Source organism: Brevibacillus ruminantium (genome assembly GCF_023746555.1).
Taxonomy (GTDB): domain Bacteria; phylum Bacillota; class Bacilli; order Brevibacillales; family Brevibacillaceae; genus Brevibacillus; species Brevibacillus ruminantium.
The window spans coordinates 1,165,428-1,278,767 of the sequence record NZ_CP098755.1 but is presented as its reverse complement, the minus strand read 5'-3'; the positions used below and the strand labels follow the sequence as shown (position 1 = coordinate 1,278,767).

The following is a 113,340-nucleotide window of genomic DNA, read 5'->3' as shown; positions in this document are numbered from 1 at the left end:
GTCGAAAAACGTCTACACTCTATGTACAAGCGATTCAAGGTGGAATTTATGATGAAAAACAAACCAAAAGCAAATCAAAAAAGAAGACGCAGGATGGTTCTTCTGCTCATCCCCATCCTGGTCTTGGTATTTGTCTCAACGGGTTATGCCATCGATTTATACCGGAAGGCCGCTATGATGGAAGAAAAAGCACATCAAGCGCTGGAAAGGGGAACGGTCTCGCCGATTCGCGAAGAACCAGCCGATCCTTTGGCAGACAGTTTTTCCGTCCTGCTCATGGGCGTGGATGGGAGTGATGTGCGGGATAGTCAATACGGGGACGCTATTCGGACAGACGCACTGATGCTGGCTACCTTTAACAAAAAAGACAGCTCTGTGAAGCTGCTCAGCATTCCGCGGGACTCTTACGTATATGTCCCGGTCGAAAAGAAAAAAGACAAGATCAACCATGCCCACGCTTTTGGCGGCGTAGACGCCACAGTGGACACGGTGGAACGTCTGCTGAATGTCCCGGTCGATTATTACGTAAAAGTCAACTTTACCGCCTTTATGGAAATCGTTGACGCATTGGGCGGTGTCGAGGTCGATGTCCCGATCTCCTTTACGGAGCAGGACAGCCAAGACCGCCCGCGTGCGATCAAGCTGAAAAAGGGGCTGCAGACCTTGAACGGGGAAGAAGCACTGGCTCTGGTCCGCACACGTAAAATTGACAGCGACCTGGAACGGGGGAAACGCCAACAGCTCGTACTGGAGTCTATTTTCAAAAAGGCGCTCACCATTGGCTCCCTCCCCAAATACGGCGCTCTGCTGGAAGCGCTCGGGGATAATCTAAAAACGAACATGCATTTGCAGGATCTGGAGGCATTCTATCAATTCGCCAAATCCGGCAGTGTGAACATCGACAAGCTCCAGTTCAAGGGAAGCAACATGTATCTCAACCAAATCTATTATTTCAAGCTGGACGAGCAGAACGTGACAGAGATCAGCGAGACCCTTCAAGAACATCTGGGGTTGAAAAAGAGCAGCAGCTCCCGGCCAAATGCTTCCTAGCAAACAAACGAACAGAACTAACTTGCTTACTTAACCACTTATTACTAACAGAAAAGAAGCTTCCCTCTCGATAGAAAAGGAAGCTTCCTGCTGCAAGGCCTTGGACGCTTTTTGACTCCAGGGCTTTTTTCTTTTTCGCTACAGCGTCAGACCGCCGTCTACCAGCACGATCGAACCGGTCATATACGAGGATTCCGAAGAAGCCAGGAATGCGACCACATTGGCGATCTCTTCCGCCTCTGCCATTCGGCCCATGCGCGGGAATACAATCTCGGGCACATTGCCGGTTTCCTCGATGTTTTGCTGAAAGGCGGCGACCAGGTTGGTAGTGACACCACCGGGGCAGACGGCATTGATGCGAATGCCTGTCTTGGCGTATTCCATCGCAGCAGACTTGGTCAGGCTGACGACAGCATGCTTCGACGCAGAGTAGGCGGCTACACTGTGTTCCGGCTTGACACCTGCGGTAGAAGCCGTGTTGATGATCAGGCCCTCCCCTTGTTTCTCCATCACTTTCAGAACGTATTTCAAGCCCAGAAAGACACCCTTGGCATTCACGGAGAAAACGCGGTCAAATTCGTTTTCCGGAATGTCTGCCAGCAGATAAGGCTTTTGGATAATACCGGCGTTGTTGAAAAAGACATCGATCCGTCCGAAGGTCTCCACAGCTTGGTTCACATAGTTTTGCACATCGGCGCTTTCTGCCACATTGGCTTTGACAAAAATCGCTTCTGCACCTTTTTCTTTGACAAGTCCGAGAGTCTCTTCACCTGTTTGTTCGTTGAAATCGACCAGCACCAGCTTCATGCCTTTGTCGGCCAGCTTAAGCGAGGCGGCGCGGCCCATTCCGCTTCCTGCACCTGTAATGACGGCTACCTGTGATTGTGTTGTCATGTTGTATTCACTCCTTGTCAGGTTGGTACGTCTCGAGATTGGCTACCATTTTCTCGTAGTACTGCAAGAGTTGGGCTAGTTCTTCGGAAGAAAAATCGGCCCAGATGGTATCGGTCAGGTGATAATACTTGGACATGATCCTCTCCAATACAGCAGAACCAGCAGGAGTAATGTGCAGATTGGTTACCCGCCGATCCTCTGCCGGGATCGAACGTTCCACATAACCTTTTTTTACCAGCTTATTAGACAGATTGGTTACGGCAGGCAGACTGATCTCCAATTGGGCCGCCAATTCCGTACTTCTCTTCGAGCCTTCGTTCTCCAGGATTTCCAGCATGTACACCTGTGAACCGGAGATATCCGCATCCAGTACCTTGCCATAAGCAAGAACAAACTTGTGCATCATGCTCGAAAACAGGTTGGCGAGTGATTGCTTATGCTCCATGAAAGGATATCATCACCTCCCTTATTTTATTAAAATATTTAATAGTTAATATATTTAACTTATTTCTTCCTCAGTTTAAATCAATTCCGATTGAATGTCAACTTTCGTCCATTTCCCCTGCTCATTTGATCCACTCCCAAACCGTCATTACCAGTCTGATCCAGAAAATTCCTTCCATATCCTACGTTGTCCAGTCTGGCTAAAAAAATTTCGAGAAGCGATCTATCCCTACTTCTTTTGGTCAAACTATGATACGCTTTTGATGAGAGTAAACAACTTAGTTTGTTTCCAAAAAAATCCTGTAGGAGATGGATAGACATGGACGCAGCAGAATCCAAACGAATCGAAAAAGACTTTCTCGGAGAAAAGGAAGTGCCGAAGAATGCCTACTATGGAGTGCAAACACTCCGGGCAGTGGAGAACTTTCCCATTACGGGGTACCGGATTCACGAATCGTTGATCACCGCCATCGCTATGGTCAAAAAGGCCGCTGCCATCGCCAATATGGAGACGGGGCAGTTGAACCGCCGCATCGGTACAGGCATCGTGCAGGCTGCAGAAGAAGTCATCGCGGGCCAGTTGCACGACCAGTTTATCGTCGACCCGATTCAGGGTGGAGCCGGGACCTCGATCAATATGAACGCCAACGAAGTGATTGCCAATCGCGCGCTGGAAATCCTCGGATTTGAAAAAGGGGACTACTTCCAGGTAAGTCCCAATACCCATGTAAATATGTCGCAGTCAACCAATGACGCTTTTCCGACAGCCATTCACATCGCTGTGCTGATGATGCTGGATCAACTGCTCGACACAATGGAGCTGCTTCAGGAAGCCTTCTCGAAAAAAGCCCAGGAATTTGACGGCGTGATCAAAATGGGCCGAACCCATCTGCAAGATGCGGTGCCAATCCGTCTGGGCCAGGAATTCGAAGCGTACCGCAAAGTACTTTCTCGCGATATCTCGCGTATCTCCAGCTCCCGTCAGCATCTGTTTGAAGTAAACATGGGAGCCACGGCGGTAGGTACCGGGCTGAATGCTGATCCTCGTTACATCGAGAGTGTCGTCAAACAATTGGCCGAGATCACCAGCTTCCCGATCAAAGGTGCCTCTGATCTGGTCGACGCTACACAAAATACAGATGCGTATACGGAAGTTTCGGCAGCCCTGAAGGTTTGCATGATCAACATGTCCAAAATCGCCAACGACCTGCGCCTGATGGCTTCCGGTCCGCGTGCCGGTCTCGGGGAAATCGCCCTGCCTGCCCGCCAGCCTGGTTCTTCGATCATGCCGGGGAAAGTAAATCCGGTGATGGCAGAAGTGCTCAACCAAATCGCCTTCCAGGTCATCGGAAACGACCATACGATCTGTCTCGCCTCCGAAGCAGGGCAACTGGAATTGAATGTGATGGAGCCTGTTCTCGTCTTTAACCTGCTGCAGTCCATCAGCATCATGAACAACGGTTTCCGCGTGTTCAAAGAATACTGCCTCGACGGGATCAAAGCGAATGAAGAAGTGATGAAAGCCTACGTGGAAAAAAGCGTCGGAATCATCACCGCCGTCAATCCGCACCTCGGCTATGAAGTGGCTGCGCGCATCGCCCGCGAAGCAATCCTCACGGGCAGATCAGTGCGAGAGCTTTGCCTGGAGCACAACGTACTGACCGAGGAAGAGCTGGATTTGATCCTCGATCCATTTGAAATGACGCATCCGGGTATTGCCGGAGCATCTCTGTTGTTTAAAGAGTAATCAACAAAAAGCAAAGAAGTCGATTCCATCCATGTCGTGGAGGAATCGGCTTCTTTTTCATTCTCGTTGACGGCAGGGCAGTGTCCGTGAATAACATACTTACCAATATGATTCCCGCCTTTTTCCTGAGGCTGGCTATCGTCCGCCATGCCGGGCAGCCTTCATGGGGGATCTGGCCGGGGATTAGCCGCTTTTCACTGGCAGCCAGACGATAAAGCTGGTTCCTTTCCCCTCTTCGCTCTCCACGCGGATTTTGCCGCCGTGCGCGTCGACAATCCATTTGGCGATGGACAATCCCAGCCCGGTGCCCTCCAGCTTTCGGGAGCGCATTTTATCCGCCCGATAAAAGCGGTCGAACACATAGGGAATATCCTCTTGTGAAATCCCGATGCCCGAATCTTTGACGATCAGGGAAATTCCGTGGCCATCGCGTTTGCAGCTAACGGCAATCACTCCCTGTTCGTACGAGTACTTGAGCGCGTTGTCGAGCATGATGACGAGCAGTTGCTGAAGCCTTTCCTGATCCCCGCTCATCTCCAGCGGCTGCTGAATGTCCGTCTCGATCGAGATGCCTCGGACTGTCGCAAGCTGGCGAAAAGTCTGGACGCTTTTCTCCACCAGCTCCCCCATTGGGACGGTTTGTTTTAAAAGCTGCAGTTCATTGGAATCGGTGCGGGCCAGCGTCAGCAGGTCGGACACCAGCTTGTTCAACCGCCTCGTCTCCTGGATGCTGACCAGAATATGCTCGCTCTCCTCTTCAATCGTCCGGCCGGGTGAGCGGAACAGCCTCTCCAGATTGACCAGAATCACAGAGAGCGGCGTCCGCAATTCATGGGAGGCATCCGCGATAAACTGCTGCTGTTTCTCCCACGACTGCTGTATCGGAATCAGCGCCCGCTTGGCTAAAAAGAGCCCTGCAAACAAGGCAATTCCGATGCTGACCAGACCTCCGATCCCGAGCACGTACAGAAGCGTGCCCAGCATGTTCATCTCGGGCTCCAGGTTGTAGATCAACTGGATATAGCTCACCGTTTTGATCTTTCCCTGATCGAGTATCTGTTTATCGACAAACATGGTGTAAACCCTGTAGGTCTGTCCATTTTCGGAGACATTCTCGATCTCTGCTGCCCGACGGTCGGGATGAAACGGCAGCAGTTCCTCCCTTTCCAACGTTTCCCCGTAAAAATTGCCGATCAGCCCGCCCTTGTCATCCCATAGCAAAAAGATAATTCTTCTGTCGACGTCAGGGAATCGTTTGCGATCTGCTTTCAGGAACGGAGGCGGAGCCTGGGCCAGCCTTTTTCCCGCCCTGATCAGTTCCTTGTCCACCTGTGAAATCAAGCGGTACTGCATGGAAAAGTAGAGCGCGCTGCCCAAGCCGTTCAAAAGAATCACAAATACGATCACATTGAGAATCACCAGGCGGATGCGGGTCTTTTTGAACATCCGTCTAGCTCTCCTTTAAGATATACCCGACATTGCGAACCGTACGGATGTAATGGTCACAATCGTAATCGGCCAATTTTTTGCGCAGGTAGTGCACGTACAAATCGACAATGCCGTAGTTGGCTTCCGAATCAATCCCCCAGATTCGGTCAAAGATCTGATCACGCGTCAGGATTTGCTCCCGGTTGTGAAGAAAATATTGCAAAAGGTCATACTCCTTGCTGGTCAGCTTCAACGGGTGCACATCCACGTAAGCGTCATGCTCGTTTGTCCGCAGGGAAATCGGCCCATAGGAGAGTTCACCGTCCGTCGTGTACTTCCCGTTTCTCCGCAAAAGCGCTCTCGTGCGGGCCAGCAGCTCTTCGACAGCAAAAGGCTTGACCAGGTAGTCATCTGCTCCCGCATCCAGCCCCTCTACGCGGGATTCCACACTGTCTTTGGCGGTGAGCAGCAGGACCGGCGTCATCTGTCCCTTTGCCCGCAGTTTTTTGACCAGTGCCACCCCATCCATTCCGGGCATCATGATGTCCAGAACCAGCAGATCGTAAATGCCGCGTTCGGCTAACAGATAGCCTTCATCGCCACGTTCTGCGCGATCTACCTGGTAGCCTTCCTCTTGCAAAACGCCGCAAATGGCCTCTAACAGGGCTCGTTCATCCTCAACTGCGAGAATTCGCATGGCACACCTCTCCTTCCGCAGAGAAAAACGGCATTTCTGTGAATGCCACTTTTCCGTTACTTTCACTTTTTCTATTATACTATGCTATTCTTCCAGACTCGCGGTCTTGATCTTGCGAGAGGGTTGGAAGATGGTGCCGATTTTTCTCAGCCATCTCTGCAAATCGTCCAGAAGTGAATACACCACCGGAATGACGATCAATGTAAGGAGTGTAGAGAAAAGCAAGCCTCCGATCACGACGGTGGCCATCGGGGACTGACTTGCCCCGCCCTCTCCAATCCCTAAAGCGAGCGGGAAGAGGCCCATAACGGTACACAGCGTCGTCATCATAATCGGGCGCAGGCGGATCGGGGAAGCAGTCAATATCGCTTCTGTGCGCCCCATCCCTTGCCTGCGCAGAACATTGATAAAGTCGACCAGTACGATGGCATTGCGCACCACGATTCCCGTCAGGAGGATAATCCCGATAAATGCGGGTATGCTCAGTGTTCGTCCGGTCACCCAGAGACTAAAGCTGGCGCCGAAAAACGAGAGCGGCACCGACAGCATGATCGAAAGCGGGTAAACGAGCGATTCGAATTGCGCTGCCAGAATGATGTAAACCAGCACCACCGCAAGACCGAAGGCCAGAATCATACCTTTGGTGGTTTCATCCAACTGCTGGTTCTGCCCTTGCTTTTCGATGACATAGCCTGGCGGAACGGGAAAATTGGCGATTACGCGATTCAGTTCTTCCGAAACGCTGCCCAAATCACGTCCGGGTGCGAGCATCCCGGTTACATTGACCACGCGGGCTTGATTGTAGCGCTGGATGCTCTGCGGTCCTCCTGCAATGACGACATCCGCAACCTCTTTCACCTGGATGATTTCTCCTCGGGGTGTTGTCATGAGCAGATTTTCAATATCTTGCATACTGGCTGTCCGCTCTTTATCCAGCTTGAGGGTGACATCGATTTCGCTTCCGCCAGTCTCCATGCGTGTCGCTACCTGATCCCGCAAAGCAGTTTGAATCGTACTGGTCAATGCGGATTGGGTGATGCCCAGTCCTGCTGCTTTCATCCGATTCAGCCGAACCTGAATCTCAGGGCGTGACTCCTCCAGCGTATTATCTGCTTCGCGGATGCCGTCAACATCGGCAATGGCATTGGTGAGGCGCTCAGCCAAATCCTTCAGGGTTGCTTCGTCGCTTCCCCGCAAGGCGTAGGAAATCGGAGCGGAGCTGCCGCCAAAGCCCTGCCCTCCAAGACCAGGCAACATCATGCCGCCCGATTCACTTACACGGACACGCGCTCCGGGAAAGCGATTCAGCTTGTTGCGCAGATCATCGACTACTTCCGCTGTTGTGCGCGTTCGCTCCGACGGGTCTGACAGGACGAGCATAAGCGATGCGGCTGAGCTGTTTGCATTTCCGCCGCGCGTAGCGTTGGCGCTGCCGAGGCTGGAGAAGATCGTCTTGGCCTCCGGAACACCGGATGCGATCTCCAGCGCCTTGGTCAGTACCTCTCTCGTCTTCTCCAGCTCGGTTCCATTCGGCAGAGAAAAGGAGATATTGACCTGGCCCTGATCGGAAGCAGGCATGACTTCCATCCCGATAAACGGCACCAATCCGACGCCTCCGATCAAAGAAGAAAGCGCGATGGCGAGCACGCTTTTTCGATGGCCAAGCGACCAGGCTAACAATCGCTTGTAAAGCTGAGACCCACGGTTCCTGGCATCAACCTTTTCCGCCTTTTTCCCCAGCTTTTGGGATGCGGTCCATTTCACTGTCAGCATCGGGGTGACAGTCAGCGATACCACGAGCGATGCCAAGAGGGCGAAGGAAACCGTGACACCCATGTCTTTAAACAACTGGGCCGTCACGCCCTCGACAAACACGATGGGAAAGAAGACGGCAACCGTCGTAAGCGTAGCGGCAATGACCGGCATCGCCACTTCTTTTGTTCCCGCGACCGCCGCCTGTCTGATCGATAGCCCTTTGTGCCGGTGGCGATGGATATTTTCCAGGACGACGATGGCATCGTCCACGATCATCCCGACACCGAGCGTGAGGCCTCCCAGACTCATCGTATTGAGCGACATATTGACAAAGAACATCAGGGCAAACGTGGCGATGATGGAAATGGGAATAGCGGTTCCAATAATCAGTGTGTTGCTGATGCTTTTCAGGAAAAACCAGATGATGAAGATGGCCAGGATGCCCCCGATGAGCGTGTCGTGGACCAGGGTATTAATCGATGCGCGGATAAACGCGGACTGGTCAGAGATACTGAACACATTCATTTCCACCGATAGGGAATTCTTGATCTTCTCCAGTTCTTCGTTGATGCGGTCAACCACAGCGACCGTGTTGGTCCCGGACTGCTTCATGATCGACAGTGTTACAGTGGGCTGCCCGTCCATTTTGCTTTCGATCGATACAGCCTTGTAGCCTTCCGTAACGAGCGCGAGATCCTCCAGGAACACATGACCGTCGCCCCGCAGCGGAATCGCTACCTTTTTGATGTCATCCACAGAGGAGAATTTTCCCATGGCGCGAACCGTATAGGTGGTCCCGCCCTCTGTCACTGTACCGCCTGGGGAGTTCAGATTCTGATTGCGAAGCTGCTGACTGATATCAGCCAGCGTGACACCGTACTGCTCCAGCTTGTCAGTGTCGACACGCACCGTAATCTCTCTTTGCAAACCGCCCGATACCGTGACCGAAGCCACTCCTTCCAAACGTTCGAGATACGGGACGACCTGCTCATCGACAAAGGCGCGGAGCTGGTCCGCGCTCATCTGCGAGGAGACCGCCAGCGTCAAAATCGGGGAGCTGTTCGGGTCAAAACGCATTACCGTTGGCGAATCCGCATCATCAGGCAGCGATCTTCTGACCCGCTCCACCTTTTGCTGAATCTCCGAGACAGATGCGTCAATATCTGTGCCATAGTTAAACTCCACGATCACCTGAGAGGAGCCCTCCCGGGAGGTGGAGGTGACCGATTTGATTCCGGCTACTGTTGCCACAGCCTGCTCAATCGGCTTGGTCACCAGATTTTCTATTTCTTTGGGACCGACTCCGGAATAGCTTGTCGATACAGCCACGGTCGGAATCTCAATTGGTGGATAGAGGTCGATAGGGATTCGCATCAGGGAGAGAATTCCCAAAATAATCACCATCAGGACACCCATCATGACAGTCACGGGCCGACGAATGGAATGATCAGATATATGCATGAAGGTTCACCTATCCTTTTGGCGCGGCTGCGGGTTCCTGATTTTCCGGGCTGGCCGGGCTATTTCCCTGGCCTTGGCCCTGCGGTTGTCCCTGGCCCTGACCTTGCTTCTGCCGCTGACCTTGTCCCTTGCCCTGCCCTTGTCCTTGGCCCTCCCATTGACCTTGTCCCTGGCCTTGGCCTTGACCTCTGCCCGGGTTCCCTTGGTTGCCCGGCCCTCGTTGCCGGTCCTTGTTTTGAATCGAATCAGACGAATTTGGCTGATTCGGGTCGATTACGACCACACCGGAACCGTCTGTCAGCGTGTTTTGTCCTTTGATGACGACGCTTTCGCCGGCCGAAAGCCCTTCCAGGATCTCGACACGTTCGCCATCCGACTCTCCACGTTTTACCGCAACCATTTTTGCCCTGTCGTCCTCGACGATGTACACGTAATCCTGCGCTTCCCGCGAGATGATCGCTTCTCTGGGGATGATCAGGGCATCATGCGGCTTTCCCGTCATTTCGATGGAGGCTATCATGCCGGCCTTCAGCTGCAGATCGGGATTGTCGATTTCGATCTCGATCGGATACGATTTGGATGCATCAGCAAGCGGGCTGACCGAGGAGACGATCCCTTTCGTAACCAACTGAACGGATGGGACTTTGACCTCTACTTCTTGTCCATTGCGAAACAAGCCTACCTGACTTTCCGTAGCCTGTGTCTTTACCTTTATTTTTGTCAGATTGATAATCTGGGCAATCTCAGTATTCGTGCCTACATTGCTCCCGACAGCAGCCTGAAGTGAGCCAATAACGCCATCAATCGGCGCTTTCACGACGAGATTGGATGCGTTGAGCCGAGACAGTGCCAGATCCGCTTCAGCCTGCTTCAGTGTAGCTTGGGCCGTTGCCAACGAGGATTCTGTCGGCCCCTTTTGATCGAGCTTCAGCTTCTCCTTCTGGTTTTCCAGACTGATTGCGGCGCTGTCCAGCGCTGCTTTTGCTTTTTCGTATTCCGCGGCTGATATGGCCCCCTGCTGATACAGAGTCGTCGTCCGCTCCAGCTCTTTCTTTGCTGTGTCGTATTTGTTTTGAAGATCGGTCAGCTGGTTTTTGGTCTGGGCCACCGTCTCCTCCGGCGTTCCTTCTTTGGCTTCCTTGTACCTGGCTTGTGCAGAAAGAAGTGCTGCTTCCGAGCGTTGGAGCTGGATATTGATCTCCTCACCCTCCAGCGTCACGATCGGTTGCCCTGCCTTTACCTGATCCCCGACTTTGGCATGCACCTGCATGATTCGGCCACTTGCTTTGGATGTCAGAGCGACCTGGTTGCTTGCTTCCAATCTACCGCTGAGCGACAGCTTTTGGCCAAATGTTTCCTGACTGACTTGCTTCACTTCTACCGGTATTGCCCGCTGTCCCGCCCCTCCCCGTTGCCCCATGGGGCCTTGCTGGGGAGAACAACCTGCCAGGACACTGAAAATCGTAAGGATGATAACGGTCGTCTTTACGTTGCTGGACCTCAAACTTGCTTCCTCCTTCTACCTCTCCGGTACCTGCCCGCTAGCGCAAAATCATTGTCTCTGTGCTTTAGGAAATAGGCCTGTGGTCCAATTAAATCATGAATTTTTTGGAAGAATATTTGAAAAAGACAGGTGATAAACTCACCTGCCTTGGACATGCTCCTGCTATGGTGCAACGGATCACTTACTCCTCAACGACAACCTTTTTGGCATCGCCGCTCCATTTATGTTCTACCTGCTTTTTCACTGCGCCCTCCAGATCAGCTTTCAGCTTATCGGCTTTCTCCTGCGGGATTTTTCCTGCCTTCACTGCCTCCGCCAGCTGGTCTTCACGCTGTTTGGTCAAGAGCGCGATCACATCCTCAACATCTACGCCCTGTGCCTCGGCGATGTCCGCCAGCGATTTGCCGGCTTTCATTTCGGTTGCCAGCTGCTCCGCATCCAGCTTCAGCAGATCAAGCAGCTCGGTGTTTTTCCCTTGGGAGAATACGAGGCGCGGGCCTTTTTCTCTGCCCTCATGCGTGCTTTCTACCATCTTTTGAACCCGCTCTTTCGCGTTTTCACTCATCTTGTCCGCTTGCTCCTGGGTCAGCTTGCCTGCTTTCACGGCTTCCGCCAGTTGATTCTCCTGCTGCTTCACGATCAGACTGACAACATCCTCTGTGGAAACACCCTGAGCCTTCGCGATGTCTGCCAGCGATTTTCCTTCCTTCAACTGTGCTTGCAGTCCCGCTTCATCCAGCTTCAGCAAGTCCAGCAGCTCAGTTCCTTTGGTGAGGAAGAAACCATGAGCGCCTTTTTCTCTTCCTTCATGCTTGCTTTCCACCATTTTCTGTACGTGCTCAGCAGCATTCTCACTCACTTTGTCAGCCTGCTCCTGCGTCAGTTTGCCAGCCTTCACCGCTTCTGCCAGTTGTTCTTTCTGCTGTTTGACGAGCAGATTGACGACATCTTCGGTAGAGACACCTTGCTCCTTCGCTACCTCAGCGAGGGATTTATCTGCCTTCAGGGCTTCTTTCAGCTCATCCGCGGAGAGGTTCAGCAGCTTCAGCAGTTCTTCGTTGTTACCTGGCCCCTTGCCTTTGAAGAGCACCTTCACTTTTCCTTCGCCAAATTTGCCTTCTGCAAATTTGACATCTGTAAACTTGCCTTCTCCGTCTTTTCCTTCTCCTTTGAAATGGAACCAGCCCAGCTTTACTTTTTGCTTGCCGTCTTGCTTGGCTGCCTGTTCGGTTGATCCCTGATCATTTGTTGCTGCATATACTCCACTTACGGTTCCTACGCTCAGTACGGTTGCCAGTGCTCCCATCATCAATCCCATTTTTGCTTTGCTAAACATGTGCATCCACCTTTCTCACTTGTAACTTGTACCTAGGCACAGCTTTAGTGTAGGCTGAGAATCTTTGATTCGTTTTTGAGAAGTGTGGAAAAGTGAGGGAAAAAATGTGGAGCTTTTCGGAAAAACACGCTTCGCATTTTTGGAAACGTTTGCAAAAAAATAAGGCTCTATCCACCACAGCAACGGTCTCATCCCGTCGGCAATGGATAGAGCCTCCCTTGGTAGGCAAAACGAGCTTGTCCCGTCTCTTCGGAGACCACAAGAATCAAAGCATCACTCCGCTCGCTGAGTCCCAAGGCGGCGCGGTGGCGGGTGCCCAGATTCGCATCGGCCAGCCTGTTCTCGGAGAGCGGCAAAACGTTGCCAGCGGAAACTATCGAATTCGTCTGAATCAAGACAGCACCGTCGTGCAGAGGACTGCCTGGATAAAAAATCGATTCCAGCAAAGTGCTGCTGACAGCAGCATCGATCTGTGTGCCGCGATACACCCATTGATCAAGCGAATCCATCCGCTGAATCACAATCAGGGCGCCATGTCTGCGGTGCGACAGATGGCGAAGCGTCTGGGACAATTCGAGATACATATCTGTGTAGGGAGACAGATAGCAGTAGAGATAAAAAGAAGCCGCCGTCGCCTCGATGCTGGAGAGTCTCTGCTTGATTTGATCCAACTTTCCAAGGACACACTGGTTTTCATTGTTCATCGACAGCAAGCTGTCTTCGATCTCGTGCACCAATTGCTTCAGTTCCTGTTCCACCTGCAATTTCATCGGTGATACGTCACAATCCTGCCATTTCATCTGGCTTGCCCCGGTCCCGTCCATTCATCCGTTTCCTCCTTTCCGTTTCATTTCTATGGCGTGAACGCTCTTTGTCCCATATGTACAGCATTCCTTTTTGCCCCCGGATTATGCGGGTTTTCTGGACCACGAAAAAGCAGACTCCTCTCCAGAAGCCTGCTTCCTCTTTTACCTGCCTGTCATCATTCCTTCTGCTTTGTTGATCAGCGCTTGCAAACAATCCACCAGACGGTCTATTTCTTCCCGCGTATTGTAGAGCGAAATCCCCACGCGAACGAGTCCGCCTGCTTCTTCCAGACCCAGTGATTCCACTACGCGCATGGCGTAAAAATGTCCGCCCCAGACAAATAAACCTTGCTCACCCAGGGCTTTTGCCACCTCATCAGTATGGATGCCTTTTACGGTAAAGGAGACGGTGGGCGCACGCAAACCCACGTCAAACGGCTGCCCATATACGGTTACTTCCGCAATGGCCGAAAGCTTGTCATACAAGTAGCGGGCTACTCCCTCCTCGTAGACGTGAACCTTTTCCATGCCGCTCATGATTTGCTCCCGCAGCGTGCTTCCCTGCCCAAAAGAAGCGATGTAATCGACCGCCGCTCGCACCCCGGCGAGAGCAGCGAAGTTTAACGTGCCTGTTTCGATCCGGAACGGAGCCTCTGCCGACTGCGGTCTGAGCTTGTCCGTAGGGATTTGGTCGAGCAGGCCGGGACGACTGTAGAGAATGCCCACATGCGGCCCGTAAAATTTGTAAGCGGAACAGAGCAGAAAATCAGGATCAAGCGCAGTGACGTCTACCGGAAAATGAGGGGCATAGTGAACGGCGTCCACGATCATCCAAGCCCCCGCCGCCCTGCTCCACTCCCGAATCGCGGCCAAATCGTTTACCGTTCCAAGCGAGTTGGACGAGTAGCCGACTGCTACCAGCTTTGTCTTTGAACTGAGAAGCGACCGCAAATGCTCCAAATCGAGCTGCCCGTCTGCCGTCATCTTGACCGAATGTACGACCGCCCCCCGCTCTGCAAGTGTCAGCCAGGGGCCGCGGTTGGCTTCATGATCCAGATCGGTAATGATGATCTCATCGCCGGGGGCGATCAAGCGGGAAAGGCCACGGCCGAGCGCAAAGGCCAGCGAAGTCATGTTGGCCCCAAAGGAGATGCACGCGGGTGATGCTGCTCCCAGAAATGCGGCCATCCCTGCCCGGGCCTGCTCTACGATGATGTCAGTCTCCTCGCTGGTGACAAACGGGCCATGGGCGTTGGCATTGCTGGTCTCGTAATAGTCAGCGATTGCTTTTATCACAGACCGGGGAACCTGGGTACCTCCAGGGCCATCCAGATAGGCGGCCGGATTGTCACCCACCATCCGCTGCAAAGACGGAAAATCATGACGGAAGTGCTGGACATCAAAACTCATCTTCTTCCTCTCCCCTTTCTATTTAACAGAATATTCTTTGTTTTACATTAATTATACTTCTTCATTTTGATAAAAAAGCCTGCGACAAGTAAAAACATAATTGGTAGTTCCGAAAGTGAAAGTAAATTGCAGGAACAGAATACCTCGGATATATGACAGCTTCTGTCATATAGAAATGGTAAGATTGAAAGAACGTGTAAGAAAGAAACGGGCAGGTATACCTGATTGGTGAAAAGGAGGAGTGCATGATGCGGGCGGATCGCTTGCTTTCTCTGTTATTGCTTCTGCAAAATCACGGGCAAATGACCTCACGCGAGCTGGCTGAGCTGCTTGAGGTTTCCGAAAGAACCATCCATCGCGACATGGAGGCCTTAAGCGCAGCGGGCATCCCTGTATTCGCCGAGCGGGGCTCACACGGCGGCTGGAAGCTGGCCGAAGGGTATCGTACCACGCTGACGGGGCTTTCAACGAAAGAAATTCAATCCTTGCTGCTCATTCGCCCTACGGAACTGCTGCATGATCTGGGGCTGAAAGACCGCTTTGAGGCGGCCTTTCAAAAATTGTTGGCTGCGACTCCCCCAACAGCCCGAGATGATGCCGAGTCTGTCCGTCAGCTTATCCACATTGACGGGGCAGGCTGGCACCAGTCTGACGAAGCTTTTCCCTTTCTCCCTGTCGTCCAGGAGGCCGTGTGGGCCAGACAGAAGCTGCTCATCCGCTATCAGCGGGAGGAGGGCGTGGTGGAACGCATCGTTCAGCCTTTGGGACTGGTTGCCAAACGAAATGTCTGGTACATGGTCGCAGAAGTGAACGGCGAGTACCGCAACTACCGGATTTCCCGCCTGCAGTCAGCACAGCTTCTGGAGGAAAAATTTGAGCGGCCCGAAGCATTTGATCTCGGCCGATACTGGGAGCAATCCACGTCAGCGTTCAAAGCGAGCCTCCCGGTATATCCGGCACGGCTTTTGCTGACTGAAACGGGCCTGTCACGTATTCGCCAGGAGCGTTTTGCCAAAATCATTCAGGCACACCCTGCAGAGAACGACCGATTTGACACCGACGTCCAGTTTCAAATCCTGGACTCTGCCTGCGAAATCGTGCTTGGGCTGGGGGCCCATGTGGAAGTGCTGGAGCCGTTGGAGCTGCGACAAAGGGTGATCGCTGAAGCAATCGCCATTTTCTCTCTTTATGAAAAAAAGTAGCGCCAAGCGCCACTCCCTTACCGATACACACCATGCCGTACGATTTCCATATAGCCAGAGAGCTCTTCCAAGAATGGCTGCAGCGTCTCTAACCCTTTGTCTTCCTTTTCTTCATGGGCCCGAATCTGTTTTTGAAGCAAGGCCTCGACAGCAGCAATCAGGAATTCGGCCGCTTTCACCGGCGTGATCCCCTCCCGAAAAGCAGAGGCATCTATTCCCTTTATTAACAAGGCGAGATAGGTCGCATGAACCTGCTTCTCTCGCTCCCGAATCTCTTCCTTAACCTCGGCGGGGCACTGGATAAAGGTAGTTACCGCCAGCTGATAGATCAATGGCTCTTCGATGAAGAGCTTCATTTTTGCCATGCTGAGATCAACTACTCTTTGCAACAGATCACTGGAATCATCTTGCAATTCATCAGTCAGATAGCGTTGAAAGTAGTCGATACAAGTATCTACGATGTACAAATACAGATTTTTTTTATTGGAAAAGAAGTGAAACAGCATTCCTTTGGATACACCAGCCCTCTGCACAACCTGATTGGTCGAGCCGAGTGCGTATCCCTTTTCGGCAAATTCGGTCAAAGCTGCTTCCAGCAGTTTTTTCTTGATCTCCTCATTCTCAGCGCCCCATAAGATCGCAGCTAGCTGACTGGCCTGGGTCGAGGCATCCAGCTTGGTTTTGGAATCTGACCGGATGTTCTTGCTCAACATTCTGCCCCCTCTATTGCTTGATTCTCTGTTTGCTGCAAAAGGATAGGTGTTCTCCCCATCTCATCCTACACCATATTGACCAGGTGGTCAAAGAGGATTACACTGTTCGTATCGACCACCTGGTCAAAGCTTCCCGATACATTTTCAAACAAGAGAGGATGGTAAGCATGCAACGTACGTTCAGCTTATTGTGCCGAATTTTCATGGGTGTCATCTTTTTGGGCGCTGGTTTTAACGGTTACCTTGTCATTTTCGGATTTTCGCCCATCTTTCCCACTAGCCCGAAAGCGATGGAATTTTTACAAGGCTATCTGCTCATTATGGTAAAAACAATTGAACTCATTTGTGGAATCAGTTTGCTCATCAATGTGTTTGTACCGTTATCACTGGTCATTCTTGCCCCGATTGTGGTCAATATTCTGGCTTTTCACCTGTTTGTCGATCCTGATCTGCTTCCTTTAGGGGCACTCGTCTTCGTCCTGGAAGTTCTTCTGATTTGGATCTATCGCAAGCAATATCTCGGAATACTGAAGGGAAGCTCTCCGTCGCCTCTTCACCCCGATTGATCCGAGCCGCATCGAAAACGGCAGGCAATCTTATCTGATACTTCGGCCACCACCGAAATAAGTCTCGCCTATAATCTATTTGGACATTCGAAGCAAAGGTGGTCGGTTATGAACACGAATCAACGTACGCATCAAAGCATCCACCCCTGGTCACCGCTGATATACAATTTCCGTCATTATTTTGGCTTGGGCGCACAAATGGGAAAATCATATCGCTCGGAGACCTGACACTCCAACTGGAGCTGCCCGCGTTGCTTTGTAAGAAAACGGCGCGGGCAGCCTATCCGCTCTCACCAGTTGTTTCAAGGGAACGGGAAAGTCCATACGCGAGGTTTAGGTATCTGTCCGCACGTCGTCCCAGTCAGCATCCATATACCGAATCAGCCAGTTCAGCGCCCTGTGCCTCTCCAGCACCACCTCGTCATTCAGACCGCCTTCAACCGGCTGGTTGTTGATTCTCGCATTGACGCACGCCCAGTCATACCGGTAAATCAGATCAGCCTGATCGAGAATTTCCGACGTGCTCCGAACAACGGCCTTCTGATAGAAGCCGTCATAATCTCCGGCTTCTTTCAAACAGTCGATCGCCATCTGTACATCACAAATCTGTCCCGGGAAATCAAGCTCCTCCACATAACCAAGTGCCCACAGCAATACCCAGTAGCATTCGTACATCCAGACCAACTGAATCGTCTCTGTCCGATCCGGCTGCTCCTCGCCGAGAAATGCTCTTTCCCTTTCCGTGAAAAATCCGGCAGCCCCGTATTGGCTTATGATGCCCTCTATAAATTCCCGCTCTTCCTGTACCTCTTCGCCCTCCGCAATGCCGCCCGCGTAAACCGCGACCAAACACAAAGCAATCGCCCGCTGCACGATTTCGTCTTTGCTGCGAATCACCGCCTCCTCATCAGCGACGATGACGGGCAGATGCTCGATGACAGGGATTCCCTGCTGACGCAGCCGCTCCATGCTTTGACGCTTTCGTTCTTCGTTCGAGGCTGTCTGTCGTACATGGCCATCGATCAAGTCTGTGCTGACAGTCACCAGAAAATCCTCCAGCTCCGACTCCCCTCCCGGCCCCAGAATCAGCTGTCCCTTTTTATCCAGCATCTCCCCAGACGGGAGAAACACAATGCCGTTCACACTTTCCGCGATCGCTAGGATTCGCTGAAATGTCTCATCATCCATTTCATGGCTCGACACGATCCCTACCGCTATATTGAGAGCCGTGATCTGCATCAGAAGTTTCTCCTTCACCTGCTCATGCACCGTTTCGATTTGCGAGAAAAATCCGTACATCCCGCGTATCATCTGGGTAAAGGCTTCTGTCTCTTTGTCCTCCCGCATGGTGCGCAAGGTGATCGTCCTTTTGCCAAACAATCTTTTCCGGGTAACTGTCACCGTGCATCCATCGGCTGAAGCCTCCACCGTTTGGTCACGGAAGCTCTCCCGGATGGCTTCTGTTACTTTCTCGACATGTTTCATCGACACGTACAGCGTGCATTGCGTCATCAAGATCCCTCGCTTTTTTCTTTTTCTGGCTATTCACAAGTTTGTGTCCCTACACCCATTATGCTATTCTGTTTTCCATATCCATCCTAATATTGGATTACAGCCCATTTCTGTATCGGTTTCAAGAACCCCACTTTTGAGGTGAATGCATGAAAAATATTCTGTTGGAAGAATTTTCGCCCGTTTGTCCGATTCAAGCCATTGTCGAAGAGTACGAAGATTGCGTCTACTTTTACTTATGGGATCACCCCGGAGAAGAGCATGCCAGCATCCGCTCCTGCTGGGTCAGGAACTACGGGATAGCGCCAGAAACCCTCGATCTGGATGCAATGGGAAGCGGTCTTGCACCGATGCTTCCCCGGGAGTTCTGTGCCCACCCGGACGGAGCGGAGAAGCTGGACCCCGAGGAGCTGTCTGTCGTCTGGTTTGAGGAATGTGATGCGGCCGCCCTGCTGTACAAAGGAGAGATCCTCAGCGTTATTCCCGGATGGGCCGGAGCATCGGCAGACGGTCACAGCTACCCCGCCTATGCCAGGGATTGCATAAGCGAATCGAGTCTTTGCTTTCCGCTGGGGACACCGGAGTCAAATGCCCTGTTCCAACGGGTCTGGTCAGCTCAGCGCTTTTGGCAAAGCTGGGAGGACGGCGATGCTTGGACAGCAAGACAGCAGACATCTCTGGACGCAGTTACCAATGCCCTCGGACCGATTCAAAACTACTACGCCATCGACGGCGGGCACTGGCCGCCAAAAGCGCTGGTCAAAATCGAAAAGGGGGATGTGACCTACGTCCTGACGTTGGGCGTCTCCCTGCTGCCCCAGCCCAAAGTCGAGCAATATACCGAAACGCCGGAGCAACTGCGGAGATTTGAACTCGCATTTGCCTGCGAGACGAGCTGGCTTGCCAAAAATGAAAAGCCAATGCTGCAGTACATCAGCAGTCAAACCAGTCTTCCCTGGTCGTATCTAACCTTTTTGGCTCGCGGACATACCATCCCTTGTCAGGAAATCAGCCAGATCTGCGAGCGTTTCACGGCGGTCCTGCTGGCCCAGCCTGTTGAAGCTCCCACTGTTTCCTTTCCAACGACGGATGGCGATCCAATCAATCTGCTGTGGCTCGTCCCCCTTACCGATGCCGAACGAGAGCTGGCGATGGAGCTGGGCTCTGAACAGCTTGTGGAACGAGCTGCCGGCAAAGAAACCTTGATCTTTAACGGCGAACCTAAATTTATCCGCTAAAGCGCACGCCAGCAAAAGAAAAGCCCGCCTCTGCACGATTGCAAGGCGGGCTTTCCCACTCTATTTCATTATTGCTCTTCATTATTCTCTTTGTAACAATCCATGCAAACAGAGTCGTTGTTTTCGATCTCATATTCGGTGAGACGAGCCTTGCACTCCTTGCAAAGCACATCTGTCAGTACCAGATTCAAGACTTCTACCCCTTTCAATGCTTCCTGTAGTTCACTATCAGTGTAACAGATAAATGTAAGCTTTTTTTATGACAAGAGTTAAAATTCTGTGAATTTTATGCGTAAAACTGTAAAAACCACCCGGCTTTATTAGCTTTATCCGCAAGTTCGCTTGTCAGCTCGGGATTCTAACCAGCCCAATCGGCAAAGTTCATTGACATAACGTCGCATTTTTCTGTCTTTGACCACCTCGTTGACGTCCGTTCCACTTACGATCCATTTGTACACCTGCAGATGCTGGGCCGTCAACACCGGTACGCGTCTCATCTTTTTGTCCACAGGCACCACGATCGTTTCAATCATGTAGATCCCTCCGATCCAGAACATTTGTTTGTATTATACCTGATCTGCAGGAGACATGCAAAAAATCCAACGATCATATAAAAACTTATTTTCTTCTGCCGGATACAATCGGTTTCGAAGAACACTATCCTTCCCCCTTTCGTAGGATACAAATAGGCACGTAACATGAAGAAGTGGGAGGAAGAAAGATGTACGGTTATCCGCACCATGGATACAATCCGATAGGGATCTCTGATCATGGGTACAGACAGCCGACGGCAGCAGCGGCATTGATTCAGGGAGGCCCTCTTGCCCCCAACCTGCACGGCTATGTCACGTTTACCGATGTCCCCTATGGCACGGAGGTAACGGTCGAAGTGACGGGACTCCCTCCCTATCAGCCAGCAACCGCCGGCGGGCAGCCGATTGGACCGCACGGCTTCCACATCCATGATGGCGCAAGCTGCGAGGTTGGCAACCCGCAAGACCCCTTCAAACAGGCAGGAGAGCATTGGAACCCGACCCATCAGCCGCACGGCAACCATGCAGGTGACTTTCCGGTTCTCTTTTCAAATGACGGGTACGCCCATATGTCTTTTTTCACCAATCGATTCCGGGCCAGTGACGTGATCGGCAAAACGATCATCATTCATCAAAACCCGGATGACTTTCGTACGCAGCCTGCCGGCAACTCCGGCAAACGTCTGGCCTGCGGTCTGATCCAGCCGAGATAACAGAAAAAAGATGAATAGAAGCACGTCAACCAGTCTAAAACATGAACATGTTCTAGGCTGTTTTTTTACGTGCCGGATGTGATAAGTTGATCTCAAGGCCTGCGGGGTTGACAGCCAAAGCGCAAGGGAACAGGAGTGAACCCGTTAGCGAAGTTAAATTTTCCAAAGGTACAACAAAAACCGCCTGATGCTTGTGTGCTCAGGCGGTTTTTCGCTTTTTTACGCACTCTGCAGCTTCAGCTTTTTTTTCGGCTTTACCCGCATCCCGCACTCGCATAACGTACTATGCTTCAAATAGGTGAGTGCTGTGTGGCAAATCGGGCAGATGCTTTGCGTGCTTTGGGTGCTCTTCGTCATTTTGCCTCACCCGGTACAGGCAAGCCAAGCCCTTCCGCCACGCGCGTTCCGTACTCCGGATCGGCCTTGTAAAAATGTCCAATCTGCCGGAGCTTGATCTCTTCTATTGTTACCGGCTTCATGGAATTAACAATATTTTGAACCAGACGCACCCGCTCGCCCTCACTCATCAGGCGATAGAGATCGCCCGCCTGGGTATAGTGATCATCGCGATCATAGGCGACGCTGTCTGCTTCGCCGGCTACGGGATAGGCCGTCGTCCTGTGCTCCTGCGCTTCGGTCGGACCGCCAAAGCTGTTGGGTTCGTAGTAGACGGAGCCGCCTCCGTTTTGATCAAAGCGCATGTGACCGTCGCGCTGATAGTTTTGCACGTCGTTGCGCGGGCGGTTGATGGGCAGCATCTGATGATTGGTCCCGACGCGATAGCGATGTGCATCATGGTAGGCAAAAAGCCGTCCCTGCAGCATTTTGTCCGGAGAAACTTCAATGCCTGGTACCAGAGTGCCTGGGGAGAACGTCGCCTGCTCCACCTCGGCAAAGTAATTATCCGGGTTTCGATCCAGAACCATTCGGCCGACTTCGATCAGCGGATAATCCTTTTGCGACCATACCTTCGTCACGTCAAATGGATCGAAGCGATACGTATCTGCGTCTTCCAGCGGCATCAGCTGCACGTAGAGTCGCCATGCCGGATAGTCGCCGTTTTTGATCGCATTGAACAAATCTTCTGTATGATAATCCGGGTTTTCGCCGGCAATCTTGGCTGCTGCTTCAGAGGAGAGATTTTTGATACCCTGCTCGGTTTTGAAATGGTATTTGACCCAGATGCCCTCTCCCTTGGCATTGACCCACTTGAAGGTATGACTGCCAAAGCCGTGCATATGACGCAGGGTCGCGGGAATTCCCCGGTCGGACATCAGGATCGTAACCTGATGCAGGGATTCAGGAGACAATGACCAGAAGTCCCAGACCGCTGTCGGATTTTTCAGATGTGTTTGAGGATCTCTTTTTTGTGTATGAATGAAGTCCGGAAACTTGATCGCATCCCGAATAAAGAAAACAGGTGTGTTATTCCCGACCAGATCATAGTTGCCCTCTTCGGTGTAAAACTTCACGGCAAATCCTCGCGGGTCACGGACGGTATCAGCGGAGCCCAACTCGCCGGCCACCGTCGAGAATCGAACAAAAAGCGGAGTGCGTTTGCCGACTTCCGATAAAAAAGCGGCTTTCGTGTGCGCAGTCAAATCATTGGTGACTTCAAAATAACCGTGTGCACCCGCCCCTTTGGCATGCACAACCCGCTCGGGGATTCGTTCCCGGTTGAAATGCGCCAGCTTTTCCAGCAGATGAACATCCTGGATCAAAGTGGGACCGCGCGAACCGGCAGTCATAGAGTGTTGATTATCCCCGACAGGTGCTCCCCAACTGGTGGTAAGATTGTTCTTCCTATTTGCACTCATCGTCAAGTCACCTCGCTAATTTGATCTTACAATCAAATGATAACATTTATCATACTAAAATCAATACTTTTTTATAATAATTTTAATTAGAGAATTTATATCGAAAAAATCGCAAAAAAAATCCTCGCCAAGCAGCGAGGAGATGAAAAAGGTTGTTAACAGCGTATTTTCTATTTTCCCCACACTTTCACCATTCTATTCCTCTCCGTCACTTTTCAAACCAAAAGAAAAAACAGACCTGTGAAAAACAGATCTGCTTGTCTGATCATCTATTGTACGTTCATACTTTGCGTACGTTCGTCGCTTGCGGGCCGCGCTGTCCATTTTCGATGTCAAACGTAACTTCCTGGCCTTCATCCAGGGTTTTATAGCCTTCTTCTTGGATGGCAGAAAAATGTACAAATACATCCTCTCCGCCTTCCCGCTCGATAAACCCGTAGCCTTTTTCACCGTTAAACCATTTTACTTTACCTTGTTCCATCATTTTCCTCCTAGCAATGTAGCACATACATTTTGAAATAGAATCTTGCCTGTTTATGATTGCCAGGAAAAGAAAAAAGTAAACATGGTGATGAGAAATTTTTACGTCCTGGCTGTCTTGAAAGCTGCTCAATGGTTAGCAGCTTAACTGGAGCTTGCGAAGAGACGCCCCACCCCATTGATTTTTTTCAGAATCACCCTTGCAATTCCACATCAAGCTGCTGAACCGCCGTTTCCAACCGCTGTCGAAGTTCCTCAGACAGCTCAAATCCTCCGCCTTCCAGCCGCTCCACCCACTGATCCACCCCGTACACGCCGGATAAAATATGGGTGCCGCCCAGCGCTGCTACCACCGGCTTTAACGCATAGTCAATCGCCAGCAAATGAGCGATCGTCCCGCCGATGAACAGGGGCAGAACCACTTTGCCCTTCAGCCCTTTTTGAGGCAACAAATCCAGGAAGGTTTTGAGAATGCCCGAATAGGCTGCCTTGTAAACAGGGCTGGCGATAATGACCGCATCCGCCTCCGTCACCAGCTCAAGCGGCCTTTGAAGCTGTTCACTGGTGAAATTCGCCCGGATCAAGTCTTCTGCGGGCAAATCGGCAACGGCAATCAGACTAACTTCATGACCAAGCTGTTGCAGCCGATCCTCTGTATGGCCAATCAACCCCAAGAGACGGGACTGATGATTGGGACTTCCCGAAATAATGACAATGCGGGCCATCTTATTTTGCCTCCTCTTGCAAATGTTTGGTTAAGGCTTTTCTCATGCTTGCTTCGCGGTTTATTCGTGAAAGCCGCCCAGCCCGGAAACAGGCTTTCTCCGCGGCAGTCGTCGTCCCCGCTTCAATCATTCTCCGACGCAGTCGTCTCCAGGCCAGCCTCAAGCATTCTCTGTTGCAGTCGTCCGGCCCAGCTTCATGCTTTCTCCGTTGCAGTCACCGCCAGCAGCGATTCCAGACGGCCCAGCTGCAAATCCACCCATGCCACATAGCTGGTCCCGGTGCCCACCTCAACAACCGGAACATGCCGGATGCTGTATTTCGCTTGCAGGACGTCACGAAGCGAATCATTTCCGTCTACGCTGATGTTCTCGTAGGGAATCTGATGTTTTTCCAGATACTCCTTCACCTCGTTGCAAAAGTGACAACCTTGTTTGCTCCAAACAACCACTTTTCTGTCGGCAGCCATGCTCTTTTCCTCCCTATCTGCTAGAAATGTTCTTTGGAAAATGCTCAATGGGAATGCTCTCTGTCTCTGGCGACACACACTTTCACTCCGGAAGAGGTCTCTGCCCCTGTCGGTACCAGGGTTTGATCCGTCAGAGAGAGTCGATAGCTTTTCACCAGATACAAGCCATTGTGAAACTCTTTGTCATACGCCCGTTCAAAGCCAAGCCGCTCATACAGCCTGATTGCCGATGCCATCATGTCGGAGGTATGCAGATAAAGCTGAGTGGCCCCCAGCTCCAGCGACCGCCTGACACTCTCTCCGATCAATGCGGTAGCCACCCCCTTCCCTCTAGCCCGCCGGGAGACAGAGAGGTAGCGGATCACGGGACTGGCAATGCCCAAATCGGTCCGTCCGTATGCGGCTTCAGATGAGGTGTACAGCTGCACACTCCCGACAATGTCTCTATCAATTTCCGCGACAATCCGGGCAATTGGAGCGTTCCCGCTGGCAGACTCGCTAATCGCGCTTCGATATTGCTCCCAAACCGGGGCGGGAAGCACAGCGGCATACTGCTCGTAGGCTTCCAGCATGACGCTTCGGACCGCTTCCTCTTCCGCTTCATTCGCCTCGCGTATGATTACGAATCGTTGTGAATCCCCCATCCTGCTCACCTCTTTTTTGATTGCGCTGCTCCGGCAACGAGCCGAGTGCCAGCCCAGCGAGCGCGGCCAGACAACGCGCCGTGATTGGCAGAGCCCTCTCGTCCAGGTCAAAAGCAGGATGATGCCATTCTCGTAAGCCCGCTGTACCCACGAAGAGAAACAGTCCGGGAACCTCTTTTTGATAGTAGGCAAAATCTTCTCCGGCCGGTGAAGGCGGCGGTTCCACTGTACGTAAACCCAGGTTCTCCGCTGCAGTCCGGGCCAGCTCAGCCAGCCGGCCATCATTGCGGACAGCAGGCGGCCCCTGTATCCAGCGCAGATCTGCCTGTACCCGATAAGCAGCCGCCACCCCCTCCACAATTTGCTGAAACCGTTCACGGGCTGTCGCCCTTACCCCCTCTTCGAAGGTGCGGATCGTCCCGTCGAGGATTGCTTTTTCCGGGATCACGTTCCAGGAGGTTCCGCTGTGAAAACGGGTAACGCTGACCACGGCCTGTTGCTGTGAACCGATATTGCGGCTGACGATCGATTGCAGGGAAGTGACGATTTGCGAAGCGGCTACAATCGGGTCGACTCCGGCTTCCGGCACCGCGGCATGCGTCCCCAGACCTTTCACCTCCAGCAAAAACCCGTCTGCTGCCGCCATCAGCGCTCCTGCCTTGATGCCGATCGTGCCAACCGGCAAATCCGGTTTGTTATGCAGGCCAAAGATCGCACGGACGCCTTCCAGCGCGCCGCTTTCGATCACCTGGAGCGCGCCGAGCGCTTTCTCTTCCGCCGGTTGGAAAATCAGCCGCACCCTCCCCTGCAGCTCACTCTCCCTCTCCTTTAAAAGAAACGCAGCTCCCAGCAAAGCAGCGGTGTGAAAATCATGCCCGCACGCATGCATTTTCCCGGGATAGCGGGAGGCGTAAGAAAGGCCGGTCTCTTCCTGGATGGGCAAGGCGTCAATATCAGCGCGCAGCGCGATAATCGGTCCTTCGCTTTGTCCGCCGATTTCCGCGATCACCCCGGTTTTCAGCCCGTAGTCCGCTGTCTGTATCCCCGCCTCTGCCAGCCATTCCCGTATCCTGGCCGTGGTTTCGAATTCCTCTCCCGACAGCTCGGGATACTCATGCAGATGGCGGCGGATGGCTACCAACCTGTCGTCCAAATCCGTCAATCGCGCTTGTTCATCTGTCGTATGTGTCATCCAGCGCATCCTCCCTTCTTCCCTTCCCGTATCGTGCTACACGGCCGACTGCTCCGCCGGTTCATCCGCTATTGCCGCTTGCAGCAAGGCGAAGGAGTCCAGCCGTTTCTGAAAATCCTTGACCGCTGAGGTTACGATAAATTCGCTCACCCCGAATTTCTTCTCCGCTTCCAGCAGCCAGGCTCGCACGGTTTCCTTCGAACCTTTCACAATCTCTGCCTCGCGAACCTCGACCATGTACGCTTGCTTGGATTGTTTGCCGAATTCCTCTGCCTGTTCCACCGTATTCAGGGTAAAGGTCCTTCCATTTGCCAAATGAACCCTGGCAAGCTGGATGCCCCGGGCCAGCTCCTCAGCCTCTTCATCCGTTTCCGCTGTGATGACGGAGAGTGCCAGGATCGGCTGCGGAACTGTTCCCCGAAACGGACGGAAGCGAGTCCGATACGTATTGATCGCCAGCTCGGCCGTCGCCTCGTCCGTGTTGATAAACAGGGAGAAAACATAGGGTAGCCCCAGCTCAGCGGCGATTTCCGCACTGGCTACACTGGTGCCCAGGATGTAAATGTCGGCTGGACTTGCGGGAATGGGCGTGGCGCGCAGGCCGTACAGCGGATGATCCTCTTCCAGCGAATGAGTGAGGAATTTTTCCAGCTCCCTGATTTTTTCCGTCAGATCAGACGATTCTCCGGCTGCTCCCTGCTGCAGCGCCTGTGTAGAGAGAGGCAGCCCTCCCGGCGCTCGGCCGATCCCCAGATCAATGCGGCCAGGTGCCAAAGAAGCAAGCACATTGAAATTTTCCGCCACTTTATACGGGCTGTAATGCTGCAGCATCACCCCGCCGGAGCCGATGCGGATGCGCTGGGTGTGAGCGAGCAGGTAGGCGATCAGGACCTCCGGCGACGAACCGGCCACCAGATCTGAATCGTGATGCTCCGACACCCAAAAGCGGTGATAGCCGAGTGCTTCCGCTTGCTTGGCGAGCTGTACGGTGCGTTGCAATGCATCGGATGATGTCTCTCCCGGAAAAATCGGACTTTGATCTAACAGGCTCAATTTGATAGCCATCGAAGGTTCCTCCCTTTTTTACCTTGCTTTTTCTTCCGCGTGCATACGCTTCGCAAGCAACGCTGTCGTCAGATCGAGGACGGGAATTAAAAACATATTTTCACATCGAAATAGTTGGGTATAAGAATGCAAGTTCCAAGTTCCCGTGATGTCTTTCGTTGAAGTACAGACGCTCGGTGTCCGGCTCTTCCCTTCTTTAGCGATGAAGCTTTTGTCTGGCGAGGGTATAGCGATTCCGGGGAACAGGCAGCCCAAGATTTCCGCGCAAGGTGTCATGCTCATACTCCCTGCGGAAAATTCCCCGCTCCTGCAAAATCGGGACGACCTGTTCGACGAAGTCATCCAGCCCGCCCGGGACGCTGGCATGGATGATAAAGCCATCCGCGGCTTCTTCTTCAAACCACTGCTGGATCAAATCGGCGACAGTGTCCGGCGTCCCGATAAAATTGTTGCGCGGCGTCGCTGCCAGCAGGGCAACCTGGCGCAGGGTCAGATTTTGTTCTTTTGCCTGCTGCTTGATTTTGTCTGTCGTGCTGCGGAAGCTGTTGCTGCCGACGTCGCCGATATCCGGGAAAGGCTCATCCAGCGGGAATTGAGAAAAATCGAAGTGATCAAAAAACCTGCCCAGAAAGTGAAGCGCATTTTCGATGGTAACCAGCCTCGCCACTTCTTCGTATTTCTGCTCGGCTTCCGCACTCGTCCGACCGACGATCGGGCCAATGCCCGGGAAGATCAGAATCTCTTGGGACGTGCGTCCATACTGGGCCGCTCTGCGCTTTACATCCTGGTAAAATCGCTTGGCGTCCTCCAGATTTTCGTGGTTGGTGAAAACAGCATCTGCCGATTTGGCTGCCAGCGTTTTGCCGCTCTCCGACGATCCCGCCTGAAAAATGACCGGTTGCCCCTGCCGCGAGCGGGCGATATTGAGCGGTCCCTGTACGGAAAAATAGGCGCCCTGGTGATTGAGCCGGTGCAGCTTCTGCGGATCAAAAAAGACGCCCGATTCCTTGTCGCGGATAAAAGCATCGTCCTCCCAGGAATCCCACAAGCCTTTGGCCACTTCCAGAAACTCTTCGGCGATCTGGTAGCGCTTCTGATGGGCCGGATGCGTTTTCCCGTAATTGAGCGCGGAGCCTTCCAAGGGTGAAGTCACGACATTCCAGCCCGCCCTGCCGCCGCTGATGTGGTCGATGGAAGCGAATTGCCTGGCCACGGTAAAGGGCTCGCTGTAGGAGGTGGAGAGGGTTCCGACCAGACCGATGCGGGAGGTAACTGCGCCCAGCGCGGACAAAATCGTGATTGGCTCAAACCGGTTTAAAAAATGCGGGATCGATTTTTCATTGATGTACAGTCCATCTGCAATAAAGACCAGATCAAATTTTCCCGACTCCGCTTTCAGCGCCTGCTGCTTGTAAAAGCCGAGATTCACACTGGCATCGGAAGGGATAGCCGGATGCCGCCATCCGTCCATCGTCCCTCCGACGCCGTGAATCATTGCCCCCAGTTTCAATTGCCTTGTCTGTGTCATGCTGCGCCCTCCCCTTTATCCATATTTCGCGTTAAAAAGCAGGCACGACCGCGACACCGTATTTCTCCTCGATGAATTTTTTCACCTCGGGACTCTGCAACGCCGCGTCCAGCTTTTTGATTTCTTCGCGGTTTTCGTCCCCTTTGCGGACCGTGATCACATTGGCGTAAGGAGAATCCTTGTCTTCCCGAAAGAGGGCCGAGTTGGGGTCAATTTTCGCTTCCAGGACCACGTTGGTGTTGATCACCGCGCCATCCAGATCGGGCAATGCTCGCGGCAGTGTTGCCGCTTCTGCCTCGACAAATTGCAGGTTCTTCGGATTCTCTGCAATATCTTTCGGTGTCGCCTCATAGGTGGTCAGGCCGTCCTTCAGCTTGATCAACCCCTGCTGCTGCAAAAGCACAAGTGCTCTGTACTCGTTGGAGGGGTTATTGGGTATTCCGATTTTGGCTCCGTCCTTGAGCTCGTCTTTGGACTTCAGCTTCTGCGAGTAAAGGCCGATCGGCTCTACATGGACTTTGGTGGTAACGGCGAAATCGAAGCCTTTTTCAGCACGGACGGAGTCCAGGTACGGCACATGCTGGAAGAAGTTGGCGTCAATCTGCCCGTCCTTTAACGCCGGATTGAGCTGCGCCTCGTCATCCAGCACAATCACCTCCAGCTGGACCCCCGCTTCTTTCAGCTTCGGTTTGATAAATTCCAGGATTTCGGCATGCGGGACAGGAGCCGCGCCTACTTTGAGCGTAACCTCTTGCTTGTTCTCGGCTGCTCCTTCAGTGCCGGCGGATGATGTCCCGGAACCGCTGGACTCCGCTTTCGTGCCGGACGTGCTGCCCTGTGCAGGCTGATTTGCACTTCCCGTTGCGCTGCTGCCCGAGCCGCACCCTGCGAGAAGGGAACCGATAATCAATAATGATGGCAGCAAACGAAGCAAACCCCTCTTCTTCATACGAACACTCCCATTTCTGTTTTTATGGCCTCACTCATATTTGTAGCGCTTTTTGTTGATCTGTCCGGCGATGTAGTCACCGGTCCATTGGATCACCTGAACCAGCACGATGATCAGGATGACAGTGGAAAACAGGACATCCTCGCGAAACCGCTGATAGCCAAAGCGGATCGCCAGACTGCCAAGCCCGCCCGCCCCAATCGCTCCGGCAATGGCCGTAAACTCGACGATGCCGATGATCCCGATCGTCATGCCCCGAACCAGCGCCGGCAGTGCCTCTGGAATCAAAACCTGAAAGATAATCGTAAACGGCGGTGCCCCGATTGATTTGGCCGCTTCGATTTTGCCGGGGCTTACCTCTTTCAGCGTGTTCTCAATAATGCGTCCGAGGAACGGAGCGGCCCCGATGGACAGCGAGACGATCGCGGCAGTCGGCCCCAGTGTCGTCCCCACGACCCAGCGGGAGAGCGGCAGTAAAAGGACGATCAGGATGATAAAAGGAAGCGAGCGGACACTGTTGATCACGGTGCTGATCACCTTGTGCAGCCGGGGCGCTTGCAGGAGCCCGCCTTTTTCCGTGACCACCAGCGTCACCCCCAGCGCCAGCCCGAGCAAGAGGGCGAACAGCGAGGACCAGAAAACCATGTACAGCGTTTCCAGAAGTCCCTTCCACAACAGCTCAAGCAAATCGTCTCTCATATCCCCGCCCCCAAACCTTCCATAACCATCCGCTGGTCCCGGTAGTATTCGATGATCTTGACAAAGCGTCTGGCGGTGTCGCTCTCGGGATTGAGAAAGAACTTGTCGACCGGTCCTGTTTCTACGATCCGGCCCCGCTCGATCACCGCCATGTTGCGGCAGATATGCTGCAGCACGTCCAGCTCATGTGTGATCAGAACGATCGTCAGATTCAGTTGTTGATTGATTTCCTTTAAAAGCTCCAGGATCGAGTAGGTCGTTTGCGGATCGAGGGCAGAAGTAGCCTCGTCGCTGAGCAAGACGTCAGGTTCATTGACCAGCGCTCTGGCGATGCCCACTCGCTGCTTTTGCCCGCCGCTGAGTTGAAAGGGATATGCCCGTTCTTTGTCGCTCAGCTGCACCAGCTCGAGAATCTCCCTGACCCGCCGCTGAATATAGTCGCTGGGATGTCCCGCCACCTTCAGCGGAAACGCCACGTTTTGAAAAACGGTTTTCGAATCGAGCAGATTGAATTGCTGAAAAATCATCCCGATTTTTCGCCGCGCCAGCTGCAATTCGCTCTGACTGCACTGCGTGATCAGCCTGCCCTCGATCTCGATGCTGCCGGTATCTGGCTCCTCCAAACGATTGAGGCAACGGATCAGCGTTGACTTTCCCGCCCCGCTAAATCCGATAATTCCGAAAATGTCTCCTTTTTCAATGTCCAGGTTGATATCCTCCAGCGCCGTGACCCTCCCCTTTGGGGTTTGATACGTCTTGCTGAGGTTGCGAATCGCGATCATCTCTTCACCGTCCATTCAGCGGAAGTGCAGGCGGAGTCGCGAAGCGGTTTGCGGGAATGGGCAAGCCAAAATGTCCACGAAGGGTATCACTGTCATACTCCGTGCGGAACAATCCTTTGCGCTGCAGGATGGGGACGACATGCTCGACGAACCGCTCCAGCACATCCGGGAGCAGCGGCGCCATCAGCATAAAGCCGTCAGCGGCACGCTCCGTGAACCACCTCTCCAGGGTGTCAGCAATTTTTTCCGGGGGGCCGACCAGACCGTCATGCGTATGGGAACCGGTTAAGAGAGAGTACAGCTCGCGCAGAGTAGGGTTTTCCCTGGCGATGACCGGCTGATGCTTTCGATAATCGGCTTTGGTTTCCGGCAAGCGGTCCAGTCCCAGCTCCGCCGCTCTCGTCTCCAGCGTTGCCTGGCTAAAATTGATGCCCTTGAAATAGTCGGACAGAAAGCCCAGTCCCGTTTCTTCCGTGATCAGGGAATCAAGCTGCCGCTGGATCTCCCGCGCCTCTTCCTCCGTCTCCCCGATAATCGGCGAAATGCCCTGCAAAATATACAGATCGTCAGGCGAACGGCCCGCTGCGTGCGCTTTGCCTTTGAAGGAACGGTAAAACGCCTGGGCATCCTCGAGCTTGTATTTGATCGAGAAAATCACCTCTGCTGTACTCGCTGCAAAATTCTGGCCCGACTCCGATGAGCCAGCCTGGACCAATACCGGATAGCCCTGCGGCGAGCGGCCGATATTCAGCGGCCCTTTTACCGAGAAAAACGGCCCTTGGTGGTTGATCCGATGCAGCTTGCTGCGGTCAAAAAACTGTCCGCTCGCTTTGTCCCGGATAAAGGCGTCCTCCTCCCACGAGTCCCACAGCCCTTTGATCACTTCCACGAACTCCGCTGCCCGCTGGTAACGGAGCGTATGGTCAAAATGCTCCTCACGTCCGAAATTCTGCGCCGTATTTCCTGACAGATCCCGGGTGGTGACGATGTTCCAGCCTACTCTGCCCTTGCTGATAATGTCCGCAGAGAGCAGCAGCCGCGCGAGGTTGTACGGCTCGATATAGGAGGTAGAGGCTGTCGCCACCACGCCGATTTTTGAGGTGGCACCCGCCAGGGCCGTGATCAGCGTAATTGGTTCAAAGCGGCTGAGGATATTGGGGTGCGACTCTTCATTGATCCCCAAGCTGTCTGCGATAAACACCATGTCGAACTTTCCACGCTCGGAGAGCTGCGCCAGCCTTTTGTAGTAATCAATATCGATGCTGGCATTTGCCTGTGCGGCAGGGTGCCGCCAGGAAGCGACGTGCATTCCTGTCCCTACCAGATAAGCAGCTAATTTGATCTGTCTGCTGCGGGTCATGGAGCATACCTCCTGAAATAAATACTTTTCGCATGCGATTAATCGGTTTTTATGCAGCACGAGTCCGCTTTTTCTTTCTCTGCGGATGCTGCACTTGTTTTACTGCATCACTCTGCTCTCCCTTCTGTCGCCAGTACGTATTTTTATTAATCTTACCTATTTACTCGGATTAATGTTTACAAAACTTTATCACCTTTGCCTTCGACAGTCAATGCGCTGCCCAATCAGTTATTTCGATTGATCGATAGAAGAATTCAATCCAAAATCTGTCGCGAAATCCGCCCATTCAATCACCTCAAGAAATGCTTGCCGGATGCGGGTTCCTTCCCCTTTCAGGGAAATCAGATTCGTCCGCAGAGATAACAGAGCCATAGACGGCAGCTGGATCGGAAACAACAGCCCGTCCTTCACCTCCTGCCGCGCACTGAGGGCAGGCAGAAACCCAATGCCCAAGCCTTTCACGATGCATTTTTTGGCTGTCTCCAGGTTATCGATGTACAAATGAATGTCGGGTGGACGGTTGAGTGTTTCAAAAAGACGATGCACCTTGATCCAGTCGAACGAGCCACATTCAAAGAACACGAGGGATTGCCCGCCCACCTCCTCGGTAGAACGCGGAGGCTGATGAATGAACGGATGCTCCCGGTGCACATAAAGCCGGATCGGATCATCGTAAAACGTGACCGAATCGACCATTGGGTGACCGATATTTCGCACCAGCCCCAGATCGATTTCTTCCTGCAGCACTTTTTCCAGAATCTCTTCGGAGGAGGCCGTGGTCAGCTTGATCAGCATATCGGGATACTTCATCTTCAGCCGGGGCAATATCTCCGGAATCATATAGTGGGCAGCAGAGAGGGTGCAGCCAATCTTGATCTCATGCAGGCTGGCCTGCTTTTTTCGAAGCTGCTGCTTCCCCTTTTTGTACGACTGGAGAATTTGCTGGGCGTACGGGAGAAATTCTTTTCCTTTCTCGGTCAGTGTGAAGTTTCGCCCTTCCCGCAGGAACAGCTTCACATCCAGTTCACGTTCCAGCGACTGGATTCGCGCGGTGATGGAGGGCTGTGACAAAAACAAGGCATCTGCTGCTTTGTTGAAGCTGTTGAAGTGTACCACGTAGACAAAAGCTTCGATGTTCTCAATATTCATCCTACCCACTCCTTTGCAGAGTACGAAAAAAGCATAATCCCTGAGAAAGAGATTATGCCTGTTGTTCTGTTGCCAACCAAATTATTTCCAAAGTTCCTTCTTTTGTCAATACGCGAGCGAGGGAGAGGATTTATGCGAGCGGTGACGAAAACACTTGAGGAAAAAGCTTCTCGAAAAAGGAGTGCTTGCTGATGTCTGGTTTGTTTCAACGCATTGACACTGTGTTTGTCCCTACCCGCAACATCGAGAAAGCCCTGCAATGGTACGTGAACATCCTGGGAGGAAAGGCTGGCTGGAAAAGTGAAAAGGGAGAGTACCAATCCGTAACGTTTAACTTATAGGTCGAGAAGTCTCCCACTTCTAAAACCTTACAGCGTTTGGTTGTAAGTGGGGGATGAATCGACTTTGGACAAGGACAGGCTTTTGCCTGTTCAGTTGTCCGACACTTTGGTAAATTCTACTTATGATGTTCTTTGATAACTGGATATATGGGGTTGCATGGAGAAACAAAATGCGAAAACCAAGCTTATCCTTCCATGCGTAAAATATCCAAGGTAACAAAAGAACTCCGAAACGTCGGACATCTAGGGTAGGGACTACCCGAAGTAACGCTCGAGGAGACGAAAGGTTACTTTCGTCGTGGATTTGAGAAGCTCCCACTTCAAGGCGTTAGCCTAAGTGGAGAGTAGTTCACCGACACATCCATCACCCTTTTTCTTACGGATGAAGAAAAGTATTTTGAAGCCAAGACGTTCCGCTTTCAACTTCTATGTTCCGAGCACAGAGGAAGCATACAACCACCTGCGCTCTCACGGCGTAGAAGTAGAGGAAATCAAGCAGTATGGCGCTAAGTACTTTGCTTTCTACGATCTCGACGGAAATTGTTTGGAAGTGTGCGAGTATTAGTGCCAAACGAACCGCGCTGAATAAATCCTTATGCGGAAAATCGTTTCAGACTGTACCTTGCCTCCAAGCTCCCAATACTCCTCCACGACGACAATATCTGCCCCCGGGATGCTGCCTCATAGGCGGCCGCCAGTCCATTTGCTGTGGCTTACTACGAGCATCTTCGTTCGGGTGAGTAGAATTTATTTGTAGATTCACAGAAACAGGCTGCTATAGGTTGGCAGCCTGTTTCAATGTGCTTAGGTTTCTATTCGAAAAAAGTTTACTGAAGAAAATTCAAAATTTTTCGTATACACGAAATATAACAATATGTTATTATTGCGCTTAAATTACGTCATACAAAAAAACGTCATTACAACCAGAGAGGAGTCGGTACGATCATGAGACTAAAAAAGAAGTGGGGAAAAGCAGTTCTGGCAGGTACGGCTTTGCTTACCGCATTATCCGGTCTATCCTTGTCAGCCTTTGCAGAGGGCGCCAAACGTCATGTTGAGATTCTGAGGGATACTTACGGTGTTCCACACGTATACGCCAATGATCGGTTTGGACTGTATTACGGCTATGGCTTTGCGCTTGGCCAGGACCGCTTGTTTGAGATGGAAATGGCGAAACGCACCTTTTCCGGCAGAGTATCCGAGGTTCTTGGCGATTCTTTTCTCGAACATGACAAAGCTGTTCGCGCCACCTACTGGGAGCCCTCCCTGCAAAAGCAATACGACGCCCTCTCCAAAGAGGACAAAGCCATACTCGACGGGTACGCAGCAGGGATGAATGCCTGGATCGAAAAAGTGAAAGCGCAACCAAACAAGCTGATGCCCAAGCAATTTATCGACTTTGGCTTCGAGCCAGAAGAATGGACCGCCATGGATGTGATCAAGATTTACTACGGCTCGATGGTTGTCCAGTTTAGCGACCGTACGACCGAGATTGAAAATCTGGCCATGCTGCAAGCGCTACAGGCAAAGCACGGCAAAGATAAAGGCATGCAGATCTTCAATCAGTTGAATTTTATCCATGACAGCAAAGCGCCTACAGTGATCTCCGGGGACGAATTCGACTGGAACAAGAAAACGGAGTCACTGAAAGCGGCAGCGCTGCCTTCTCTCGATACACTTAGCGCCACTGCGGCCAGCTTGCAGCAAGCCTCAGTGAATACCAACGAGCTGCTCCCCACCACCGCATTCCGGTCCATGAGCAACATGATGATCGTGGGGAAAAAGAAGGCGGAAAATGCAAACGCTATCATTGTGAACGGGCCGCAATTTGTCCATACCAATCCGAGCTACGTCTACTCGGTTGGCTTGCATGGCGCCGGATTTAATGTGGTGGGAAATGCTCCCATGGCAGCGCCGATCATCCTGTTCGGTCACAATGACAAAATCGGTTGGGGAGCCACCGCTGGATTTGGCGATACGGTCGATACCTTTGAAGAAAAACTGAATCCCGCCAATCCGACCCAGTACGAGTACAACGGCAAGTACGTTCCGATGGAAACGTATACCGAAACCATTGCCGTAAAAGGAAAAGAGCCCGTCAGCATGGAAATGTCCCGCACCGTCCACGGTATCGTGATGCAGACGGACAAGGAGAAAAACATCGCCTACTCCCGCAAACGCTCCTGGGATGGGTACGAGCTTGACTCCCTCTTCGGCTGGATCGGCACGACGCAGGCCAGCAACTATGATGAATGGAGCAAGCAAGCGGAGCGGATGGCCATCTCCATCAGCATGTACTATGGCGATAAAGAGGGGAACATCGCCTACTACTTCGCTGGCAAACAACCGCAACGAAACGAACAGCAGGATGTGCGTCTCCCCACTCCGGGCACCGGCTCCATGGACTGGAAGGGCGTATATCCGGCTAATGCCAACCCGCAGGTACTCAATCCAAAACAAGGCTACATCGTAAACTGGAACAACAGTCCTGCAAAAAACTATCCGAGCCCCGACATGTACTCCTTCTCCTGGGGAGCGGCAGACAGGGTCCATGTGCTTGATTCACTGATCACCGAAAAGCAAAAGCTATCCCCGGATGACATGTGGGATTTGATTCGCAAGTCTTCCTATGTAGATGTAAATGCGAAGTTCTTCCTGCCTTATCTCAAAGAGGCCACCAAAGGCTTGCCAGGGCATGATGAATTGGCAAAAGCGGCCAAGCTGGTGGAAAAATGGAACACGCAGTCCAACGATGCGAACAAAGACAACAAGTATGACAGTCCTGGTTCCCTGATCATGGAAACCTGGCTGACCAATATGATCACGCGCACCCTGGCGGATGATCTGCCAAGCGAGTATTTTGAACTGTTCAAATCGCCTGGCTATCCGAACGCCAAAGCCTACTCCGTGAACAGTACGAACATTCAACAGGGGACAAAAGTGGTATACAACGCCCTCTTGGGAGAGAAAGCGGGTGTGCCTCAAACCTATGATTTCTTTAACGGAAAAGCTGCCAGCCAGGTCGTTCGCGAAGCACTGGAGGATACCGTGAAGCAATTGAAGGAAGCGTATGGCCCCGATATGAATCAATGGCTCAAGCCAGTCGTTCCCATCACCTTCCAGGATAAGAACTACAAAGGCATTCCGCAGGCAAACCCGGACGAAAAAGTGTACAATCATCAGGCGATGAACCGGGGTACGGAAAATAACCTGATCGTCTTTACCAAAACCGGAGAGATTATTGGATATGAAGTCACCGCCCCTGGGCAAAGCGGATTTGTCGCTCCAGACGGCACGAAGAACAAACACTACGATGACCAACTCGGCATGTATGAGGATTTTGGCAAAAAGCGGACATGGCTGACGCGGGAGGAAGTAGAAAAACATCTGGAATCCAAAGAAGTGCTTCAATACTAGGTTTGATTCCATAAGGAGCATGATTTGTTGACTCCAAACGGAGCAAGATTTGCCAAAGCATTTCCAAAACGCTCTTGATCTTATACGAAGCTGAGTGAATACATCCAGGCGAGGGCTGCCCATCACATGGCAGCCCTTTTGCTTGTTCTAACGAAGTCCTGTCAATCTGGAAGGAAAATGGCATCCATCTTCTGAAAAGCGATCTTGGCAGACTCTTCACGGTATTTCTTTGAATAGGGATCGGCAAAGCCATGCTGTCCAGGCAACTGGTAGAGTTCAATCTCTTTTTCCTTTAGCTGGGCTATCAACTCGTCTACTGAAAAAAAAGGTTCCTCTTCGGGGAAGAAAAGCAAGACCGAGCAGCTCGGAGTGATGCCTGCATAGTCCCGAATGCGTGAACCATAAAATCCGACTACTCCTTTTATCCCCTCTTCCCCACTGCACAGCCAGGCGATTGTGGCTCCAACGCTGAAACCGACAAGATAGATGCTGGAATATCGGGCACGCTGCTCCCTGACACAGCTTTTGATGAACTGCGCTGCCTTCTCGAAGCCGACTTCTTCTCTAAAATGACGATAGGCAATTTCCTCTTGCGCGTAATCAAAGGCTGTCTTGTGTTGCAGCAGATTGGGACACATGACATCAAAGCCCCTTCCGGCGAGGGACGTACAGATCATTTTCATCTGCTCATTGATTCCATAGATTTCATGGACGACCAGGATCAAAGTTTTCGCGTTTTGCTCGATGTGTATCACGTTCTGCATCCATCCTCTCTCCTCTCATCATAAATCAATTTGGCTTGTTCTGGGTCGAAGATCATAGGAATTACTGGCTGAATGGTGTGAATCATCCTATAATTTAAATCAGTATGTAAAATGATACGTAGAGTAAAGAGTCCTGGGTATGCTCGTAGGGAGCTGGAGGCGTACAATGACCACGTTACAAAAGATTGGCATGTTCAAACAGTTGTCCAATATGGAATTGGCCAAGCTGCTCGGCAAGCTGGAACAACAGACCGCTGCGATAGGGACCGTGTTGTTCCGCCAGGGCGATCCCGGCGACAAACTTTTTCTGATAAAAAGCGGTAAGCTGGAGCTTTTCGTAGAGGCTCCCGGAGGAGGGAGCGCTCAGTTAATCTCTGTCCTTGGCGAAGGGGATACGCTAGGGGAAATGGCCATGCTCACCCGCGAAGTCCGGTCTGCTACTGCCGTTGCAGCGACGGATGCCGAACTATATATCATCGATCGAGAGACGTTTGAACAGCTTTTAGTTGAACAGCCATCCATCTCCGGGTATTTTATCAGATTGCTGTCCAAACGGCTGACGACAACAAATGAACAGCTTCAGGCAAATAAGGAAGTGAATTTCCAGTCGATGGCAGCAGAGCTAGAGGCATTCCCCCTACCGCTTCGCCAGCTATTGCTGTGGAGTTCTGAATTTCCGCGGATTTCTCTAAGCCTTGCGGAGAGCCGCTTCGGTGTACCGCTTGATCAAATCCTGCAACAGGGGACGCCACTGGGCCGCTATCTGACAAGGCTGGATGACAAACCGGGCTGGTTCACACTTATGCCCGATGCTCGCCGAGTGATTGCTGAAATGGCTACGATGCAATTCGGGCATGAAGAAAAGCGGTGCTGGACTGCTGAGATGCTCGCTTATTATGAAACAACCCATGAGTGGGAAGCAGCTATCGAGCTTTTGGCTCATGGCGAACGTTGGGCTGAGTCGCTCGAGCTGCTCGTGCGCGTGATCCCCACTCTGGATGACGAAGGGAAAAAACAACTCTTTTCGCTTCTCTCCGCCTTTCCACCGGAGCTGGTTGCAGGCGATTTTGAACTGCTCACTGGTTTTTTCGTTTACGGAGGAGCGATGACGCGCCCCGAGCAGGGACTTGTGCTATTGGATCGCGCCTGGAGCGACCATGCAGAGGACTATTCGGACCAACAGTGGATCGCGACTTACAAGTGGGCTGCAGAGCTGTACGCCCAGCTACACAAGCATCAGCAAGCCATGGAGTACTTGACGCTGGCAGAAGCCAAGCAATCGCGCAGCACATTTGCCTGGAACGGTGGAAGCCAGGAGTACGATCTGGCAAAACAACAGCTGGCACTCCGGCAAAGCCGCAGACTGGCAGACAGTGCTGCTGGTCTGTTCCACCGCAGCCGACTTGGCGGCTGGATCGCAGCAATCTTGGTCGTGGTCAGCTTATGGAGCTTTCACGTGATGGAACCCTTCGGAGGTTTGTCCAGAGCCGGCATGGATTTTATCGGGATCGGGATTGCGGCGGTCGTCCTCTGGATTGTCAATATAATCCCCGATTATCTGGTCGGATTAGGCATGGTGATGGCGTGGGTATTAGGGGGGCTGGTGTCGCCTGAAGTAGCGCTCTCCGGATTCGCCTCCACGACCTGGCTGTATATGATTTTTATCATGGCTTTTATCGCCGTGATTACCCGCTCCGGGATCTTGTTTCGGGTGTCACTGAACGCATTGAAACACTTCCCGCGACACTACAAAGGACAGCTCTGGGGGGTAGTCGCCGGTGGATTTCTGCTCAATCCGCTGATTCCCTCCTCTTCTGCCAAGGTTTCACTCGGGGTCCCGCTTGCCCGCACCCTGTCCGAATCAATGGGCTTTGCCAACAATAGCCGCGGCTCGGCGGGCCTAGGGCTGGCAGCGATGATTTTTTACGGTTTCACTGCCCCTTTTGTCTTAACTGGCTCCTATACGAATATGATGGCATACGGACTTGCTTCCCTGGCCGAACCCGTCAATTGGCTGCAATGGTTTGTTTACGCGCTTCCGGCATTCCTCATCTTTGCGGCCGTAATTCTCATTATCCTTCATTTCATGTTTCGGGACGTGCGTCAGGTAAGACCCATCTCCGATGAAGTTTTGGAGGAGCAGCTTCGTCTGCTCGGACCGTGGACGAGAAACGAGCGAATTGCGGTCTCGACGACGCTCAGCAGTATTGGTCTGTTAATCCTCCAGCCCTTGCACGGAATAGACAGCGCATGGGTGATGCTGCTGGGTTTTGTCGTTCTGATCATCAGCGGTGCGCTGGATCGCCAAACGATTTCGACCGGCATTGACTGGACATTCCTGCTTTTCCTGGGTGTCGCCTTCAGCTTCGCGTCGGTAGCAGATGAACTGGGAATCGCGCATGCACTCTCTTCGTTTCTTGGAGCGAAGCTTGCAGGGTTTCTGTCTAGTCCAGCACTGCTGCTGTCGATCGTCATTCTGGTTTCTTTTCTTGTCACATTGGTCATCCGTGACGACCCAGCCGTCATCCTGCTCGTCACAGCGCTGCTTCCACTCGCGAAACAAGCGGGTATCCATCCCTGGATTTTTGTCTTTGTCATCTTGCTGGCGACGGACCCCTTCTTTTTCACCTATCAATCCCCCACCTATCTAACCGCCTATTACAGCTCCGAAGGCAAATCTTTTAGCCATCGGCAAGGCCAACAAATTGCGCTTGCGTATGCAGTTGCGCTGCTGCTGGCGGTTATTGTGAGCGTCCCGTATTGGCAATGGATCGGTTTGATCCAGTAATACCGAATGTACGTGAGCAACAAAAAAGCTGTCTTCCTGGCACTATCGACCAGAGAGACAGCTTTTTCTTTTTCACAAGGGCTCATCGCCTGACGACAGAAATTGTTCGTCAGACATGACGCGAATCCCATTTCTTTTCAGCAAGGCTGCCGTCACCCCGTGCCCGGCTATTTTCTCACCCGAAAATTCTCCGTTATAGATCATGGCACTGCCGCAAGATGGACTGTACTCTTTTAGGATCACCAGACTTGCGTTCAGCTCGCGCGCTTTCTCCAACGTCAACTTTGCCCCTTGCAAGTACAGCTCGGTGACATCTTGCCCTGACTTGTCGATCACTTTTGCTTTACCGTCCAACACATCCTCGCCCGTTCCCCCGCTGATTTCAGCCGGTTCCCGAGGCGTAGAAAAACCGCCGAGCACTTCCGGACATACCGAAACGGCCTTTCCCTCACCGACAAGTTGTTGAATCCTTTGATTCAAGCAGTTATTGCCGTCATACCGTACATCCAAGCCTGCCAAACATGCACTAACTAGTATCACTGATATCCTCCCGTTCTTTCCGCCCATGCTGTTTGTTTTTCATTTTGACTGTTATGATCTCGGTTTGCAATGTAAAAAAAGAAGCGTGATCGTAATAAAGGATGAAACAGAGAGGCGCTTTTCCTCACGTATGGCTCCCCCACCTATGGAAAAAGGAAGCAAGTAAAGTGGTTCAAAGCGGAGTCAACCAAGATTTATAACGCTCGGCAGCAATAAACAGCCGATAATTCCCAAGGAGGATTTGGTTTCCAACGCGGAAATGGTGGATTGAAATCAATCAAAGTTTTTATTTTTGCGCTCAATGTCATTCTCTAAATTCCCTAATTTTTGGGAATTTTATGGTATAATCACTTTATAACACACAACAAGGTATAATTAGAAGGTGGTATTTTGTGAAAAAACGAAAGTTTCTGAAATACACAATAAGCATTGGTATAATCATTTCCGCAGTGTTTGTTTATTTCAATTATTTTGGATGGCACGCCTCAGCAGAAGGAACCCTTGATAAATACTTAGAAATGGTTAAGACAGGACAAGCAGAACAAGCTTATAACTTGATTGATAAAAGCAACCCTGGACAATATCCAGAAAGGGAGAAATTTTTCGATTCAATAAAAAGCGGAGGCCTAATTGACTATAAAATAAAAGAAATTAATTATAAAAATAAGGACCTGGCAGAAATTCAGTTCATGATGAACTATAAGAATGTTGAACAAAAGAAAACCATGAGAGTAAAAAAAATTAATGGTGAATGGAAAGTTCTTATTAGAAAAGTAGTCGAAGAATAAACTGTCTAACGGGGATTAGCCAACGAAATGCGGATTACAACAATTAGAAGATTCAGCAGGATTGAAAGAACTTGCAAGGGCCATAGCTCCCTTTTTCCGCAAGAAAACACTCGTAAGGCCAAACGCACGTTGGGGCTGCCTGGGGGCATTATGTAAATTTTCGGCAGAACTCACAAGCAAATTGTTAAAAACAAAAAGAGACGGTTTCCCGCCTCTTCCCTTGGGGTTAATCCCATGCAAACCTCTGTTCCTTCCAGGGACTCCCGTACATATGATAGCCGTTCTTTTCCCAGAAACCCTGCTTATCTTTCTCCAAAAACTCAATCCCCCGCACCCACTTGGCGCTTTTCCAGAAATAGAGGTGGGGAATGACAAAGCGCAGCGGCCAGCCGTGATCCGGCGTCAGTTCCTCGCCGTTATGTTTGCTCGCGAAAAGATTGCCCGGTGTCAGAAAATCGCTCAGCGGCATATTGGCCGTCCAGCCATGCTCCGCGTGCAGCATGACGTATTTGGCTTCCGGCTTGATTTTCACCAGCTTCACAATCTCTTCCACGGGGATTCCTTCCCAGACGTTATCCAGCTTGCTCCAGCCTGTTACGCAGTGAATGTCATTGGTCGTGTTCCCTTTGGGCAGAGCCATGATCTGCTCATAGGACAACGTCATTTCTTCTTCAACCAGACCAAAAATGCGGAAGCTCCATTGGGTAGCAAGATCGGTGTATGTAGGAACTTCGCCGTAATGCAGGACGGGAAAGCCAGTGGTTACCTTCTGATTCGGAGGAACCCGATCCTTTGTCTGCTCTGTGGATTGCCCAACACTCATGTTCTCCGCTCCTTTATCCATCCATGCCCAGCCGTTGACGGAAGCCTGGATCGCTGTCCTGTCAGTCTTCTTCCCTATTATTCGGCAGGGACCGGTTCATCATACGTTTCAGCTCTATCCTACCATGATCCGGCGAACGGGAAAACCCTCGCCCGCCGCTAGAGTGCACATACAATCCTACCTGCTGACACCGGACGGCTCCCTTTCCTTACACGAAGCGAGAAATTTTGCTCATCACATCCGTAAAGGCGTCGATCGCCTGATCAATATCTGCTTCCTCCATCACCGTGGAAAGATTCCACATCCCGCGCGGAGCTGTGAAAATTCCGCGATTCAAAAGCTCCAGATGCACCACCTTGGACAGTCCTTTATGAGGGCTAATCGTACTGGTGTAATCTGCGGGGGGATGCTCGGTAAAATGCAGATTGAGCATGGAGCCTACCCGAGTCACCGAAGCGGGAAGCGCATACCGCCGAATTGCCGATACCATCCCTGTCTCCAGCCGAAGCCCCAGCTCTTCCAAGCGTGTGATGGCCTGCTCGTTCAGCAGCTCCATGGAGGCGATCCCTGCGACCATCGTTGCCCGATTTCCATTGAACGTACCGCTTTGGGAAAGACAGCCGGATTGACGCGGGTCAAACAACGCCATGACGTCGGAGCGCCCTCCAAAAGCTCCTACCGGAAAACCGCCGCCAATGATCTTGCCAATCGCCGTCAGGTCCGGGGTAACTCCAAATCGGCGCTGCGCCCCTCCCGTATCCAGGCGATAGGTCTGAACTTCATCAAAGATCAGGAGAATACCGTACTGATCGGCAAGCCGCCGCAATTCCTGCAAATAACCGGGCTGCGGAGGAATCACGCCAGCCACACCCATTACCGGCTCTACCAAAATAGCTGCGATCTCCTCCCCTTTTTGCTGTAAAATCTCTTCGACCGCTCCTGCATCGTTAAAGGGAGCGATATAGACATCACGTGCTACACTCTCCGGGACTCCCCGGGTATCGGGAATCGGCGCCCACGCGAGATGATTTTTGTCCCTCGCATTCCCCGGCGCAATCGAGAATTCTACGGCATCATGCGTTCCGTGGTAGCCGCCCTCCATTTTGATGATCGCCGGTCTGCCGGTAAACGCTCTGGCTGCACGCAGGGCAAACATCGTCGCTTCCGTCCCGGAATTGCAAAAACGAACCTGTTCCACACCGGGAATTCGTTTGCAGAGTATCGCTGCCAGCTGGCTTTGTTCCACGATCGCAGCGGCATAGGCAGTTCCTAGGCCAAGCGCGGTTTTTACATGCCGCAAAATATACGGGTGGGCGTGTCCGTGAATCATCGCGGTATAATTATTTAAAAAATCAGAATACTTATTGCCGTCTACATCGTACAATCTCGGCCCGCTTCCTCTGTCCATGGTTAAAGGATAGGGCTTAAAAAACGCAATCGTTCGCGTATCTCCTCCGGGCATCACCCTTTGGGCAACCTCGTACAGCTTGCGTGATTTTTCCGTGCGCTTGCAATACTCCTGCTCTGCTTCCTGAAGAACGGTTTGAAGTACCATCTCAACACTTCCCCCTCGCATTACATGAATGATGAGCCTTCTTCCTATTCGATTCGCCGCCGTGCAGAACTTCCCTTTTTTAACACTGTTATTACCCTTTCGATCCGATAATGAATAGAGAGTAACCAAAAATCCTTAGCACGGGTTCCGGGATGGGTCTGGACCGGATCGGGTCATCGTAATCAGACCATCAGCAGGTAGTCAATGCCTATAAAAAATCCGACGTCCCGCCCAAACAGCGAAAACGTCGGATTTGGTTTATCATATCACGATTTCTTGCCGATTCTCAGCAAAGCATGGTCTACTTTGATGCACAAGTCCATGATGACCTCGATGCCCTGCCGGGATACCTGCTCAGCCGCTTCCTCGTTGGCGATTCCCTGCTGGAGCCAAAAAGCTTTTGGCTTATGCTTCATCTTCAGCGTCTCTTCCGCTACCGGCGGGATGTCCTCGCTGCGGCGGAACACGTTTACGATATCAACCGGCTCTTCGATCTCCGTGAGTGCAGCCACTGCTTTTTCCCCGAGCACCGTTTCTCCGGCGATCACCGGATTGACCGGAATGATCTTGTAGCCCGCGTTTTGCATGGCTGCGGCCACCATGTAGCTGGTGCGGTCCGGCTTGTTGGAAAGACCTACGACAGCGATCGTATTCGCCTCCTGCAGCAATGCACGGCGCTGTTCATCACTTGGATTGTGGAACATGAACGATTACCTCCCTATTTTCTTTCCTTTTATCTAAGGTGTTTACACTTGACTGCGGTTCAAAACAAACTGAGCGATGGTCCGCACCATGACACCCGTCGCGCCTGATGGATGCAAATCACTGACGCTGGCAACATAGGCAGTACCCGCGATATCTAAATGGGCCCACGGGGTTTCCTCCGCAAACTCTTGCAAAAAGACGCCGCCGATAATGCCGTGGCCATAACGGCCGCCTGAGTTTTTCAGATCAGCGAAGCGGCTTTTGTTCAACTCGCGGTATTCCTCAAAAGTGGGCAGTTGCCAGAGTCGCTCGCCCGCCTGGCCGGCAGCACTCAAAAGCTCGCCAACCAAAGCATCGTTATTGGTCATAACACCGGAGCAGAAATTGCCGAGTGCAACGACAATGCCGCCTGTCAAGGTAGCAGCATCGACCAGGCATGAAACGCCTTTTGCCTTCGCATAGGTGATACAGTCGGCCAGCACCAGTCTGCCTTCGGCGTCGGTTGTGATGATCTCAACCGTTTTTCCGCTCATGGTCGTGATCACATCACCGGGCTTGTAGGCAGTGGAAGACGGCATGTTTTCCACACAGCCGATCACGGTCAGCACGTTTGCCTTTGGCTTGAGCTGGCCCAACGCTTCCAAAGCTCCGATCATGGCTGCTGCGCCGCCCATATCCGATTTCATATCCTCCATGCCTGCCACCGGCTTGATCGAGATTCCCCCCGTGTCGAAGGTTACCCCTTTCCCGATCAGCCCGATCACGTCCTCCCAGGTTTCCTTGCCCTGGTACTTCACAGCGACGACGAACGGCTCTTCCGCACTTCCCTTTGCCACGGACAAAACGCCGCCCATGCCCATTTCCACCAGCTTATCTTGTGCCAGCACTTCATACTCCATACCGTAGCGCTTGGCAACTTCCACGATGGCATCCTTCAGGGCAGTCGGTGTCATGTAATTGCCTGGTTCATTAACCAACGTACGGGCCAGATTGGTCCCTTGCACAAGGGCCTCTCCGCGCATCACGCCGATCATCGATGTGGCTGCCGCTTCATCGCTGTCGACCAGAAGCTGAACCGTGCCGAGTGCCGCTGCTTCCCGTTTGGGCTTCAGGCGGTACCCTTCATAGTGATAGGCTGACAAACCAAATGCTTCAGTCACCGCCTGGGAGAAACGGTCCATATCCAAGCTTCCCACCGTACGCAGATCGATGGCAACCGTTTTTTCTTTTCCTTTCGCCCCCGCAGTCTTGGCCGCACGTGCAAAGGAAGCCCGTGCAGAAACAAAATCAAAAGACTCGGGACTGCCCATACCGGCAATCAGCAGTTTTTTTGCCGCCAGCTTTCCCATCGTATGAATGACCGTCACAGCCTTGGCTTCGCCGCTGATTTCTTTTTCCTCTTGCATCGCAGCAAGACTGCCCGCAAAGAATTGATCCAGCTCCGGATAAACCTCGGCGATCGCTTCCCCCTTCCAGAGCGGGATGATCAATTCATCACAGTCAATGTCTTTCCATTCGGTACGTTTTTCTACCGTCACGTTCATATACTCTTCCTTCTTTCTCTGTGATAGGATACAATTATGAGCGGTTTGTTTCCGTTTGTTACGGTTGGTCTACTTTCAGATGCAAGGATGGAAACGGCATCATTTTGGCTTCTGTGTACGGGATGGCATCCTCGAGTGGGAGCGCGTTCAGGCAGTCCTCCAGATAGGAGAGCACTTCATCCACATCCAAATCCCAGTACCTCGGGGAATAGGGAGTGAGGTATTTCCTGCTGTTGGTAAACATCCAGCGCGCGCCTTTGATATTGCCGCCTGAAAAATGGTACAGACCGACCGCCATCTGCAGGAGTCCCTGGAGAAACTTGTTGGATTTGTCCTCCATCCAGATTTCCTCCAGCAGATCGTGACACTCATAGTATTCCTTTTTGTTGAACAGCTCAATAAACTGGTGATACTGTTCGGGGTAACTCATGAACGTTGCCTCCGTTTCAAACCTTCTCTTCATGGTAACACAGATTGGCTTGTCTCGAAATCCCAACGAAAACTTCACGGATGAGGTTAGCCCCGTTCTGTTACAATAATCTCAATACCTGTGCGCAGAAAGGAATGGATTTTTCTATGGCAGCGATATTTGACAACTTTCCCTTATGGGCGGCTTTGATTGCCATAGGAATTGCCCAGTTTGTCAAGATCCCCCTTACTTACTTTGCCACCCGTTCGTGGCAGTGGTCGCTGATGTTCAGCACCGGCGGCATGCCCAGCTCTCACTCCTCTGCGGTAACAGCCCTTTCCACCGCGGTGGGAATACGCGAAGGCTTTACCAGCAGCATGTTTGCCATCTCTGCAATCATTGGAGTCATCGTCATGTTTGATGCTGCGGGCGTTCGCCGTCATGCCGGGATGCAAGCGGTGGTCCTGAACAAACTGGTGGACGAATTCAACCACCTGCTGGAAGGCATGAAGACCTTCAGGGTGCGCCCCAACGAGGCAAAAGCCAAAAAACTGAAAGAACTGCTCGGCCATCAGCCCATCGAGGTATTGATCGGCGGTTGGCTGGGCATCATGATCGCTTTGGCTGTGTACCGACTCTTCTATATATAAGAGAAGAGCAGGCGAATCATTCAAGCAGGATGCAAGCGAAACGGAGGGAAAATGACGATGCGGATTGTGTCCATCTGTCCGAGCAATACAGAAATCCTTTATTATTTGGGGTTGGGTGATTGTGTCGTCGGGCTGGACGATCACTCTGACTGGCCCCCGGAGTGGCAGCATCTGCCCCGAGTAGGCCCGGACCTGACCATTGACATGGAAAAAGTCCAAGCGCTTCAGCCTGACCTGGTGATTGCTTCTCTTAGTGTGCCCGGCATGGAAAAAAACGTGGAGGCCTTGCAGTCTCTTTCTATCCCACATATCGTCCTCGATCCACAGCGTCTCTGCGATATTCCCCGGGATATCCGGCTGGTGGGGGAGGCCACGGACAGAATCGTTCAGGCGGAGCAGCTGGCCAGCGATTTTGTCGAAAAAGCAGAAACCATCAAACAAGTGGCACAATCCTCCGGCTACCGTCCCAAGCTCTACTGGGAATGGTGGCCCAATCCGATCTATACTCCCGGTCGGGAAAACTGGCTGACAGATGTCAGCGAAATGGCCGGAGCTGTCAATGTTTTTTCCAACTATGACGTCCCCAATGTCAAAGCCACCCGTGACATGGTACTGGAGCGGGACCCCGATCATATCTGTGTCGTCTGGTGCGGGATCGAGCTTCGCCGGATCAAACGGGAGATGATCACCGACCGCCCTGAATGGGCCCGGATGACGGCAATCCAGAAAAAGCAGGTGCATCTTCTGGAAGAAGGATTGTACTGCAGGCCCTCTCCCCGGATTCTGGAGGGATTGGAGCAACTGGTAGCCTTGATCCATCCCGAGTTGTCTGTGTAGCGGTTTCGTGTTAGTAACCGGGTGACCGCTCCGATTTGTTCCACTCCTAAAGAAAAAAGGATTTGCCTGGCTATCTTGAGTCAAGCAAATCCTTTTTCGTCTGGTTGATCGACAAACTGCCTGATTGGTTATTGTATCGGGTCAGCCATCGCGGCGATTCCCTTTTCATTGAGCCGCTGCATCATCGTTTCCGTTACTTTTCCTTCTCCGCGACGGACGACGTATACATCCACGGCCTTCTTCCCCCACTGCTTGTAGACATCCTGCTTGGTCTCAAAATAGAGGTCAATTTTATGGCCGCGAATCGCTCCGCCTTTATCCGCCACAACACCGTAGCCGTAGCCGGGGATGTACAAAACCGTTCCCAGCGGAAACACGCGCAGGTCGGCGGCTATCGTTGAATATTCGTCACGACGTACTTTTACGCCGGAATAGGTAATTCCGTAAGAAGGATGGGTCGGATGCTTCCCGGTTGATTCAAATCCGGCGTAATAACCGGTCGCCACTACGCGAACCTTGGGGTATTGCTCCAGCACGGCATCAGCCTTGTCGATCACCTGACTAAATGAACTGGTTGAGACGGCCCGTTTTTTAATAACAAGCTGCCCTTCCCGGGTTTCACGGATTCCATATGTGGTCTGAACAGAGCGATCATTGATGGCAGGATACCCGAGACCATCGCTTGCAAAGCCTGTCAGAACAATGACAAAAAGCAAGATAAAACTAACCAAGCGCTTTCCATTCATTCTGTAAAATACCTCCTCTCGGTACTAATCTTGTCCACGAGAAGAGGAAACTATACACAAATTCAACCAGAAGCTGAAATATTCAGCATAGTCATATGAACGTTTCAATGTAGAACGGTCGAAAGAAAACAGCAAAATATCATATTTTGACGGACTGTGATTCTTCAGAATGTTTCCGTGGTTTCATAACAAAAGCACCCCCGATCAAAAAGGCGCCGCTCACATAAAAGACAGACACGACGCCGATCCAGCCGCCTACCGCTCCGAAAAAGACGGGAGCAATAAGCTGTGAAAGTCGATTCGTCATTAAGCGAATGCCAAGCACTTCCCCTGTTCGTGCTTTTGGCGAGGCATTATACGTCGTCGTCATTGAAATAGGCTGCCCGCATCCCAGCCCTACTCCCATCAAGCAACTAAGAATACAAAAAAGGATAACGTTCGTGGATAGGGCAAATATGAGAAAAGAAGCACCTGCGAGAAAAATCGAAGTAAATAAAAATGCATAATTGTTGGATATCCCCTTATTTTCAGAATATTTATAAGGTCAAAATATAACAGACTGTCCGAGGATTGGCAATAAGGGATTTCGAAAACTATTTCCGCGGATCAAAAAAGCTGCCCCTCAAGTAGTCGTTCTACTCAAAGGGCAGCTTTTACTTTCATTAAAACATCCGATATCCTTTTTTCCGCAGAGTCTGGATCGTCCAGCCGCTGGCAATCGAACCAGCCATCCCGAAGCCGAGAATGATGGAATCCCAGACACCAGGGACGATGCCTTTATAGATCAGGGCACCTACGACGACACCGCACACGAGAATCACGGGCATCCAGGTGGTCCGCAAAATCATATTTATAATAAAGCCGATGCCAAACCCCAAAACAGCAAACAAGACAACAGAAACGACAAATTGCAGCAAGCTCATGAGCTTTTTAGACCTCCTGCTCTATCCCACAGATCGGGTCAGGCCGCAGCCTGCACCTTTTATTCGCTTTTAAGTGTATCGAAATCAGGAGCACAGGTCAATAAAAGAAGCCGATTGTCATCGGCTCGTCAATTCTTTGGTTCGTTCCCTCTTCTCACTCATGCGTTATCGTGTGCCGGCTGCAGCGGACGGCTCCTCCGAGTGGGCACCAGAGCCCTCACATCCTGGGCAGTCTTCCGTCCCTCCCAGCAGCAGTTGAAAATAGCCTTGTCCTTTGCAGTATGGGCATTGCTCCTGCTCTTTTCTCATGATGATCGCTCCTTTCACCAGTTGCCGGGTTTTTGTCAAGCCGACTTCTCGCCATCAAGTTTACTCATTATTCTGATTTTTTTGATGTATCTTACTATAACAGAAAAGGAAACTATCGTTCAAATCGGAAAAAGAGAGAAAATATAGAAAAAAACCGCTATGTAAGCGGCAACAACGCATGTTATCTTCCTCATGCTCATGATTTTGAGAAGATTTTATACTGGGTGTATTGAAAAACGGGATCGATGGGATATTCCTTGCCGCCCATTCCCTGCTCTCTGTCCCGATACTGGGGCAAAACAATTTTCAGATAGGTGGAGGAAAGCGGGTCCTGCAAAAGCTGCTCGATCGGCAGAAAGAGAGCGGTTTCGATCTCCCCTTCCTGCGGACGGGGCTCGCCGCTCACATAATCCATCCAAAAGACAACCATGTTGTCGCTGATCGTATCACGGATCACCCCGGAACGCACAGCCGCCAGCTGGCGGACCACTGCTGTCACACCGGTTTCCTCCAGCACTTCCCGGACAGCCGCATCGTCGACGGTTTCGCCCGGTTCCACGAATCCGGCCGGAAAGGACCATTGCCCTTTGAGACCCCCGTAGGTTTTTTTCACGACTAGGGCTTCTTCCCCGCGGATGACGATTCCACAAGCACCCAGCCATACATCGCTTCGTTTCACGTTGTCCTCCCCTTTCTTTTGCCAGTATAGCTTATTCCTGCGAGCGAAGGGAACTGTGCTTCTCTAGCTCGGCGGCTGCTGCTATCGTCTGTCCGCTGTCCTTGGTCAGGTACGCGGCTGTCGATGAAAAAGCATGTTGTCAGTACGCGGCTGTTGGTGAAGAAGCATGTTGTCAGTACGCGGCTGTTGGTGAAGAAGCATGTTTCCCTGCTCTGCTCCGTTCTCCGCCCCGCTAGGAAGCGTGCAAGGTCCGCTCCTCAGCGGTTGGCGGGGGTTCGCAAAAGCAGCCTACGCTTCGAGGTCATCCCACGTTGCGCCCCTGTTTCCCGCCAACCACTGCTCCGCTCGGCAGAGCTCCGCAAAGTCGCAACGCAGGGAAACATGCTTCTTCTGCGAGCTGTAGGTATGATTTGAATGCGGTTCAAAGATGATTGTAAACTGTTTTTCAAGGCTTCTTGCCCCACGGCATCGTTGATAGGAAATAAGGTTCGGAGAAAGCAAAAATGAATGAAAAAATCCCCTGACTATAAAAGCCGGGGGATTCACTGTCAATCAATCGTCATCCTCATCCAACAGGCCGTGATCAATCATGTAACGCAGGTTTTCCCTGTCCCGTTCGCGGCCTTTTTCCTTCAGCCGATCAATGGCCGGGAGAATGAGAATGTCAACTTCCCGCTGAACATGATGGGCCAGATCGTGGCGTCCCTGGTCTTCCAGATACGCGCCAACGTCCATCAGCGCATTGTAGCGCTCCATCTCTTCGCGTGTCATCAATCCTCTTACCTGAATACTGGCGTGGCGCATAAGGAGCTCCTTTTTACAGGCGCACTTTTTTCAGAGCGAGGCCAGGACCGCCGATTTTGTACAGATAGCGCAGGTCGCTCGCTTTTTTCATCAGTGCTGCTGTGCTTCCGAAGAGTTTTTTGGTGCCGACCATACCGATTCCCTCGCCTTTTCCAAGCGATGCCAGCGAGCCCATGAGAGCCGGCTTGAACGGCATCATAACTTCCCCGCGAATGAGAGCCGCCAGGTTGTCACCCAACGCTTCCCCTTCTTGTACGGCGATTTGGGCAGTCGGCGGGTACGGGCGACCTTCGTCATTGAAGATCAGGGCGCAGTCACCTACGACAAACACGTTGTCGTAACCAGGCGCACGGAGGAATTCATCAACCTTGACGCGGCCGCGCATGACTTCAAAGCCGGATTTTTCCACGATGCTGTTTCCGCGAACACCAGCGGCCCAGACAACCGTCTTTGATTTGATCTCTTCGCCCGTAGCCAGAAGGACGCCATCCGGGGTGCACTGCTTGATTGCTGTGCCGATCATGAACTCAACGCCTTTATTGCTGAGTACATCTACCGCATAAGTCACCAGCTCAGGGTCGAAACCGGGAAGAGCCGTCGGGGCAGCTTCAATATTGTAGATTTTCACCAGACTTGGATCGACGTCGAATTCTTGGCACAGCTCAGGAATACGGTCCGCCAGTTCACCGCTGAACTCGATACCGGTAAAGCCAGCTCCGCCAACGACAAAGGTCAGGTAATCCGTACGATGCGGTTCCATTTTGAACTTCGCAAACATATACTCGATATGCTCGCGGATTTGACGAACGGCGTTGATGCTGCGAATGCTGAAAGCGTATTCTTTCAAGCCTTCAATACCGAATGTCTCCGGCTCGCTGCCAAGGCCGATCACCAGGTAGTCGTAGCTGAGGACGGTTCCGCTGTCCAGCGTAACAGTGCGTTCTTCTGGCTGGATGGACTTCACGGTGTCCTTGACGAAATCGATTTTGTTCATGTCAATGATTTGATCCAGGCTTACGCGGGCGTGGTCAGCAGGTGCTGTTCCCGCAGCCGGTTCATGCAGCCAGGTCGTGATGTAATGGTAGTTGTGTTTGTTGACCAGCGTGATTTCCGCTTCATTATAGTTCAGTTTTTTCTGCAGATGCAGTGTGGTCAACAGCCCACCGTATCCGGCGCCGAGAACGAGGATTTTGGGTGTACTCATGGATATCCCTTCCATTTCATGAATGATAGTCATCCCGGTAAGTTTGTGCGAAATTTCACGTGATTGGATACGCTTAAGATTCCCAAATTGAGCGCGAATAAAATAACGGAATTATTGCCATGTCACATCCTATGCGACAATCTGTGAAAAATGGCACAACCGATGGGATAATAAAATGTGTCAATTTTATAACATTCAAAACCATCTTATTCGGAATCGACAATATTTGCAAGCCATATTTGCCCAAGGAATGTTCTTTTCTTTCGCTTTTTTTCATTTCTAAGTATGGGTATAATAGGAAAGGATGCGTTCAGAATATTTCGGAGGTGCTGAGATTGAATTTTCTGCAAAAGGACGAGCAAGTATACGACATTACGATCATCGGTGGGGGGCCGGCTGGCCTATTTACAGCCTTTTATGGCGGAATGCGTCAGGTAAGTGTAAAAATTATCGAAAGCATGCCCCAGCTCGGCGGCCAGCTTTCTGCCCTATACCCGGAAAAATACATCTATGATGTCGCCGGGTTCCCGAAAGTATTGGCGCAAGACTTGATCAATAATCTCAAAGAACAATTGTCTCGTTTCAATCCGACAGTCTGTCTCGAAGAAAAGGTAGAAAATGTGATAAAACAAGCAGACAACTCATTCGAAATTACCACGGACAAAGGAATCCACTACTCCCGCGCTGTCATCATTACGGCAGGAGTCGGCGCTTTTGAACCGCGGAAATTAGAGCATCCAGACGCCGCGAAATATGAAAAATCCAACCTGCACTACTTCGTCACCGATCTGAACTCCTTTAAGGGACAACGCGTAGCCGTCATCGGCGGCGGTGACTCGGCAGTTGACTGGTCCCTCATGCTGGAGCCGATTGCCAAGGAAGTCACCCTGATTCACCGCCGGGACAAATTCCGCGCCCACGAACACAGTGTCGAGCTGCTCATGTCCTCCAAAGTCAATGTCACGACACCATACGAGATCGAAGCTTTGCATGGCGACGAGAAAATTGAACGCCTGACCCTGGTCAACGCAGTAACAAAAGAAGAAAAAGAATTGGAAGTGGACGCCGTCATCGTCAACTTCGGTTTTATTTCCTCACTGGGCCCGATCAAAAACTGGGGATTGGAGCTGGAGAAAGGCTCGATCGTAGTCAACTCCAAAATGGAGAGCAATATCCCCGGCATCTATGCCGCAGGGGATGTCAGCACATACCCTGGCAAGGTCAAGCTGATTGCCGTCGGTTTTGGCGAAGCCCCCACAGCCGTCAATAATGCGGTGGGCTACATCAATCCAGACGCCAAACTGCAGCCTGGGCACTCCTCCAGCATGGACAACTTTAAATCCTGAACGCAATCGCACATCGACGAATCCGCATCTCGCGTCCTGTCTGCCTGCAAGGCGACAGGGCGTTTTTTGTTTCCCGGACGACTCCCTATTAAAGCTTCCGCCCCATCTTCAGTACTCATGAATAGAGACAGCCCCGCCTGTACAAAGTAGGAAGAGAATGGGACCCCAAAAGGAGTTGTACGCCAGATGGTTCATCTCTGCCCTGTTTGCAACGGATTGATTGCGCTTCATGAGGAGTGTCCCTATTGTGTCGGGCCATTGGACGACAGCGGCCGCCTCTACGACTACTATGAAAAATACAGCCCCTACAGGGAGATTGATGATGCCAAACTGAGCAACGGCGTGTCGGACGCCCTTCACCATCACTGTCTGCATCTCGGCTGGTGTACACAGTGCAATCGGGAGCATGTGCTTGCCGTAGAGGAATGGGATGAGGCTGCCTTGTTTTTTTATGCAGATAAGTAGGGTTTCGGCCTTCCACCCAGACGACAAAAAGGACGAGACTGGTTAGCCGCGTCCTTTTTGTCGTGCAGAAGATTCCCTTTTCTTTTCACCGCTGCGGTCAGCCTTGTCAACGCATCTCGCAGGATTACTACTTCTTCTTTTCCCCCAGTTTTTTGGCCAGATGCGTGTTTACCTCTTTCACCTCAGCCAAAAGCTTGGGCATCACTTCTTTGATCTTGGCAGCATCTCCCGATTCAATTGCAGCGTGAAACTCTTTATGGATTTCCCGATGCTTTTCTTTCAGCGCCCGCCAGGATTCCATTTGCTGTGTTCTCTGTTCCGGTTTTTGTGCCGGGTTTTCTTTCTTGTTTTCCCTTTGAGCCCGGTACGCATCTTTTAGCCGCTTCTGTTCTGCGAGCGCCGCTTTCCACTCATTGACGCTCTCAGGCGTATATTTTTCCGCGAGCAGCGTCATGTACATCTGGCGGTGAACACCTTTGAATGGCAGATGCCCTTTGTATTTGTGAGAGCCTTCATGTCCTTGGTGATGTTCTCCATGCTCGTGATACTGACCCGTCTCTGATACCGGCACCTCCGGCTGTGCTCCTTCTGCCTGCACCCATGTTGGCACGGTCAATCCGACGAGCAATACTGCTGCAAAAAGACTGTTTTTCCAATGCTTCATCAACAAATGCCCTCCTTGTTCTCAGATCTCCATCGTCTCTTCCAAAGGACCCTCCAACGAGTCATTCTCCCTGATTTGGGAAGTGGGCTCCAGCGGACCGCCCGCTCTGCCCTGCTGCGGGTCCGGTTCGCTTCTGTCCAGGCCGAGTAGTTTGACCAGTCCCATCTGCTCTAAGTCCTGCTTCGTTTTCGGCGTCCCATACCGGTAGATCATGCGATAGATTTCCCGCAAATTGTCATCGTACTCGTCATTGTCTTCGTCGGGCAAATCGGTCCACAAAGTGTGTCCATCACGCATCCACATCATGTAATCACCATGTACGCAGTGATTGAACAAATCGCGGATCATGCCCGCCTGCACCGGGGTTGTCTCAATCTCAAAATCGTAACTGGCTTCCCCTTTGACATCCCGAATCTCCGCCACCGTCGTCCCGCTCTGCAAGGTAATATAGTACCGCTGCTTTTCCACGGAGTCACATCCCTCCTTTCTCCAGCTTTCTCCTTCTTACCATGCACTACGAAAAGGAAAAACATGTACATTTACGAGAGATAGTTTTTGAAAACAACGACTGCATTATGCCCGCCAAAGCCAAATGAATTGGAAATTCCCACGGAAAGTGCCGCATGCCGGGCCTGATTGGGTACATAATCAAGATCGCAGGCCGGATCAGGCTGTTCCAAATTGATCGTCGGCGGAATGATACCGTCGTTCAGGCTTTTGACCAAAGCAATCGCCTCTGCGCCTCCTGCCGCTCCCAGCATATGGCCTGTCATCGACTTGTTCGCGGTCACCGGAATGCGGTAGGCAGCCTCGCCGAACAGTTTTTTGATCGCCTCTGTTTCCATGATGTCTCCGATCTCGGTGCTAGTGGCGTGGGCGCTGATCAGATCAACCTCTTCCGGTTGGATTTGCGCTTCGCGAAGAGCGGCTCGCATAGCCTGAAAAGCACCCAGCCCCTCGGGATGCGGCGCGACCATATGGTAGGCATCGGAGCTGGCTCCATAGCCGATCACCTCTGCGTAGATGCGGGCCTCCCTTTTCTGCGCGTGGGCCAGCGACTCCAGAACCAGAATGCCGGCTCCCTCTGCCATGACGAACCCGTCTCGTCCCAAATCAAACGGACGGCTCGCTTTTTCCGGCTCGTCATTTCTGGCAGAAACCGCAGTGGCATTGCTGAAGCTGGCCAGGGCAATATCCGTGACCGCAGCTTCGCTCCCGCCCGCGATCACCACATCCGCTACCCCTGCCCGAATCAAGCGAAAGGCTTCCCCGATCGCCGTATTTCCGATAGAGCAGGCTGTCACCGGTGACAGCATCGGGCCCTGCGCACCAAAACGGATACTGATCATGGCCGCTGCCATATTGGAGATCATCATCGGAACCAGCGTCGGGCTGACGCGTCCAGCCCCCCTCTCGTGCAGCAGCGCATCCTGCTCCAGCAAGGTCTGGATGCCGCCAATCCCTGAGCCGACATAGACACTCAATTTTTCCTTGTCCACTTTTTCCGGATCGAGTGCGGCATCCTCCCACGCCTGCTCGGCAGCTGCCATGGCAAACTGGACAAAACGATCCATCCGCCGTGCCTCCCTGCGGCCAAACCGCGCCTCCGGATCGAAATCACGCACCAGCCCGGCCATTTTTGACTTAAACCCCGAGACATCAAAAGTATCGATCAGGCTGATCCCGGATCTTCCTTTCACCAATTGATTCCAAAACGCAGGGACATCATTTCCCAGCGGAGAGATGATCCCCATTCCCGTAATGACGACTCGTTCCATTTACTCTGCCTCCCTGATACATATTTCTAGGAGTAATCCTGTCACAACACTTATCCTATTACAAGTTGTCAGTTATACTGGTATAAAAAGTACCCGGTTCCTGATCGAAAGGCGGTATGAAGACATGAATAACCAAGCGAGATTGCAAGCCTTATCCGCTTTTTTAAAAACACAACGGGCCAAAATCCAGCCGGAATCAGTCGGTTTTCCTGTCGGGACGCGCAGAAGAACGCCTGGTTTGCGGCGCGAAGAGGTGGCACAGCTTGCCGGTGTCAGCCTGACCTGGTATACCTGGCTGGAACAGGGACGCGACATCCGCGTATCTGCATCGGTACTGGATGCGATCGCCTCTACACTGCAAATGAACGCCGATGAACGAAAGTACCTGTTTGATCTGGCTTATGAGGGAGGCGGCGGTGTCGCGACGTTGCGTGAAGAACAGCCGGAGGTGCCTCCCTCCCTGCAGCGGATCGTACAGGAGCTGCGTTACTGTCCCACGATCATCTCGGATCGCCGCTACCAAATTGTCGGCTGGAACGAAGCGGCTTCCCATGTGTTCCTCGACTTTGACCATATCCCCGCCGAGGAGCGCAATTTGATCCGGCTTCTGTTCACCCGAAAAGAGCTGCAGCGGCTGGCTGTCAACTGGGAGCATTTTGTCAGCGGCTTTTTGGCGATCTTCCGGGCCTATTACGGCCAATACGTGGAGGACGAATGGTATGAGCAATTCCTGGAGGAAATGAAAGCGATTCATCCCGATTTTCATCGCCTGTGGGAACAAAGCCGGGTCAGCTCGGCGCCTGAGGTCTTGATCGAGTTTCGCCATGCCAAGGCCGGGAAAATGCTGTTTCATCTGACCTCTTTGCAGGTGCAGGGCGATACCGATTTGCGCTGCAGCGTCTACACCCCGGCTCCTGATTCCCCCACGGAAGGGAAGCTCAAAAAGCTGATGGAACGATCAGGAAAAATTTTGTAACCTTTTCCGGTTTCATACGAATAACGCATGTGAGCAAGAAGCAGAAAAATTTCTCTGGAGGATGCGAAAAAGGCCCCAGTAGTTCATTTCTTGTATCCGATAGGAAAAAGCAAACCTCCCCCGCTTTATTTGCGGTACAGGAGGTTTGCTTTTGCTTTGTAGAAACCTGTTTTTTGCTTCACCAGTTTGCTCGATTTTGAGCTCTCCCAAAACTGTTCTGTCTTTGCGCTATTTTTTCAGCAGTTGCTCAATCGCAAAGGGAAGCAAATCCGGCATTGTCTCAAACGCGCTTGTCACATCTAGCCTTTCTGTCCATTTATGCGCATCCTTGCCGAATGGGCCCAGATTCATGACCGGCATGTTCAAGGCAACCAATTCGCGGATCGGGAGCGCGTATCCCTTTTCCCAAAGAGGCATGTTCTCTACCAGAGGCTGGATGCTTTGCGCGGCTTCGGGCAGTCCCGTATAGCTCAAATCGGACAATCCCGCGAAGTAATACTGATGCTTTACCTCCAGGTGATGCCTGTCTTCTGCCCGCTTGATCACGTCCTCGACAACCTGCCGAATGCGCTCGTCATGGCGAGAGCTGACCGGCGGATAATACGGAGGTGCGTAAAACAGAACGATCATCGGAGCCAATTCCTTGCACAACAGCCCCAGCTCATCGATCAGACGAATCGTCACTTCACGGTCATCCATGTCGCCCCGGTTGGCCATCACCTCGGCCTGGATGCTCTCCACTTTTTCCCGACCGATCTTGTCGATCAGATAGGCCAGCAGTTCTTCGTATTGCAGCACCTTTACCTTCATCGAAATCGGTTCCGAGCGGTTCATGCTGGCGAAAACCGCCGCACGTGCCGCGTAATCCTGCTCGATTTTTTCTGCTGTCCGCTCGGCAAGCTGGCGAAGCTGACGAGTTACCTCGTCAATCGACTTTTCCATCAGAAACAGATTGAACAGCGCTACCGCACGATCGGGAATCTGTACGGAGTATTCCTTTTTCAAATCCTTCTGCTGCAAGCTGGTCGGCGGCGGCGTCACTTCCTCCTCCACCCTCTCGCAAAAATCGGTATTCAGCTCCAGCTCGACAGCGAGGCGCGAGGCCATCAGGTTTGCGTTCAGGCCGGAAAACGGTTCACCCACATGTGTCTCTTTTCCGTAGCAGTAAAAGCCAGGCAGCACCTTTCCCAGCGAGCCGCTGTAAATGTAGGTATTTTCATCACCGGGATACGCGGAGAAAACCGGCTCGCAGTTCAGGCAGGCATGATAGTCCAGCCCATGGACTTCCGACAGCGCAAGCAATACGGGTACGGCTGCCCGCATCCCGAGCGAGTTGACTTCCTCATCCGGCACGGTGACAAGCAGCAGATTTCCCTCAAATTCTCCTGCACAAGCCCGCTCCAGCATCGACATCTGCAGAGCAAGCCCCGCCTTCATATCCATGGAGCCCCGGCCAAACAGCCACTCCCCTTTGGCCAGATCCTGCTGAACGAGCGGCGGCAGCATCTGTTGATTTTGCAGATAAGCCTCCGTCAAGCCCTTCAAATCAAAGGCCAGCGGTTTCCACTCCCCAAAGTCCTGCACATCTACAACGTCAAAATGACTGACCAGGACAACCGTGGGACGAACCGCTTCCGCTTTTTTGACAAGCGCTGTTACAAAATAACGACCATCGCCTGTCGGATTTAACTGGACATACTCCGGATTTTCCTGAAAGTAGGGCAGTGTTCGAAGCTCGTCGGCAATGACCGCTGCCAGCTCCACCTCTGCCTTTGAACCTGTAACCGAGGGGGAGTGCACCAGCTTTGCCAACAGTTCGATCAGTTGTTCCTTTGTCTGCCATTTCCCTGCATTCACCATCGTCAACCCCTCAACTTTCCGTATTGTGGAATCGTTTTCTATATCATGGATAAAAAATAGGGGCCGCGGGGCCTCTTCCTCTATCAGGTATTCCCGATCAAGACCGAGATTTCCTCCGCCGCCTCCTTTACTTTTTCAATCAGCATGGGCAGCCTCTCCTCGGTTATGCGGAAAGAAACAGCATTGATCGAAATGGCTCCCATCACCTTTTGGTGCCGTCCCAAAATGGCGACACCAATGGCTGTCGTTCCCTCGGTGCGCTCCCCGGAGCTGATCGCATATCCGTTTGTTCGGATGTCGGCGAGCTGTCGGTAAAAGTCGTCTCTCTGTTCTTGCGGCAGAAGCTGCTGGATAGTCCGCTCTAGCTCCACTTTGGGCAAAAAAGCCAGCATTGCCTTGTTCGGCGCTCCTACAGTCAACGGTATCCGGTCGCCCAAATTTTCCGCGACCCGCAGCTTCAACGGGCTTTCCACCTTTTCAATCAGGATGGCATCACGTTCCCCCATAATATTGAGGCAAATGCTTTCCTCCACTTCCCGGGCAAGCCTCTCCATCACAGGTCTGGCGACAAAACGGAAGTCGATCTTGTCGAGCATCCGCATCCCGATGGTGATCCAGGTATAGCCGATGCGATAGTGCTTCGTCACAGGGTCCTGGCTGGTCAACCCATGCGAGATCAGGGAACCCAGGATGCGATGAATCGTGCTGAGGGGAAGGTTGGTCGCCTGTGACAGCTCAGAAATGGACCAGTCTGATTTCGTTTCGTCGGAGACAAGTACCGAAATGATTTCCATTGCTCTGTCGATTGACTGTACCATAGCTAACTCCCCATCCTACACTGATTGTGATACTTCCGCCTGGCCCTGCTTCTTTTTCCGCGTGGACCCGGTATTCAAGCGGTTTTCCAAACGGTTTACCACATACGTGAAGATGAGCACCAACGCGAGATAGTAGATCCCGACGACCATATAGGTTTCCAGCTGGCGGTAGTTGGACGCCGCTTCACTCAAGCCGGTTCCCCACAAATCCTGCATCCCCACGTACGCGACCAGGGACGAGTCCTTCAGCCCGATGATAAACTGGTTGCCCAGCGGCGGAATGGCTCGCTTGAAGGCTTGCGGCAAAATGATTCGACGCATGGCCAGACTCGTATGCATCCCCAGCGACTTTGCCGCCTCCATCTGCCCTCTGTCAATCGACTGGATGGACCCGCGGAAAATCTCGGAAATATACGCCCCGTTATGAACCGCCAAGGCAATCGCCCCTGCCCAAAACGAGGAGAGCGTGATCGCGCCGGAAATTCCGAAGTAGAGAACCGCAATCTGCACGATCAGCGGCGTTCCCCGAATAATCGTGATGTAGACATGAGCAATCGATTGCAGCAGCTTGGAGTTGGAGATGCGGAAAAAGGCGACGAGCAGCCCCACCCCGCACCCGATGATGAGGGAAATCACCGTCAATCGGAGGGTCAGCAGTGTCGCTTCCAAAAACAAGGGATAGCTGGACAGAAGGATGTCAAACATATTGGTTCACCCCGATTTTAAAAAATAGGGGCGTCCGAAATAGACGCCCGGCTGGTCACGGAAAGGGTTATTCACTTCCCAAAATGTTGCGTCCGAACCATTTCTCGCTGATTTTTTCGTAGGTGCCGTCCTTGATGATCTCGTCCAGCGCTTTGTTCACCTTCTCCATCAGTTCCTTGTCATCCTGACGCAGTGCGATGGCCTGATTGTCATGGCTGAGCGGTTCACCGATATCCTTGATCTTGTCCGGCACCTCTTTCATGTAGCGGAAGCCTACCATCTGGTCGGTAATCACCGCATCCAGACGGCCGGTGGAAATATCCATCAGCGCAGTTACGTCGCTGTCATAGGTCGTGATGTTGCTCTTGTCCGTCATCTTCAGCGCTTGCTGCTCGTAGCTGGATGCTTTTTGCACGCCGATCTTCTTGCCTTTCAAATCGTCGGCGGATTTGATCGTGTCATTGCCAGCCGCTACGAAGATTTGCGCCCCGGAGCGGTAGTAGACATTAGAGAACGCCACTGCTTTTTCACGATCGGGCGTAATCGTCAAGCTGCCGATCACAGTATCGTATTTTTTAGCCTGCAGACCCTGGATGATCGTTTCAAACGGGTTGGTGATTGGCACCGGATTCATGCCCATCTTTTCTGCCAATGCTTTCCCGATCTCCACGTCGAAGCCCATCAGCTCTCCGTTTTCTTTAAAGTTAAACGGCTTGTACACGCCGCTCATCGCATAGGTAAAGTCCGGCTTTTTCTCGTCTTTGCCAGCGGAACCCGTCTGAGACGACGAGCCACAGCCTGTCAGCGCGAGTGATCCCGCAAGCACGGTTGTCAGTAAAGCCAGTGTCCATTTCTTTTTTGTCATGGTAGTGCCCCCTTGTCTCTATCTTTATAGAATGCTGTTTAAAAACTGTCTGGTGCGCTCCTGCTGCGGGTTGGAAAAGAAATGAGCAGGCTCTCCCTGTTCGAGAATCTGACCGTTGTCCATGAACACGGCCCGGTCGGCCACTTCTCGGGCAAAGCCCATCTCGTGGGTTACGACAACCATCGTCATGCCCTCTTTGGCCAACTGCTTCATGACCTGCAAAACCTCCCCGACCAGCTCCGGGTCCAGTGCCGATGTCGGTTCGTCAAACAGCATAATTTTGGGCTTCATCGCCAATGCTCTGGCGATCGCCACCCGCTGCTTCTGTCCGCCAGACAGCATGTCCGGGTAGACGTCCGCTTTGTCCTTCATGCCCACTTTTTCCAAAAGGGCGTATCCTTCCTCTTTCGCTTGGCTGGGGAGAATCTTTTTCACGTAGATCGGAGCCTCGATCACATTTTCCAGAGCGGTCTTGTGAGGAAACAGATTAAAGTGCTGAAACACCATCCCTACTTCCGTCCGGAACTTGTTTAAATCTGTTTTTTTCGGGTCGATCAGCTGACCATTGATGCGAACCTCGCCCTTGTCATACATTTCCAGAAAGTTCAGACATCTAAGCAGCGTGCTTTTTCCTGATCCGCTGGCACCGAGCAGTACGACAACTTCTTTCTCGTTTACCGCCATGTCAACACCCTTCAGAACGGTTAACGAACCAAACGACTTGTACAAATTTTTCACTTCAATCACTCTGATGTTTGCCCCCCTTCCAGTCGACGCAATGAGTAACCATGCAGGTAAGTGCATACCATATACTTTTCCGAATTGTGAAAATTGTTTCTGTTTTGATTATATTTATCGGACACCGATCTGTCACGACTTTTTTCACACATTGGTGAATATTTTTTTCGTTAATATTTCTCGTTCCATAAAAAATATGAATACATCAATCGTTTTTTGCAAAATTCTGTCATTTTTTGGAAACAGAAAAGACGGCTCCTGTCTTGTTCAGAAGCCACCTTTCCCCTCCCTGTCTACATGAGGGTATTCATTTGGTTTTAAGACGGAAAAACACCCCAACCGTTAAACGGCTGAGGTGCTTGGCACGAGAATAGGAGATTCTTGCCAGGTAAGATGCAACCTAGTTATGATTCATGTACGGAATCCGTTTATTTTACAACCAGTGTGGCGACCATTTTGTCGTGGTCAGGACCGCACATGATGTTGCAGAAAATCTTGTATTCGCCTGCTTTGTCGATGGTAATGGTTTTGCTGCCTTCGTTTTGAATATCGAAGTCCAGGCCTTCAATACCGATGCCGTGGAAACCCTCTGTAGACTTGAAGTTGATGGTGATCGGTTCGCCCGCTTTCGCTTCGAATGTATCGCTGTTAAATTTCCAGTTGCTCGCTTCGATGCTGATTGTGTTTTCAGCAGATGCTGTCGCAGGAGCCGGTTGATCTCCTCCTGCAGCCGTTTCTTTTTTGTCTCCGCCACAGCCAGCCAGCGCTGCGGATACGACTACCGCCGAAATCAGTAAACCCCACGTTTTTTTCATAAGGAACCCTTCTTTCATGCAAATTCTGCAAGTTCTACAGTTCTATTGTAACGAAAAATGCAGTCCAGAATCTGGGAATCTGTGAACGAACTTTGACGAACCGGCGAACGATTGGTGAACTTTGGAAAGAAAAGGGTTACGACCGAAATACGCCCAAGTACTGGAAGACGCTTTTTCTGTAGCACTCCGGTTGGATGCCTCGTCAAATAAGCGTAAGAAAGAGGAGGTGATTCCCGTAGAACCGCTGGCCAAGAAAAAAGAACAGATCATTCGGGAGTGGGTGTCCCTGTACCACTCCCTGGTGTTTCGGACGATCTATTACTATGTAAAAAATAGAGCAACTGCCGAGGATTTGACCCAGGAGGTATTCGTCAAAGCCTACCAAAAATTTGAATCCTTCCGCGCAGAGGCTCGCCCCGAGACCTGGCTGTACCGGATTGCCATCAATACCGCAAAGGATTACTTAAAATCATGGAATCATCGCAAGACGATCCTTACGTCTACCTTTTTTGAAAATAACGCCTCTGAGTCGATCGAGCACCAGATCATGCAGCAGTTCCAAAACGATGAGCTCGTCCGGACGGTGATGGCGCTCCCGACCAAGTACCGGGAAGTCATCGTGCTCTACTATTTTGAGGAGGTCAAATCGCCGGAAATTGCCGAGCTTCTTGGCGTAAAGGAATCGACCATACGCGTCAGGATATCGCGCGGATTGGAAAAGCTCAGACAATCTTTGAAAGGAGGAGATCATGATTGGATATCCTTGAGCAACAGCTAACCAACCGAAAAGAGCTTGTCCATCAGGCTCTCAGACTCACACCAGAAGAAGCACGCAAGCTCGAGCAGCGCACCATGGCTTCTCTGACAGCATCGCAAACCAAGGGAAAGCGAAGCTTCGCTCGTCAATGGGCGCTGGCCGGCATCGCTGTCGCGGCTGCCCTGTTTCTCTGGATACAGCCTTTTTCTCTGCAGCCCGATACCGATCCCGGGCAGCATTTGACCGCTCCTCCTGAACCCTCTCCTTTTCGCGCGACTTCTCCTGGCCATGAACTGCCAACAGAGCCCAAACCAGCAGCTGTGTCCTGGCAGACAGAAGAAGAACGATTGGAGCTGTATCGGGTATTCGAGCTGGGGATGACCTACGACGAAGCCAAGAGGCTTTTCCCCGAGCTTGGCGAACTGGGGCCTCAAGGAGGTCTGGAAGGACTGGGGGAAGCCGGGTTGCATGAAGCAACCATGCCGGTTGTTTTGGGAAATGAGCAGGCAGTGCTGTCGCTTCATTTTCAGAATGGCTTCCTGTACGCGGCCCGCTATCAGATCGAAAGCAGAGATGAACAGAAAGTCCAACAGTTGAAAAAAAATCTGGAGGCCTTCTATGCCCCCGCTTTTGGCTCGCCAACAGCAGAAAAGATAGAAAGCGGAGACAGCTTGGCATGGGGTCCTTACTTTAATCTTGCTCTGACGAAGAACTACGATGGCCGCTTCTTCCTCGTATGGGGCATGCAAGGAGGCGAGCCTGGTTTGGAGGAGCTGTACCGCGAACGAGAATTTACAGTCCAGGAGGCCGTCGACTTGGCCCTGGCAAATAAACGGGAGTTTCCTTCCAACACAGGTGAAGCAAAAGTGGTCCCTGTCAAAGGCATCCCCGAAACCGTGGCAACCACTACGCTAAGGACAAAAGTAAAGCTTCTGTACCGCGGTGACTACCTCGTCCGTTTTGAACGAATCTGGACCGTCAAGGACAAGAACGGTCAGGATCAACAGCGCTCCAGCGTATGGTCCTATCAGGTGACCGAAGAGGGAGGAGCAAAGCTGGCGGAAAGCCGGGATATCGACCAGTCAATGATGGACTACCTGAACGCTTTCACCTCGCGAAAAGACTGAGCAACGCAAATAGAACGCATGAATGCAGTCGAAAACCTTCGGCACTCCGGTTGGGTGTGGCAAGTTACGTGAAATCGGTTCGATTTGGGGTTTACGGTCCGGCCAATCGCCTGATTGTGGAGTCCCTGCAACTGGCATCGCCTGGCTTTGCCGGGAACTTTGCTACTGGCAATCGGCCCGCTTCGTCTTGACGACGCGTACCAAATCCTCTACCCCAATCCAGTGCGCCTCCCAGTCATTGACCAGCTTGAACTGTTTGGTCAAGGGATCGATTTTACGCACGACCCCCCATGCCGTTTCCACTATGCCCAGTCCGTCTGCCTGCTCACGGAACCAGGAGACCGTAATGGCGTAGTCATATTGCGTCGAATCATAGACGCGGAAGCACATTTCGCCAAAATCGTCCTCGTCCACGACCGGTCGCTGCGCAAGCTGTGGTGCCATGAGCGGGGACGTCACGGTTTCCATGTAACCTGACGTTGCCGACCCTGGATTGTGGCGGTCCCTTTGCAGACAATCTGAAGACGCTTCGAAGTTCTTTTCCATTCCGATACCCTCCAACAAGAACATTTGTTCCTATTTTACTCTCATTTTCGGAATGTGCAAGGACAAAAATAACCAAAAACCTCTCCGGTATCTCGCGCATTTGATCTGACGCAAGTCCGGAGAGGTTTTTTCATTGTTTGACTTTCAAATATAACCGTTTTTGACCGTTTAGTCGTCGCACTTCTCTTCCTTGCCCGCAGCCAGTGCCGTTTTGAACGACGACCCGCAGCCGCAGGAAGCGATCGCGTTCGGGTTATGGATAGAGAAGCCCCCGCCCATCAGCGATTCCTTGAAGTCGATCTCTGTGCCTTTGATATATAGGTAGCTGTCTTTGTCGACAACAATCTTGACTCCATTCTGCTCGAAGGTTTGGTCCCCTTCTTTGATCTCCTGATCCCAGCCCATGCCATAGGTAAAGCCACTGCAACCGCCGGGACGGACTCCTACACGCAGAAACAGGTTCGGATTTTCTTCCGCCGCCAGCATTTCTTTTACCTTCAGGGCGGCTTGCTCGGATATGGTAATCATACATTTCCCTCCTTGTCAGCCGTTTTTACTAGGTTGCGGCGTTCTCCTTTCAGTATACCTAAGAAACAGCCCTGCCCTCAAGACTGCATTACACTTTGCTGGCGCCCGAAAACGGACAGCAAAAAAAGAGGGTCTCCCCTCCTATGCAAAATGAGCCTTTTGATCCAGAAAGTAAAAGCAGTAAGCCGGATTTTTTTTACCTACCTTGGACAGATTATGATCTATTTGGTTCAGTTCGTTGTGCAGTTGATCAATTTGTTTACTATACTCCAAGACTTCTGGATGATCCAACCCAAACTCTAACCCCATACTAACCATACGCTGTCGAAGGAGTTCAATTTTCTCAAGCAAAACTTCCCGCATTGCTGAAGCTCCTCCTAAAATTTTAAGGCTTTCGTACCTTTATTTTACAAGATACAAAGGCATTAGGCAAACAAAATTTCCTTAAATAACCATGAAAGATCTGGAATTTTGCCGACAATTGTAAGATTTTTACAGTTTCTGTTTCTTAGAACTTCTGATATTGTTCGTCTATCGGAAGAGGTTTATAATATAGATGCTTTTGTTCTACTTTCGGAAAGTTTAACTTCGCTAACGCGTTAAATGACGAAAGTACAAGAAAAACTAAGGCTTTCGCTATTGGACTTGGCGATAAGCCAGGTTTTTCCAATCGGAGAAAAACGACAACATCAATGGTATGAGTACTTATTGGAGAAGGGAAGTGTTTGATATGGCACTCGACACCCTTGTGATTCAGGACAAGAACCTGACCGATATTGCGGCCAAAGTCATGAGCGGCGAGCGTCTCACTCTGGAGGACGGGGTCACTCTGTTTAACTCCCATGACCTGCTTACCATCGGCCAACTGGCCAATCTGGTCAATCAGCGGATAAACGGTGACAATGTTTACTTTATTCAAAACATGTACATCAATCCTACCAACGTCTGTGAAGCGCATTGCAAATTCTGCGGATTCCGTCGTGACGAGGGAGAAGATGGCGCTTACACGATGAGCCAAGAAGAGCTCCTTCATTATGTAGAAACCCGCTACCACGAAGGCATTCGCGAGTTTCATATCGTAGGCGGTCACAACCAGCACCAGCCGTTTGATTACTATCTCGACAACATCCGCACGCTGAAAAAGGCCTATCCACACGTGACCATGAAGGCTTACACCGGTGCGGAAATCGAATTCTTTTCACGCATCTCCGGCCTGTCTATTCAGGGCGTGCTGGAAGAGCTGAGAAAAGCAGGCATCGAGAGCTTGACGGGTGGAGGCGCAGAGATCCTGACGGAGCGCTACCGTCTGAAAATGAGCCCGGAAAAAGCGACGACGGACATGTATCTGCAGGTTCATCGCACCGCTCATCAAATGGGAATGAAAACGCACTCTACCATGCTCTACGGCTCCATCGAAACGCTGGAAGAGCGCGTCATCCACATGCTCCGTCTGCGCGAGCTGCAGGATGAAACCAACGGCTTTCTGGTCTTTATCCCGCTGGCCGTCCAACCGATCAAAGCGACTGCCGGTATTAAACGCCGCAACTCCGCTATTGACGATCTCAAAACCATGGCAATCAGCCGCTTGATGATGGATAACTTCCCGCATATCAAGGCGTACTTTATCAACATCGGTACCCAGCTGACCCAGATCTCCCTCACCATGGGGATGTCCGATGTGCACGGAACCCTGATCGAGGAGCGCATCAGCCACTCCGCAGGTGCTCTTACGCAGCAGGCCCTCACCGTAGATGAGCTGGTCTGGCTGATCAAGGGCGCGGGCAAGCGTGCGCTGGAGCGCGACACCTTCTACAACGTAGTGAAGGAATACTAAACCAAAAGGACTGTCCCTTTTGCAGATTTATTTTGCAAATGGATAGGCTCTTCCTTACAGTAGCAGGTTTAATGATTTCACCTGTATACTTAAAGGAGAGCATATCGACCAGGGACAGTCCTTCTTTTTATGTTACTCGTGGAGTTTTATGTTCCTCTTGGCGTTCTTGCTGACTTGCCCAGTGATGCCTGCTTTCCCCTTCATTCTCCGCTTTGCCCCTCTGGTCTTCGTTTCGCCGCTTCTTTCTTTGCTTTGCTCCGCAACGTTCCTTCCGGGTCAAAAGGGAAAGAGATCCTCCGCTTCCTCGTCTTCCTTCAGCTTCACTTTGATCTTGTTCAACAGCTCTTCCGCTGTTTCCGCCTGAATCAGCTCGCCGTTGACCAGTGCAAAGGGCAGCATATAGCACTCGCCGCAATAACCCAGGCAGCCGTATTCCAGCACATCCACATCCAGCTCCGGGTCATTTTCCAGCGCTTCCATAACTGACTTTGTATAGGAAGAAACGTTACTCGCGCAAAATTCTACTAAGGCCTTCATTTCTTATCACCTGCCATACTTGTCGGCTTCACATTTTCGTTCTATATTGTACCGCTTTTTCGGTGATAATTCAGTAACACAACTGCATACCTGATGGGAAAAAGATTCTGCTTGCAATTTGAGCAAAAGAGACTAACAATAGAGTGGGTGCTGTAAAATAACGGACAGAAGAAAGGATAGACCTTCTTATGAAACGACTTGTTATCCTTGGCGGAGGATACGGGGGTCTGCGGATTATTGAGCGCATCCTGTCCCCTGAGTTACCAGATGACGTCTTCGTCACGCTTGTGGACCGGATGCCGTTTCACGGTTTGAAGACGGAGTATTACGCTCTGGCAGCAGGCACGGAGCCGGAAATGGCCGTACGTGTGGCTTTTCCAAGCGATCCCCGGTTGACTATCAAGTACGGAGAAGTATCAAGTGTCGATCTGGATGAGAACATCGTCCATTTCACGGGCGGGGACTCGCTCTCCTACGACTGGCTGGTGCTCGCTCTGGGCTGTGAAGACCGTTATCACGATATTCCCGGAGCCGACGAGTTTACCCATTCCATTCAGTCGATGACCGCTACGCGCAATACTTACGCGGCCATCAATAACCTGAACCCCTACCGGACGGTGACGATTGTTGGCGGAGGGCTCAGCGGGGTGGAACTGGCTTCCGAGCTTCGTGAAAGTCGCCCAGACCTGAACATTCGTATTGTAGACCGCGGTGAAAGCATTCTGAGCCCATTTCCGAAAAAATTGCAGGAATACGCTTCACAATGGTTCATTGAACATGACGTACAGTTGGTTTCCATGGCTAACGTCAAACGTGTCGAGCCCGGTGTGCTCTACAACCATGACGAGCCTGTAGAAAGCGACGTGATCGTCTGGACTGCCGGTATTCAGGCGAACCGGATTGTTCGCGCCCTGCCGATTGAAAAGGATAATATTGGACGAGCCAAACTGAATGCCTACCATCAGATCCCGAACCATCCGAATGTGTATGTAGTCGGTGACTGTGCAAGCACGCCGATTGCCCCTAGCGCACAAACGGCGGAGCTGCAGGGTGAACAGATTGCTGTCATATTAAAAAAAGATTTCAAAGGGGAAGATTACCCCGCTTCCTTGCCCCTCATCAAGCACAAAGGGTTCCTGGGCTCCCTGGGAAAAAAAGAAGGCTTCGGCGTCATGGGAAAAATGTCCCTCGTCGGCCAAATGCCTCGTGTCATGAAGAGCGGCGTTCTTTGGATGTACAAAAAACACCTGGGTTAATCCCGTGCTGTTTTCGGGTGCCTCGGGCAACCATCAACCACACCCTCTTATCCCATAAAGAAAAAAGCCGAATTTTTCCTGTGCTGTGGAAAAATTCGGCTTTTCCATTTTAAAATTCGGAGCGTAGCTTTCGATGTTTCTTACTCTTTCAATTGTTGAGTGATTTTTTTGATTTTATCCTGGTCAGAATCAAGAATGCCATAAAGAACGCCTGGCATGTTGTACAAATACTCCTTGTCATCCATTCTGTATGAAAGAATAGGAGTCATCGTGATGAAATCATGTTCTTTCTTGGTACGGAGAGAATCGATGACGATCTGCTTCACTTCTTCAGGTTTAATCTCGAAAGCGTCTTTGAATTGATAGGAAATCTTATCTGTAAGATCATACACCTGAGAAACAGAGATGCTTTGTTTTCCCGCATTTTTTATGTTAACATCTAAGGCTGGAGTTGGATAACCGACTTTATAATCTCCAAAAGGCACCAAATGTTCATTTTGGAAAGGGACACTGTTTTGCACGGTTATCTCCCCGAATTCGTGGGTTGTTGTTTTTTCATGCTGAAACTGAATGAGCAATTTATCAGCTTTTTCTATATGATCGGTTAAGACTTGTGCGGTTACTATCATATTAACCAACCGAAACCCGTTATCGGAAATACCTGTATCTACCTTGTAATCAATCACTTTGATATTCGAATTATTAAAGGCAAGGGAAGTAACCTGATCTTTTAGAGATGAATCATGTTTTCGAATATCTTGCACCCCAAAGATATTGAAAGACATCCCGTTTTTACCATCGATGACATAACTAATATAATTGTCTCCAAATAGCAGATTCACATCTTCTTTACTTTCCTTCGTTTGTGTCGTGCTTAACATCACAGTTAGTAGCACTGAACTAATCAAAAGAAATAGAATTAACCAATATTTGTTTGTTTTAACCATAGTTATCTATTTTTAACTCCTAACCGACATTAACAACAGTTTTGAACTTTTCATTTTTTCTTCTCCTATATTAAAATAAACTCACAAATAATGGTATTCAACATGTGCATGTAATCATCGAAGCTGACTGATACTACCCGAAACAAAAGCATTCATTCCTCGCTTCTTTTTCGCTATGTTTCTATTTCGTACCTCCACGCTAGAGGTGATTCCGTGAAGAACCTTATTTTTTCCCTGCTATTCTCCGCTATAATCCTTACCTCGTCTGCCATGCTGCCCCTACAGACTGCCGTAGCCGAAACCGAACGGGAGCGGCTGCTTGAGGAAGCACTGATCAATCGCTATCTGGAGACGATCGGCAGCACGCTGCAAAAACCGTTTGGCTGTGAAAAAATTACCCAGATCACGCGGCTTGGCGATCCCCGGGTCTCCTCCTTTGAACTGGTGATCGAGGTTGTCACCTATGGACAGGTATACGGCCAGCCTCCCTATGATCTCGTGTCGCTGACCTTTCGCGATCGCCCCGACCTCACCAGTCTCACCCGGTTCGACAAAAAGAGGAGTCTCTCTGCAGAGGAGTATCGTTCCCGGTGCAGCTGGTTCGTCCGTTGATGTTGCCCTTGCCCGTCAGCTTTTTTGCACTTTAAGCACCGGTACCCGCTTTATCTCGTAGGTCCCCTCCAGGATCCCTTCGTGGATGACGTTGAGCTTCAAAAGACTCGATATTTTCCCTACATCCGCTTTCGACACCAGCCTCCACAGGGAGGTGTCAGGAAGTGCGTTGTACAGCCTGTCATCAAAATACTCGCGCCGCTCCTGAACACCCACGACCAGCTTGTATTCACCCAGACTGACGGAGCCTGGCTCCGTATAGTGGTCGAGAAGCTCCTGCCGGATGGATTGCAGCTCCTCCTCGATTCGTTTCTGCTCCTCCTTTAACTGATAATACCGGGCCGCCATTTCCTCCATGCCCCATCTCCCCTTTCGTCCATATCGGTCGAAGTATATGAGGGAGGTGCTAGGGATAGAACGGGAACGCCTTCGCTCCTACTTTACGTTATCCAGCACGCTTTTGATCACGGCTGCCGAGTCCTGTCGGCGATTCAGGTTGTAGTGCTTGCCTACCGCTTGATACACGGCCTGCAGGTTCTTCGCGCTTTTATTTTTCCGATAGGCCGCTACTTCCTTGGCAAACTTTGGATGATGGATCAAATCACGGCTCCAATCCCAAGCACGAGGTTTCAAAGCATCCTGCCTCGCCAGATCAAGAATTTGCTGAAAGCGTGGAGTTGCATACTGGTTCACTTTCCGTACGAAATTCTTATAGTCAACCGTATCCATTACCGCGTAAACGCGATTTTGTTCAAAAGGCTGCCCATTGATTTCAATCAAATCCGTATACCGTACTGGTACCATACCTGGCTTGAGCGATAGCTGATAGTACTCCCAGCCTGTTGCTGTTTTTCTTCCCGGCAGGATGAGCGTGAGAAAATCAAACAAGCGTTGATACGCATACTCCTCCAACCAATCATCTGGACCCGCCTCCATACGCAGTCGGGTCTGCGGATAGAGAAAGCCTTTGCTGTCTACAGGAAAACCAGGAAGCCCTACTTCTACTGCCCAGCGAACAGCAATATCCTCGGAATCCTTCAGATCGATGCCGCCGTGATAGGGACGGGTTTCCCCCAGGATTCGATACAGGATGGTTGCGACAAATTCCTTGGTGGCCCTCCCATCGTCAATCTCCTCCGGTTTCACATATCCAGCCTCAATGAGTGCCTGCAGCCGTGCCGATAATTTGATCTCTCCAAGCTGCTTGGTCAGTTCTCTTCTCTCTTCTGAATAGATGTCCGCCTTTTCAATTCTCCGCTCCAACTCATGGAGATTCACATCAGGTGGATAGATCGGCCCCAGTGTGCCTATCCAGTTAAAAATATTGAACAGAAAGCCTTTCTTGGAAGTGAGAAACTTCGTATTATCATCGAAACGGGTCTTCGTCGTATAGGAGCCTCCCGTGTCCACGTCAATGAGATAGTCTTCCTGCGAGTACGCTTCACCCTGCGTCACCTGCGGATTCGCAATCGTTACCATATCGGTATTCAAGAACAGGTATTTCTCGAAATGCTCCGGCATCTTATACGTTACCCGATTACTAGTGGCGGACTTTGCCGAAACCGATGTCGGAGTGAAAGTAACACCTAGAATACTTGTCACAATAAAACTGCACGCCGTAAATAGAAGAAGAGATATATTCCTATTCATTCCTAACCACCCTTTTTCTGGTTATGTAGATAATGACGCACAAACCCCTTCTTTGGTTTCATTTTCAAAACTTTATACTTTATTGCGTTTACATGGAAATTTTGTTTCTTTGTCACTTTACCAATAAATGTAAAACAAAGTTGCAGCGCACTCGCTTTTCTGTCGGCTCCAAAAATCTCCAGCCACAAAAAATAAGTGTTAGACTGATCCCGATTCATTAAAACAGCGGCAATCTCAGACATTTAATAAAGTCTCAGATCGCCGCTGTAGTATTAAGTAGTAAGCCAACGAAGCCAAAAGCACTAGATCCAAACATCATTGGGTGCTGTTAAGTTTGACTCAGCCTCGCCAGTGTTTACTACGCCTCTAGGCTCTACGAGCATGATATGGTACTCTTTGTTGGCGAATGGTTGATGTTCAACACCTCTTGGGACAACAAACATCTCGCCCTGGGATATTTTCACCTGACCATCCCGAAAATCAATGAACCTCTCCCCTTCGAGCACGATAAAACGGCCAGACATATTATCTGTCTGACCGTTCACCTGATATTACCTATATATCCTTGCCTTACGATTCCTTTTCTGCAGAGGCAGCCACAGGCTGTACACCCATGCTTTCCAGCTTCTCGTAAATGTCCTTCAGCTTCGGATTTCCTTCACCGACAATTTCCCCGGAAATTACGACAAGCGGATACCACAAATCTTCTTCGAGAATGCGCTGTGCCCAGCTTTTGTCTTCCTCTGTCTCTGGTTGTTGAAAATCGCTATAGATAATGCGGATGCTGTCGTTCCCATATTTGCGGCCGACCGCTGCAAGCAGCCATTCCGCCGTCTCCTTAGCTGACGGTAAATTGACGCAGCTTGCACACAATTGCTCGGTTCCGTATACCTTGATTTCCACACTCACGCTCTCCGCCCCCTGCTTTTTTCTTTCATCTTATCATTTGGAGAGAGCTTGATCCAGATCTTCAATCAAGTCTTCCACATCTTCGATACCAACGGAGATGCGGACCAGACCATCGGTGATCCCCAGTGCAGCACGGCGATCAGCCGGGATGGATGCGTGCGTCATCCGTGCGGGCACACTGATCAGACTTTCCACTGCGCCCAGCGATTCCGCCAGCGTAAAGTATTTCACGCGGGAGAGTACCTCTTCAGCACGCTCGGCACTGCCGACATCAAAGGAGATCATGCCGCCAAAGCCGCGTCCTTGGCGCTTCGCCAGCTCATGCTGCGGATGGCTGGCCAAGCCCGGGTAAATCACGCGTTTGATATCGTCGCGTTTATTCAGCCACTCAGCCAGTGCACGCGCATTTTGCTCATGCTCCTCCATGCGGATGCCAAGTGTTTTCATCCCGCGCAGAAGCAACCAGGAATCCTGCGGTCCGAGAATGCCGCCAATGGCATTTTGCAGGAAATGAAGCTCTTCGCCCAGCTCCGCATCCTTGGTTACGACCAGCCCGGCTACAACGTCGCTGTGACCGCCCAAATATTTTGTCGCACTGTGGTACACCACGTCGGCCCCCAGATCGAGCGGATTTTGCCAGTACGGGGTCATAAAGGTGTTGTCTACGATCAAGAGCAGGTTATGCTGTTTGGCAATCTGGGACACCGCCGCAATATCGCTTACTTTGAGCAGCGGATTGGTCGGCGTCTCCAGGATGATTGCTTTGGTCTCCGGGCGAATCGCAGCTTCTACCGCGCTCATGTCGCCCGTATCCGCATAGGTGGCTTCCAGCCCCAGACGCGAAAACACGCGGGTAATCACACGGTAAGTGCCGCCGTATACGTCATCTCCTACGATGATGTGATCGCCTTTGTTAAACTTCGACAGAATTGTGGAGAGCGCCGCCATGCCGGAACCAAATGCCAGACCGCGCGCACCGCCCTCCAGCTCCGCAATATAGGTTTCCAGCGCATGCCGGGTCGGGTTCCCGGTACGAGAGTATTCAAAGCCTTTGTGCTGGCCGATCGCTTCCTGTTTGTAGGTGCTTACTTGATAAATCGGAACCGATACGGCTCCTGTATGTGGATCGCCTTCGATTCCTCCGTGGATCAGACGCGTTTTGATACGCATGCTTAGATGCCCCCCTGATAGATTTTTTTACTCAAATAGCGTTCACTGCCATCTGCAAACAATGTGACGATATTGGTTCCCGGCTGTGCCACCTCTGCCTCGCGGAGGGCGGCTTCCAGTGCTGCTCCTGCCGAGCTTCCTACGAGAATGCCTTCCTTGGCAGCAAGCTGCTTGACCCGATCAAATGCCTCTGCATCCAGGATGGTATGAATCGCATCAAAATAGTCCGTGTCCATAAACGGCGGTAGAAATTCCATGCCAATGCCTTCTGTCTTATGCGGACCAGACTCTCCCCCGTTCAAAATGGAGCCCTCCGGTTCTACGATTACCGTTTTTACCTGCGGATTTTTTTCCTTCAAATAGCGGGCTGCCCCCATAAAAGTGCCGCCGGAACCAGCTCCTGCCACAAACACATCCACTTTCCCATCCATTTGTTCCCATATTTCTGGACCCGTGGTCTTGTAGTGCGCGTCTGGATTGGCCGGGTTTGCAAACTGCTGCGGGACAAAAGAACCGGGAATGCTGGCTGCCAGCTCTTGTGCCTTGGCGATTGCTCCCTTGATTCCGTTTTCTGTCGGTGTGTTGACCACCTCAGCGCCCAGGGCGCGCATCAGCTCTTGCTTTTCCTCCGAGAACTTTTCCGGAACACAAAAAATCACACGATACCCAGTTCCGACTGCCGCCAGGGCAAGTCCGATTCCCGTGTTTCCTGCGGTCGGTTCAATAATGGTTCCTCCCGGCAAGAGCTGCTCGCTCTCTTCTGCAGCACGGATCAACTCAACGCCCAGTCTGTCCTTCACACTTCCGCCCGGATTAAAATACTCCAGCTTCGCAAACAAGCGAACACCCTCTGGAAGCGGAAATTGAGTCAGCTCCACAATTGGCGTATTTCCGATCAGTTCTTTGATATTTCCATATACGTTCACGGCACCAGACCCCTCGTCGTAATTGATCATTTGCCCTCTTATTATAACATGCAAGCTTGACAAAAAGTCCACGCTTCTGCGATCTTCCGCCCAATTTCTGCAAACTGCACTCCGGGAGATTCGATCATGGATTTATGTTGACACGGGGATTATAATAGAAGAAGGAATGGAAAGGAGTGAGTACCCCATGGATAACATGTTCGATCAAGTGGAAGAAGTTTTGGATAAATTGCGTCCCTATCTGCAGCGCGATGGCGGTGACGTACAGCTCGTTGACGTAGAGGAAGGCATTGTCAAGCTTCGCCTGATGGGCGCTTGCGGCAGCTGCCCTTCTTCGACCATTACCCTCAAAGCAGGGATTGAGCGCGCTCTTCTGGAAGAAATCCCAGGCGTAAAAGAAGTACAGCAAGTATTCTAAAGACGATACAAAAAGCCCCTTTCCGGTCATCTCGCCGGCGAGGGCTTTTTTGCGTAATCGCCATCTTGTGCAGCCTTGCTGGACTCCCCGATTCGCTCAAAAAATGCAGCCATTTTTCGTGCGTACTCTTCCGGAACAAGCGGGTAGCTGCGCACATGTCCAGCGCCAGGAACCAGCCACAGCTCCGACTCCTCATGAGCGGCCAGCTGGTACAGCCACTCACTGTTTGCACTCGGCACGGTCGCATCGCCTGTCCCATGGATAAAAAATATCGGTTTATTGGCTCCCGTGACCGCTTCGTACGGGCGCACATGCCGCGGATTGGCCCCGAGCATCAGCGGACTGAGCGTCAAAATCAACCAGTTGAAAGGAAAGCGGGGAAGGCCTGTCCACTGTGGCAAATTCTCTTCCAGATACTCCTGCAAAGAGTAGAAGGGTGAGTCTGCCGCAATCGCCTCTACCCGCTGATCGCGCCCTCCCACCAAGAGAGAGGTGGCGGCACCCATGGAAAAGCCGATCAACCCGATTCGTTCGCTCGGCCTGTTTTTTTCGACGTAATCAATCGCCCCCAGCAAATCATCCTGTTCCCGCAGACCGATCGTGGTCAAGGCAGGGGATGACTCTCCGCTGTTGCGAAAATCAAACATCAGGATATTGTACCCGCAGGAAACAAGCCTGGCTGCCAGCGAGAGGGCGGGAAGATGCGGCTCCAGACGGTTTTGGCCGTAGCCGTGGGAGAAAATCAGCGTTCGCTTGCGGTCTGGAAAGCCGTTTGCTTTCGCAGAAAGATACCAGCCCCGGATCGTTATCCCGCTTTCCCGACTGGGAAAAGAGATCTTCTCGTAGTGGTGAATGGAAAAATCCTCCGGACGGCTATCAATCTGCTTCTGGCGCGGATGCGTCAGCTTCCACGTCACACGCAGCGCGACAAACGAAGCGGCAGCAAGGAGAATCACAACCATCACGATCAGAATGCTCACTAGCTTCATACCGGCGTAACAAGCCCCTTCCCTTCCAGCGCGGAGCGGATATTGGCTGCCGCCAGTTTGCCCATACCCAGACGGGTTTGCCCAGCCATCAGCACAGGCTTCCATCCCGTCCATCCACCTACCATTACATAGCGGTTCGCTTCAGAAATCCGTCTTGCCGCCGCCAACAAAAGCGCAAAAGCGGGATCGGCCGTGGCCTCCATTTGCACATCTGGAGTATTGGTCACCAGAACACCGCGTTTCCTGGCGGCAGCCGTGTCGATATTCTCGTACCTGGCTGCCATACTGGCCACGACCTTCTGATGGCGTGCACGGCTCGGCAATTCTTCATCCACCCGATCCGCCATCATCATGAGAAGTCCGTCCGCCTGCTCCTCCAACAATACCTCTGGCGGGCAGGCGCAGTCTTCCTCCCACACCTCTACGGTTGCGGTTTCTTTTCGGTATTCAATCAGTTCGCTGGCTAACTGCCTCGTCGCGTACACGAGTGGTTTCGTCGTCATCATCAGACCTCCACAACCAATCAATTTGCGGGATGGGCACACTGTAGCGCCGGTGAATCATCCGCGGATACAACAGCAGGGCCTCTTCCATTTTCATCAGCTCTTCGTCCATTTGCTGTTTCCAGCCGCTGTCGTCTACCTTTTGTTTTTCTTCAAGAGGCAGCTCTCGATAGGCCTCGACCAGCTTCAGAAATCTGCCCGGATACAGCATCAGACCGTAAATGATGGCATATTCGTTTTCCAACAGCGGTGTGACACTGTTGTAGCCGTCCAGAAAGCTGGCTATCTTCTCTTCCTGCCATCCGTGACGCCGTACCTCTGTTTTAATCCACTGCCCGATATCACGCGCACGCATATCCAGTACCCAGTTCCATTCCCCTGTCAGAAAAGGACCTCTTTCCTCATCCCAAACGATATAGTCCTGCTCAAAATTTTGATAGGCGACTTTTCCGCAACCAGCCGTCTCTTTGATGACTCTTTCATAATCGGCATGATACAGGTATTGCACCGCTGTCTCCCCGAGTTGATGGACATAGGTATAGCTGGTCAACAAGTATTCATCAAAGGGGATAATCTCCACATCCCTTTCGTCCAGATCATCCCGATATCCTTCGTATTCCCGCAACTTTTTTCTCCACATGGCCGGCCAACTGCCCAGCGAGCTGTAAGGCAAAAATAATTTATCTCCCTTGAAGCTCCCCGTTCCTTGATGGAAGCGCGCCAACACCTGACCGCAGGCGTAATAGGGATGATCCGGAGTCGCTTCCCTGACGCCCCGGTACAGATACAGAATCTGATCATCGTGAACCGTATGCGGCTGCCCTTTGACCGTCTTCATCACACCGAGCAGCGTCGGTTCCCCCCGCCCGCTCAGTTCTTTTCGCACCCGCTCCACAAATTTGCTTTTGTATTTATAAATCGCGGGTGCCTCGAAGAGATAAAACAATCCCTGGTCCGTCTTCAGTGCCGTCCCCGGCCCTTTTTTGTTTGCATTGATCAGCGAAAAGCCATATTGCTCCTGCAATAATTGCCGATATTCCATCGATACAACCCTCCCAACACACCTTCTCATGAAGCAGGGTATGTCAAAACACCGGGATAGGTGCCTATGTCCTTGCAGATACTACCCTCGATCAGAGAGCGTGCAGAGAAAGGGGTCTATGTGAATGAAAGATTACAGTTCGCTCAACAGCATGACCTGCTACGAAGTCACGCTGGAGCTGCTGCAGCAACGCGGCGTGCAAATCGACGATATTGCAGAAATCGTGCTCTTCCTGCAAAAGGATTACTTTCCCTATCTCACCCTGGACGATTGCCGGGAAAGCGTACAGGCTGTCCTGCGGAAGCGGGAAGTGCAAAACGCGCTGATGACGGGCATTCAATTGGATATGCTGGCGGAAAAAAAGCAGCTGTTCTCCCCGTTGCAGGAGATCATTGAAAAGGATGAGTCTCTGTATGGGATCGATGAGGTGATGGCGCTGGCCATCGTGAATTTATACGGAAGTATCGGCTTTACCAACTACGGGTATGTAGACAAAATCAAACACGGCAAGCTGAAGCAGCTAAACGACAAGCGGTTTGGCGTCCATACCTTTCTCGATGACCTGGCAGGCGCCATAGCCGCTGCCGCTTCCAGCCGGATCGCACACCGCCAGAAACAGGAGGAAGAATCCTGCTGATCTATGCTTCTTTGATGAAGAATTGACGAAGAAGATGCTAGGAAGTGGTCACACGCAGCCACTCCGTCAGATCACGAGCGATGTGCGTCGGCGGCTGGGGATGCACCGCCGCATCCTCTTTGCTGGAAAAACCGGTCAGAACGAGCAGGCTGTCGATGCCGCTCTTTGCACCTGCATCGATGTCGGTGTACAGATTGTCTCCGACGATCAAGGTCTCCGCAACCGCGGTGCCCAATCTGTCCAGGGCGAGGCGCATGATGATTGTTTCCGGTTTTCCGATGACGATCGGCTCCTTGCCTGAAGCAACAGAGACCGCTGCGACCAGCGAACCGTTCCCAGGCGTCAGGCCATGCTCGGATGGCAGGGCTGCATCGCGGTTGGTTGCGATCAAGGTGGCCCCTTCCCGGAGAGCACGCGCAGCGATGGTCAGCTTTTCATAATCGAATGTTCGGTCGATCCCGACGATCACGTAGCGAGCCGCCTTTTCTGTGAGGACGAAGCCCTGTTTGGTAAGCTCAGCTCTCACCCCCTCCTCACCGATGACATAGACAGGCGTACCGGCTGGAGCAACCTGGGCCAGATACTGTGCAGTAGCCATTGCTGAGGTGTACACCTCTTCTGCTTCAGCCGGGATGCCCATTGTTTGCAGGCGGGCTGCCACCTGCTCGGGCGGGGCAGATGAGTTGTTGGTTAAAAACAAATACGGCACGCCTGTTTCGCGCAAATGCGCGAGGAATGCAGCAGCCCCGGGAATCACTTCCCGTCCGCGGTAAATGGTTCCGTCCAAATCAAGCAAATACCCTCGATAGTTCTTCACGTTTTCGTCCTCCATGAAAGAAAATCCACTCGAAACCGAGTGGATGGTTGTCATTTGTCAGGTGAATTACGCCTGGCGCACCTCACGTATATCAAACACGCATTTTTCTCCGCCCTTGGCCATGCATGAGGTCTGTTCCACCTCGGCATTCAGTACGCGACGGAACAGAGAAAGCTCACATGTGCAGGCTTGGTTGAATTCACGGGCCACCTGTGAAATCGGGCAGTTAAACTCCTTGATGCAGTATCGCCCTTCTTCCTCCAGCTTTTCCCATTCTACCATGTAGCCTTTTTCGTTTTGCAGCTCAGCCAGCTTCGCTACCCGTTCTTCCAGGTTGCCTTGAACCTGTGGACGATACGACTGCTCCAGCCGGTTTTCCCTGCGACGAAACAGCATTTCCACTTTTCCATTTCCATCTATATCCTGCAAATCGCGCAAGAAGTCCAACGTAAGATGAGAGTAATTGCGAGGAAACAGTTCATCAGCCTCTTGAGACAGAGAGTACACGTTGGTAGGCCGTCCCATGGCTTGCCGCACGAGTGTCGACTTGATGAGATTGTCGCGCTCCAGGGTATTTAAATGGCGTCGTACCGCCATCTCGGTAATTCCCAAATCAACCGCCATATCACTGACAGAGAGTGATCCCTTAACCTTCAGCATGTTCAGGATCTGGTCGCGGGTAGAAGTGTTTTCATTACTCATTCATATCACCGCCTTTCCTCCATTGTACCGAACCCGGTTCCTTTAGTAAACAAAAGAAATCGTTTTGTATATAAAATCCACAGAAGCCTTTTAAAACAGCTCTTTTTTCAGATACGTCCGAACTGCCGGCTCGAACTGACGCAAGACAGGCAGTCCTTTTCCGGCGAGCTCGATCATCGCTTCACGCGGCACATTTGTGTAGTCATTCACCAAAAATTTGCGGAATTCAACCACGCCTGTCAGCTCTTTCGCCTGTTCATCTGTAATGACCTGTTCATCTCGCAGGATTTCCACGATGTCGGCATAGCTTCCCGGGTCCCGCATGATAAAGCCGTCGATAAGTGCATTGCCGGTATCGATGATGGCTTCAATCGACAGATGAAGAGCCCTCTCCATCGCTGCCAGTGCCACTTCATCTGCCGCCAGATCAGCCGCTTGCCGCGATGTCAGATTCTCCAAGAGAGCAAGCATTCGGGACATCTGTTTCAATACTTCGTCGATGCGCTTTGTATTTACGTCGTACATGGTATCCCCCTCATACATACTGCCTCTCTCCCGACCGCCGGCATTACCGGTATGGGCAAACAGGTTCACGCGCAGGGCAAGAGGCTCATTTCTCAAAGATTACTGCTTCCGTTTTTTTCGTTTTGCGTACCAGATGGTGATCGCAAAAGTGAGAATCAATACAACTAGAACCAATTCCCCTTCCTGTAAATAGGAATTGTTCATGCTACTCACCTCTTTTCATCCATCAGTATACCAAAATTGTACGAGCTGTCACGAATCCTCTTGTCTTTTATGTTACAATGATGGTTGAGTTTTTTCCCTACAAGGAGGAAAACAAGTGGAACGCGAACTGGCACTGGAAGTAGTGCGTGTAACAGAGATAGCCGCATTGGCTTCTTCCCACTGGTTGGGGCGCGGCAAAAAGAATGAGGCGGACGGAGCAGCGACAGGCGCCATGCGCGTTATGTTTGACACCATTAACATCCGTGGGACAGTGGTGATTGGCGAAGGCGAGCTGGACGAGGCCCCGATGTTGTATATTGGCGAAAAACTGGGAAGCACCGGGTCAGATGGACCGGAAGTAGATGTAGCGGTTGATCCGCTGGAAGGAACCACTATCGTTGCCAAGGGTCATAACAACGCCATGTCCGTAGTGGCCATCGGTGATCGGGGAACCCTGCTGCATGCGCCGGACATGTATATGTTGAAAATGGCTGTAGGGAAAAAAGCGGCTGGCAAAATCAAGCTGCACGATCCCGTTGAAAAAATGATCGAAGTTGTCGCGCAGGCCAATAACAAGCGGATACAGGATGTCACGGTAATCATCCAGGAAAGAGAGCGGCATCAGCATATCATCGACGCCGTCAGAGAAAAAGGTGCTCGAGTCAAGCTGTTTGGAGACGGAGATGTCGGTGCAGCCATCGCTGCCTGCATGCCGCAAACCGGAATTGACCTGTTCCTTGGCATCGGCGGGGCGCCAGAAGGTGTTATTAGCGCGGCCGCGATCAAATGCCTGGATGGCGACATGCAAGCTCAGCTGAAACCGCAAAATGATGCCGAACGCCAGCGCTGCATCCGCATGGGGCTGCAAAATCCCGAACAAATCCTCTCCCTGGACGACTTGGTAAAAGGAGACGACGCGATCTTTGCGGCAACCGGCGTGTCAGACGGAGAGCTTCTAAAAGGTGTCCGGTACCTCGGAGACGACATGGTGGAGACCGACTCCATCGTCATGCGGGCCAAGACCAAAACCATCCGTTTTGTGCGTGCCCTGCATAATCTAAGTCAAAAACAGTATCTGATCGGGAAGTGAGGCAGAAACATGTCCAATGATATTTTTTATCTGTATGACGAGACCGAAGAAACGCGCACCCGCTTTGTCAGCTTTATGGCTGAGGCTACCCGCTTCGATTTGGCGATTATTACGACCAATCGTTTCTATGGAAAAAAGCTGGTAGTGAACATCCAGAACGGGCGCTCCGCGATTATTGGTTCTGATGATCTGGAAGAAGAAGGCTATCTCGAATTTGCCTTTAACCTGAATGAGACGGAAGCGGAAGAGCTTCGAACCTTTTTGGAATCACTAATGTAAGGGAACCTGAAACAAAAAAGCCTGCGGTACTACGGAAAAATCAAAGAAACAACACGCAAAGAACATGCTCACGGGCATGTTCTTTTTAATTGTAACAAATATTTTTAATATTACTATTTTTTATGGAAATACTGACTTCATCAAGTTGATGTGTTACCTTGGCATTATCCATTCCTCATAGATACTTGTGCATTCCAAGTGAACATTTTTTTCGGGAGGTTTATCATGAAAAAATTAGGGCTTTTGCCCAAAGTATTGATTGCCATTATACTTGGAATCTTGATTGGTTCCGTCTCACCTGAGCCTGTTATCCAAGCCTTTGCTACCTATAGCGGTCTCTTTGGCAATTTTCTTGGCTTCGCCATCCCGCTGATTATTATTGGTTTTATCGCACCAGGCATCGGCGAGTTGGGCAAAGGGGCAGGGAAGCTGCTCGGCCTGACGACCGCCGTCGCTTACGGTTCGACCATTATCGCAGGAACCATATCGTACATGGTCAGCGCCGGATTGTTTCCCCAGCTGCTTGAAGTGGGAGGCCTAACGAAGTCCTTTGCCAACCCGGAAGATGCTTTGATTCAGCCTTTCTTCACGGTGGACATGCCCCCGGTCATGGGTGTCATGACTGCACTATTGCTCGCTTTTACCCTCGGACTGGGCGCTTCCGTCGTCAAGGGCGATTCTCTCCAGCGAGTCATGGTGGATCTGCGCGAAATCGTCGAAAAAATGATTTCGTCCATCATCATTCCGCTGCTGCCTTTTCATATTTTATCGGTATTTGCCAATCTTACCTTTGGCGGTCAGGTGAAAACGATCCTCGCCGTGTTTGCCAAGGTGTTTGTCATTATTATCGTCATGCATCTTGCCTATCTGGTCATTCAATACCTGGTCGCCGGACAATTGGGACGTAAAAATCCGTTTGTTTTGTTGAAGAATATGCTGCCTGCGTATTTTACTGCCATCGGCACACAATCCTCTGCCGCCACGATTCCTGTGACGTTAAGACAAACCAAGCAGAACAAGGTGACGGATAAAATCGCTGATTTTGTCATCCCGCTTTGTGCCACGATTCATTTATCCGGCAGTACGATTACCTTGGTCGCCTGCTCGATGGCGGTCATGATGCTGAACGGCATGTCTACTTCCTTTGCAACGATGTTTCCCTTTATCCTCATGCTGGGCATCACCATGGTCGCAGCACCAGGCGTTCCCGGCGGAGCAGTGATGGCAGCACTCGGTCTGCTGGAATCCATGCTGGGCTTCAGCACCACACTGACATCCCTGATGATCGCCCTGTACATTGCCCAGGACAGCTTCGGTACCGCCTGCAACGTGACTGGCGATGGAGCCATTGCGGTGATTACAGACAGACTGAGCAAGCCAAGCACTACGTAAACCAAGACGGATAAAAAACGGGATCGGCCACAGTACAATCAGGCGCGATCCCGCTTTTTTGTGAAAAACTGCAATCGTTTGGCTTTACGATCGTTTGGGTTATTGGGGACTTTCATTGTAGGAGACGAATTCCCCTACCGGCTTCCGGTACCCTCTTGGCCTTTGACTGGAAGTATCTTCTTTACCCAGTGTGATCAGCATAACCGGAACATAGCGATCGGGAATGTCGAGAGAGCTTCGGAGCAGCTCCGGGTCAAAACCGATCATCGGACATGTGTCCCACCCTTTTTCTTTGGCAATCAGCATCAACTGCATCGCAGACAGGCTGGCGTTTCGAATCGCTTCTTCCCGTGCAAATTGTTCCCCGCGCGACTGGTAAAACTGGATAGTTCCCTCCACCGTTTGTTGGTACTCCTGCTGGTTGTACACGCCCAAATGAAGCAGTCCTTCATAGATTTTTCCCGCCTGCTCATGCGCGCGGGTATCTCCCAGGACAACTATCGCCGCTGTGGCTGTTTTTACCTTGTATTGGCGGTAAGCTGCTTCGTATACCTGTTCCTTTACATCCTCGTCGGTCACCACGAGATAATGGGCATGCTGCAGATTAAACGCCGACGGCGCGTATTTCGCCAGTGAAAAAATGTCATCCAGTTCTTCCTTTGAAATTTCGATCCCTTGGACAAACTTATTGGCCGAGCGTCTCTCTTTTACGACGGAAACAAAATCCTTCACGAACCCTTCTCCTCCCACGCACTCGCAGACCTCTATGTATGAAGCGCAGACACTTCCTGATTGCCCCGAGTTGCTTATCTTTCAATTTTAAATAACTTAAAGTAAGTATATATACTTTTTATATGAAAGTAAAGCGTTCTTCTTCTCCCCGAGCAGCTTTTTCAATTCCCTGTTCCGGCTAATCTGTACCCAACCCATGATTGCCCTTTTTCACGAATATCTGTATCGCAGCACTTCAGTCCTCCCCGGGAACCAGGGCTATCTGTGCCCATTTCTTTGGGACAACGCTCCGTTCGGGCATTTGCCCCGTATACTGCTACTGGAAAAGAGATAGAAATTCTTGAGAGGAGTGTCAGACGAACGATGCAACCTTACCATCAGCAGTCAAGTGATGCGTCGACAGGATATCCGTCCCACTATCAAAATCATTTTGAGGAACAGGCCTACCCGGTTTTTTGGGGGCACAGAGATTTTGAAGTTGACTTTGTATTTCCGGTTACCTCCCCATTTTATTACGGCTATCAGCAGCCCTATTATCCCGTCTACCTTCCTTACCCGTATTCCTACTACTACCAGCCCTATCCGTATACTTTTTCCTACTACGACAGCTACGCACCGGTTGCAAGTCAAGCAGACGAATCCCACGCAGTGTAAGCACCGTATTTTGCCACTTTTTGTGGAAATGTTGGCTGCACATGCAAATAAAAAAGGCACTTGCCATGAACGCGTGGGTCAATCCCCAGCCAATGGCCGTGCCTTTTCTTTATTGTCTTTTTCTCTGTGAAAAACGCCCACTCATGGCCGTTTTGGTTGTGCTTGACCGCTGGGAGACTTGTCCCTTTCTCGACCAGGCCTTGGTTGATTCTGGCGGCGATCCTTGCCTCCGTCTCGACCGTTTTTGTCTGGTTGATATTTCGGTTTGTCTCCACGCTGTTTGCGTTCCCCTGATGCCTGGTTCCGCTCGTTTCGATCTGCGCGATTTTGTCTCGGGTGAACGCGCTTGCGCTCTTTGCGCTCTACAAATATCTCCTCGCCTATCCCGTCTGCTTCTGCATCCCCGAATCGCTCTTCACCATCAGCCGCATAGGGGTCTTGGTGATACGGGTTTGCTTTTACCTTGCGCAGTACAAAATAAGGACAACCGAAGTTGCAAAACTCATGCAGGTACTCGTCCAATGCGGCGATTCGCTGCTCAAATGGCACTTTTCGATTCGTGCTTTCGTAAAATCCACGTAAGCGGAGCTGGCCGTAACCCCAATCGCCCACAATGTAGTCGTACTTGTCGAGAATGTCGCTGTAGCGTTCTTTAAACGCTTCGGAATTCCAACCGTCGCGGTTGTCTTCCATGACTTCATAAGTGCCTGCTTGGGTGCGAATCAAGGCCGCTTCCTCCTTACTGTTGCATCATACGAACATCTTACCACATTTTTAGCAGAGAGAGATAAAATTCCCACGAAAACGACACGTCCTCCGGGGACACCCTAGCTGTAGGGGGTGGAACCATTGAATAAAAAAACTTGGTTGCTTCAAGCAGTTGCAGGTATTGCTCTGTTGACTTCCGCATGTGGGTACAATGCTGCTCCGGCTCCAGACAACACTGCTCGCACGAAAGGCACCACGGTGAACCAAGCTGCTCCACGCCTTTTCAACCCTGGCAAAGCCAGCATTTACAACAACGCTCCGGGAGCACCTGGCTATACGTCGCGCAACTACCCGTACACCTCTTCCAGCACGGGTAACTACGCGTACACAAACACCGCCGGTACTCAAATCGATGGCATGGGAATCAATGCTGTTCCTTACACTTACGGGGGTAGGGCCAATGGGGTTCCTCGCACATTTGGTACGACAGGTACCTATGGAACCGGTACCTATGGAACTGGCACCTTTGGAACGACAGGAACCTATGGTACTACCGGCACCTACGGAACGACTGGCACCTATGGTACGACTGGCATCTCCGGTACTACTGGCACCTATGGAGCTGGCACCTATGGAACTGCGGGCAATGTAGGGACTCACGGTATCTATGGCACCGGGACAGGGATGACCCACAACTACGGGCTGCGGCATAGCTATAATGCCTTTACCGACGGTGGCACTCGTCCGCTGAACCGCGATGGTTATCACGGAACCTCCATTTATCGCTCCCATACGGGTGCCGGTACAATGGCTACCAGTACCATCCCACATGCTGGATTTGTCCAGGTACACCGCGGCGCGCACACAGCAGCTGCAGGTGGAACTGGCAATCAGGTTTATGTGGACCGTGATGCCCTGGCAAAAGCTGTCGGCAACGTAACCGTCAGTTGCCCTGGCGTCGATCGCTCCACTGTACTGGTAACCGACAAAGAAGTATTTGTCGGTTTGAACACCACTGGTACTGACGCGAATACCGCCAAAAATCAAGCCCGTATGAACGCCACGTCCGTTTGCCCGCGTTATTACAAAGTGTATGTAACAGACAACCCCCAAGACATTGACGAGATCACCCGTGTTGCCAGCCGCACCACGAGCGGTCCAACGGCCCGAGCAGAAGATACTCGTCAGTATGACGCCCTGATCAAACGGATGGGCGGCCTGGTCACTGGTGAAGAGATGAAAACCAAAGGTTCAACCATGACCACTGAAACGAAACGTACCCACAAAGCAAAACAAGGTATGGGAACCTCCTCCCGTTAACACGCTGGAAAACCCCTATGATTCCATAGGGGTTTCCTTTTATCTGATTCGGTATGATTGTGGTTATTGCGCTTGTGCGATGGTTTCCTTGGCGGCGTTTGCCTGTTCGTGTGCGTGGTAAGAGCTGCGTACGAGCGGCCCTGCTTCCACGTGACTGAAACCGCGCTGCATTCCCTCTTCTTTTAGACGGGCAAACTCATCGGGATGATAGTAATTTTCTACAGGGAGATGCTTCTTCGTCGGTTGCAAATATTGACCGATTGTCATGATATTTACATCCACACTGCGCAAATCATCCATTGTCTCGATGACTTCTTCGATGGTTTCGCCTACGCCGATCATCAAGCTGGACTTGGTCGGAACATCAGGCTGGAATTCCTTTGCCTTTTTTAACAATTCCAGTGTACGGTCGTATTTGGCGCGTGCTCTGACACGGTCAGACAAGCGGCGAACTGCCTCAATATTGTGGTTCAATACATCGGGGCGGGCGTCCATGACGACCTTGAGTGCGTCCCAGTTTCCTTGGAAATCAGGGATCAGCACTTCAACCGAAGCAAGCGGCAAGCGGCGGCGAATCGCCCGAATCGTCTCAGCAAAGACTGCGGCTCCTCCGTCTGCCAGATCATCTCGTGCGACAGATGTAACGACGACGTGTTTCAACCCCATCTGTTCGGAGGCTTCTGCTACACGTTCCGGTTCTGCCAAGTCAAGCTCAGTCGGCAGTCCCGTCTTCACTGCACAGAATCGACAAGCCCGTGTACATATATCACCCAAAATCATAAAAGTGGCCGTACGATTAGCCCAGCATTCATGGATATTGGGACATTTTGCTTCTTCGCATACCGTATGCAGCGTTTGACTGCGCATCGTTTGCTTTAATTCTTTGAAGTTGGCCAATTCTTTTCCCGATACAAGGTTGATCTTGAGCCACTCCGGTTTTCGTTGCGACATTAGGGCTCACCCCTTATTGAACTTGGTCAATCCTCTTCATTATAGAGTTAGTCTCTGCCCGGGGCAATACTTGCATAATTATCCGTTTTTCCGCATCCCCTTTTAGCTGATCGAGACAATCGATATACTAGGGGTAACATCGCCGTGACTAAGGGGGAACGATTAAAAATGAAGCGCGTCATTGAAGTGCGCGGTCACATTATCCGCGACAATATTCTCAAACAGATCGATGCTTCCGTCGTGCAGTACAACGGCCACTACCGCGTGCTGGAACTGTCCGTAGGAGATCAAGTGGACGATGAATCGGTTGCCAAAATCGCGCTTGATCTTCCGGAGGACAAGCTCGATCTGATCCTCAACGAACTGATCAACCTGGGCTGTACGATTCCTACAGGGGAAGAGGCCCCGACAATCAAACTGGCCGAGAAGGATAAAGTTGTACCGGACGATTTCTACTCGACGACCAATCACGCCACCGAAGTATATCTTCAGGGCAAATGGGTCCGCGCCAAGTATCAACGGATGGATGCTTGTCTGGTTGTGAAAGGCGAAGAAGTGCACTGCGTCAAGCTGCGGGATATCAAAAAAGACGATCAGGTGATTTGCGGCAGCAACGGCGTTCGCCTCGTTCATCAACAAACGGAGGAGCGCTCCTCTGAGTTTTCCTTTATGAATAATGAAGTCAGTTCAGAGCGACGGGTTGAAGTTATCGTCAAGCAGTTGGCCGAAGAAATGCACAGCATCCGTAAACGAAACGGACGGATAGTATTTGTCGCAGGTCCTGTTGTCATTCATACTGGGGGCCAGGAAGCCTTCCAGAATATGATTCGCAAAGGCTATGTAAACGCCCTGCTCTCCGGCAATGCGCTGGCTGTCCACGATATCGAGCGCGCTCTTTTCGGGACATCCCTGGGCGTAAACTTAGATACCGGGTCAGTAGTTCGCGGGGGTCATAAAAACCATATGCGGGCGATCAATGCCATCAATCGGTCCGGGTCGATTGCGGAGGCTGTCACCGATCATACGCTGCAAAGCGGCATCATGTACGAATGCGTCAAACATCAGGTCCCCTTTGTGCTGGCCGGGTCAATTCGCGATGATGGCCCCCTCCCCGATACCCTGATGGATCTGATCGAAGCACAGGCCCAATACGCAGACCAGGTGGCCGATGCCGAGATGGTCGTGATGCTTTCCACGATGCTTCATGCGATCGGCACCGGAAACATGATGCCGAGCTGGATCAAAACCGTATGTGTAGACATCAATCCCGCTGTCGTGACCAAGCTGATGGACCGCGGTTCAGCACAGACCGTCGGCGTCGTGACGGATGTCGGACTGTTCCTGACCATGCTGAACAAGGAACTGAACTGATTTGATTACACGGAAAAAGCCCGCCTTCGAACAGCCTTCCTGTCCGAAAGCGGGCTTCTTTTTACGGCATACTGCTCCGTTACACCCGTAAAGTATGAAGGCGATGGCGATGAGAGGCTTCCATTAACGGCTGCAAATGTACCTGTTCACGTTCTGTACAGCTAAACAAAAACACCTGATGTTCTTCGGCAAGCTCCAGGAGCGCCTGCAAGGCAGCTTCCAGCCTTTCGGCGTCGTAGTGAACAAAATGGTCATCCAGAAAAATGGGCAACGGCTCGCTTTGTGCACTGACATGCCGGAGCAGTGCCAGCCGCTGGGCAAAGTAAAGCTGATCCTGTGTCCCCTGCGAGCATTGGTCTTGCTCGACAATCCGCTGATGACCCGCCTCCCAAACCTTTACATCAAACTGCGCGTGAGGATCAAGCCGGACATCCTCGTATTTTCCATCCGTGACCGTCGCCATGATCCCGGACGCGATTTGATTCAGTGCCGGTGAGATGTCTCGGTTCCACTCCTTGAGCGTCTGTTGCAGGGTATCGCGGGCAAGTGACAGGGCTTCGCGCTTCATCTGCAGTTGACGCAAAGCTTTCGCCGCTTCTTCATACTCACTGCGCACGCCGGCCAGAGACACCTCATCCTGTCCGCCGATTTCTCCAGAGGCATGGGCGATTTGCTCTCGGAGCGATAGCAGTTCTTCGCTGATGCGCTCCCGTTCTTGCTTTGCAGTATTCCGTTCATGATCTTGGAGCGCTTTTTCCTGTTCCAGCAAGACTCGAAAAGCATCTCCCCACTCTCTGAGCAGTTCTGCTTTTTGTTCCTGCCGCCTCCATTCCTGGGCAGCCAGACTGGCTTTCGCTCCTTCTGCGCTTCGTTTCAACTCTTCGCGCCTGATCAGAAAATCATCCCAATCCGCTGCCTGCCACTCCTGCAAAAGCTGATGCAGCTCTCCTTCACAAAGGGCCGCTTTGTCCTGATATTTTTGCCACTCCTGCTGTGGAACGGTAAGTCCTTTTCCCCTCTGCCTGTTTCGAAGCGCCATGACGCCGCCGAATGCTGCGGCCGCAGCAGCTGCCGAGACGAGACTGCCGGGCAATGCATAGCCTGCTGCAAAGAGTGCTGCCGCTGCAAACAAACCGATCAGACTGCCTGTCCACCAGAAGCGGACTGTACCGCGACGATTTCCCCGTTGTGACCGGGCTGCTGCTCTCCCCGGGGCGCTTGTCTCCCCTGTTTGCCTGGCAGCAGCCCGACTCTGGCCTGCTGGGCTTGTATACAAAGCAGACTGTGCGAGCAAATGGGCCTGCTCCCTGCACGCATTCAGCTCTTTTCGCAGCAAAACCGCCTTCTGATAGGCGTCCTCCATCTTTTCCAGACGGGATCGCTCTTCTGTATCATCCGCTTGGTTCAAGCTTTCTTCCACGCTCGATTCTTCCATCGCGCGCCACCGCTCACCGGCCTGTCGGTGCAGCCTGCGCTCTGCCTCCGTTTGCGCTTCCTGCTCCCATCTGTACCAGTCTTCCGGACTTGCCTCTGAAAAGCTGCGCTGCCATCTGTTTTGCCGATCCTGCTCCTGCCTCTGCATCAAAAGCAGCCTTTGATTAACCCGCTCCAGACTGCGCTCCAGCTCTTGCCGCCTGATTTCCCAAACCGCCAATTGCCGGGTCAGTTTTTGCACACCTCTCCAGCTTTCTTCCGCTTCCGCCAGCTCCCGCTCTTTGCTCGCAACCAAAGCAGTTGCCTTTCCAAGCAACGTGTTTTCAGCCCGCTCCTTTTTTCCGATCAGGGCTAACTCCCGCTCCAGCTCGGCCAGCATTCTGTTCACGGCCGGGTCGGTCTCGCCGCTGCCAAACAATGATGGCAGCAGATACTCTGCCGATTCCAAAGGTTTTCGCCTGATCCAGGTCAAATCGGTAAACAGGCTGCGCGTCAAACCGAGATGCAATTCGAGAAAATTGCGTTCTTTTCTTCGGTCCTCCTGATACAAATACGTCACTTCAGACCAGTCGGGATCGAGGTAAATCTGTGCCTGCTCCCGCTCTTTTTCGAGGCGGCGGTGCAGCCGGTACTGTTTGCCGTCCAGCTCGTACAGCACCACGGTCTCGTAGCTGCTCGCATGCCAAGGCAGGTAGCGCTCGTATTCGGGCAAATATCGCGCAGAGCGGACATAGTCCCGTTTCATGCCGTATAGGGAGGCAAAAATGGCCTGCAGCAGCGTCGTCTTTCCTCGCTCATTGGGAGCAGTGATCAGGTTGAGTCCCGGTGCAAACTGAAAATGGGCATCCTGCCATTTGCCAAAGCCTTTGATCGAAAGCTCGTCGATTCTCACCCGATGACTCCCCCTATCCGATCCAGCGCTTCTTTCACAGCCATACGAGCTACTTCCCGCTGCTGTTCATCCTCTGCTGCCGCCTCTTCCTCCAACAGCTTTTTTACCCAACGTCCCCAGATTCCCCCTTCGGCGATCAGCTTCTCTACATCCAGATCCGGCCTGGTTTTGTCAGCAAACCGAATGGAAAAGAAACGGGTAAAACGCTGCTGCAGCACCTCTATGGCAGGAGAAAAATGAGCGGGACGCTCTCCTGTCAGCGTGACAGCCAAAATCTGCCCATCCTGCACATCGGACAGCGCTTGCTCCACCCGGTCCACAAGCTGCTCCATCGTCTCTGCCCCCTGCACCTCTACCTCCCGTTTGAGAATCATCCGGGTTTGAACCGGAATCTCCTCCAGTTTCAACTGTCCCTCCTCACCAAGCTCGCCATATAGAACATGGCGCGGGCCGTCTTCTTTGACAGACAGCCCTTCCGGCGAGCCAGGATAGGCGGCAAAAACTTTCTTGTGTTGCGGATGCGGAAACAAAGCGGGCTTGTGAATATGGCCCAGCGCGATGTAGTCCATCCCGGTGCGGGCCATCTCGTCCAGCGTGATCGGGGCATAGGGGTGATGCTCCTCTCCCCCGCTGTGGATTACGCTGGCATGAAGCACCATGAGATGGTGCCGGTAGCCGTCCAGTTTTCCGGGGAAATCGAGCAATGGAGATTCGTACACATGCGGCTGCGGAAAGCCCCAGCCGTAGATCACGCAGGATTTTTCCGGGAATTCGTAGACACCCCACTCCGGCGTAAACCAAAATACATTGCCCGGCCACTCCATGGACTGGTAGTAGGAATCCGTTCTCCATGGGTCATGATTGCCCGGCGCAATGCAGACGGGTGTCGGTGCCACACTGGCAAACAGATCGCGCAAAAACACGGCCGTCGCTCTTCTCCCTCCATGCAGTTCCATCAGGTCACCGGCGATCAGCCAGAAATCGGCCTGCTTTTCCCATACCAGATCCCGAATCTTCCGCATCGTCCGACGAAAATCATCCTGCCTTAATTCATAAGAGAGCGACGAAGTATAAACAGGCGCATCCAGATGGATGTCCGCCGTATGGATAAATGACAACATGAAAAATCTCACTCCTCAACATGACAGACTGCTGAAGGAAATGGTACACTTTGGTCAGCAGAAAGCCTGTCTCATACACGAACATATTTTCCCTTTTATGATACAGGAAAAGAGTACCGGATAAAAGGAGCGATTACGTTGCGCATTGCCTATTTGGATTGTTTTTCTGGAATAAGTGGAGATATGCTGCTGGCTGCTCTCGTCGACGCGGGGGCCAGCCGCGAAAATATTGAGCGCGAGCTGCGCAAACTGCCGCTCGGCGATTTCCGCATGGAGTGGAAAAAAGTCGTGAAAAAAGGGGTAAGCGCCTTAAAGCTGGATGTGGTTGACGAAGAGCTGGAAAAGCTCAAATCTTTCAAAACCTTGCCTGTCCTGAGCATCGGGCACAGTCATCATCACGACCATGATCACAGCCACGATCACGGGCATCACCACCACGACCATGATCACAGCCACGATCACGGGTATCACCATCATCACGACCATGATCACAGCCATGATCACAGCCATCACCATCGCCGCTACAGCGAGATCGCTGCGATGATTGACGCGGCCGATTTTTCCCCGCGTGTGACGGCGCGCGCCCAAGCGATTTTTGCGAAAATTGCCGTCGCGGAGGCGAAAATCCACGATGTCCCCGTTGAGACCGTCCATTTTCACGAGGTCGGAGCACTCGATTCGATCGTGGATGTCGTGGGTATCGCCCTGGCTTTGGAAGAGTTGCAAATTGATCAGGTGTACAGCGGTCCCGTCCCGACAGGAAACGGCTATGTCCGCTGTGATCACGGCCTTTACCCGGTGCCTGCCCCTGCTACAATGGAAATGCTCAAAGGCATCCCGCTGCGCAGCACCGAAATTCAAAAAGAGCTGACGACTCCAACTGGAGCCGGTGTTGCAGCCGGCATCGTTCAAGAGTTCGGTCCGCTTCCGGCCATGACCGTGGAAGCGATCGGGTATGGTGCTGGCACCCGGGACTTGCCCGATCAGCCCAATGTCCTTCGCGTGCTCGTTGGGACGCTGTAGTTCCTGCGTGCTTTTAAAAGAAATCGAGAAGGAGGGGGAACCCCCGTCCGGGACTTGACCTATAGCTATCTCCCATGCTGGGCGCACCTAGAAAAAGCCTTGTCTCCTTCCCGGGACAAGGCTTTCTGCTTTAAATTATGAAGAATAAACCAACTTCCGCATATCGCCGATCAACCTTCCCGCAGCAGGCGCAGGAACTCTTTCATAAAGCCGGGCAGGTCCGGCCAAGCATGAGCAGAGACCAGATTGTTGTGAACATGCAAAGGCTCGGTGCGATAAACAGCTCCACACGCTTCCACATCTGGACGGCATGCCTGATAGGCTGTCATTTCGCGATCACGGACATGCTCACTGACCAGCGCCAGCACCTGTGACCCGTGGCAAATGGCGGCGACCGGTTTGTTTGCTTCAAAGAAATGAGCCAGAATCGGCTTGAGATGCTCGTTCAGCCGGATATACTCAGGTGCGCGGCCGCCCGGAATGATCAGACCGTCGTATTCCTCCGCATTCACATCGGCAAAAGCGATGTGGGAAGCGAGCTGATAGGCTGGTTTTTCCGTGTAGGTTTCGCTGTGGGCTTCGAAATCATGGCAAACGGTATGCAGCGTTTTTTTCGTGGGCGATGCAATGACGGTCTCCAATCCTTCCTCCAGACAACGATAATACGGATAAAACACTTCCAGAGCCTCTACCGCATCTCCCGTCACGATCAACACTTTCTTGCTCATTTGTACAGCCTCCCCACAAGAGTTTTCGAGGGTCGTACCCTCACTACCATTTTCTGCAGAACTGCCCCATTCTCCTGCAGCCGCAGGCAGCTACACCTGTTTCATGGCGAGCATGAGCGCTTCTTGATGTACTTCCTTTACCGAGACTCCTGCTTCCTTGGCCAGCCGGGCGCATACGGCATATTCCGGGGAGCATTGCACCCTTTTTCCGCGATGAATGCCTATTTTTACCGGTACTCCCCCCCAGGTTGTTTTTACTGTGAGGAACTGCCTTGCCAGCCGATGGCAAGCTGCGGGAAAATACCGGACGCCAAAAGTGCTGGTCTCTTGAAACAGGATGGTTGTCAGCTCCTCCACTTTGCTTTGGTAGCACAACACTTGCACCAGGATTCCCGGACGACTTTTTTTCATCGTAACCGGGATAAAATGAACGTCATTTGCCCCCGCTTCGAAGAGCCGTTCCATGGCATGAGCCATCCACTCCGGACTGCAATCGTCCACGTTCGCCTGCATAAGCATCATTCCGGTATCGATATGCTCCACATCGTGCTTGCGAAACTCATGAACAATCGGCAGCGAATCTTTTCGCCCCCCGGTTTCTTCCGCCTTCACCGAAAGGACAGCTACGCCATCGCCCATTTCGACGCGGCTGATGTTTCCGTTCAGCGACGTTACCGGCTTTGCTCCGATTTCTTTTAACCATATCATCGCCACAGGTGAAAATTGTGAAGAGGGGTTTTGTATTTCTTCTTTAACTTCCCAGCCCTCCAACAGTGGAAGTAGGGCCAGAGGAAGTCCAGCAGGGATCGTCAAAGGCAGGACATAGAATTCAGCGCTTGGCTGGTCCTTCTCTGGTATCTGAAAGCAGGCGAGCAGCTTTTTCAAGGCGTCGATTTCACGCTGCCACGCTTCCGCTGACAGAAACGGGCGGTACCTCTCGACCGCTTCTGAGACTGTTTCAAATCGCCGCAGAGCCTCTTCCTGGGACAGTTCGCTCTCTTCCTGCGATGGAGCCGGTCGGCCTTCCGCCAGACGAAGCAGCGGTTCGACTGCTGTATGTAAAAAGAACGATTCGTCACTTCGTATGATAATCTTCATGTTTCCCTCCGTTTGGACTCTTCCTTTGATCATACACCAATTCAGTATTCCGGCACATGCCCGCTTCCTTCTGGCTGGCAAAAACTTCTCGGATAATCACCCTGGGCTGACAGAAACTACAAAGAAGAACTGTTCAGGAGGGAATCGGGCATGCGCAATTTCCGCCTATTGCTGCAGATCAGTTTGAGCGTAATTTTAACCTGTTGTTCCTTGCCTCCTGTTTCGCAAGCATCCGGGTCTGTCACGGCCGGCTCTGTCGAAAAGGTCTTTCAGGACCGTCTTGAATTGTTCCAACGTTTAGAGGCACTCTACGGTATCCCTTGGTCTTATCTGGCTGCGGTGGATCAATACGAACGTTCCATCCACAAGCGCAGAAAAAAAGGCAGCGAACAACAAGCACCGGAACGTTTGACCGCGATCATGATTCCTCCTTCTCTATGGTGCGGTGCGTTGAACCCCGATCAACAGGATCACCACGAAACCTCCATTCGCTTTTTTGGCGGCATCGGCATGGATGGAGATGGCGACGGCAAAGCAGAACGGGAGAATGACATGGACGTACTGACAACCCTGATCCACTTTTTTGCACAGTACGGCTTGACCCGCGAGGACTGGCGGATTGGCCTGTGGTCCTACTACAAGCGTGACCGGGCAGTGAAAACCATCGATCAGTTTGCCCGTATCTACGAGCGCTTTCAACGCCTTGACTTAGATGATCATCATTTTCCCATTCCGAAACGCTATTCCTACAGCTACCACAGCACCTGGGGCGCCCCCCGCGGCTGGGGAGGCCACCGGATTCATGAAGGAACCGATATCTTTGCCGGATACGGCACACCTGTCCTCAGCACGGGCTACGGCGTCATCGAGGTCTTGGGCTGGAACCGATACGGCGGATGGCGCATCGGAATGAGAGACATCGGCAATGTCTACCATTACTTTGCTCATTTGGGCTCCTTTAAAAAGGGATTAAAACCGGGTGACATCGTAGAGCCGGGCGAAATCTTGGGCTACGTGGGGAGTTCTGGTTACGGAAGACCTGGCACCGCCGGAAAATTCCCGCCCCATTTGCATTACGGGATGTACAGCGACACCGGAAGCAACGAGTGGGCATTCGATCCTTATCCTTACCTGAGGCGATGGGAGTGGCAAATGTACAACAAAAAGAAGAAACGCTGAAAACTGCTGCACGTTTGCCTGATCCTGCAATCTGGAATCAGGCTTTTTTGCATTGACAGCCAGGATTCCCCCGCTTACAATCAATTTAAAAAATTGGACAAATGTCCAAAAAGCAGGTATGAGACATGAAACAACCATCGAAAGCGGAAAAAGCGGAAGCCAAGCGAGCCTTTTTGGTAGAACAAGCCACCCGTTGTCTGGCCGAGCGGGGGTATGCCTCTGTTTCGCTGCGCGATATTGCTCGGGAGTCGGGCGTCTCGCTGGGCATTTTGCACTACTACTTTGAAAGCAAAGAGGATTTGCTTCTGGCCGTCATCACAGGCTACAAGCATCACTTTTTGGATGAGCTGGAAACAGAGCTTCTTGCCGACCCTCTTGAAGGCTGGCAGACAAGGTTTTCTTCCCTTTTGCGCCAAGCGCTCACCGAGCATCGAAACACTCATCGACTCTGGTATGACCTGCAGGTCCAAGCCATGTACCACCCCGCCTTTCGCAAGCCTGTCCAGGAGATTCGCGAGCGTCTCTACAGCCTGATCAGGCACATGCTGGAAAAGCTGCTAAACCACCATGGCAAGCACGCTGCTTCCTTCTCCCCCGAGACGTGGGTACCGCTCTTTTACTCCGCCCTGGACGGCCTGTTTTTCCAATCCTTGATGGCGGATAAAGAACTGGCTGATCAGCTCGTAGCCCGGCTCGAAGAAGATCTGACCCGCTTGCTTGAAACCTTTTTCATCCATTCCACATTGAATTAAGAGAGGTGAAACAAAATGGGTAGACTCACCATGAGAAATCCAGCGACCGGCGAGATCATTGGTACATTGGACGAAGCTACTCCAGCCGAAGTACAACAAGTCATGGCCCAAGCCCGTGACGCTTCCAGGGAGTGGGGAGAAACCCCTGTCTCCACCCGCATTCACTATCTGCGCAATCTGCGCCATTACTTGGTAGAGAACGGCGAGATGCTGGCCCAGAAAATCAGTGAAGTTACGGGCAAAGTGACGCTGGAGGCGTACATGACGGAAATTTTCATTACTGCGGACACCATCCGCTTTTATGAAAAGCAGGCAGAACGGATGCTGGCTCCCCGAAAAGTGGCGACTACGCTGGTGCTCTTTCCCAAAAGATCATGGATTCACTATCAACCAATGGGAGTCGTCGCAGTTATTTCTCCTTGGAACTATCCGTTTCAACTCTCGGTCGTCCCGGTGCTGTCCGCACTGGCTGCCGGTAATGCCGTCATCTTGAAGCCTTCCGAGGTAACTCCGTCGATCGGGCTTTTGATTGAGGAGCTGTTTCAAGCAGTGCCTGCCCCGAAGCATCTGGTCCAGGTGCTGCACGGCGGCAGAGAAGTGGGCCAGGCACTCGTAGCGGCCAGACCCGATAAGATCTTCTTCACCGGCTCAGTTGCAACCGGCAAAAAAATCATGACGCAAGCCGCCGAGCATCTGATCCCCGTCGAACTGGAGCTGGGAGGCAAAGATCCGATGATCGTTCTGGAGGATGCCCATTTGGAGCGGGCTGCCAACGGAGCCGTTTGGGGAGCCTTTACCAACGCGGGTCAGGTATGCATGTCAGTCGAACGCGTCTACGTACACGAACGCGTTTATCCCCAGTTTCTCCAACTGGTCAAAGAGAAAACAGCCGCCCTTCGCCAGGGCTTTCCCGCTGAGTCCGAGCTCGGCTCCATGACCTCGCCGGAGCAAATCCGGATTGTGCGGGAACATGTTCAAGAAGCTCTGGCCAAAGGTGCCGTTGCCGAGTGGGGCGGTCATTTTCCCGAGAACAGCATGTTTCTGGCTCCCACGATTTTGACTGGTGTCACCCATGACATGAAAATCATGCGGGAAGAGACATTTGGTCCCGTCTTGCCGATCATGCGTGTGGCTTCCGAGGAAGAGGCGATCCGTCTTGCCAACGATACGCCCTACGGCTTGAATGCTTCTGTCTGGTCCATGGACAAAGCAAGAGCGAAACGCGTAGCCCAAAAGCTGCAAAGCGGCAATGTCTGCATCAATGATGTCGTCGTCAGCTATGCCAACCCCCATCTTCCCTTTGGCGGCGTCAAAGAAAGCGGGATCGGCCGCTATCGCGGTCCGGAAGGGCTTCAGTCCTTTACGCATGCGGTATCGATCATCCATGATCCGGGCAAAAGGAAGCGGGAAATCAACTGGTATCCGTACACCGGTGAGCAGCATGCCCTTTTTGTCAGTCTGACCAAGACCCTTTTCGGCAAAAACAAGAAACAGGGAAATCTGTGGAGTCCGCGCAACTGGAAAGGCTTTTGGCGAGAATGGAAGCGCCTTTATTGACGAAACTTGTTCCACTCAAGGTTCCCGAACCCGATGATTTCCAGTGTGGTTTATCCAAATAGCAAAGAGGCGGGTTGCACGCTGGCCCGCCTCTGTTGATTCGTATTTTTACCTGGTGAATTGCCGGCTCAAATTGGCCATCTCGATAGCCGCTGCTGCTGCTTCCCAGCCCTTGTTGCCTGCCTTGGTCCCGGCCCGCTCGATGGCCTGCTCAATGGAATCCGTTGTCAGCACTCCAAAGATAACAGGGATGCCAGTCGCAAGAGACACCGCTGCCACTCCTTTTGCACATTCGCTGCAGACGTAATCGAAATGCGGCGTAGAGCCCCGGATGACCGCCCCCAGCGTCACGATCGCGTCATACTTTCCCGACTCGGCCATTTTCTTGGCAATGAGCGGGATTTCAAAGGCTCCCGGTACCCAGGCTACCTCTACTGCTGCCTCATCAACGCCATGTCTTTTCAACGCATCAAGGGCTCCGCTGACGAGCTTGCCGACGATCAGCTCATTGAACCTCCCAGCCACGATCCCTACACGCAGGCCTGTCCCAATCAGATTTCCTTCCCATTGCTTCATGTTCTCTCACTCCTTCACAAACTGAAGCAGATGCCCCAGTTTGTCCTGTTTGATGTGTAAATAGCGAGTATTCTCAGGGTGTTCCGGCATCTGCAAGGGAACTCGCTCCACCAGTTCCAGTCCATATCCGGAAAGCCCGCGAATTTTCCGCGGATTGTTTGTCATCAGGCGCAGCCTGCTAACACCCAGATCGCGCAAAATCTGGGCACCAATGCCGTAGTCGCGCAAATCAGCCGGAAAGCCCAGCTTTTCATTTGCTTCCACCGTGTCGTAGCCCTGCTCCTGCAATTGATAGGCTTTCAGTTTGTTAATCAGCCCGATCCCTCTGCCTTCCTGGCGCATATAGAGCACGACTCCCTGCCCTTCCGCTTCGATCATGCGCAGTGCTGCATGCAGCTGCGGTCCGCAATCGCAGCGATGGGAACCGAAAATGTCACCCGTCAAACACTCTGAATGGACCCTCACCAGAGTTGGCTTGCTGCTGTCCAGTTCCCCTTTGACGATGGCTACATGTTCTTTGCCATCCCGCTCATTTGTGTAGGCGATAATCCGGAATTCTCCGTATGCAGTGGGCAGCTTCGCTTCGGCTTCGCGCTTTACCAGTCTTTCATGCTTCATCCGGTAATCAATCAAATCGGCGATCGTAATCAGCTTCAAATCAAACCGTTTGGCTACCTCAACTAGCTCAGGAAGACGGGCCATCGATCCGTCTTCATTCATGATTTCACAGATGACACCCACGGGCTTTGCCCCCGACAAGATAGCCAGGTCGACTGCCGCCTCTGTGTGGCCGGCACGCCGCAGGACACCTCCCGGCTTGGCTATCAGCGGAAATATATGCCCCGGACGCCGAAAATCCGTTGCTTGCTTCGCTTCATCCAGCATTGAAAGCACTGTGTGGGAACGCTCCTGGGCTGAAATCCCGGTATGCGTGCCTGCCTCGTCAATTGACACCGTAAAGGCCGTCCCTTGACGATCCGTATTGTTGTCGACCATGGGCGTCAGCTTCAGACGGGCCGCGTGGTCTTCGGTTACAGGCACGCAGATCAGCCCTCGGCCATGCATCGCCATGAAATTGATCATTTCCGGCGTAGCCGCTTCGGCCAGACATATAAAATCCCCTTCGTTTTCCCGATCCTCATCATCGACGACGATCACGGGCCGACCTTTTCGCAAATCGACGAGTGCCTCTTCTATCGCATGAAACATGCTTGCTCCCTCCTTCAAGCAAAACCGTGCTCCTGCAAAAATGCCAGATCCAGACCAGCTGCTTTTCCCGGCTGGCAGTCAGCATTCCCGCCGAGCAATCGTTCTACATATTTTGCAAGCAGATCGGTTTCCAAATTGACTTCATCTCCTGCTTGCTTTCCTTGCAAATTGGTCTGGGCAAGTGTATGAGGAATCACGGAAACAGACAGCCGATCCACACCCGCCTCTACCACCGTCAAACTGATGCCATCCACGGTAATAGAGCCGCGGGGCACGACGTATCGGAGCAAATGCGGCTCCGTCTGGATCACATACCGGACCGCGTTTCCGTCTGCCTTTCGCGAGAGGATCGTTCCTACGCCGTCAACGTGTCCTGACACCAGATGGCCACCGAGACGCTCCCCCAATTTCATCGCCCGTTCCAGATTGACACGGTTCCCCGGCTGCAAAGCAGACAGATTGGTCACCTGCCAGGTCTCCGGCATGACATCCGCTTGAAAACGCGCCCGGGAAAAAGACGTAACGGTCAGACAGACGCCGTTGACCGCGATGCTGTCCCCCAGGCGGACATCCTCCACGACCTTGGAGGCACGAATGATCAGTTTGCAGGATCGATCATTGCTGGAAACCGTTTCGACTACGCCCACTTCTTCAATCAATCCCGTAAACATGTCGCACTCCCCTCTTCTTTCCAAACCGGATAGCCAGCAATGCACAGATCATGACCCCCGAATAGCTCCATCTCTACATCAGCCAGCGAAATCGCATCCTGCATGAACGACTGTCCCAAGCCCCCATAGGAAGCCGGCGCCGCTGCTCCGCCAACCAGCTTGCAGGAGAGGAAATGAACGACCTTTTGAACGGCCCGGGCATCCAGGAAAGAGCCGTTGACGGTTGCTCCCCCCTCGACTAACAGGGAGGAAATACCCCTTTTCCCCAGCTCAGCCAGCACTTGCTCGACGCTGACACGGCCAGCCAATCTAACTACCTCTGCCCCCAGGCTCTCCAGCTGTCTCTGCCGCTCCACAGGTGCTTGATCAGATGCAAAGAGCAAGGTTGGGGCGTGCCCATCCCGGAGAACACAGGCGGTATCCGGAATTCGCAAATGATTGTCCAGGATCACCCGCAGCGGCTGTCTGCCGGTAACCTGTCCCTGCTCGCGCGCCGTCAGTGCCGGATCATCCGCCAGTACCGTTTGCACGCCGACCAGAATAGCATCATGCTCTCTGCGAAGCTGGTGGACACGCTTGCGGGCCTCTTCGCCTGTAATCCAGCGGCTGTCACCTGTGCGGGTCGCGATTTTTCCATCCAGTGTGGAAGCCGTCTTCACTGTGACGAAAGGCGTCTGTTTCTGGATGTAGTGGAAAAACACTTCGTTTAGTTTTTTCGCCTGCACCGCGCCAACCCCCACAACTACGTCGACTCCCGCCTGCCGAAGAAGGCTGATCCCTTTGCCGGCAACGAGTGGATTGGGATCAGCCGCAGCCACGACTACCCGTGCGATCCCTGCCTCGAGCACAGCTTTGGCACAGGGCGGCGTTCTCCCGTAGTGACTGCACGGTTCCAGTGTGACGTATAAAGTAGCTCCTTTTGCAAGCTCACCAGCCATACGCAGGGCATGAACCTCTGCGTGCGGTTCCCCTGCTTTTACATGCGCCCCCATGCCGACAACCATTCCATCACGGACAATCACCGCTCCCACCACTGGATTGGGGCTGGTTTGTCCTTTCGTTGCGCGGGCCAGATCAAGCGCCAGCGACATATAGGACAAATCGCTTTCTGCCATCTCTTCCTCTCCTTTCCCATGAAAAATGCCCGTGAAGCACGCTTCAGGGCATAGGGAAAGAAACCTTTTGCTCTCCATTTTTTCAACAGAGAACACAGGCTGTGCTACCTTCTCCCATCCGGACTCTACCGTCGGCTCTGGACTTGCACCAGATCAGTCGCTTGCAGTGTCTGCTGCATGCGAGTCGCGGGCTCAGGCGCATTTGCGCCAATACCGCCGGTCGGGAATTTCACCCTGCCCTGAAGGTCTTCTATTCAGTTTTTAACAAGAAAAACCCCTGAAACTTACATTCAGGGGGCATAGAAGAAGAAGCCTTTCCACTTCGTTTTTTCAAACAAAGCCAAAGACTTGTTCCACCTTCTCCCATCCGGACTTTACCGTCGGCCTTGGAATTTCACCAAGTCAGTCGCTTGCAAAAAGCAGCTCTGCAAGCGAGTCGCGGGCTCGGACGTGCGTTCGTCATCACCGCCGGTCGGGAATTTCACCCTACCCTGAAGGTTGGCTATTCAGTTTCTTGCATTATACCATGCTTTTTCCGCGGCATTACACTTTTTTCTGGCAAGGGCCCGTTTCAGTGATTTAGCGGTTGGTGACATGGTATGTATTTCTGGAGGGAGAACAGATCGGGTCAGCTGTGGTACATGTGAACTACTCTCCACTTAGGCTAACGCCTAGAAGTGGGAGCTTCTCAAATCCACGACGAAAGTAACCTTTCGTCTCCTCGAGCGTTACTTCGGGTAGTCCCTACCCTAGATGTCCGACGTTTCGGAGTTCTTTTGTTACCTTGGATATTTTACGCATGGAAGGATAAGCTTGGTTTTCGCATTTTGTTTCTCCATGCAACCCCATATATCCAGTTATCAAAGAACATCATAAGTAGATTTTACCAAAGTGTCGGACAACTGAACAGGCAAAAGCCTGTCCTTGTCCAAAGTCGATTCATCCCCCACTTACAACCAAACGCTGTAAGGTTTTAGAAGTGGGAGACTTCTCGACCTATAAGTTAAAAGTAATAACTACACTGGATATTTTGACAACATTTATTTTGCAGGTTTACGAAAGCATCATACTTTACACAAGGCGGTGATAGTGGAAGAGCAGTTTTCTATGGTCATACCTAATGGGAGTGAATAAAGGTCGTGCTAGTGACGGAGATGGTGTTTTCTCGCACATAAACTATGTCGTGAGCAATTTAGATGTTAACCCGATTTTGGGTAATTGATTAACTCTCACAAGGGGTGGTAGAAATAAAAAACAAATACTTTACGTTACTGATCATGATCATCATGTTAAGTTTGGGCAATGGATGCACGACTGAAACCGAAAAGGTGATTTTAGGAATAGAAGGGTACATTACACTAAAAAGTGACGATGTACATACAATCCTTGTTACCAAGGCAGGGACAACTGACGATGCTATGAATGTATCTGTATCCAAAGACACGACAATTCTGAATTCAAACGGTTCAGTAATGAAAATCGAAGATCTAAAAATTGCTCAATGGGTTGAGGTTTGGGTAAATGGTAACATTAATACCAGTTTTCCATCACGAGCATTTGCGAATAAGATTGTGGTTTATGACGATTCACCTGTAGAAGGATCGAACATCACTAAAACACAAGCTGTTGAAAAAGCTTTGAGTTTGACAACGGATATTCCTATCCAATTTGTTTCAGGCATTGAGTTTATGAAATCTGAAGGGCATTGGAAAGTAACGATTCGAAACAACGATGCAAAGATAAAAAAAGAAGTGATAATTAACGGTAGAACAGGTGAGGGAAAACTGATTGACTAACGTGTTAAGACAACAGTCAGAAAAGTGCAGTAAAAGGTTCCATCCCCCTAATTGGGGCATCTTTTTCGGAGCCAATAGAGTTGTAGCTACTGCCCGTGCTGGGCATAAAAAACGAGCACTTACTCGCACGGGACGAGAAAGTGCTCCCGTTTTATGGGCGGGAAAAAGCCGCAGCTTCTGCCGCATTCCTTCTACGGATTGGAAGGCGGCGGTGAGATATCCTCCAGACGCGGCACATCCGGCTTGCCCCAGGGGTTGTTATACAGATATTGCGGTACATCGCCGATAATCAGTGAGTGCGTAATCGGTATTTTCGTCGTAACGGTTTTCTGGTCCGTAGCAAACGGGATGACAATCCGCAAATCAACTTCCACATAAATGTAGACGGTCGCCAGCACCATGTTTATCCCTGCTTCGCTCAGTTCGGTGTCCAGCATCGTTTTCACGGAACCGATCGGCATAAAGGTGATCGGCAGGTTGGGTCCCATCTGCGCGAGAAAGCTGTTGCCCGTCGCCAGCCCTAGTGGGATGGTGCGTTCGACTTTCTCCTCTTCAAATTCCCTCAGCCGGTTCTGTACACGGGAGGTGGTCTCCCCCACAATCCGGGCATACTCCTTAAAGTTGAACTGATATGCCTGAATCCTTCCCTGGTTGTCTTTCTCAATTTTCACGATCTGATTAAAATCCACACCTTGCTGGGCTATCCGCTTGGTGACCGCATCGGTTATCGCCTCTTTGGCCAATTGCTCTGCCTTCTGGCTGGCCAAAATTTTCAGAGTGGGTTCCATTCGCTTTTCAATAAACACCAAAAACTGGATACTCATTGCCAAAAAAATGACCAGCGCAATAAAAAACGCCTTCGTGCGAGAAAGTGGGTTTTTCCATCGTCGACGGGGTCGAAACACGGCCACGCCCGTCACCTCCCAGTTGGTACATCCTATGGCTGGGAGGACCCAAAAATTCGTGACGCTTTTTTTTTGCTCTCTCTACGCTTGGTAAACATCTAATACTGCCTGCAAGACTTCGCCCACGTAAACACGTACGCCCATCCGGAGCAAGACGGCTTCTTAGTCCGGTAAGCACGTGCTGGAAGTTCTTTTTCCGGCAGCGAAAGCCCATGGTCCCGATCCGCCAGATTTTCCACGTACGTGTAAAGTAGCTGAGGTGAGAAGAATCATGTTTCCCTGCTCGGCTCCGTATTCCGCCCTGCAGGGAGGATTCACTGTCCGCTCCTCAGCGGCTGGCGGGGGTCCGCAAAAGCCGTTTCGCTCCGACGTCATCCCAAGGTTGCGGCCCTGTTTCCCGCCATCCGCTGCTCCGCTGAGCTGGGCTACACAGTCGCACGCAGGGAAACATGATTCTTCTCCGAACATCCCGCTCCTTTCCTACTTTTTCAAGAGTGAAAAAAAGGCCCATTAAACTTAAGATTTTCGTATAGGGAAATGTTTAGCCTGATACTTTTCTGTCTTTTGAACACTCTCCTCACTTTCGTCAAACTAGGTAAGACTTAGTAGTGAGAGTCTTCTCGGCTAAATACGATAAACGGTCTGATTTGTATGATTGGCGTACTTGTCTACTTCCAACTTTCATTTCAACTTACAGACAATGACTTCATCCAGTTTTTGATCCTTCTTTCATCATCGCTTCAACCTACAAGCTTTTTAAAAAGCACCGGTATCGTGAAGAAGCATGTTTCCCTGCGGTGCGACTGTGGAGCCCTGCCCCAGCGGAGGGGCGATTCGCGGGAAAAAGGAGCGCAACCTTGGGATGACCCCGAAGCGAGGCGGCTTTTGCGCTCCCCCCGCGAATCGTCCCGGAGCGGACAGTGAACTCTCCCTCGCGGGCGGAATACGGAGCTGAGCAGGGAAACATGCTTCTTCCACCTACGGCCCCGTTCCCAAAAACTTAAATAACAATCTGTCAGGTGAATGAAGGGCTTGTAATCAGCATCCCTAGATCGCCAAGCGCTAATAGAAAAAGCCCCCGTCCCAAAAAACGGAACAGAGGCCCTCTCCAACTATTGGACGTTTTCAATAAACCCAAGCGTCAGCCAAGGGAAAACAGATAGCAATACCATAAACAGAATCATAATCACCGCGTACGGAGCAGCCCCCCGAACGATTGCAGAAATCGGCGACGACGGATCCACGCCCTTCAGAACGAACAGGTTCAGCCCAACCGGCGGCGTGATCAATGCCAGCTCCATGTTGACCACCATGATGATCGCAAACCAGATTGGATCAAAGCCGAGCGCCATGATGATCGGGTACAGGATCGGCAGGGTAATCACCAGGATGGATACGGTCTCCAGGAAGCAGCCCAGAACAAGCAGCAAAATGTTGATCAGAATAAAGACAACCCACTTGGAAACAGGCAAACTGGTCGCCAGCTCCGTCATCGCTTGCGGAATCTGCAGCGAGGTCAGGATAAAGCCAAACAACATCGCCCCCACGATAATGAACAGAATCATGGCATTCGTAGCTACCGTGGAAAGCAGGATGCTCTTGATGTTGGACCAGGACAAACTTTTGTAGACAATCCCGGCCACCAGCGCACTAAACACAACACCCACCGCAGCAGCTTCCGTCGGAGTGAAGAGACCGGAGTAAATACCGCCAATAATCAGCACCGGCATCATCAATCCCCAAATCGCCTTACGCGTTCCTTCCCAGCGCTCCGACCAGGTTGCTGCCGCTTCCTTGATATGTCTCATTTTCCATGAGGCGTATACCATAAAGATGAGCAGCAGCAGGATTCCGGGCAGAACCCCAGCAATAAACAGCTTTCCAACCGATTCACCAGTGACGGACCCGTAAATAATCATCGGGACACTGGGCGGGATCAAAATTCCCAAAGTTCCCCCAGCGGCAAGCAGACCCAAAACCGCTTTTTTCTCGTATCCCCGAGACGTCATCTCCGGGATCGCAACCATCCCGATAGTGACTGCTGTCGCAACACTGGAGCCAGAAATGGCAGCAAAGATGCCGCAGCAAACCAACGTGGCCAAGGCCAGACCGCCGGGCAGATGGCGCAGCCAGCGACTGGCCATTTCATACAGCTCTTTGCCCACACCGCTGAACAAGAGAATCTGACTCATCAAGACGTACATCGGCAAAGCACTCATCGTGAAGTCGTCAAGCGCCTTGTACGCAATAATCGGGATTTGCGAGAGGCCGAGAGCTCCTCCGTTAAACAAGTACAAACCGATTGCGGCCAGCACCGATAGAGCAAATGCCACCGGCACCCCGACCAGCATCAGCGAGGCCATGCCTCCTGCAAAAAACCAGCCCACTACGCCTCGCCTCCTTCCTGTCCGCGGATGTAGTCAATCAGTTGCAATAGGAAGGCCAGACAAAGCAAGATGCCTCCGATTGGCAAAAGCATTTCCGGAATATACATCGGGATTTGCAGCAAGGAGGCTGAGGTAAAGCCCAGCTCCATGGATTGCTTGACATGCTCAAAGCCAAAAAAACTGAAAAACAGGCTGAAAAACAGTCCGATCCCTGCAGATACAATCAGCATCCAGCGTCTTATCGACGCCGATACATTATGCAAAAGCAAATCAACTTTGATATGGGCATCTACGCGAACGGCATAGGCAGCCCCAAAAAAGCAGCTGCCAATGATCGCATAAATCGATAATTCGGTCGCCCAGGTAGTCGGTGCGTTGAAAAGCGAACGGGAGACGATCTCAAAAAAGATCATCCCCGTCGTCAATACAATGAAAGCACCGGCAATCATGCCACCCAAACGAATGAGTCGGTCGCTCCAGTCGTACAGCAACTGAAAAAATTTCATCAAAAAGTCCCCCGTTTACACCTTTCCTCAGGCATTACTTGATGTTTTGCATATCCTCCAGAAGTTCTTTGCCCAGGTCACCGGCAGTTTTTACGTACTCCTCCCAAGCTGGCTTGGCGGCTTCTTTCCATGCAGGGAGGTCAGAGTCCGGCACTATGTAAACATCCATTCCTTTTTGCTTCAATTGTTCAGCCGTTGCCTTGTCTTCCTGTTCAGCCTGGGTGCGAATCCAGTCTTCCGTTTCCTTCGCAGCCGCAGCCACAAGCTCTTGTGTTTTCGGCGGCAGCCCATCCCAGTACTTTTTGTTCACTGCCAGTACGAACTCCAGATACGCGTAGTTACAAATCGTCAGGTATTTGGACACTTCATCATATTTGCGCTGAACCATCGCAGTTGTACCCGAGGTAGCACCGTCGATCGTTTTCCGTTGCAGGGCCATGTACACTTCACCTGCACCCATGAAGACCGGTGCAGCGCCGTACGCTTGGATCATCGCAGACGGGATATGACCGATACTGCGGATTTTCAAGCCTTGAAAATCCTCTGGCTTGGTAAGCTGGCGAGCACTGTTGGCGAATTGTGCATAGCCGTAGTCAGCAAACAACAGAACTTTGGCTCCTTTAGCTTCCATTTCTGCTTTCAGCTTGTCTCCTACCGGTCCATTCAGCGCTTTGCCTGCCAGCTCGTAGGAGGTAGGAATCGCGTAAGGAACGTCAAAAATCCCCATCGCCGGTACGACAGAAGCCCAGAGCGTCGAAGAGTTGACGCCCATCTCCACGCCGCCCGTCAAGATGGCCTGATTCATTTCCTTGTCGCTGAGAAGCTGCCCTGCCGGATATACCTGCACTTTCACGTTTCCACCCGAGCGCTCTGTTACTTTCTTGGCAAATTCCTCAATGCCTTTGGAAATATGGTGGTCTTGCGGCAGGTTATAGGCCAGGCGAATGGTTGCTTTCTCGTATTCGTCTGCGGCAGCCGTGGTGGCTCCACCCTCGTTATTCGTATTGCTCTGCGGAGCGGTTCCGTTTTGAGCCGCAGGAGCACCTCCACAGCCCGCCAGTAAACTTCCCATTAATCCAACTGTCGCAAGTACACTTACCCATTTCTTCTTCACGATTGTTCCCCCCAATTTGTTTAAAACAGAATCGTCGATTGCTCTTTCTTTTCTACGAGACGGATTCGCCCCAGCGGCATTCTCATGGAAAGGCTGACGGCGTACTCCGAAGCGTCCAAAAGTTTAGAAAATTCAATCCCCGTTCGTACCCTCATCCGCTCGAACATGTACACCACATCTTCTGTCGCTACATTGCCAGCCGCTCCGGGAGCAAACGGACAGCCGCCAAGCCCGCCGGCAGCCGTCTCAAACGTCCGTATCCCCGCCGTATAGGCTGCGTACGTATTGGCCAGGGCGAGTCCGCGCGTGTCATGCAAGTGAAGAGACAGCTTGTCCTGCCCCACCTCTTTGACCAGCCGATCGCACAGCGCGTATACTTCATTGGGCACAGCGATGCCGATCGTATCCGCAATCCCAAGCTCCCCGGCCCCAGCTTCCAACGCCTGTTCAGCCAGCCGCACCACTACATCGGGATCGATCCGGCCTGCAAACGGACAGCCGAAGCTGGTAGCGATCGAAAAACGGAGCAGGAGTCCCGCTTCTTTGGCTAGCGGGACCAGTTCGCGGAACGCTTCGAGGTTCTCCTCGATTGTCTGATTGATGTTCTCTTTATTGAATGCGGGACTGGCGGAGGTCACCCAGTTGACTTCCCCGAGTCGAAAGCGCACAGCGCGCTCGAAGCCTTTGCGATTGGGAATCAGCGCACTGAACGAAACATGCGGGACTCCCTCCAGCCCTTCACATATCTCCTCAGCATCAGCCATCTGCGGGACGCGTTTAGGATGGACGAACGATGTCGCTTCTATCCTTTGCAAGCCTGCATCGGCAAGCATGTGGATCAGCTGCTGCTTCTTCTCAGTCGCGATAAAGCCCGCTTCATTTTGCAGCCCGTCACGGGGTCCGACTTCAATGATCGTGACATCCCTGTTCATATCGCTCGCTTCTCCTTCAGAAGAGCCAAAACCGCCGGGTCCAGCTGTAGCAGCTTTTCAAAGATCTCTTCGTTATGCTCTCCCAGCTTCGGTCCTACCCACTCATGGCCGCCCGGTGTTTCCGACAGCTTGGGCACAACTCCTGGAAACTTCACCGACTCCCCATCTGGCAGCTCAATCTCCTCCAGCATGCCTCGTTCCTGATAGTGCTCATCCTCCGCGATATCTTCAATGCTGTAAATCGGCCCTACAGGGACAGCCGCCTCATCCAGTAACCGCTGAGCTTCCTTCAATGGATGCTTCATCGTCCACTCCCCAATCACTTGGTCGATATACGTCACATGATCCGCACGCCCCTGATTGTTTGCAAAACGCGGATCTTCTGCTATGTCACTGCGTCCAATTGCGTGCATCAAGCGCTTGAAAATATTGTCGCCGTTTGCGCCGATGACCAGGTATTTCCCATCTGCACAAAGGTAGGTATTGGAAG

At 51.8% G+C, this 113,340-nt stretch carries 120 protein-coding genes, 3 pseudogenes and 2 riboswitches (1 of these 125 cut by a window edge); of the genes and pseudogenes, 36 read left to right on the top strand and 87 right to left on the bottom strand.

Annotation, left to right across the window (positions count from 1 at the left end; all coding sequences use genetic code 11):
• Window positions 1-51: 51 nt before the first annotated feature.
• Window positions 52-1,050, top strand: a complete 999-nt coding sequence (locus NDK47_RS06260; RefSeq protein ID WP_251874002.1) for an LCP family protein — start codon at window positions 52-54, stop codon at window positions 1,048-1,050.
• Window positions 1,051-1,188: 138 nt separating this feature from the next.
• On the opposite strand, the gene NDK47_RS06255 is transcribed toward NDK47_RS06260, so the two are convergent.
• Window positions 1,189-1,944 carry an SDR family NAD(P)-dependent oxidoreductase gene (locus tag NDK47_RS06255; protein ID WP_251874001.1) on the bottom strand — a complete coding sequence of 252 codons (756 nt, stop codon included), beginning with the start codon at window positions 1,942-1,944 and terminating at the stop codon, window positions 1,189-1,191.
• A gap of 7 nt (window positions 1,945-1,951) precedes the next feature.
• A complete protein-coding gene (locus tag NDK47_RS06250; protein WP_251874000.1) occupies window positions 1,952-2,389 on the bottom strand; it encodes a MarR family winged helix-turn-helix transcriptional regulator in 438 nt (145 codons plus the stop codon).
• Window positions 2,390-2,707: 318 nt separating this feature from the next.
• Here NDK47_RS06250 and aspA point away from each other — a divergent pair, with 318 nt between their 5' ends.
• Window positions 2,708-4,135: an aspartate ammonia-lyase gene (gene aspA, locus NDK47_RS06245; RefSeq protein ID WP_251873999.1), complete on the top strand. Its 1,428-nt coding sequence runs from the start codon at window positions 2,708-2,710 to the stop codon at window positions 4,133-4,135.
• 86 nt (window positions 4,136-4,221) lie between these two features.
• The gene (locus tag NDK47_RS27635) at window positions 4,222-4,350 is read left to right on the top strand and encodes a hypothetical protein (protein ID WP_256481346.1); all 129 of its coding nucleotides are present in this window, start codon (window positions 4,222-4,224) and stop codon (window positions 4,348-4,350) included.
• Here the strand turns inward: NDK47_RS27635 and NDK47_RS06240 are convergent.
• From NDK47_RS06240 to NDK47_RS06210, 7 genes are all read right to left on the bottom strand, one after another.
• Complete coding sequence (locus tag NDK47_RS06240; protein WP_251873998.1) at window positions 4,319-5,581, bottom strand: sensor histidine kinase; 1,263 nt, start codon at window positions 5,579-5,581, stop codon at window positions 4,319-4,321. The genes NDK47_RS27635 and NDK47_RS06240 overlap by 32 nt on opposite strands.
• Window positions 5,582-5,585: 4 nt before the next feature.
• Window positions 5,586-6,260: a response regulator transcription factor gene (locus tag NDK47_RS06235; RefSeq protein WP_251873997.1), complete on the bottom strand. Its 675-nt coding sequence runs from the start codon at window positions 6,258-6,260 to the stop codon at window positions 5,586-5,588.
• Between the two features lie 84 nt (window positions 6,261-6,344).
• Entirely contained in the window at window positions 6,345-9,476 is a 3,132-nt protein-coding gene (locus NDK47_RS06230; protein ID WP_251873996.1) for an efflux RND transporter permease subunit, read from the bottom strand.
• Window positions 9,477-9,486: 10 nt separating this feature from the next.
• The gene (locus NDK47_RS06225; protein ID WP_251873995.1) at window positions 9,487-10,980 is read right to left on the bottom strand and encodes an efflux RND transporter periplasmic adaptor subunit; all 1,494 of its coding nucleotides are present in this window, start codon (window positions 10,978-10,980) and stop codon (window positions 9,487-9,489) included.
• Window positions 10,981-11,161: 181 nt separating this feature from the next.
• Window positions 11,162-12,316 (bottom strand): hypothetical protein, encoded by a 1,155-nt coding sequence (locus tag NDK47_RS06220; protein ID WP_251873994.1) that lies wholly within the window; start codon window positions 12,314-12,316, stop codon window positions 11,162-11,164.
• 188 nt (window positions 12,317-12,504) lie between these two features.
• Complete coding sequence (gene cdaS, locus NDK47_RS06215) at window positions 12,505-13,140, bottom strand: sporulation-specific diadenylate cyclase CdaS (protein ID WP_407653387.1); 636 nt, start codon at window positions 13,138-13,140, stop codon at window positions 12,505-12,507.
• 144 nt (window positions 13,141-13,284) lie between these two features.
• Entirely contained in the window at window positions 13,285-14,532 is a 1,248-nt protein-coding gene (locus NDK47_RS06210) for a cysteine desulfurase-like protein (RefSeq protein ID WP_251873993.1), read from the bottom strand.
• A 248-nt stretch (window positions 14,533-14,780) separates the two neighbouring features.
• Between NDK47_RS06210 and NDK47_RS06205 the strand changes: the two genes are divergently transcribed.
• Complete coding sequence (locus NDK47_RS06205; protein ID WP_251876017.1) at window positions 14,781-15,734, top strand: helix-turn-helix transcriptional regulator; 954 nt, start codon at window positions 14,781-14,783, stop codon at window positions 15,732-15,734.
• A gap of 17 nt (window positions 15,735-15,751) precedes the next feature.
• On the opposite strand, the gene NDK47_RS06200 is transcribed toward NDK47_RS06205, so the two are convergent.
• Entirely contained in the window at window positions 15,752-16,444 is a 693-nt protein-coding gene (locus NDK47_RS06200) for a TetR/AcrR family transcriptional regulator (protein ID WP_251873992.1), read from the bottom strand.
• Between the two features lie 170 nt (window positions 16,445-16,614).
• Between NDK47_RS06200 and NDK47_RS06195 the strand changes: the two genes are divergently transcribed.
• Both NDK47_RS06195 and NDK47_RS06190 read left to right on the top strand, forming a co-directional pair.
• Window positions 16,615-17,013 carry a hypothetical protein gene (locus NDK47_RS06195; RefSeq protein ID WP_251873991.1) on the top strand — a complete coding sequence of 133 codons (399 nt, stop codon included), beginning with the start codon at window positions 16,615-16,617 and terminating at the stop codon, window positions 17,011-17,013.
• A gap of 144 nt (window positions 17,014-17,157) precedes the next feature.
• Window positions 17,158-17,241 (top strand): annotated as a pseudogene (locus NDK47_RS06190) (flavin reductase family protein); the annotation flags it as partial.
• A 105-nt stretch (window positions 17,242-17,346) separates the two neighbouring features.
• Here the strand turns inward: NDK47_RS06190 and NDK47_RS06185 are convergent.
• A complete protein-coding gene (locus NDK47_RS06185) occupies window positions 17,347-18,525 on the bottom strand; it encodes a DUF4272 domain-containing protein (RefSeq protein ID WP_251873990.1) in 1,179 nt (392 codons plus the stop codon).
• 149 nt (window positions 18,526-18,674) lie between these two features.
• On the opposite strand from NDK47_RS06185, the gene NDK47_RS06180 reads away from it, so the two are divergent.
• Window positions 18,675-19,763, top strand: coding sequence for a suppressor of fused domain protein (locus NDK47_RS06180; RefSeq protein ID WP_251873989.1), 1,089 nt, complete (start codon window positions 18,675-18,677; stop codon window positions 19,761-19,763).
• Between the two features lie 68 nt (window positions 19,764-19,831).
• Here NDK47_RS06180 and NDK47_RS27630 read toward each other — a convergent pair whose 3' ends face one another.
• Both NDK47_RS27630 and NDK47_RS06175 read right to left on the bottom strand, forming a co-directional pair.
• Window positions 19,832-19,954, bottom strand: a complete 123-nt coding sequence (locus NDK47_RS27630; protein WP_256481344.1) for a hypothetical protein — start codon at window positions 19,952-19,954, stop codon at window positions 19,832-19,834.
• 135 nt (window positions 19,955-20,089) lie between these two features.
• Window positions 20,090-20,296: a hypothetical protein gene (locus tag NDK47_RS06175; RefSeq protein ID WP_251873988.1), complete on the bottom strand. Its 207-nt coding sequence runs from the start codon at window positions 20,294-20,296 to the stop codon at window positions 20,090-20,092.
• A gap of 188 nt (window positions 20,297-20,484) precedes the next feature.
• Between NDK47_RS06175 and NDK47_RS06170 the strand changes: the two genes are divergently transcribed.
• Window positions 20,485-21,009 (top strand): superoxide dismutase family protein, encoded by a 525-nt coding sequence (locus NDK47_RS06170; RefSeq protein ID WP_251873987.1) that lies wholly within the window; start codon window positions 20,485-20,487, stop codon window positions 21,007-21,009.
• Window positions 21,010-21,228: 219 nt separating this feature from the next.
• Here NDK47_RS06170 and NDK47_RS06165 read toward each other — a convergent pair whose 3' ends face one another.
• The 14 genes from NDK47_RS06165 to NDK47_RS06100 all read right to left on the bottom strand — a co-directional run bounded on the left by NDK47_RS06165 (window position 21,229) and on the right by NDK47_RS06100 (window position 33,866).
• Window positions 21,229-21,366, bottom strand: a complete 138-nt coding sequence (locus NDK47_RS06165; RefSeq protein WP_251873986.1) for a hypothetical protein — start codon at window positions 21,364-21,366, stop codon at window positions 21,229-21,231.
• A complete protein-coding gene (gene katA, locus NDK47_RS06160) occupies window positions 21,363-22,826 on the bottom strand; it encodes a catalase KatA (RefSeq protein ID WP_251873985.1) in 1,464 nt (487 codons plus the stop codon). The genes NDK47_RS06165 and katA overlap by 4 nt, the downstream gene beginning before the upstream one ends.
• Window positions 22,827-23,106: 280 nt before the next feature.
• Window positions 23,107-23,307, bottom strand: coding sequence for a cold-shock protein (locus tag NDK47_RS06155; RefSeq protein ID WP_251873984.1), 201 nt, complete (start codon window positions 23,305-23,307; stop codon window positions 23,107-23,109).
• A 193-nt stretch (window positions 23,308-23,500) separates the two neighbouring features.
• Entirely contained in the window at window positions 23,501-24,031 is a 531-nt protein-coding gene (ssuE, locus tag NDK47_RS06150) for an NADPH-dependent FMN reductase (protein WP_251873983.1), read from the bottom strand.
• A 194-nt stretch (window positions 24,032-24,225) separates the two neighbouring features.
• Window positions 24,226-24,498, bottom strand: a complete 273-nt coding sequence (locus NDK47_RS06145; protein WP_251873982.1) for a glutaredoxin family protein — start codon at window positions 24,496-24,498, stop codon at window positions 24,226-24,228.
• A gap of 44 nt (window positions 24,499-24,542) precedes the next feature.
• Window positions 24,543-25,142 carry a GNAT family N-acetyltransferase gene (locus NDK47_RS06140; protein ID WP_251873981.1) on the bottom strand — a complete coding sequence of 200 codons (600 nt, stop codon included), beginning with the start codon at window positions 25,140-25,142 and terminating at the stop codon, window positions 24,543-24,545.
• Window positions 25,099-26,334 (bottom strand): amidohydrolase, encoded by a 1,236-nt coding sequence (locus tag NDK47_RS06135; RefSeq protein WP_251873980.1) that lies wholly within the window; start codon window positions 26,332-26,334, stop codon window positions 25,099-25,101. Before NDK47_RS06135 ends, NDK47_RS06140 begins: the two co-directional genes overlap by 44 nt.
• Before the next feature lie 36 nt (window positions 26,335-26,370).
• On the bottom strand, window positions 26,371-27,399 hold the full coding sequence (locus NDK47_RS06130; protein WP_251873979.1) for an LLM class flavin-dependent oxidoreductase: 1,029 nt from the start codon (window positions 27,397-27,399) through the stop codon (window positions 26,371-26,373).
• Window positions 27,400-27,595: 196 nt separating this feature from the next.
• Window positions 27,596-28,927, bottom strand: coding sequence for an LLM class flavin-dependent oxidoreductase (locus tag NDK47_RS06125; RefSeq protein ID WP_251873978.1), 1,332 nt, complete (start codon window positions 28,925-28,927; stop codon window positions 27,596-27,598).
• Window positions 28,928-28,958: 31 nt separating this feature from the next.
• Window positions 28,959-29,876, bottom strand: a complete 918-nt coding sequence (locus NDK47_RS06120) for a MetQ/NlpA family ABC transporter substrate-binding protein (RefSeq protein WP_251873977.1) — start codon at window positions 29,874-29,876, stop codon at window positions 28,959-28,961.
• A 30-nt stretch (window positions 29,877-29,906) separates the two neighbouring features.
• A complete protein-coding gene (locus NDK47_RS06115; protein WP_251873976.1) occupies window positions 29,907-30,575 on the bottom strand; it encodes a methionine ABC transporter permease in 669 nt (222 codons plus the stop codon).
• A complete protein-coding gene (locus NDK47_RS06110; RefSeq protein ID WP_251873975.1) occupies window positions 30,572-31,357 on the bottom strand; it encodes a methionine ABC transporter ATP-binding protein in 786 nt (261 codons plus the stop codon). The genes NDK47_RS06115 and NDK47_RS06110 overlap by 4 nt, the downstream gene beginning before the upstream one ends.
• Window positions 31,358-31,361: 4 nt before the next feature.
• Complete coding sequence (locus tag NDK47_RS06105; RefSeq protein WP_251873974.1) at window positions 31,362-32,717, bottom strand: LLM class flavin-dependent oxidoreductase; 1,356 nt, start codon at window positions 32,715-32,717, stop codon at window positions 31,362-31,364.
• Between the two features lie 228 nt (window positions 32,718-32,945).
• The gene (locus tag NDK47_RS06100; RefSeq protein ID WP_251873973.1) at window positions 32,946-33,866 is read right to left on the bottom strand and encodes a LysR family transcriptional regulator; all 921 of its coding nucleotides are present in this window, start codon (window positions 33,864-33,866) and stop codon (window positions 32,946-32,948) included.
• Between the two features lie 191 nt (window positions 33,867-34,057).
• Between NDK47_RS06100 and NDK47_RS06095 the strand changes: the two genes are divergently transcribed.
• The 3 genes from NDK47_RS06095 to NDK47_RS06085 all read left to right on the top strand — a co-directional run bounded on the left by NDK47_RS06095 (window position 34,058) and on the right by NDK47_RS06085 (window position 37,624).
• On the top strand, window positions 34,058-34,207 hold the full coding sequence (locus NDK47_RS06095) for a VOC family protein (protein ID WP_251873972.1): 150 nt from the start codon (window positions 34,058-34,060) through the stop codon (window positions 34,205-34,207).
• Between the two features lie 397 nt (window positions 34,208-34,604).
• A complete protein-coding gene (locus tag NDK47_RS06090; protein ID WP_251873971.1) occupies window positions 34,605-34,772 on the top strand; it encodes a VOC family protein in 168 nt (55 codons plus the stop codon).
• Between the two features lie 380 nt (window positions 34,773-35,152).
• Complete coding sequence (locus NDK47_RS06085) at window positions 35,153-37,624, top strand: penicillin acylase family protein (protein WP_251873970.1); 2,472 nt, start codon at window positions 35,153-35,155, stop codon at window positions 37,622-37,624.
• A gap of 161 nt (window positions 37,625-37,785) precedes the next feature.
• Here the strand turns inward: NDK47_RS06085 and NDK47_RS06080 are convergent, their stop codons facing one another.
• Window positions 37,786-38,388, bottom strand: a complete 603-nt coding sequence (locus tag NDK47_RS06080) for a dienelactone hydrolase family protein (RefSeq protein ID WP_322112083.1) — start codon at window positions 38,386-38,388, stop codon at window positions 37,786-37,788.
• Window positions 38,389-38,554: 166 nt separating this feature from the next.
• Here NDK47_RS06080 and NDK47_RS06075 point away from each other — a divergent pair, with 166 nt between their 5' ends.
• Window positions 38,555-41,176: an SLC13 family permease gene (locus tag NDK47_RS06075; RefSeq protein ID WP_251873969.1), complete on the top strand. Its 2,622-nt coding sequence runs from the start codon at window positions 38,555-38,557 to the stop codon at window positions 41,174-41,176.
• A gap of 72 nt (window positions 41,177-41,248) precedes the next feature.
• Here the strand turns inward: NDK47_RS06075 and NDK47_RS06070 are convergent, their stop codons facing one another.
• A complete protein-coding gene (locus NDK47_RS06070; protein ID WP_251873968.1) occupies window positions 41,249-41,716 on the bottom strand; it encodes a 2-thiouracil desulfurase family protein in 468 nt (155 codons plus the stop codon).
• Window positions 41,717-42,108: 392 nt separating this feature from the next.
• Here NDK47_RS06070 and NDK47_RS06065 point away from each other — a divergent pair, with 392 nt between their 5' ends.
• Window positions 42,109-42,504, top strand: a complete 396-nt coding sequence (locus NDK47_RS06065; RefSeq protein ID WP_251873967.1) for a hypothetical protein — start codon at window positions 42,109-42,111, stop codon at window positions 42,502-42,504.
• A 226-nt stretch (window positions 42,505-42,730) separates the two neighbouring features.
• Here the strand turns inward: NDK47_RS06065 and NDK47_RS06060 are convergent, their stop codons facing one another.
• The 5 genes from NDK47_RS06060 to NDK47_RS06040 form a co-directional block, all read right to left on the bottom strand.
• Entirely contained in the window at window positions 42,731-43,327 is a 597-nt protein-coding gene (locus tag NDK47_RS06060; RefSeq protein ID WP_251873966.1) for a sulfite oxidase-like oxidoreductase, read from the bottom strand.
• Between the two features lie 208 nt (window positions 43,328-43,535).
• On the bottom strand, window positions 43,536-44,882 hold the full coding sequence (locus tag NDK47_RS06055) for an aspartate aminotransferase family protein (protein ID WP_251873965.1): 1,347 nt from the start codon (window positions 44,880-44,882) through the stop codon (window positions 43,536-43,538).
• A gap of 266 nt (window positions 44,883-45,148) precedes the next feature.
• Window positions 45,149-45,586, bottom strand: coding sequence for a CoA-binding protein (locus NDK47_RS06050; RefSeq protein ID WP_251873964.1), 438 nt, complete (start codon window positions 45,584-45,586; stop codon window positions 45,149-45,151).
• A gap of 42 nt (window positions 45,587-45,628) precedes the next feature.
• A complete protein-coding gene (locus NDK47_RS06045) occupies window positions 45,629-47,131 on the bottom strand; it encodes a leucyl aminopeptidase (protein WP_251873963.1) in 1,503 nt (500 codons plus the stop codon).
• 58 nt (window positions 47,132-47,189) lie between these two features.
• Entirely contained in the window at window positions 47,190-47,561 is a 372-nt protein-coding gene (locus NDK47_RS06040) for a DUF309 domain-containing protein (protein WP_251873962.1), read from the bottom strand.
• A gap of 146 nt (window positions 47,562-47,707) precedes the next feature.
• On the opposite strand from NDK47_RS06040, the gene NDK47_RS06035 reads away from it, so the two are divergent.
• Both NDK47_RS06035 and NDK47_RS06030 read left to right on the top strand, forming a co-directional pair.
• Complete coding sequence (locus tag NDK47_RS06035) at window positions 47,708-48,190, top strand: divergent PAP2 family protein (RefSeq protein WP_251873961.1); 483 nt, start codon at window positions 47,708-47,710, stop codon at window positions 48,188-48,190.
• A 57-nt stretch (window positions 48,191-48,247) separates the two neighbouring features.
• Complete coding sequence (locus NDK47_RS06030) at window positions 48,248-49,027, top strand: cobalamin-binding protein (RefSeq protein WP_251873960.1); 780 nt, start codon at window positions 48,248-48,250, stop codon at window positions 49,025-49,027.
• 128 nt (window positions 49,028-49,155) lie between these two features.
• Here the strand turns inward: NDK47_RS06030 and NDK47_RS06025 are convergent, their stop codons facing one another.
• The 7 genes from NDK47_RS06025 to NDK47_RS05995 form a co-directional block, all read right to left on the bottom strand.
• Window positions 49,156-49,773, bottom strand: coding sequence for a 3D domain-containing protein (locus tag NDK47_RS06025; RefSeq protein WP_251873959.1), 618 nt, complete (start codon window positions 49,771-49,773; stop codon window positions 49,156-49,158).
• Window positions 49,774-49,912: 139 nt separating this feature from the next.
• Window positions 49,913-50,230, bottom strand: coding sequence for an MFS transporter (locus NDK47_RS06020; protein WP_251876013.1), 318 nt, complete (start codon window positions 50,228-50,230; stop codon window positions 49,913-49,915).
• Window positions 50,231-50,435: 205 nt separating this feature from the next.
• Window positions 50,436-50,696: a YuiB family protein gene (locus NDK47_RS06015; RefSeq protein ID WP_251873958.1), complete on the bottom strand. Its 261-nt coding sequence runs from the start codon at window positions 50,694-50,696 to the stop codon at window positions 50,436-50,438.
• 165 nt (window positions 50,697-50,861) lie between these two features.
• Complete coding sequence (locus NDK47_RS06010) at window positions 50,862-51,005, bottom strand: YuiA family protein (protein ID WP_251873957.1); 144 nt, start codon at window positions 51,003-51,005, stop codon at window positions 50,862-50,864.
• A gap of 196 nt (window positions 51,006-51,201) precedes the next feature.
• Window positions 51,202-51,684, bottom strand: coding sequence for an NUDIX domain-containing protein (locus NDK47_RS06005; protein ID WP_251873956.1), 483 nt, complete (start codon window positions 51,682-51,684; stop codon window positions 51,202-51,204).
• 552 nt (window positions 51,685-52,236) lie between these two features.
• Window positions 52,237-52,488: a hypothetical protein gene (locus NDK47_RS06000; protein WP_251873955.1), complete on the bottom strand. Its 252-nt coding sequence runs from the start codon at window positions 52,486-52,488 to the stop codon at window positions 52,237-52,239.
• 13 nt (window positions 52,489-52,501) lie between these two features.
• Window positions 52,502-53,692, bottom strand: a complete 1,191-nt coding sequence (locus NDK47_RS05995; protein WP_251873954.1) for an NAD(P)/FAD-dependent oxidoreductase — start codon at window positions 53,690-53,692, stop codon at window positions 52,502-52,504.
• Window positions 53,693-54,027: 335 nt separating this feature from the next.
• Here NDK47_RS05995 and NDK47_RS05990 point away from each other — a divergent pair, with 335 nt between their 5' ends.
• Entirely contained in the window at window positions 54,028-55,038 is a 1,011-nt protein-coding gene (locus tag NDK47_RS05990) for an NAD(P)/FAD-dependent oxidoreductase (protein WP_305883375.1), read from the top strand.
• Window positions 55,039-55,224: 186 nt separating this feature from the next.
• Window positions 55,225-55,503: a hypothetical protein gene (locus NDK47_RS05985; protein WP_251873953.1), complete on the top strand. Its 279-nt coding sequence runs from the start codon at window positions 55,225-55,227 to the stop codon at window positions 55,501-55,503.
• A gap of 127 nt (window positions 55,504-55,630) precedes the next feature.
• On the opposite strand, the gene NDK47_RS05980 is transcribed toward NDK47_RS05985, so the two are convergent.
• The 3 genes from NDK47_RS05980 to fabF all read right to left on the bottom strand — a co-directional run bounded on the left by NDK47_RS05980 (window position 55,631) and on the right by fabF (window position 57,945).
• Window positions 55,631-56,167 (bottom strand): hypothetical protein, encoded by a 537-nt coding sequence (locus NDK47_RS05980; RefSeq protein ID WP_251873952.1) that lies wholly within the window; start codon window positions 56,165-56,167, stop codon window positions 55,631-55,633.
• A gap of 21 nt (window positions 56,168-56,188) precedes the next feature.
• Window positions 56,189-56,635: a hypothetical protein gene (locus tag NDK47_RS05975; protein ID WP_251873951.1), complete on the bottom strand. Its 447-nt coding sequence runs from the start codon at window positions 56,633-56,635 to the stop codon at window positions 56,189-56,191.
• A 71-nt stretch (window positions 56,636-56,706) separates the two neighbouring features.
• The gene (fabF, locus tag NDK47_RS05970) at window positions 56,707-57,945 is read right to left on the bottom strand and encodes a beta-ketoacyl-ACP synthase II (RefSeq protein ID WP_251873950.1); all 1,239 of its coding nucleotides are present in this window, start codon (window positions 57,943-57,945) and stop codon (window positions 56,707-56,709) included.
• 124 nt (window positions 57,946-58,069) lie between these two features.
• Between fabF and NDK47_RS05965 the strand changes: the two genes are divergently transcribed.
• Entirely contained in the window at window positions 58,070-58,921 is an 852-nt protein-coding gene (locus tag NDK47_RS05965) for a helix-turn-helix transcriptional regulator (protein WP_251873949.1), read from the top strand.
• Between the two features lie 228 nt (window positions 58,922-59,149).
• Here the strand turns inward: NDK47_RS05965 and NDK47_RS05960 are convergent, their stop codons facing one another.
• The 6 genes from NDK47_RS05960 to NDK47_RS05935 form a co-directional block, all read right to left on the bottom strand.
• Entirely contained in the window at window positions 59,150-60,781 is a 1,632-nt protein-coding gene (locus tag NDK47_RS05960) for a M20/M25/M40 family metallo-hydrolase (RefSeq protein ID WP_251873948.1), read from the bottom strand.
• Window positions 60,782-60,864: 83 nt separating this feature from the next.
• Window positions 60,865-61,599 (bottom strand): IclR family transcriptional regulator, encoded by a 735-nt coding sequence (locus NDK47_RS05955; protein ID WP_251873947.1) that lies wholly within the window; start codon window positions 61,597-61,599, stop codon window positions 60,865-60,867.
• 15 nt (window positions 61,600-61,614) lie between these two features.
• Window positions 61,615-62,304 carry an amino acid ABC transporter permease gene (locus tag NDK47_RS05950; RefSeq protein ID WP_251873946.1) on the bottom strand — a complete coding sequence of 230 codons (690 nt, stop codon included), beginning with the start codon at window positions 62,302-62,304 and terminating at the stop codon, window positions 61,615-61,617.
• Window positions 62,305-62,371: 67 nt separating this feature from the next.
• Window positions 62,372-63,169: an ABC transporter substrate-binding protein gene (locus NDK47_RS05945; RefSeq protein ID WP_251873945.1), complete on the bottom strand. Its 798-nt coding sequence runs from the start codon at window positions 63,167-63,169 to the stop codon at window positions 62,372-62,374.
• A gap of 24 nt (window positions 63,170-63,193) precedes the next feature.
• Window positions 63,194-63,916, bottom strand: a complete 723-nt coding sequence (locus NDK47_RS05940; protein ID WP_251873944.1) for an amino acid ABC transporter ATP-binding protein — start codon at window positions 63,914-63,916, stop codon at window positions 63,194-63,196.
• 419 nt (window positions 63,917-64,335) lie between these two features.
• Entirely contained in the window at window positions 64,336-64,722 is a 387-nt protein-coding gene (locus NDK47_RS05935) for a cupredoxin domain-containing protein (protein ID WP_251873943.1), read from the bottom strand.
• Window positions 64,723-64,948: 226 nt separating this feature from the next.
• Between NDK47_RS05935 and NDK47_RS05930 the strand changes: the two genes are divergently transcribed.
• Window positions 64,949-65,500, top strand: a complete 552-nt coding sequence (locus NDK47_RS05930; RefSeq protein WP_251873942.1) for a sigma-70 family RNA polymerase sigma factor — start codon at window positions 64,949-64,951, stop codon at window positions 65,498-65,500.
• Window positions 65,476-66,606: a hypothetical protein gene (locus NDK47_RS05925; RefSeq protein WP_251873941.1), complete on the top strand. Its 1,131-nt coding sequence runs from the start codon at window positions 65,476-65,478 to the stop codon at window positions 66,604-66,606. The genes NDK47_RS05930 and NDK47_RS05925 overlap by 25 nt, the downstream gene beginning before the upstream one ends.
• 162 nt (window positions 66,607-66,768) lie before the next feature.
• On the opposite strand, the gene NDK47_RS05920 is transcribed toward NDK47_RS05925, so the two are convergent.
• The 3 genes from NDK47_RS05920 to NDK47_RS05910 form a co-directional block, all read right to left on the bottom strand.
• Window positions 66,769-67,152, bottom strand: a complete 384-nt coding sequence (locus NDK47_RS05920; protein ID WP_251873940.1) for a YolD-like family protein — start codon at window positions 67,150-67,152, stop codon at window positions 66,769-66,771.
• Window positions 67,153-67,320: 168 nt separating this feature from the next.
• Complete coding sequence (gene erpA / locus NDK47_RS05915) at window positions 67,321-67,680, bottom strand: iron-sulfur cluster insertion protein ErpA (protein WP_251873939.1); 360 nt, start codon at window positions 67,678-67,680, stop codon at window positions 67,321-67,323.
• Window positions 67,681-67,821: 141 nt separating this feature from the next.
• Window positions 67,822-68,043 (bottom strand): aspartyl-phosphate phosphatase Spo0E family protein, encoded by a 222-nt coding sequence (locus tag NDK47_RS05910; RefSeq protein ID WP_251873938.1) that lies wholly within the window; start codon window positions 68,041-68,043, stop codon window positions 67,822-67,824.
• Between the two features lie 367 nt (window positions 68,044-68,410).
• Between NDK47_RS05910 and mqnE the strand changes: the two genes are divergently transcribed.
• Window positions 68,411-69,514 (top strand): aminofutalosine synthase MqnE, encoded by a 1,104-nt coding sequence (gene mqnE, locus NDK47_RS05905; protein ID WP_251873937.1) that lies wholly within the window; start codon window positions 68,411-68,413, stop codon window positions 69,512-69,514.
• 276 nt (window positions 69,515-69,790) lie between these two features.
• On the opposite strand, the gene NDK47_RS05900 is transcribed toward mqnE, so the two are convergent.
• The gene (locus NDK47_RS05900; protein ID WP_251873936.1) at window positions 69,791-70,051 is read right to left on the bottom strand and encodes a DUF1450 domain-containing protein; all 261 of its coding nucleotides are present in this window, start codon (window positions 70,049-70,051) and stop codon (window positions 69,791-69,793) included.
• A 188-nt stretch (window positions 70,052-70,239) separates the two neighbouring features.
• On the opposite strand from NDK47_RS05900, the gene NDK47_RS05895 reads away from it, so the two are divergent.
• Entirely contained in the window at window positions 70,240-71,307 is a 1,068-nt protein-coding gene (locus NDK47_RS05895) for an NAD(P)/FAD-dependent oxidoreductase (protein WP_251873935.1), read from the top strand.
• A 140-nt stretch (window positions 71,308-71,447) separates the two neighbouring features.
• Here NDK47_RS05895 and NDK47_RS05890 read toward each other — a convergent pair whose 3' ends face one another.
• Window positions 71,448-72,149, bottom strand: a complete 702-nt coding sequence (locus NDK47_RS05890; protein WP_251873934.1) for a hypothetical protein — start codon at window positions 72,147-72,149, stop codon at window positions 71,448-71,450.
• A 318-nt stretch (window positions 72,150-72,467) separates the two neighbouring features.
• Here NDK47_RS05890 and NDK47_RS05885 point away from each other — a divergent pair, with 318 nt between their 5' ends.
• On the top strand, window positions 72,468-72,866 hold the full coding sequence (locus tag NDK47_RS05885; protein WP_251873933.1) for a hypothetical protein: 399 nt from the start codon (window positions 72,468-72,470) through the stop codon (window positions 72,864-72,866).
• Between the two features lie 15 nt (window positions 72,867-72,881).
• Here NDK47_RS05885 and NDK47_RS05880 read toward each other — a convergent pair whose 3' ends face one another.
• The 7 genes and pseudogenes from NDK47_RS05880 to cysK form a co-directional block, all read right to left on the bottom strand.
• Window positions 72,882-73,223 carry a hypothetical protein gene (locus NDK47_RS05880; RefSeq protein WP_251873932.1) on the bottom strand — a complete coding sequence of 114 codons (342 nt, stop codon included), beginning with the start codon at window positions 73,221-73,223 and terminating at the stop codon, window positions 72,882-72,884.
• Window positions 73,224-73,301: 78 nt separating this feature from the next.
• Window positions 73,302-74,516: a hypothetical protein gene (locus NDK47_RS05875; protein WP_251873931.1), complete on the bottom strand. Its 1,215-nt coding sequence runs from the start codon at window positions 74,514-74,516 to the stop codon at window positions 73,302-73,304.
• Window positions 74,517-74,518: 2 nt separating this feature from the next.
• Entirely contained in the window at window positions 74,519-74,758 is a 240-nt protein-coding gene (locus NDK47_RS05870) for a hypothetical protein (RefSeq protein WP_251873930.1), read from the bottom strand.
• Between the two features lie 60 nt (window positions 74,759-74,818).
• Window positions 74,819-75,028, bottom strand: a pseudogene (locus tag NDK47_RS05865) (cupin domain-containing protein); the annotation flags it as partial.
• A gap of 58 nt (window positions 75,029-75,086) precedes the next feature.
• On the bottom strand, window positions 75,087-75,425 hold the full coding sequence (locus NDK47_RS05860) for a YuzD family protein (protein WP_251873928.1): 339 nt from the start codon (window positions 75,423-75,425) through the stop codon (window positions 75,087-75,089).
• Window positions 75,426-75,458: 33 nt separating this feature from the next.
• The gene (locus NDK47_RS05855; protein WP_251873927.1) at window positions 75,459-76,595 is read right to left on the bottom strand and encodes a bifunctional cystathionine gamma-lyase/homocysteine desulfhydrase; all 1,137 of its coding nucleotides are present in this window, start codon (window positions 76,593-76,595) and stop codon (window positions 75,459-75,461) included.
• A 2-nt stretch (window positions 76,596-76,597) separates the two neighbouring features.
• The gene (gene cysK, locus NDK47_RS05850; RefSeq protein WP_251873926.1) at window positions 76,598-77,521 is read right to left on the bottom strand and encodes a cysteine synthase A; all 924 of its coding nucleotides are present in this window, start codon (window positions 77,519-77,521) and stop codon (window positions 76,598-76,600) included.
• Between the two features lie 196 nt (window positions 77,522-77,717).
• Here cysK and NDK47_RS05845 point away from each other — a divergent pair, with 196 nt between their 5' ends.
• A complete protein-coding gene (locus NDK47_RS05845; RefSeq protein WP_251876009.1) occupies window positions 77,718-77,939 on the top strand; it encodes a NifU family protein in 222 nt (73 codons plus the stop codon).
• Between the two features lie 26 nt (window positions 77,940-77,965).
• Here NDK47_RS05845 and NDK47_RS05840 read toward each other — a convergent pair whose 3' ends face one another.
• Genes NDK47_RS05840 through NDK47_RS05830 form a run of 3 tightly spaced genes read right to left on the bottom strand, consistent with a single transcriptional unit; the run spans window position 77,966 to window position 80,473 of the window.
• Complete coding sequence (locus tag NDK47_RS05840) at window positions 77,966-78,928, bottom strand: alpha/beta hydrolase (protein ID WP_251873925.1); 963 nt, start codon at window positions 78,926-78,928, stop codon at window positions 77,966-77,968.
• Window positions 78,925-79,431 carry a Rossmann-fold NAD(P)-binding domain-containing protein gene (locus tag NDK47_RS05835; RefSeq protein ID WP_251873924.1) on the bottom strand — a complete coding sequence of 169 codons (507 nt, stop codon included), beginning with the start codon at window positions 79,429-79,431 and terminating at the stop codon, window positions 78,925-78,927. The genes NDK47_RS05840 and NDK47_RS05835 overlap by 4 nt, the downstream gene beginning before the upstream one ends.
• Window positions 79,376-80,473, bottom strand: a complete 1,098-nt coding sequence (locus tag NDK47_RS05830) for a hypothetical protein (RefSeq protein ID WP_251873923.1) — start codon at window positions 80,471-80,473, stop codon at window positions 79,376-79,378. Before NDK47_RS05830 ends, NDK47_RS05835 begins: the two co-directional genes overlap by 56 nt.
• 124 nt (window positions 80,474-80,597) lie before the next feature.
• Here NDK47_RS05830 and NDK47_RS05825 point away from each other — a divergent pair, with 124 nt between their 5' ends.
• Window positions 80,598-81,110 carry a phosphatidylglycerophosphatase A family protein gene (locus NDK47_RS05825; protein ID WP_251873922.1) on the top strand — a complete coding sequence of 171 codons (513 nt, stop codon included), beginning with the start codon at window positions 80,598-80,600 and terminating at the stop codon, window positions 81,108-81,110.
• A 37-nt stretch (window positions 81,111-81,147) separates the two neighbouring features.
• Here the strand turns inward: NDK47_RS05825 and NDK47_RS05820 are convergent, their stop codons facing one another.
• The 4 genes from NDK47_RS05820 to NDK47_RS05805 all read right to left on the bottom strand — a co-directional run bounded on the left by NDK47_RS05820 (window position 81,148) and on the right by NDK47_RS05805 (window position 83,358).
• Window positions 81,148-81,927 (bottom strand): TIGR01457 family HAD-type hydrolase, encoded by a 780-nt coding sequence (locus NDK47_RS05820; RefSeq protein ID WP_251873921.1) that lies wholly within the window; start codon window positions 81,925-81,927, stop codon window positions 81,148-81,150.
• 66 nt (window positions 81,928-81,993) lie between these two features.
• Window positions 81,994-82,629, bottom strand: a complete 636-nt coding sequence (locus tag NDK47_RS05815) for a helix-turn-helix transcriptional regulator (RefSeq protein WP_251873920.1) — start codon at window positions 82,627-82,629, stop codon at window positions 81,994-81,996.
• A 90-nt stretch (window positions 82,630-82,719) separates the two neighbouring features.
• Complete coding sequence (gene hepT, locus NDK47_RS05810) at window positions 82,720-83,250, bottom strand: type VII toxin-antitoxin system HepT family RNase toxin (protein ID WP_251873919.1); 531 nt, start codon at window positions 83,248-83,250, stop codon at window positions 82,720-82,722.
• Window positions 83,251-83,253: 3 nt separating this feature from the next.
• Entirely contained in the window at window positions 83,254-83,358 is a 105-nt protein-coding gene (locus tag NDK47_RS05805) for an amino acid ABC transporter permease (protein WP_251873918.1), read from the bottom strand.
• A 115-nt stretch (window positions 83,359-83,473) separates the two neighbouring features.
• Between NDK47_RS05805 and glpX the strand changes: the two genes are divergently transcribed.
• The 3 genes from glpX to NDK47_RS05790 all read left to right on the top strand — a co-directional run bounded on the left by glpX (window position 83,474) and on the right by NDK47_RS05790 (window position 86,119).
• Window positions 83,474-84,448, top strand: coding sequence for a class II fructose-bisphosphatase (gene glpX / locus NDK47_RS05800; protein ID WP_251873917.1), 975 nt, complete (start codon window positions 83,474-83,476; stop codon window positions 84,446-84,448).
• 9 nt (window positions 84,449-84,457) lie between these two features.
• Window positions 84,458-84,727 carry a DUF3055 domain-containing protein gene (locus NDK47_RS05795; RefSeq protein WP_251873916.1) on the top strand — a complete coding sequence of 90 codons (270 nt, stop codon included), beginning with the start codon at window positions 84,458-84,460 and terminating at the stop codon, window positions 84,725-84,727.
• 225 nt (window positions 84,728-84,952) lie between these two features.
• On the top strand, window positions 84,953-86,119 hold the full coding sequence (locus NDK47_RS05790; RefSeq protein ID WP_251873915.1) for a dicarboxylate/amino acid:cation symporter: 1,167 nt from the start codon (window positions 84,953-84,955) through the stop codon (window positions 86,117-86,119).
• Window positions 86,120-86,218: 99 nt separating this feature from the next.
• On the opposite strand, the gene NDK47_RS05785 is transcribed toward NDK47_RS05790, so the two are convergent.
• Window positions 86,219-86,851 carry a nitroreductase family protein gene (locus tag NDK47_RS05785; RefSeq protein WP_251873914.1) on the bottom strand — a complete coding sequence of 211 codons (633 nt, stop codon included), beginning with the start codon at window positions 86,849-86,851 and terminating at the stop codon, window positions 86,219-86,221.
• A gap of 363 nt (window positions 86,852-87,214) precedes the next feature.
• On the opposite strand from NDK47_RS05785, the gene NDK47_RS05780 reads away from it, so the two are divergent.
• On the top strand, window positions 87,215-87,505 hold the full coding sequence (locus NDK47_RS05780) for a hypothetical protein (RefSeq protein WP_251873913.1): 291 nt from the start codon (window positions 87,215-87,217) through the stop codon (window positions 87,503-87,505).
• Between the two features lie 141 nt (window positions 87,506-87,646).
• Here the strand turns inward: NDK47_RS05780 and NDK47_RS05775 are convergent, their stop codons facing one another.
• A complete protein-coding gene (locus NDK47_RS05775; protein WP_251873912.1) occupies window positions 87,647-88,231 on the bottom strand; it encodes a YutD family protein in 585 nt (194 codons plus the stop codon).
• Between the two features lie 123 nt (window positions 88,232-88,354).
• On the opposite strand from NDK47_RS05775, the gene NDK47_RS05770 reads away from it, so the two are divergent.
• Entirely contained in the window at window positions 88,355-89,533 is a 1,179-nt protein-coding gene (locus NDK47_RS05770; RefSeq protein ID WP_407653385.1) for a YhcN/YlaJ family sporulation lipoprotein, read from the top strand.
• 63 nt (window positions 89,534-89,596) lie between these two features.
• On the opposite strand, the gene lipA is transcribed toward NDK47_RS05770, so the two are convergent.
• The gene (lipA, locus tag NDK47_RS05765; protein WP_251873910.1) at window positions 89,597-90,484 is read right to left on the bottom strand and encodes a lipoyl synthase; all 888 of its coding nucleotides are present in this window, start codon (window positions 90,482-90,484) and stop codon (window positions 89,597-89,599) included.
• Window positions 90,485-90,652: 168 nt separating this feature from the next.
• Here lipA and NDK47_RS05760 point away from each other — a divergent pair, with 168 nt between their 5' ends.
• The gene (locus tag NDK47_RS05760; RefSeq protein WP_251873909.1) at window positions 90,653-91,855 is read left to right on the top strand and encodes an ornithine cyclodeaminase, nickel-pincer nucleotide-dependent; all 1,203 of its coding nucleotides are present in this window, start codon (window positions 90,653-90,655) and stop codon (window positions 91,853-91,855) included.
• 79 nt (window positions 91,856-91,934) lie between these two features.
• Here the strand turns inward: NDK47_RS05760 and NDK47_RS05755 are convergent, their stop codons facing one another.
• Window positions 91,935-94,181, bottom strand: a complete 2,247-nt coding sequence (locus tag NDK47_RS05755) for an ATP-binding protein (RefSeq protein WP_251873908.1) — start codon at window positions 94,179-94,181, stop codon at window positions 91,935-91,937.
• Entirely contained in the window at window positions 94,178-95,302 is a 1,125-nt protein-coding gene (locus NDK47_RS05750; RefSeq protein WP_251873907.1) for a metallophosphoesterase family protein, read from the bottom strand. The genes NDK47_RS05755 and NDK47_RS05750 overlap by 4 nt, the downstream gene beginning before the upstream one ends.
• 138 nt (window positions 95,303-95,440) lie before the next feature.
• On the opposite strand from NDK47_RS05750, the gene larC reads away from it, so the two are divergent.
• On the top strand, window positions 95,441-96,325 hold the full coding sequence (gene larC, locus NDK47_RS05745) for a nickel pincer cofactor biosynthesis protein LarC (RefSeq protein ID WP_251873906.1): 885 nt from the start codon (window positions 95,441-95,443) through the stop codon (window positions 96,323-96,325).
• 170 nt (window positions 96,326-96,495) lie between these two features.
• Here the strand turns inward: larC and NDK47_RS05740 are convergent, their stop codons facing one another.
• Together NDK47_RS05740 and larC2 are read right to left on the bottom strand one after the other, a co-directional pair.
• A complete protein-coding gene (locus NDK47_RS05740; RefSeq protein WP_251873905.1) occupies window positions 96,496-97,053 on the bottom strand; it encodes a DJ-1/PfpI family protein in 558 nt (185 codons plus the stop codon).
• Window positions 97,054-97,143: 90 nt separating this feature from the next.
• The gene (gene larC2, locus NDK47_RS05735; RefSeq protein WP_251873904.1) at window positions 97,144-98,151 is read right to left on the bottom strand and encodes a nickel pincer cofactor biosynthesis protein LarC2; all 1,008 of its coding nucleotides are present in this window, start codon (window positions 98,149-98,151) and stop codon (window positions 97,144-97,146) included.
• A gap of 150 nt (window positions 98,152-98,301) precedes the next feature.
• On the opposite strand from larC2, the gene NDK47_RS05730 reads away from it, so the two are divergent.
• The 3 genes from NDK47_RS05730 (at window position 98,302) to NDK47_RS05720 (ending at window position 101,639) form a co-directional block, all read left to right on the top strand.
• Window positions 98,302-99,330: a M23 family metallopeptidase gene (locus NDK47_RS05730; protein ID WP_251873903.1), complete on the top strand. Its 1,029-nt coding sequence runs from the start codon at window positions 98,302-98,304 to the stop codon at window positions 99,328-99,330.
• Window positions 99,331-99,455: 125 nt separating this feature from the next.
• The gene (locus tag NDK47_RS05725) at window positions 99,456-100,082 is read left to right on the top strand and encodes a TetR/AcrR family transcriptional regulator (protein WP_251873902.1); all 627 of its coding nucleotides are present in this window, start codon (window positions 99,456-99,458) and stop codon (window positions 100,080-100,082) included.
• 15 nt (window positions 100,083-100,097) lie between these two features.
• On the top strand, window positions 100,098-101,639 hold the full coding sequence (locus tag NDK47_RS05720; protein WP_322112082.1) for an aldehyde dehydrogenase family protein: 1,542 nt from the start codon (window positions 100,098-100,100) through the stop codon (window positions 101,637-101,639).
• 108 nt (window positions 101,640-101,747) lie between these two features.
• Here the strand turns inward: NDK47_RS05720 and ribH are convergent, their stop codons facing one another.
• The 4 genes from ribH to ribD are packed head-to-tail and all read right to left on the bottom strand — an operon-like array spanning window position 101,748 to window position 105,210.
• Window positions 101,748-102,215, bottom strand: coding sequence for a 6,7-dimethyl-8-ribityllumazine synthase (gene ribH / locus NDK47_RS05715; protein ID WP_251873900.1), 468 nt, complete (start codon window positions 102,213-102,215; stop codon window positions 101,748-101,750).
• Window positions 102,216-102,221: 6 nt separating this feature from the next.
• A complete protein-coding gene (locus NDK47_RS05710) occupies window positions 102,222-103,424 on the bottom strand; it encodes a bifunctional 3,4-dihydroxy-2-butanone-4-phosphate synthase/GTP cyclohydrolase II (RefSeq protein WP_251873899.1) in 1,203 nt (400 codons plus the stop codon).
• A gap of 14 nt (window positions 103,425-103,438) precedes the next feature.
• Entirely contained in the window at window positions 103,439-104,095 is a 657-nt protein-coding gene (locus NDK47_RS05705; protein WP_251873898.1) for a riboflavin synthase, read from the bottom strand.
• Window positions 104,080-105,210: a bifunctional diaminohydroxyphosphoribosylaminopyrimidine deaminase/5-amino-6-(5-phosphoribosylamino)uracil reductase RibD gene (gene ribD, locus NDK47_RS05700; protein ID WP_251873897.1), complete on the bottom strand. Its 1,131-nt coding sequence runs from the start codon at window positions 105,208-105,210 to the stop codon at window positions 104,080-104,082. The genes NDK47_RS05705 and ribD overlap by 16 nt, the downstream gene beginning before the upstream one ends.
• A gap of 102 nt (window positions 105,211-105,312) precedes the next feature.
• Window positions 105,313-105,461: riboswitch (FMN riboswitch) on the bottom strand.
• 100 nt (window positions 105,462-105,561) lie between these two features.
• Window positions 105,562-105,713: riboswitch (FMN riboswitch) on the bottom strand.
• A gap of 774 nt (window positions 105,714-106,487) precedes the next feature.
• Here ribD and NDK47_RS05695 point away from each other — a divergent pair.
• Window positions 106,488-107,006, top strand: a complete 519-nt coding sequence (locus NDK47_RS05695; protein ID WP_251873896.1) for a DUF3221 domain-containing protein — start codon at window positions 106,488-106,490, stop codon at window positions 107,004-107,006.
• Window positions 107,007-107,197: 191 nt separating this feature from the next.
• Here the strand turns inward: NDK47_RS05695 and yunB are convergent, their stop codons facing one another.
• The 7 genes and pseudogenes from yunB to NDK47_RS05660 form a co-directional block, all read right to left on the bottom strand.
• Window positions 107,198-107,917, bottom strand: coding sequence for a sporulation protein YunB (yunB, locus tag NDK47_RS05690; RefSeq protein WP_407653384.1), 720 nt, complete (start codon window positions 107,915-107,917; stop codon window positions 107,198-107,200).
• Window positions 107,918-107,992: 75 nt separating this feature from the next.
• Window positions 107,993-108,146: pseudogene (locus tag NDK47_RS05685) on the bottom strand (alanine--glyoxylate aminotransferase family protein); the annotation flags it as partial.
• Between the two features lie 877 nt (window positions 108,147-109,023).
• Window positions 109,024-110,298, bottom strand: a complete 1,275-nt coding sequence (locus tag NDK47_RS05680; protein WP_251873894.1) for a TRAP transporter large permease — start codon at window positions 110,296-110,298, stop codon at window positions 109,024-109,026.
• A complete protein-coding gene (locus NDK47_RS05675) occupies window positions 110,298-110,804 on the bottom strand; it encodes a TRAP transporter small permease (RefSeq protein WP_251873893.1) in 507 nt (168 codons plus the stop codon). The genes NDK47_RS05680 and NDK47_RS05675 overlap by 1 nt, the downstream gene beginning before the upstream one ends.
• Window positions 110,805-110,838: 34 nt before the next feature.
• Window positions 110,839-111,918, bottom strand: coding sequence for a TRAP transporter substrate-binding protein (locus NDK47_RS05670; protein WP_251873892.1), 1,080 nt, complete (start codon window positions 111,916-111,918; stop codon window positions 110,839-110,841).
• A gap of 20 nt (window positions 111,919-111,938) precedes the next feature.
• Window positions 111,939-112,850 (bottom strand): hydroxymethylglutaryl-CoA lyase, encoded by a 912-nt coding sequence (locus tag NDK47_RS05665; protein WP_251873891.1) that lies wholly within the window; start codon window positions 112,848-112,850, stop codon window positions 111,939-111,941.
• A protein-coding gene (locus NDK47_RS05660; protein ID WP_251873890.1) for a CaiB/BaiF CoA transferase family protein crosses the window boundary here: on the bottom strand, window positions 112,847-113,340 show its 3' portion. It continues 709 nt past the right edge of the window; only the last 494 of its 1,203 coding nucleotides appear in the window; its start codon lies off the right edge, out of view — the gene reads right to left on this strand; it ends in the stop codon at window positions 112,847-112,849. The genes NDK47_RS05665 and NDK47_RS05660 overlap by 4 nt, the downstream gene beginning before the upstream one ends.

Coding starts and splice junctions, on each gene's coding strand:
- NDK47_RS06085 (WP_251873970.1), top strand. CDS start 35,153: ATGAGACTAAAAAAGAAGTGGGGAAAAGCAGTTCTGGCAGGTACGGCT.
- NDK47_RS06170 (WP_251873987.1), top strand. CDS start 20,485: ATGTACGGTTATCCGCACCATGGATACAATCCGATAGGGATCTCTGAT.
- NDK47_RS06120 (WP_251873977.1), bottom strand. CDS start 29,876: ATGAAGAAGAGGGGTTTGCTTCGTTTGCTGCCATCATTATTGATTATC.
- NDK47_RS06185 (WP_251873990.1), bottom strand. CDS start 18,525: ATGACGCAATGCACGCTGTACGTGTCGATGAAACATGTCGAGAAAGTA.
- NDK47_RS05900 (WP_251873936.1), bottom strand. CDS start 70,051: ATGAAGGCCTTAGTAGAATTTTGCGCGAGTAACGTTTCTTCCTATACA.
- NDK47_RS05980 (WP_251873952.1), bottom strand. CDS start 56,167: ATGAAGCATTGGAAAAACAGTCTTTTTGCAGCAGTATTGCTCGTCGGA.
- NDK47_RS06125 (WP_251873978.1), bottom strand. CDS start 28,927: ATGACACAGACAAGGCAATTGAAACTGGGGGCAATGATTCACGGCGTC.
- NDK47_RS06140 (WP_251873981.1), bottom strand. CDS start 25,142: ATGGGGGATTCACAACGATTCGTAATCATACGCGAGGCGAATGAAGCG.
- NDK47_RS06000 (WP_251873955.1), bottom strand. CDS start 52,488: ATGCGCCACGCCAGTATTCAGGTAAGAGGATTGATGACACGCGAAGAG.
- NDK47_RS05725 (WP_251873902.1), top strand. CDS start 99,456: ATGAAACAACCATCGAAAGCGGAAAAAGCGGAAGCCAAGCGAGCCTTT.
- NDK47_RS05830 (WP_251873923.1), bottom strand. CDS start 80,473: ATGGAATATCGGCAATTATTGCAGGAGCAATATGGCTTTTCGCTGATC.
- NDK47_RS06060 (WP_251873966.1), bottom strand. CDS start 43,327: ATGAGTGTTGGGCAATCCACAGAGCAGACAAAGGATCGGGTTCCTCCG.
- NDK47_RS05965 (WP_251873949.1), top strand. CDS start 58,070: ATGAATAACCAAGCGAGATTGCAAGCCTTATCCGCTTTTTTAAAAACA.
- NDK47_RS05985 (WP_251873953.1), top strand. CDS start 55,225: ATGGTTCATCTCTGCCCTGTTTGCAACGGATTGATTGCGCTTCATGAG.
- NDK47_RS06105 (WP_251873974.1), bottom strand. CDS start 32,717: ATGACCCGCAGCAGACAGATCAAATTAGCTGCTTATCTGGTAGGGACA.
- NDK47_RS06030 (WP_251873960.1), top strand. CDS start 48,248: ATGCGGATTGTGTCCATCTGTCCGAGCAATACAGAAATCCTTTATTAT.
- NDK47_RS05815 (WP_251873920.1), bottom strand. CDS start 82,629: ATGAGTAATGAAAACACTTCTACCCGCGACCAGATCCTGAACATGCTG.
- NDK47_RS06165 (WP_251873986.1), bottom strand. CDS start 21,366: ATGACGAAGAGCACCCAAAGCACGCAAAGCATCTGCCCGATTTGCCAC.
- NDK47_RS06055 (WP_251873965.1), bottom strand. CDS start 44,882: ATGGTACTTCAAACCGTTCTTCAGGAAGCAGAGCAGGAGTATTGCAAG.
- NDK47_RS06240 (WP_251873998.1), bottom strand. CDS start 5,581: ATGTTCAAAAAGACCCGCATCCGCCTGGTGATTCTCAATGTGATCGTA.
- ribH (WP_251873900.1), bottom strand. CDS start 102,215: ATGAAGCAATGGGAAGGAAATCTGATTGGGACAGGCCTGCGTGTAGGG.
- NDK47_RS05895 (WP_251873935.1), top strand. CDS start 70,240: ATGAAACGACTTGTTATCCTTGGCGGAGGATACGGGGGTCTGCGGATT.
- NDK47_RS06095 (WP_251873972.1), top strand. CDS start 34,058: ATGTCTGGTTTGTTTCAACGCATTGACACTGTGTTTGTCCCTACCCGC.
- NDK47_RS06205 (WP_251876017.1), top strand. CDS start 14,781: ATGCGGGCGGATCGCTTGCTTTCTCTGTTATTGCTTCTGCAAAATCAC.
- NDK47_RS05960 (WP_251873948.1), bottom strand. CDS start 60,781: ATGGTGAATGCAGGGAAATGGCAGACAAAGGAACAACTGATCGAACTG.
- NDK47_RS06195 (WP_251873991.1), top strand. CDS start 16,615: ATGCAACGTACGTTCAGCTTATTGTGCCGAATTTTCATGGGTGTCATC.
- NDK47_RS05710 (WP_251873899.1), bottom strand. CDS start 103,424: ATGTTTCATGCGATAGAAGAGGCACTCGTCGATTTGCGAAAAGGTCGG.
- NDK47_RS06180 (WP_251873989.1), top strand. CDS start 18,675: ATGAAAAATATTCTGTTGGAAGAATTTTCGCCCGTTTGTCCGATTCAA.
- NDK47_RS05935 (WP_251873943.1), bottom strand. CDS start 64,722: ATGAAAAAAACGTGGGGTTTACTGATTTCGGCGGTAGTCGTATCCGCA.
- katA (WP_251873985.1), bottom strand. CDS start 22,826: ATGAGTGCAAATAGGAAGAACAATCTTACCACCAGTTGGGGAGCACCT.
- NDK47_RS06220 (WP_251873994.1), bottom strand. CDS start 12,316: ATGTTTAGCAAAGCAAAAATGGGATTGATGATGGGAGCACTGGCAACC.
- NDK47_RS05790 (WP_251873915.1), top strand. CDS start 84,953: ATGAAAAAATTAGGGCTTTTGCCCAAAGTATTGATTGCCATTATACTT.
- NDK47_RS05705 (WP_251873898.1), bottom strand. CDS start 104,095: ATGTTTACGGGATTGATTGAAGAAGTGGGCGTAGTCGAAACGGTTTCC.
- NDK47_RS05825 (WP_251873922.1), top strand. CDS start 80,598: ATGAAAGATTACAGTTCGCTCAACAGCATGACCTGCTACGAAGTCACG.
- NDK47_RS06145 (WP_251873982.1), bottom strand. CDS start 24,498: ATGGCTGCCGACAGAAAAGTGGTTGTTTGGAGCAAACAAGGTTGTCAC.
- NDK47_RS05720 (WP_322112082.1), top strand. CDS start 100,098: ATGGGTAGACTCACCATGAGAAATCCAGCGACCGGCGAGATCATTGGT.
- fabF (WP_251873950.1), bottom strand. CDS start 57,945: ATGGAACGAGTCGTCATTACGGGAATGGGGATCATCTCTCCGCTGGGA.
- NDK47_RS05730 (WP_251873903.1), top strand. CDS start 98,302: ATGCGCAATTTCCGCCTATTGCTGCAGATCAGTTTGAGCGTAATTTTA.
- NDK47_RS05855 (WP_251873927.1), bottom strand. CDS start 76,595: ATGCGTATCAAAACGCGTCTGATCCACGGAGGAATCGAAGGCGATCCA.
- NDK47_RS06110 (WP_251873975.1), bottom strand. CDS start 31,357: ATGATCGCGATTCGCAACCTCAGCAAGACGTATCAAACCCCAAAGGGG.
- NDK47_RS05740 (WP_251873905.1), bottom strand. CDS start 97,053: ATGAGCAAGAAAGTGTTGATCGTGACGGGAGATGCGGTAGAGGCTCTG.
- NDK47_RS06025 (WP_251873959.1), bottom strand. CDS start 49,773: ATGAATGGAAAGCGCTTGGTTAGTTTTATCTTGCTTTTTGTCATTGTT.
- NDK47_RS05995 (WP_251873954.1), bottom strand. CDS start 53,692: ATGAGTACACCCAAAATCCTCGTTCTCGGCGCCGGATACGGTGGGCTG.
- NDK47_RS06250 (WP_251874000.1), bottom strand. CDS start 2,389: ATGGAGCATAAGCAATCACTCGCCAACCTGTTTTCGAGCATGATGCAC.
- mqnE (WP_251873937.1), top strand. CDS start 68,411: ATGGCACTCGACACCCTTGTGATTCAGGACAAGAACCTGACCGATATT.
- NDK47_RS06155 (WP_251873984.1), bottom strand. CDS start 23,307: ATGGAACAAGGTAAAGTAAAATGGTTTAACGGTGAAAAAGGCTACGGG.
- NDK47_RS05845 (WP_251876009.1), top strand. CDS start 77,718: ATGTTCGATCAAGTGGAAGAAGTTTTGGATAAATTGCGTCCCTATCTG.
- NDK47_RS06210 (WP_251873993.1), bottom strand. CDS start 14,532: ATGAGTTTTGATGTCCAGCACTTCCGTCATGATTTTCCGTCTTTGCAG.
- NDK47_RS06040 (WP_251873962.1), bottom strand. CDS start 47,561: ATGAGTTACCCCGAACAGTATCACCAGTTTATTGAGCTGTTCAACAAA.
- erpA (WP_251873939.1), bottom strand. CDS start 67,680: ATGATTACCATATCCGAGCAAGCCGCCCTGAAGGTAAAAGAAATGCTG.
- lipA (WP_251873910.1), bottom strand. CDS start 90,484: ATGTCGCAACGAAAACCGGAGTGGCTCAAGATCAACCTTGTATCGGGA.
- NDK47_RS05950 (WP_251873946.1), bottom strand. CDS start 62,304: ATGTTTGACATCCTTCTGTCCAGCTATCCCTTGTTTTTGGAAGCGACA.
- NDK47_RS05665 (WP_251873891.1), bottom strand. CDS start 112,850: ATGAACAGGGATGTCACGATCATTGAAGTCGGACCCCGTGACGGGCTG.
- NDK47_RS05695 (WP_251873896.1), top strand. CDS start 106,488: ATGATCATCATGTTAAGTTTGGGCAATGGATGCACGACTGAAACCGAA.
- larC2 (WP_251873904.1), bottom strand. CDS start 98,151: ATGAAGATTATCATACGAAGTGACGAATCGTTCTTTTTACATACAGCA.
- NDK47_RS06075 (WP_251873969.1), top strand. CDS start 38,555: ATGACCACGTTACAAAAGATTGGCATGTTCAAACAGTTGTCCAATATG.
- NDK47_RS05880 (WP_251873932.1), bottom strand. CDS start 73,223: ATGGAGGAAATGGCGGCCCGGTATTATCAGTTAAAGGAGGAGCAGAAA.
- NDK47_RS05955 (WP_251873947.1), bottom strand. CDS start 61,599: ATGGTACAGTCAATCGACAGAGCAATGGAAATCATTTCGGTACTTGTC.
- ssuE (WP_251873983.1), bottom strand. CDS start 24,031: ATGGCCCGCATTGTCATTATTTCGGGAAGTCCCAATCATCAGTCCCGT.
- NDK47_RS06235 (WP_251873997.1), bottom strand. CDS start 6,260: ATGCGAATTCTCGCAGTTGAGGATGAACGAGCCCTGTTAGAGGCCATT.
- NDK47_RS06115 (WP_251873976.1), bottom strand. CDS start 30,575: ATGAGAGACGATTTGCTTGAGCTGTTGTGGAAGGGACTTCTGGAAACG.
- NDK47_RS05910 (WP_251873938.1), bottom strand. CDS start 68,043: ATGCGGGAAGTTTTGCTTGAGAAAATTGAACTCCTTCGACAGCGTATG.
- NDK47_RS05870 (WP_251873930.1), bottom strand. CDS start 74,758: ATGTCTGAGATTGCCGCTGTTTTAATGAATCGGGATCAGTCTAACACT.
- NDK47_RS05920 (WP_251873940.1), bottom strand. CDS start 67,152: ATGGAAAAGAACTTCGAAGCGTCTTCAGATTGTCTGCAAAGGGACCGC.
- NDK47_RS06080 (WP_322112083.1), bottom strand. CDS start 38,388: ATGCAGAACGTGATACACATCGAGCAAAACGCGAAAACTTTGATCCTG.
- ribD (WP_251873897.1), bottom strand. CDS start 105,210: ATGGCAGAAAGCGATTTGTCCTATATGTCGCTGGCGCTTGATCTGGCC.
- NDK47_RS05760 (WP_251873909.1), top strand. CDS start 90,653: ATGAAGCGCGTCATTGAAGTGCGCGGTCACATTATCCGCGACAATATT.
- NDK47_RS06045 (WP_251873963.1), bottom strand. CDS start 47,131: ATGAACGTGACGGTAGAAAAACGTACCGAATGGAAAGACATTGACTGT.
- NDK47_RS05840 (WP_251873925.1), bottom strand. CDS start 78,928: ATGAAGCTAGTGAGCATTCTGATCGTGATGGTTGTGATTCTCCTTGCT.
- NDK47_RS05875 (WP_251873931.1), bottom strand. CDS start 74,516: ATGAATAGGAATATATCTCTTCTTCTATTTACGGCGTGCAGTTTTATT.
- NDK47_RS06230 (WP_251873996.1), bottom strand. CDS start 9,476: ATGCATATATCTGATCATTCCATTCGTCGGCCCGTGACTGTCATGATG.
- NDK47_RS06035 (WP_251873961.1), top strand. CDS start 47,708: ATGGCAGCGATATTTGACAACTTTCCCTTATGGGCGGCTTTGATTGCC.
- NDK47_RS05795 (WP_251873916.1), top strand. CDS start 84,458: ATGTCCAATGATATTTTTTATCTGTATGACGAGACCGAAGAAACGCGC.
- NDK47_RS05835 (WP_251873924.1), bottom strand. CDS start 79,431: ATGACGACGAAACCACTCGTGTACGCGACGAGGCAGTTAGCCAGCGAA.
- NDK47_RS06100 (WP_251873973.1), bottom strand. CDS start 33,866: ATGAATATTGAGAACATCGAAGCTTTTGTCTACGTGGTACACTTCAAC.
- NDK47_RS06050 (WP_251873964.1), bottom strand. CDS start 45,586: ATGTTCCACAATCCAAGTGATGAACAGCGCCGTGCATTGCTGCAGGAG.
- NDK47_RS05945 (WP_251873945.1), bottom strand. CDS start 63,169: ATGACAAAAAAGAAATGGACACTGGCTTTACTGACAACCGTGCTTGCG.
- NDK47_RS06175 (WP_251873988.1), bottom strand. CDS start 20,296: ATGATTGAAACGATCGTGGTGCCTGTGGACAAAAAGATGAGACGCGTA.
- NDK47_RS06130 (WP_251873979.1), bottom strand. CDS start 27,399: ATGGCTATCAAATTGAGCCTGTTAGATCAAAGTCCGATTTTTCCGGGA.
- NDK47_RS05805 (WP_251873918.1), bottom strand. CDS start 83,358: ATGAACAATTCCTATTTACAGGAAGGGGAATTGGTTCTAGTTGTATTG.
- cdaS (WP_407653387.1), bottom strand. CDS start 13,140: ATGGACGGGACCGGGGCAAGCCAGATGAAATGGCAGGATTGTGACGTA.
- NDK47_RS05780 (WP_251873913.1), top strand. CDS start 87,215: ATGCAACCTTACCATCAGCAGTCAAGTGATGCGTCGACAGGATATCCG.
- NDK47_RS06010 (WP_251873957.1), bottom strand. CDS start 51,005: ATGAGAAAAGAGCAGGAGCAATGCCCATACTGCAAAGGACAAGGCTAT.
- NDK47_RS05675 (WP_251873893.1), bottom strand. CDS start 110,804: ATGAAATTTTTTCAGTTGCTGTACGACTGGAGCGACCGACTCATTCGT.
- NDK47_RS06255 (WP_251874001.1), bottom strand. CDS start 1,944: ATGACAACACAATCACAGGTAGCCGTCATTACAGGTGCAGGAAGCGGA.
- NDK47_RS06015 (WP_251873958.1), bottom strand. CDS start 50,696: ATGAGCTTGCTGCAATTTGTCGTTTCTGTTGTCTTGTTTGCTGTTTTG.
- NDK47_RS06135 (WP_251873980.1), bottom strand. CDS start 26,334: ATGACACATACGACAGATGAACAAGCGCGATTGACGGATTTGGACGAC.
- NDK47_RS06260 (WP_251874002.1), top strand. CDS start 52: ATGAAAAACAAACCAAAAGCAAATCAAAAAAGAAGACGCAGGATGGTT.
- NDK47_RS05750 (WP_251873907.1), bottom strand. CDS start 95,302: ATGTTGTCATTTATCCATACGGCGGACATCCATCTGGATGCGCCTGTT.
- aspA (WP_251873999.1), top strand. CDS start 2,708: ATGGACGCAGCAGAATCCAAACGAATCGAAAAAGACTTTCTCGGAGAA.